Genomic DNA, 98,351 nt, shown 5'->3' with positions numbered 1-98,351 from the left:
GGATTATAAGGATTTTGAATACAAATGCTACGATAAGGTCTATATACCCGGCACCATTCCCATGAGGCGGAGCAACGAAATCGAAGTGAATAACCACAAGATAAAGCTTGGCGACTCGGTGTTTAAGCTGTTCTTGCGCCTTGCGCTGGAATTAAAAAAAACAAAAGAGGGCTGGGTTCACCGGCATAGCTTGGGCTCGGACAGCATAATTGCCGATGTCGAGAAATTTCAGATTTACAGTAATCTCAGGACGGCTTTGCAGGGAAGCCTACTGGATAAAGACGGCCAGAAGTTTATAGAGAACAACGGCTCAAAGCAGTACCGCATATCCCTCCACCCCGATTTTATCGCCTACGATAAAGAAAAGCTCCTTAAGCATCCGGATAACAGCATCAAAAATATTGCAAAAAAATTATCCAATAAATAGGAAATCGTCTTGAAGAATAGATCCTCCGTTGGCTAAGTAGGCTGGCGGAGGTTTTTTGTTTCGCAAGTATTTCCAGCGCGCCCTTCCAGAAAGATATGTTTAATTACTGAAAAAAATCATTGACAAATTATCCTAAGTGTATAATACTGTATACATGCAGACTACCGCTATAACGAATAAGGAACTAGAAGCCATCCGCGAAATACGCAATTTCATCCTGCACATCGGACGCATCCCATCCATGCGTGAACTCATGTCTTCTCTTGGATATCGTTCGCCTCGTTCTGCCTCGTTGATTGTTAACAAGCTGATTGAGAAAGGTGTGCTACGTCGTAGGGACGATGGAAGCTTGCAGTTTGTCAAAAGTGTTGGTGATGATAGGATACGTGCTCAGACCGTGGATGTCCCATTGGTTGGAGTTGTAGCTTGCGGCGCTCCAATGCTTGCCGAAGAAAATATACAAGCTAAAATACCGGTTAGCATAAAATTAGCCTGTCCGCCACATCGTTATTTTCTTCTAAAAACAAAAGGTGACTCGATGAATCAGAAAGGCATCGGTGACGGAGATTTTGTTTTAGTTCGTCAACAAGTAACAGCGAAGAATGGTGATACTGTTGTAGCGCTGATTGATAATGAAGCAACTGTTAAGGAGTTTCACGAGGCAGGGGAGACGGTTGTTTTAAAACCCAGATCAAAAAATAAACAGCACCAGCCTATTGTTCTAACAAGGGATTTTCAGATTCAGGGAGTGGTCGTGGCAACGATTCCAAATATGTAGTAATTTTATTTAAGGATAGAGGAGAAAAGTATGTATGATAACGCAGTAGCAGAAAAAATATCGATCCAATATAAACAAACCCCTCTTACCGATTTCGCAAGTGTTAATTCAAAAACTAGACTTGATGATTTGAACCTGAATTGGCGTGAAAGAGATCTTCCGGAAAACGAACGGACAAAGCATGTCCATAGACTGCATCCATATATGGGGAAATTTATTCCTCAATTAGTCGAAATTTTCCTTAGGAAATATCAGCCAAAATTAGTTTACGACCCATTTTGTGGATCTGGAACAACCCTTGTGGAGGCAAATATTCTTGGGGTTGATTCAATCGGCACAGACATTTCTTCGTTCAACACTTTGCTTTCTCAAGTTAAGACGGCTAAATATGATTTAGATTTACTGGAAACGGAATTGAGAGATATTCTGAAAAAATTATATACTTTTAAATATGGCCCCTCTTCTCCAAAAAATGGAGGTAATGGCCGTTTATCAACCAGCAGTGAATACGTCAAAACATGGTTCTCCCAGAGCACGCAAAACGAATTACTGTATTTTAAAGACTTGATCGATAAATACACGTATAAAGATTTATTGAAAGTAATTTTATCGCGCTCTGCTCGCTCTGCTCGCCTTGTGACGCACTATGATTTGGATTTCCCTAAAAAACCTCAAATCGAACCATATTTTTGTTATAAACATAATCGAACGTGTCAGCCAGTAAGCGAAGCCTATAAGTTTTTATACAGGTATACTCTTGATACGCTGGATAGAATAAAGGAATACGCAAAATTACGAACGGAAGCATCGGTTGTAATCTTTCACGATGATTCCCGCGAAGTAAAATTGCCGAAGAATATTGATATGATCTTTACATCGCCGCCCTATCTGGGACTTATTGATTATCACGACCAACACAAATATGCTTACGAACTATTGGGTTTACAAAATAATGAGACGAGGGAAATCGGCCCCGCAAAAAATGGACAGTCGGAACAGGCTCGCAAAGATTATATTAAAGGTATAAACGATGTTCTGTCGCATACCAGAGATTTTATGGTTAAAAAAGGACTTGCCCTAATCGTTGTTAACGATAAATTTAACTTGTACAAGGCAGAAGACGTAGGCTTCAAATCTGTAGGGCGAGTCGATCGTCATGTAAATAGACGAACAGGCCGCCGAGAAGGCGCTTTTTATGAGAGCATTTTAATATGGGAGAAAATATGACAGATAAACAAAAAATGAAAGAGGCGATCCAGTCTGTCATCAAATCGATGATGGACAGAATTATGCATAAGGTTTTAGTCGAGGATCCGTTTATTAAAGAAGACCACAAAGCAGAGAAGCCGCTATATGCGGCTCTGGTGCCGGATGAGATATTTAAAGGATCTCATTTCGAAAGGCGGTTCGTTACTCCATTTGGTAATGTTTGGGAGAAATTAGCCATTGTAGCGGCCAATAATGGGCTTGGACATGGTGAGCAGGGTGTGTCAATAAAAGGACAAGTAAATTCAGAACGGCTACGAAGAATTCAAGAGGTTTTGAATACCCTGGAGCATTCCGGGCGAGGCAAGGAAAAGGTGCGTCCTGATTGGAAAAAGGAATTGCAATATATTTTAGAAGGTAAGAGCGAGAAGCTTATCCCCACGACTGTTATCTGCGATGTTTATGCTGAGGATAAACGTAGTAATAAAAAATATGCTTTTGAGTTAAAGGCTCCTTTGCCCAATAGCGATCAAACGAAGGTCAGTAAAGAAAAAATTTTGAAGCTTTACAGCATGCAACCACTACAAGTCGATGGTGCCTATTATGCGTTGCCGTATAACCCTTATGGCAAACGTGCTGATTACGCATGGGCTTTCCCCGCTCGCTGGTTTGATATGAAAAATGATGATGTTGTACTTATCGGGGATGAGTTCTGGGAAAAAATCGGCGGAACAGGAACATATAAGGCATTTATAAGTGCCGTGAACGAAATTGGCAAAGATTATAAGGATAGGATTTATAGAGAATTTTTAGGGATTGAGCCTCCAGGTGATCTAGAAGAAGGTAAATTGGATTAAAAGCCTTTAGGGCTTAGTAACATGTCATATACCATAACCCGATCGAATTCAGGATTTATGGCATTTTTTATGAAGGATTTATATGAGCGGCAAATATTTTGAATATCCTGAATTATTATCCCCGCCGGTAAAACGAGCAGCTTATAGTGATAGGACATCTTGGCTTATGGCCAAAATGTCGAAACTGGCATACTTGCCTTTTGAAAAAGACGACACTGAGTTGAAATCCGCGTTAACAGAAGCAGGATTCTTACTGGTTAGAGCATTTAATCAAGATGGAACGCAGGCCTTTTTGGCAAAAAGGGATCCTGACAAGATGGCGGTCCTATCATTTAGAGGTACACAGACTGAAGGTTTGACGTTTGAAACGTTCTTTGATGTATTTACTGATTTATATGCCGCTATGCGGGTGGATCAGAATAATATCAAAACTCACAAAGGTTTTCTTTCGGCTTTTAAAAAAATACAAGTAGATGTTACTCAGCAACTGCAGTCTTTGACTGATTATGGATTGTATGTAACCGGCCATTCTCTCGGCGGGGCATTGGCTTTAATTGCGACGTCCGAGATCAATTCAGATAACCTGGCGGCATGCTACACATTTGGAAGCCCTAAAGTCGGCAATGAAGAATTTGACGATAAGATCAAGGCGCCAATCTACAGGGTCATCAATTCTTTTGATGTGGTGCCTTTCTTACCATTTACGCCGATTATGTTGCCCCTATTTTGGCTGATTAAGAAGAAGGTAAAGAACAATAAGGTTAAAATACTTGCTGAGAACTTTTCTGAATACCAGCATCATGGGGATATGCGCTTTTTGACTAAAGTGTCAATAAACGCAGATGCAAAAGTGTTAACAGAATATGCCGAGTTAACGCGATCGCTAAATTTAATCTGGTTATCGTGGACGATCGCGAAGGATATAGGCGTACAACATCATTCGCTTGATGTTTATTGTGAGAAATTAGCTGGTTGGGCACTAAAGCGAATCAATCTGTGAGGTGAATTATGGGATTTGAGATAGATTTTTTACCAGTTGGTGAGGGTGAACGTGGAGGCGATGCTATTGCAATTCGATGGGGCAACCTTCATGGGGATCGTTCGGAGCAAAAAATAATGGTTATTGACGGAGGGACAAAGGAATCCGGTAAATCCCTTATTGAACATATCAAGAAATATTATAAAGCCGCAAAAGTTGATTATGTTTTCTGTTCTCATCCTGACGCAGATCATGCTTCTGGATTAACCGAGGTAATTAACAATCTTACAGTTGGAGTTCTATGTCTTCATAGGCCATGGGAACATGCCCAAGATTTAAAGAACATGTTTCAAAACGGCAAAATTACGGGGACCAGTTTAAAAGCTAATTTAAAAAAAGCATTAGAGGATGCCTATGAGTTAGAATCATTGGCAAAGCAGAAGAATATTCGCGTTTATGAGCCTTTTGCGGATGATTTTACAGACGGGAATGCCGAAATAGTTGTATTAAGCCCTACCAAAGATTTCTATAGTGTTATGCTTGCTAATTTCCGGGAAACACCTGAACCAAAAGAAAGTTTGACTTTAACTGAGAGGATTGTTACTGCTGTTAAAGAGGCGATCAAATGGGTTGCTGAGAACTGGGGACTAGAAACATTGGCTGACCCGCAGGAAAACGAAACGAGCGCAGAAAACAACTCAAGTGTAATTTTATTGCTTCAAGTTGAAGGGAAGAAATTTCTATTTACTGGAGATGCTGGTATTGAGGCGTTAAGTGGGGCAATCAAGAAGGCGGTAAGCCTAGGGATCGATTTGAAAACACTAAACTTTATTCAAGTTCCTCATCATGGAAGTAAGCATAACATAGGTCCTTCTTTGCTCGACTCTATAGTAGGTGAAAAGTTACAGGAACCAGCACACCTAAAAACAGCCTTTGTGAGCTCTCCAAAAGATGGAGACCCTAAGCACCCATCGCGAAAGGTAGTAAATGCTTTTATGAGACGTGGCGCTAAAGTTCTTGCTACTAAGGAAAGCACAAAATGTCATTTTGACAATGCTCCGGATCGCGGTTGGGTCAAGGCAGAACCATTGCCATTTTATGATGAAGTTGCAGAATAGGGGAGGAATAATAAATGAAAGACATAATTGATAAACTTTCCTCATATAATCTATTTAATTATCTTTTTCCCGGAGTTGTCTTTGTTGTTCTGGCTGACGCAATAACTGACTATTCTTTTATACAACAGGATGTAATTTTGGGACTCTTTTTGTACTATTTTGTAGGGTTGGTAATTAGTAGGGTTGGCTCTCTTGTTGTTGAGCCACTGTTGAAATGTACGTCATTCCTTAAATTCGCAGATTATAAAGATTATGTAGCCGCCACAAAAAAAGATGAAGGAGTTGAGCTTTTATCAGAAGTCAACAATACTTACCGCACATTATGTGCATGCTTTGGGCTGCTCGTTTTGCTTAAATTAGTTGAAATTTTAGGAAGGAAGTTTTCGATCCTCCGAGGGTGGGAGCTTTTTATTCTCGTGGTTACCTTACTGGTTATCTTTTTGTTTTCCTACAAGAAGCAAACAGCCTATGTTAAGAAGCGAGTAGAGGCTAATAAATAAGAAGGGAAATTGAGGTCTAAATCTTTAGCAATAGGCGTTCAATTTCGCTTCGGCGTTCTTTCTCGGTTTTTAGGCGGGAGATCTTCAGAAGTCTTCGGCCGTGGAAGATTTTTAGCATGCTTTCATCAGTGCAAGATTTCATGTTTTCTACGAAGTCCGGAGGTAGCGTCTTGACTATTTTCAGCAGGTGTGCTAACTTGGCTTCTGAGATATTTAACGCTTTACGGGTTTGTGCCCAGGTCAGCATCGTAGGCCCCTGGCTCATGAATGCCTTGATCTTTAAGGCTTCTACTATGGTATTGGGGTAAACCGGCGGCAACCGGATGGGTTTTGGGGGCAGGGGATCGACTAAACTAAGCAAAATCCGCTTGCTTCGCCTAATCTCCATTTTCACAACTAATTGAACCACTTGAGGTTGTGCGGTGCGGCTGGCGACAACTCTGGGCAGCGGTTCGACGCGCCCCGACGGTAATAAGCCGTCGGGGCTTGCTCACCGCTTGAGAAAGAGGAGGGAATATGGCTGAATTAAAGGAAATGTTTCAATCTGCCGATTGGAAGAAAGAGAAGCATGTCCCCGTGATCGAGGCGCCCGATAAGATAAAGAAAGGCGAATTCGCGAAGATCGCGGTCAGCGTGGGCAAGGAGATAGCCCATCCTAATACCACTGAGCACCACATCCGTTGGATCAGCGTGTATTTTCTGCCGCAAGGCGAGAAATTCCCTTATGAGATCGGGAAATGTGAATTCAACGCCCACGGAGAATCTACGCAGGGCCCCAACACCAGCAGCGTATTTACGCACCCGGAGGCGGTTCTGACTTTAAAAACCGAGAAGGCCGGCGTACTTTTTGCCTCTTCGTATTGCAACATACATGGATTATGGCAGAGTTCCAGGGAAATAATGGTAGAGTGAGATAAAGAATGATTTCGCGCGGGTGGTGGAATGGCAGACACGCTACTTTGAGGGGGTAGTGGGGCAACCTGTGAGGGTTCAAATCCCTCCCCGCGCACCATATTATGAAAAGAAACTTTCTATTGGAGAAATTTATTGAGATCTTTAAAAATGAAGCCAGAGGCAGAGTGCTGGATATCGGCTGCGGCAGCGGAGACTACGCGTATCACTTGCAGAATGTCGGTTTTGATGTATTGGCTGCGGATATGGATGGCGGACGTTTCCGGCATAAGAATGAAGTTAAATTTGAAAAATATAACGTTACCGAAAACCTCCCTTTCTCCGATAATGACTTTGATTTCGTCGTCTTGGCCGAGGTCATTGAACATTTAGAAAACCCATACGGAGTAATTAAAGAGTTGCACAGGGTTTTAAGAGCCGGGGGTAAGATTATCCTGTCAACCCCCAATATACTTAATCTTAAATCAAGGGCAAGATTTCTTGCGGAAGGTTGCTGGGAATATTTCCGGGAGGTTCCGCTGGAACATTCCCAAAATCCCAGAGAAACCATCTGGAATCTGCATATAACTCCCTGGAGATACCATGAATTGGAATATCTGCTTCACGTTGGAAGATTTAAAATTGAGGGAATATATACAAGCAGATATGAGGGGCTGGGCCTGTGCTTTCTCGTTCCGTTGATAGCCTTTCAGTCGTATACCAAAGCAAAACGTTCCCAGAAAAAAGGCGACATAGATTTCGCGCGCATACACAGAATAATGCTTTCCAAGGAGCTTCTTTTCGGAGAGCATCTTATTATCAAGGCGGTAAAGGTTTAGATTTATGCATAGAAAGTTTATGTTTTTATGTATAATCGCTTTAGTTTTATCCTGTCCGGCTTCGGCGTTTTGTTCCGAGGGCGTCCTGGTTAAGCGTGTTGTTGACGGAGACACGGTTGTGCTCTCCGACGGAGAGCGGGTGCGCCTGATAGGCATTGATACGCCTGAGATGCACGAGTCCAACAAGCTCTACCGCGACGCCCGGCGCACCAGGCGCGACGTTGAGGCCATCAAGAGATCAGGGAAAGAGTCCTATCTGTTTACAAAAGGCCTCCTTGAAGGCAAACGGGTAAGATTGGAGTTTGACGTAGAGAGGCGCGACAGGTACGGCCGCCTGCTTGCCTATGTGTTTTTAGAGGACGGCACAATGGCAAACGCGCGGATTATAGAAGAGGGCTTCGCTCAGGTCTATACATTTCCCCCTAACGTAAAATATACCGATGAGTTACTGCGGCTTGAGAGGCAGGCGCGCCAACGCGGCCGCGGTTTGTGGAAGGAAGGGCCTTAGTCAACCCTTTTATCTACTATATAATTACTTCTTTCCAGCGATTTGGCGTAGGATTTCAGTTCCGCCCCTATTTCGCTTATCTGGCCTACATGCGATATCTTGCGCGCCTTATTTGTCACGACCCCGATGGAGATTGAGAGAAGCGGTATTTTCTGCACAGTTCCTTTCCTGTCTTTAGCCATAATAAAACCCTTTTCCCTGTCTTCCTTTTCATAGAAGGAAGGGACCGCCGCTTCAAAGTCCTTTATGATCTTCTTGCACGCGGCATCCACCTTGTCCGGAGTCGTGACAATGACAAAGTCGTCCCCGCCTATATGGCCCACAAAGTCGGCAGGGTTGCCCTTTTCCTTTATCGCCTTAAGCAGTATCTCCGCGGTCTTCTTTATGACCGTGTCTCCGCGTTCAAAACCGTATTTATCGTCGTAGGATTTGAATTTATCCAGGTCTATATAACAGGCGGCAAACGGCTCTCCCGATTGCATCCGGCCCGACAATTCGCTGAGGATAGATACATTTCCCGGAAGGCGGGTCAAGGGGTTTGCCTCAAGGTCTCTCTGGGTGCGCCTTAACACCATATGTATCCTTGCCAGCAGTTCTTTCGGCTCAAACGGCTTTACTATATAATCATCCGCCCCCGCGTTAATGCCTCCGACCCTATGCTCAATATCGCCCTTGCCCGTAAGCATTATTACAGGCAGATGCCTCATTAATATATCGTCTTTGATTATCTGGCAGACCTGCCTGCCGTCCATCTTCGGTATCTTGTAGTCCAGCAGCACCAGGTCAAGCGGTTTTGATCTGATGATCTTCAGTGCCTCTTCGCCGTTCTCCGCCTCAATCACATTGTAGTCCTGCTCGCTAAGCGTCAGGTTCAGGATGTCCCTTATATCCGGCTCGTCGTCTACTACTAAGATAGTTTCCTTACGCATATCACCTCGTGATCGGCAGGGTAAAACTGAAGGTCGTGCCTTCGTTCAATCTGCTCTTTACCCAGATATCTCCTTTGTGCGCGTTTACTATATATTTTACCAGAGAAAGCCCCAGCCCGGTACCCTTCAGCGACTGGTTTATTTCATTATCCACCCTGTAAAATTCGTCAAATATGAACGGCAGCGACGTTTCGGGTATCCCGATCCCATTGTCGCTTATGTCGATCTGTATGAATTCATTTTTCACGTTTGCCCGTACGGCGATCCTGCCCGATTCAGGCGTGAATTTTATCGCGTTGCCCAGCAGATTTATGAATACCCTTTCAACCTGGCTTCTGTCTGCCATGGCATTGGGCAGCCCCCGCGGTATATCCAGGGATATCAATATCCGTTTATCCTTTAATTGCGGCTGCAGCAGGTCTATGACCGAATCGGTAATTTCCTTCAGGCCCTGCGGCTGCATCTTCAGCTCCACCCTTCCCGATTCTATGCGCGATACATCCAACAGGTCATTGACCATGCGTGTTAATTCATCCGAATGCTTGTTGATCTTTTCCAGGCGTTCTTTGACCTCTTTGGGGATCTTGCCCAGCCGTTCCGCCAGCAATATTGAGGCGTATCCTTTTATTGAGGTAAGGGGTGTGCGCAGTTCATGCGAGACCGCGGATACGAAATCGGATTTTCTTTTGTTCACCCCTTTGATCTCTTCCAGGGCCTTCTTTAACTCCCTGGTGCGCTCCTCAACCTTTTTCTCAAGGGTCTGCTGGGCCTGGTAGGTCTTGTCAAAAAGCCGGGCGTTTTCCAGCGCCTGGCCGATGTGGTTTGCCAGCACGTTGATTATTTCCTCGTCCCCTTCGGTTATCACTATTTCCGGGCTTGAGCTTCCCATAAATATGAAGCCCTTATCGCCTTCCGGGGGCAGTATGGGCGATATGACAAAGTGTTCCGCGTTAAAAAGTTTGCGTATCCTCTCTTTCTGTATGGGCGCGTCCCCGGATATGGATGATATGTTTTTTGCCTCGTTGATGATCAGGGCCAATAATCCGGGGCCGATAGTTTTGAACGTTTCCTGCAGTTCCTGCGCGGAATATCCTATAAGCAGGACAGGGGAGAATAGCTGCTCCGAAGCGCGCAGCATAAAGATAAGGCACTTCTCAAACCCTAACTCTTCTACGTCGGATCTGGTCAGGTGTTTCAGTATCTTGTTTTCATCAAAGGTAACGCTTAACGCCCGGGAGATCTTCTGCAGCGTATACAGCCCGGATACCTTTTTGTCCAGTTCCTCCTGGGTTTTATTCAGTTCCATATCCGTGCGTATTATCAGTTTTGCCTGTTCGTCCATCTCTTTAAGGGAGCGGTTCAGCTTTTCAGCCAGCCGCTGCAGCTGCTTTATCCGCTCCATCTTCATTACCAGTATGAGGCACAGCACGATGATGGTAATGAGAGAGGACATGTTTAACAGCGCGTGGATATTAACGGTTTCCAATATCAGTCCCCCAGTGTTAGAACAAGCCCTGCCTGGTTGTGCTGTCTTGTTGTCCCATAGTATTTAAGGGGCGCGTATTCCCCCGAATCATAAAATCCCGTAAGCGGAAAGCCGCCTTCCAGGGTCTGCCGCAGGGCCTCTGTTTCCCTGGCAGCGTGCCTTCCCAAAAGCCGGTATCTGGAATAGTTATTAAAGAAGAACGCGCACTTAGGCGGTTTTTCCTTTGATATGCCGGACCTTTCCATATTTCCTCTCGCTTCTATGGCCGACTGTTTTACCGATTTCAGGCAGGATTCTTCAGTCGCTATCATAAGCCGCATTGAGCTTTGCTGCGGCAGGTCCGCCCCGCAGATTATGGCGCCGTTCTCTTCCAGGGATATGACGTTCCTTAAGAGGTATTCCTCCTCCTGCGGCATATCAATGCCTATGGGATAGAGCACTGATATGTAGCGTATGTCTTTTTTGAGCTCCGGCAGTTTCCTGGCAAAGTAATCCTCATATACCTTTACAGCCAGTTTGTTTTCTATTTCAAAGATGACATTGCCCTTACTTGAAGTGATGCCGCGCGGCCTGCCCAGCGGCTTAAAACCGTGGTGCACGCTGAAGCCAAAGCTGACGCCGCCGCCCAGCAGCAGGGCAACGTAGGAGCCGCTGAGCAGCTCATTGTTGAAGTACTGGTATGTTTTATCTGTATTGCCCTTCAGGGAGGAGTTGGCGCCGATAATGGGAAAACTAAAGCCCAATTTTTCCTGCAGGCCCCTTATCACCTCGCGGCCGTTGTTAATGTTCCCGTCTCCGAAAACCAGGCAGAAGTTGCGCTGGCCGCCCTTTATGCCGAACAACAGTTTGTCCCCCAGTTCCCTGCCGGCGTTCAACGCCGCGCCCCTGCCGATATTGTGCGTATGCGCCAATGTGTAATTGGCCTTTTCCAGGCAGGCAAGCACGACGATAATGCCTTGTTTTATGATCGCGGAGTTATATATCAGGTAAAGCCCGCTTGAGCCGATAAGCGGCACGTTGCCGAGGATCGTTTCAATGTTATTCAGGGCATAAGCGGAGGCGTATTCCGCGGTGCTGAACACAAGCGCGAAAGACGGCCTTTTTGGATAGAGCCCTTCCTTTGCCTCACTGCAGGCCTGATTAACTGCTTTCAGAATATCGGCGGAAGTGCTCGACCCTGCGCCTATTGAGATGGACATATTTGGTTTATTGTATCTTGCGCATTTTCAGGTGTCAATACAATTATGCCTTGAAAACCGGCATTCGCCATAGTATACTTATATTGTATCAATTTCGGGAACCTTTATATAATGAAAAACCGATTTTTACCTCAGGGTCAGAGGCATAATAGGAGGTGAGATCGGTTTTTTTATTGGAGGGCATTATGTTAATTAAACGCTTATTTTTAGTTGCTCTTTTAACCCTGTTTTTATCCCGGTTCAACACCGCCTTCTGCGAGATCCCGCAGTTAAGCGTTTCTGATGAAACCCTTGATTTCGGCTACAGCTACACTGAAAAGGAGATCGCCATCACCAATTACGGCAGCGACACCCTTGCCTGGCGCGCTGAAACCGATGTCCCCTGGATCAAGATTGAACAAAACCAGGGCACAATCCCCTCCACAAACCAACTCCCCGCTAATGCACCGTATCAATATTCCAATATGTGGCCAAAGTTGCCGAATCCATGGTATTTCAGCCATCCGCACAGTATTGGAGTCGATCACGAGGGATATATCTATGTGGTTGATACTTATCATAAGCGCATAAAAAAGTTTAACAAATATGGTGAATTTATACTTGAAGTAGGGAATGACAATCCATCAAGTAACAGCTATGTTTATTATCCTCATCATATTGCTTTTGATTCCGAGAATAATTTCTATGTAGTGACTGATTATAACTATTATTATAATGATCAAGCAAGGATTAAAAAATTTAATAGAAACGGCAATTTTATTACAAGTTTTAAGCCCGGATCCAGTTGGAAGCCATATGATATAGCTGTTGATTCTCAAGATAATATCTACGTAACTGATTATGAGAACTTTTGCGTGCATAAATTTGGTAAAAATGGAAATTATATTAAACGCTGGGGGAGTTTTCGTGCGACATTAGGCTATTATGGCCAGCCTATAGGCATAGTTATTGATTCTGGAGATTATATATACATAGCCGATAATCATTATATGAGAATTTGGAAATTTGATTCAGACGGAAATTATATGAAGCGATGGGGATTTGAAACCAGCAATCCCAATCATAATAGCAGCGATTATCAATATGGCGAAGTTTTTGCCATAGATTCTAAAGATGTAATTTATATAGGTCATGAGCACAAACGATTCTTAGGTAAGTTTGACACTGAAGGCCGCCTTATTCAGTCTTCTTCCGGTTGGAACATTGTCGATTTCTCAGGCAATTATATAGATTTTCACTTGCATTATACAGGAGATGTGGCAATAGACGAAGATGGTAATATATATATGTGTCCGTATTCAACACCTGATGAGCTCAATACAAAAATCCTTAAGTTTAATTCTCAAGGCAGGATTATTGCTGAGTGGGGAAGTTATAATAAGCAGTCAGGGGATATATTTTATAATGGTCCGTTATGGTTAGATGTTGATAAAAAGGGCAATATTTACATCGGGTCCGCACAGAACACGTCTGCAGAAGATTTGCTTATCCAAAAATTTGGTATAAAAGGCGGGCTTGTCAAAGTCAAGGAATGGTCTGTGGCTATTCCATCAGTAATAAGCGATGATATAACTTTGGATTTAGAGAATAATATATATATTCCTTATTTTCGGAATGTATTCAAGTTTGATAACGAAGGTAATTTGATCAAAGAGATAGTTTTAAATAATCAGTTTCACGGTCAAGACGGCCGAGTAGAAAATATTGCTATCGATTCCGAGAATAATATGTATATCTCTGATCCAGAGTCTGGCGAGTTTCTCATTAAATATGACTCAAAGGGCGACGTTATAGAGGAATGGGATATGTTCACTAGGCCTTATGCGATAGCTATAACCTCCCAAGATATCATTTACGCTGCTTATAACCGCGGCCACTCCAACGATCGCTATTTTGGTCTCGCAGTATTAAATCAGGATGGAGATTTGATTGACAATTGGACGCTTGACCAATTAAACGACAGGATTAAACCATGGGAAAATAACATAGATATAACGGGAATTGCCTGTGATTCACATAGTTTTGTTTATTTGGTGCTTGATAACGGCGAAATTTATAAATTTGACCAAGATGGCAATTCATTATTTTATTTTGGAAGGTGGGGAACGTGGGAAGGGGAATTCAAGCAACCAAATGATATAGCCGTCGACACTTTAGGTAATATGTATATCAGTGATGCAGGCAATAATCGTATCCAAGTATTCTCTCAGGCATCAGCTCCGGTTAAAATTTCGATTGATAGAAAACAGCTTTCCTCCACTTTGAATGCCGGCACCATAACCTTTTATAACGAATCCGATGTTTCCCAAGAGCCCATCAGCGTTACAGTTTCCGCAAGGTCTGAGTTTGTGCGCTCTGTGCCGCGCATAGGAGGGCTTTCTCCTGACTGGGAGATGGTTCGCTCAGGAGAAGACTTGACGCTTACAGCCACTTATCTTGATAATGCCGGCTGGCAGGACCTGCAGGATGTGTATCTGTTTATCGGAGATAGCCCTCAGGGCAACTCAGGGGCCCAACTTAGATATAATGTATCAGAGAAGAGATTGTATTCTTCAGGAGAGATACTTTTAATTAACTGGGCTGGTGCATTAGGGGAGATGAAAGAGTCCGGCAGGATGTTGCAAATGGTATTATCTTTGCGGTTTGTGAACAATGGCGGCCGCAACATACGTAAAAAAGTATTCCTGCGGGCAATTGACAAAAATGGCGATGATTCCGGCTGGAAAGAGTCAGGCCTGATCAAGATCCGCAAGTAGCGCCCTCTTATTTTATATTGACTAAGTAGTCGCGTCTGTTAAAATAATAAAAACTTTGGCCTCTTGGCCCCATCGTCTAGCCTGGTCCAGGACGGAAGGTTCTCAGCCTTTAAACACCGGTTCAAATCCGGTTGGGGCTATTATTTAAGCGGCGGATTTTTTTAAAGTAGGCAATAGCGATAAGAGGGCTATTAGATAACATATAGCGCCTGCTATAAGGGCTTTTTGGAAACCGAAATTGATCAATATAACCGCAGCCAGGGCAGAACCGCAAACAGAAGTAAAACCGTTTACTCCCCAGTAAAGTACGCGCGACGCATCCTCTCCTCCGGCATTTGCCATCCCTATGGGGAAAGGCATGCCCATAAACAAACCGATTAGAATTACAGCCGAAAGAGATAAGATTATTTTTATAGGTATAGGGGCGGGAGTAGCCAGTTTAATGACCAAGGGTAATAAATTCAGTAAAATAGAAGTAACTAGTAATAATACCAAAAACGGCAATATCTTTTTAGCGTTACTTTTGCAATATTTTGTTAAATAACTGCCTATGCCGCAAGAAAAGAGTAAAGAGCATAAAACAATGGTCAATCCATAAATGGGCTGTCCCAGGAATATCCCCAATCTTTGCATTAAAGGTATTTCAATCAGCATAAACCCCAAACCAATCGAAGCAAAATAGACCAACATATTTACAGATACCGGGTTGTTTTCTTTATGGCGCGGTCTGCATATCAACGGTATCAAAATAAAGATTGTCCCAAAGATTAATATACTGAAGAAGGTCTTTCTTAGGACGATTATTCCTTGATCAGATATATTCTTTGAAAAAAGGTCGCGGAACTCAGCGAAATAAAAGAAAAACGGCTTGTTGTCCGTGGGGGGGCTGATGTTTAAAAAGAGATAGGGAGCGCCTTCCAGGATGGAAATAAAATTGCTGTCCTTAGATACCTTCGATGATAAAACCAGTTCAAATTCTAAATCATCGGTTATATTCTCCAAAGTCGCCAACTCTGAATCCGAGAAAGGATTTTTTCCTACCAGGATCGTTCCCACACCCAAGTTGCTTCCGGGCCACAGGTAGCGGACTAGGACAATATTTTGCCTCGGGTCTTTTATGCCTATTTCCTGCAAGGCAGTTCTTGCCAACGAGATCAACCTGTATATTTCTGAAGGATTGTTCATGTCGTACCATCTGGAAAACGTTAAAATACCTTTCTCCTTTAAATGTTCCAGGAAAATAACCCATGCCTCTTTCGTGTAGAGGCCGTTTTCCGTGAGGGCAAAAGCCCCATTCGCGAAAGCCGCGAAAGAATCGACTAAGGAGGCCTGTATAATATCGTATTTTTCTTTAGACCTTGAGACGTAACTTCTACCTTCATCCACTGCTAATTGTATTTGGCCACAATCGTTTATCTTTCCCGAAAAATCTTTAAGTTTATTAAAAGCGGTTTCATTTATATCTTTGTTTATTTCTACCCCCACGACCTTTTTTGCCCCAAAGAGCGCGGCGGTCAATAGATCTCTTCCCCCTCCGGAGCCCAATACAAGCACATCTTCATTGTGGCCCAGATAGTATGCTATGGCAGAGACGTCCAATTTAAGATATTCTAAATCCGAGAGTTTATTGAACTTGGTCAAGACCGTTCCGGCACCCTCATCGATAAGCAGCATTAACTCCTGCGTATTAATTTCAGCTGAGGATATTTTTGAGCTGAATCCCCAGCCAAAAGGTTTTCTTGATGGTGTATCAACAGTTATGTAGGAGAAGAAGTTCCATTTGCTGTATAAGGGCGGCCTCTCGCGTATTTCACCCTTTACCCATAGAGGCCTTATATGATTATAATACTCATTTCTTAGGCAAAGGGCATATGCCGACAGGAGTGTGAAGATACATAAAAGCTTGAATATTCTACCCATCCCCGCGCTAAAAGCAAATAGCAGGGCCGCTAATACTGAGAGGAAGGCGATGAATAATACGGCCGAAGGCGCGTTGAGGGTATTTAAGATAAAGATTATGCCGATACAACCCAGGGCAGAGCCAATAAGATTTATGCTGTAGATCTTTCCCGTATGTTCGGGAAATCTTGTAAGGCCCAAAGATAGGCATATGCCAATAGCTATAAACGGCAGGGATAGCAAAATATACAATACCGGCAGAAGCATGCCGGAGGCATTTAGCAAGGCAAATAGCGCCGGCAGGTAAAATAAAGACAGCAGGCTTATGGCAACAGCGAAAGAACCGAGATAGGCATAAAGCGCTATATGTTTTTGGGTTAAATGAGGCGAGAAGGCCTTTGGAATAAGATATATAATAAGAGCGCCGGTTGTCATTCCGAACATAGCAACCGATATCACTAAGAATGCAAAATGATACCAGAATATTACGCTGAGAATTCTGGTTAGCAGGATTTCCAGTGCTAACAGACAAAAACTAAGAATAAATATGCCGGAATAGAAGAGTCTTGAGATCTGATTAGCGGGTTGGTGCGTCATCGGATTTCTCGGTGGCCATACCGGGATCGAGGGTTATTTCGTAAACCCGTCCCAGTTCCTTATGATATTCAGCCATATTAGGAAGCGATCAGCACGAGGAAACATATCAGAAGGCAGGGCCTGGCCGTTATGTTATTGCAGGAGCTTCCCCCCATCTTTATTAAAAATACGGAACTTAGCCACAGAATGTTTCTGCAGCAGGAATTTCAAGGCAGTTATCATTACCTCTATACCATATTTTATGCCTCTTATGCAAGAGATAGATGAAGATTCATTTGTATATCGGGAAGGGGCGGTTATTTCTCCGATGCGGTAGCCGAAATAAACGGATTGGGCGATGATCTGGTTATCAAACACAAAATCATCGGAATTCTCAAGCAGGGGAAGGTTCAGCAGTACCTCTTTGGCAAAGGCCCTGTAGCCGGTATGGTATTCGGATAACTTTTGCCCTAACATGAGATTCTCTATGAATGTCCCCGTCCTATTAGCAACATATTTGTATAACGGCATGCCGCCCTTAAGGGCCGTTCCGCCCAGTATCCTTGAGCCGAGCACGATATCAAATATCCCCGAACATATAAGCCCTGCCATGGCAGTTATGAGCCGCGGGGGATATTGGTAATCAGGGTGCAGCATAATTATAATATCCGCCCCTTTTCTTAATGCCTCCTTATAGCAGGTTTTCTGGTTAGCTCCGTACCCTTTGTTTTTTTCGTGGACAAAGACCTCAATGCCTAACTTCCTGGCGATTTCTACGGTATTATCGGAGCTATAGTCGTCTATTAATAGGACTTGATCTACAATGCCTTCGGGGATGTCCTCGTATGTCTTCTTTAGCGTCCCGGATGCGTTAAATGCCGGTAGAACTACGATAATCTTTTTCCCTTCCAGCATATCCTATCCTTTATTATAGACCCGTACAAGTTCTTTATGATATTTATCCTTGTAGGGATTTAATCCGACTGCCTTCTTCAGGGATTTGATAGCCGCCTTCAGGTTATTTGCCGCGTGGTAACCCTTTCCTAACAGATAATGTGGTTCAGATTTATAAGGGTAGAGATCAACCAGTTTTTTGTATATCCGTATCGCCTCGGCATACTCTCTTTTTTCCATATAAAGATCGCCAAGGCCGATGAGGGTTTCCATATTAGACGGAGCATAGGCGCGGGCAAGGCGCAGATTTTCCAATGCCTCTGCGTAGCGCTTTTGCGCGGTATAGATCCTGCCCAGGACATTATAGGCATCCGCAGACCTCTCCCATATTTTTAATGCCTCTTTGGCCTCGTTTATTGCCTGTTCCTTAAGGCCCAGATAATAAAACATCCAGGCAAATCTTGCGTGCGTAGCGGAGAGGCCCGTCTTTGTAACCGGCCGGTTATTTAAATCAACTTTCAGCCGGCTGATAAGCGCTTTGTTTCGTTCGTTATTTCTTAAGAATATCAGCGCGTCTTCATCAAAATAGACCAGGGCCCAGTCCGGCCTGCGATAGAGGTATGCCATCAGGCCGGATACCGTAGGCAAGTTGTCGCTTAATATGACCGTATTTATCTTGTATCGCTCAAGCAGGTTATTTATCGCCGGCTCATTGATATTAAGTATTTTCTGGTAGTCCTCAAAGAACCCTCCGCCGTATAATTCGGTCCTTCCGTCAATAAAGACCCTTTCCCGCGGGAACAGTTTATAGATAAAATAGGAACCGTGGTTGAAGACGTTGAATATATTTTCCGGCAGGCCTTCTTTCAGGATGAACTCAGCCGCTTTATCAGGGCAGTCCCTTGCGGAGATATAATAATACGGGTTATTATTTAATATGGCCGCGTTCTTTTGCAGCAGCCAGCCGGCTGTAAAGATGATCAGGATATATTTAGATGCAGAGATGGCTTTGCCCGGAATGCCCCGGGAGAATTTAGGGCCTTCCTTTTCCCAAAATGCCCTGATATTATCCACGGTGAATAGGCAGGCCGCGAAGTTGAAGAAGATGACATTCCGGTTGATCCTGAGCGATATGCCCAAAAGCGACAGCCAGATTATAATATAGGCGGGATTAAGTTTTTTATGATTTAGTAAAAATGAGAATAGAGAGATTATGATCAAAGCAAGATACGGCAGGAACGCCCGCGGGCCTAATTGCCAGGTGGGCAGAAGCTCGATTATATGTTTATAAAATATGCCGATCTTTCCTGTGGATCCTAATATTATGGTGAAGGGATACAGCACCCCTTTATAACCGTATGGGGTCAGGAAAGACGCGGCGCAGGCCAGCAGGAAGACCGGCCACAGATGTCGTTTTGTCTTTTCCGCGACGATAAATATCAACAATAAAAGAGGGCCCAATATAAAGAATCCGTGGCAGTTTGCCCAGATAACCTGTATCAGGGGCAGGATGAAGACGATTTTATTATGCGGATGCTTCCTTAATATGTATAGATAAATAGCAAAAAACAGAAGGGAGAAGTTTTCCGGTTTCAGGTTGAACCTTATAAGCGAGGCCAGGAGCGTTATTGTCAGCATGAGTACGCTTAAGACCAAATACTCGCGCTGCTCGTAGGTGCTTAGAAAGAGGAAAAGAAAGGCAAGCAGGACTATGACGGCGCAGAGAGAGGCAACGCTGTTTATTCCCGACAGATGAAATACCGAATAGAAGATCACCTGCACAAGCCAGGAATGGTCGATCCATTCTTTTCCGGATACCGTAGAGGAGAATATGTCTTCTTGCGGCACAGCCCGGTTCTGGACAATATATTCTCCGGTCTTAAGATGCAGCCAGATATCCGGATCGCGCGACTGGATGAGCATATTCAGGTATAAAAGAGCGAAGAGAAAGGCAAGGGCGGCTGCCCCTAACGCGAACTCAGTGTTTTTTATGAACTTAGACCTGTCAGCCATTTTCACTAAGATTATATACCATATTTCTCTTCTTAAAAGTTTTTTATTTATATTAAAATTTTTCTTGCACTCTTATTATATTTATGTTATAGAATATAAACAAGATATGAGAAAGGATATTGTTTATGAGGACGGCCAGCACCGCGGTAAAAATTACCGGCTGGCTTTTTCTTTTTACGGGGAGGTAATCATATGAAGGGCAGGGGCAGTCATGTTTTTCTTTCTTTCGTGATCTTATCAGCAGCTATGTTGTGGGGATGCGACCAGATCCCCTTTTTAAAAAAGCAGGCCGGGGCAGAAAAAAAGACAACAGAAGCGAAGGCGGCTAAGCCCCAGGGTACCATCGCGGCCAAGGTCAACGATTCATTCGTGACCTTGGAGGACTTAAATCAGGAGGTTGCGGGTTACAACAACCTGGTCCCCGCGGACAGGCCAGAGCTTAAGATAGATACGCGGGATAAAAAACTGGATTATCTCAGGAATGAACTGGTTAGAAGGGAGCTTCTCTATCAGGAGGGTATGGCCAGAAACCTTGACGATAACCCCGAGGTAGAGGTGGCGCTGAATAAATTGAAGCAGAACCTCGTGGTCGCCGAGCTGGTCAGGGAAGAGACGGCCAATATAGACGTGACCTCGCAGGAGATAGAGGAGTACTATAACAGGTTCAAAGAGCAGCTGCGCGAGCCCGAGCAGAGGCGTTTCAGGATAATCGTCACGGCGGGGGAAGATGAGGCGAAGCAGGCCTTGATCCAGCTGCTCCAGGGGGTTGATTTCGCGACGGTAGCCAGAAACTCTTCCAAGGACTCTTCAGCCGCGAACGGCGGAGATATAGGGTTTGTGGCCGCGGGCCAGAAATTCAAAGAGTTTGAGGATGTCGCTTTTTCGCCCACGCTTGAGCAGGGCAAGACCAGCAGTATTTTTAAAGGCCCTGACGGCTACTACATTATTAAATTAGAAGAGAAGAAAGGCGGACAGACGCGCTCGCTGGCGCAGATGTGGGATGATATTAAGAACGGCCTGAGGTTCCTCAAGCAGCAACAGAAGATCGAAGAATTGATAGGCGGTCTTTCCAGTAAGTCCAAAATAGAAGTGTACGAAGATAAGGTGGAGTAATATTTATGCCGATCCCCTCCCTTGGCGTTTCCGGTATCAAGAAACATATGCCTCTGGCCATAGCCATAATCGCGGGCGCGCTTGCCGTTTTGCTTATTAATACTTATATAAAGCAAAAAGAAGAGGGGTTAAAGAGTATGGCTCGGGCGCAGAAAGAAGATTACTCTAATGTCGTTGTTGCCGCGCGCGATATTTCCGTCGGCACGGTTTTAGAAGAGAGGGACGTTAAGGTAGAATCGGTTCCCAAGTCAGCCATACAGCCCAGGGCATTAACCCACACGGGAGCCGCGATCGGCAAGATCGCCTCTCTGGATATATCCAGCGGCGAGCATATTCTGAGCAATAAGATCAAACTGCCGGGAGATGAGACTACCCTGGCAATGAAGACACCGGCTGGAAAACGCGCCATAACTTTGATAATAGATAATATTGCCGCGGTAGGCGGAATGATACGGCCGGGTGACTATGTAGATGTGCTGGGAGACGTGCCCATACCTATGCGCGGCCCTGACGGCAACCAGGTCGTCCAGAATACCACAATGACGATGTTCCAGAATATACTTATTTTAGCGGTAGGGGGGCAGACCTCCCGCGGCGAGAGTTCAAGCGCCCAGGCAAACCCGCCTATAACGCTAGCGGTCAGCCCCGAAGAGGCCACGCTGATCTCTTTTGTGCATGAACAGGGAAAGATCCGGCTGTCATTGCGTTCGCCCGCGGACAGTAAGGTTACCAAGGCCCCGCCCGCAAGCTGGGATATGGTCTTACAGCATATCTATCCCGAGTTGATCCAGAAGGCGCAGGAGGCAGCTACGGCTCCGGCGCAGGCAAGGCAAGTGGAGATATATAGAGGGCTTAGCAAGGAAACCGTTTCGCTGACAGGCGGAAAGGGAGAGCAATGAGAAAAGCGCTGTTAGTTCCTATCCTGGTTGGTTTACTGGCACTGTCGCATCCCGCTCCCGCGTCGGCATTGTTTGATATAGGGGAGATAGAAGGCGTTGAAGAGATAATGCTGATGGTGAATGAGGTCAGGCATTTTGAAGCGCAAGAGCCGACACGGGTGGTGATCGGTAATCCCGCTGTGGCGGATGTCGCCGAGGTTACTGAAACAGATATAGTAGTGAACGCTAAGGCGGACGGCACCACCACCTTTGTTTACTGGGATAAATTCGGCGAGCACTCCTTCCGCCTGAAGGTATTCAGCGTGGATCTGGACCAGGTTAACGCGCGGATCAAGCGGGTCCTCGCGGATACGGGTTTTTCCGAAGTTCAGACAAAGATAAACGAGGATGAGAGGAAGGTATTTCTGAGCGGACAGGTAGTGAATGAAGCGGAAAAAGAGAAGCTTGACTACGTATTGGGCGATTTGAAACAATATGTAGTAAACACGGTTATTACCGAGGAGTCAAAGACCTCTATTGAGATAGACGTCCAGATCCTGGAGTTGACTATAGACGACGCCGATAATCTGGGCGTCGGCTGGACGCTCCAGCCGCTTACAACCGTAACGGAAAACCCCTTTGAAGGCATAGCCACAGAGCCGCTCAGCCACAGGGTGGCGGAGGCATTCAGGATCGGCTACCTTACCCGCACAGACGTGACCGCGGCATTGAACATGTATATCAAGCGCGGCAAGGGCAGGGTGCTTTCCCGGCCAAAACTCGTATGTTTAAGCGGTAAAGAGGCGGAGTTCCTTGTCGGCGGAGAGGTGCCCATTGTCACTACCAGCACGCTGGGAGAGAATTTTACCACTAATGTGGAATACAGGGATATAGGTATCTCTTTGAAGATCAAGCCTACTTACACAAAAAGCGAGGCGATCATTACCCAGCTGACAATGGAGGTAAGCGAGATAAATACCGCTAATTCAGTAACGGCAGGCGGTATCAACATACCCGGCTTTGACACGCGCAAGGCGGAGAGCGAACTATATCTTAAGGACGGACAGACCGTATTTCTGGCGGGTTTAATTAAGAATAAAGACAGCGATACCTTGACTAAGTGGCCTGCCCTGGGAGATGTGCCGGTTTTAGGCGCTCTGTTCAGGTCAAAAAGTTTTACCAATAACCAGACGGAGCTGGTGATCACTCTTACCCCTCACGTTATAAAGGAAGAGGACATCGGCAATCTTTCCCTGCGCAAGGGGGGGATGTCCCGGCAGAGGAGCGATGCCTCATTTGAGGCGGATATCGTCTCTCCTTCATATTTTCTGGGCAACGAAAATGTGTACAAATACGTCAAGGCAGTGCAGACCAAGATATCCAGGTCAGTGTATTATCCTAAGGTTGCCCGCGACGCGGGATGGGAAGGGGTAGTGAAATTAAGCCTTCGCATCCTGCGTAACGGCCGGCTCGGGGATATAAAATTAACCGAGTCATCCGGCTACAAGATCATTGATGACGCCTCGATCTCCGTTGCCAAAGCGCAGTCCCCCTATCCTCCGTTTCCGCCCCAGATCCAGGATGGAGAACTCTGGGTTGACGTCCCCATTGTTTATAAAAGACGCTGAAGAATAACTATGCCTTCCGCTAAGACAATCGCGATTTTCTCCACTAAGGGTGGGGTAGGGAAAACCCTTATCGCCGCCAATCTTGCCGTAAGCATAGCAAAAGACCAGGGCAAGAAGGTCGCCCTGCTTGACCTGGATACTCAGGCGCCGGGAGATATGGCGCGCATGCTTAACATAAGCCCGTCGTATAACTTTCTTGACGCGATAGTCGGCCTTAAGAAACAGCCGCCGGTGGCGTCTATAAGGGAGTTTATGCTGAAACTCCCCGATCTGAAAATTGATTTCCTTGCCGCGGTCTCCCGCCCCCGCCAGAGCGTGCACCTTGAGGAAAAATACATAAGCGACGTCTTCGCGATGCTCAATAAGGAATATGACTACGTTATTATGGATGTGGGTAAGGGTTTTTCTGAGATGCTGTTTTATGCCTTTAATCAGTCAAACCTTGTCCTCCTGGTGGTTACCCCCGACATACTTTCCGTGTATCAGACCAAGTGGTCATTGGATGTTCTGCAATCGCTGCACTTCCCCCTGAAAATGGTAAAGCTTCTCCTCAACCGTTCAGAGAGCGTGGGGGGTGTTACCTGGCAGGAGGTAAGGGCAGCGCTTCCCTGTGAGATACTGGCCAAGATCCCCTCGGAAGGCAAGGCAGTGGGTTATTCCGTGAACAGAAGGGTCCCCATCGTAATTGACGCCCCGCGCTCAAAGGTAAGCAATGTGATCAAGGGCCTGGGCAAGGTCCTTGTTGAGAAGGCGGACCTGTACATTGAACACCAGGAGGTGGCGCTGGAGAGGGCAAGAGAATCTGTTTTGGCCAAGGAAGGAGATTTCTGGCGGCGCCTGGGGTTGGCTGAGCCGCTGCGCCTGGCGGAAAGAGTAGAGTCCGAGAGGGACGAAGTCATCATCCTTAAGAAAAGGGTGCACCAGCGTATCATAGAAGAATTGGATCTGAAACGGCTTGATCTGAATACGATCGATCCGAATAAGGTGAGCCAGATAAAGGAGAAGACCGAGAAGGCCGTGTCAAACGCCCTGGCTGCCGAGACCGGAGCATTCCTCTCCAGTTTTGAGGTTAGAAAGCGGCTTATAAAAGAGATCACGGATGAAGCGCTGGGGTTAGGGCCGCTGGAAGACCTTATCAGCGATCCAGACATAACCGACATAATGGTCAATAATAAGGACCAGATCTATATAGAAAGGCGCGGCAGGATAGAATTGACCAGCAAGAGGTTTCTTTCGGACGATCAGGTCCGGCAGATCATTGAGAGGATAATCGCCCCTCTCGGCAGGCATATTGACGAGTCCACTCCCATGGTGGACGCGCGCCTTCCTGACGGCTCCCGCGTGAACGCGATCATCCCGCCGCTTTCCCTTACCGGGCCAATGCTTACCATAAGGAAATTCGGCGTAGAGAGGTTCAATATCAATGATCTGCTGAGGTTCGGCACCTTAAGCGAACAGATGAAGGATTTCTTAAAGATATGCGTGATCGTGCGTAAGAATCTGATAGTGTCCGGCGGAACCGGCTCAGGCAAGACCACGGTTTTGAATGTGCTCTCCGAGTTTATACCGGAGAATGAGAGGATCATAACCATTGAAGACGCGGCAGAGTTGAAGCTTCGCCAGGAGCATTGGGGGCGGCTTGAGTCAAGGCCGCCCAATATAGAAGGCAAGGGCGGCATCAGCATACGGGAGCTTTTCAGGAATACCCTGAGAATGAGGCCTGATAGGGTAATAATAGGCGAATGCCGCGGCCCGGAATCCCTGGATATGCTTCAGGCAATGAACACAGGCCACGACGGTTCGCTTACCACCATACACGCCAATTCCACTCACGATGTCCTTTCCCGGCTTGATTCAATGATACTGATGTCCGGGGCAGAACTGCCTATCCGCGCCATACGCGAAATGATCGCCTCGGCAGTTGATATAATCGTGCATACGGCGCGGCTTTCTGACGGCTCCCGGAAGATCATGCAGATCACCGAGATCACCGGCATGAAGGACGACGTGCATATTGATATGGCGGACATTTTTACATTCAAGCAGACAGGGCTTGATAAGGACGGAAGGATCACCGGCACCTACATCCCCACAGGATATATCCCTTCATTTATAGAGGAAATAAAGTCCCACGGTGTTGAAGTCCCTGATAACCTCTTCAAGCAGTAATGAAAATAATCAACCAGGGTAAGGGCACGGTTCTGGCAGAAAACGCCGCCTTAGCCGATACCCTGGTTTCGCGCATGAAGGGGCTTTTGGGAAAGACGTCCCTTCATCAGGGAGAGGGCCTGGTCATAGCCGCCTGCACCTCCATTCACACCTTTTTTATGAAATTCAGCATTGACGCTGTCTTTACCACAAGGCAGGGCAGGGTTATCAAGGTTTTGCATGATCTCCAGCCCTGGCGCCTTTCTGGCATTTATCTTGGGGCTTATTACTGCATAGAACTTCCTTCCGGAACTGCTCGCCAGACCCGCACTGAAACAGGGGATGTCATTACCTTTCAGTAAACTCTCCTATAATTGTCCAATCTGAATTAACTTGACTTTAGTTAACTCTTGTATTATACTTGATGTGGAGGCATAAATGTCCAATCTGACTTAAAGATTAGATTGGACATTTTTGAGCTGACTAAATGGGCGTTATCTACAAAGTAACTGAAGAGCTCAAACAGAGCATTTCTGATCTTAAGAAGCAAAACCCCGGCCTGAGCGCGAGGAAAATATCCGCTACGCTTTCTCAGAGATTCAATAAGACAATATCAAAGTCCACAGTAAATAATATAATCAAACAATTAAATCTAAGCAGCCCTGTTGGCAGGCGCAGGAAGGGGGCGCCTGTGCCGCCCCTTCCTGAGATAAGGCCAGAGATAAAACCGGAGCCCCCAAAACTCCCTCAAGAAGGCGAATTGAATATGGGCCTATATTTGCTCAAGGCAATTGAAAACACTTTGGGAGGGGTTGATTATATAACGAATTTATTGCAAGAAACCACTGCCGAAAATGCCCCTGGAAACATCAGGGCGCTCGTGGAAACTTTATTGTACATCTCCCTATTTGGTGACGTAAACGATTACGAATCAAATAGTTATATAAAAGAGACGTTTGAGCGCCTTACAGGAGCCGGCATAGATTATGGGGGGTTGGTATCTTATCTTGAACAATTGCAATATAATACAGCAATCAATTTCAGGTTATACAAAGAGCTTATGCCGCGTATCCGAGAGGTGCAGTATTTGAAATTTGTGTTATCAGACGACTCTTCAATATATATTGACGCAAGCGCGAGGACGATCTGGCCTTATGGTAATATCCCGTCAGATTTTTACGCAACATATTACAATACAGAGATTTATATAAAAAATACCTTCATAAACAAGACAGAGCCGTTTGTTATCTTTATCGCCCCCTTAGCGAGCAAGATGCCGCAAGGCCTGCTTGATTTCATCGGCTGCTGTAAGTTCCCCTCGCATCTCTACGTTAAAAACATATCGTTCTTCACCTCTGGCAGAGAGGAGATAAGCAGCGCCTGCGAGATACCGCGCCTTAAAACCGACTTTATAATAGGGCTGCCTGAAGGGCAATACGCCTCCGAAATCGCCTTAGAGGATAAAAAAGAAGGGTCTTTTTTCCGGCCAGGACCCGATCTTGAGGAGATCGTATTGTCGGAAGGGACGGCTCAATTCACGCAACATAAGCTAAATCAATTAGTTACGTTAAGGGCCATTTTCATTAAGAAGGCCTCGCGGGACAGGTATTATCTTGTGTTGCTGACAGATATGGATAAAGAGTCGTTAAGCAAAGAGGACGTTGCCCGGGCGTATTTAAACAAATGGCCTGATTTCAAGGATGCTCTGGATGATTTCAACAAGAGGATCGAGTTTTTCTCATTCGGCCTGAAGAATGTTTTCTCGACGGAGGAAACGCGCAAGCAGGGGGAGAGGGGATACATACCTGAGGCGCTATCCTTTGAGAGCGTGCTTAAGGCCTGGCGCTGGGGCCTGATAAAGTATTGCGCAACACATTTATTGCCAATAGGTTATGATAAGATTGCCTTAAACGATATAACGGAGCGGGTTTTCAAACTACGCGGCAGATCGATCCAACAGGATAAATACAACCTCATCAAATTCCAGCCGCAAGGCCATACCAACGATATTGCCTATCTTTCTAAGCGCGCCAACGAACTAAATAGCGTTGATAAAACCGGCCGCCGTTTCTGGTTCTCACAATAATGTAACCGCTTTCAATTTCAGGCAGTTTTGCGCTTGACATATAGTAGTATATATGGTATATTTTAAGTGCAAGTAGAACGGCAGCGAAAAGGGCAATTCCCGGCGTAAGCCGGGATGCGCAAAGCCACGGTACCTTGACAACATTGTTATCAAGGTAGGCCGGGCTACCGAAAGCCGAAAGGAAATGATGAAAGAAACTTTCGGTTTTTTTATTAGGCACTTAAACAAAACTTTTACAAAGTGCTTAAGAATTAAAAAAGGCCAAGCAACAGTAGAATATTTTTTGATCTTTTGTGCCTTCGCGGTGGTGACCTTTGTGATGTTCGCGGCTTACTTGAAAAGCGAAAGCGCGTTTGGATTGAGAGGTTTTTTCAGCGGCATAGCAGAGTCAATCCGGAGGTAGCGATGGTAAATAGATGGCATAGGGGTCAGGCCTCACTTGAGTATGCTGTCTTAATAATTATTGTGGTCAGCGCGTTTGTGGCTATGCGCGTTTATGTGCAGCGGGCTGTGCAGGCGAATCTGAAGGCATTGGAGAATCAGATCAACGCCGAGCCGCTGAATACCTGACAGGATTTATCCCGGTAATTTTGCCGGGATTTTTTGTTAAAAGAAGGAGGTGAAAGAAATGAAGTTCAACGCGAAGAAGGGCCAGTCAATAATGGAATACGTGATAGTATTCACAGCCATTGTGGCTGCGGTAGTGGTCATCAGCGCTCTTATGAAGAAGCATCTTGAGTTGGGTGTAGCGCATGTTGCGGGAGAAATGCAAGACAAGACCGAGAGCTACAGGGCAACATATACGCCTTTAGAAGGAGAAAGGCCAACAGTAAACGGCACTACATAGTCAGAGTCATTCATTCGCTTAAAGGGGGTGAAAATAAATGTTACTACGGAATAGAAAGGGGCAGAATACCGCGGAATACGCCGTCCTGATAGGGCTGGTAGTAGCTGCCGCGATTGGCATGCAGACATTGGTTAAGAGAAGCATACAAGGGAAGGTGAAAGACGCGGTAGACGCAAGGCCGCATACAGTAAGCACTTTTAGTCTTGCGGGTGTATTGCGGACGACCAATCCCGTAAACAATACGACAACGACAAATACGACCATAAATGCTACGGTGCCTTTTATCGGTGCTGAGAACCTGTTCGCAAGCGGGCATCAGTATGAACCAGAATATCTTCGTTCGGATTTCGTAAGCGCCAGCAGAACGCCTGAACATGAACATGTAGGTCTGGGAGGCGCTGTTTTACGCGCTGAATCCGACACTAAGACAAAGAGAATAGGATACCAGACGCAGGAAAAACCCGGGGCAACAGCTAATCGGACCATTAACGGCACATAGTCAGAGTCATTCATTCGCTTAAAGGGGGTGAAAATAAATGTTACTACGGAATAGAGAGGGGCAGAATACCGCGGAATACGCGGTTCTTATCGGGCTGGTAGTAGCTGCCGCGATCGCCATGCAGACATACGTAAAAAGAGGCCTGCAGGGCAGGATAGAGCAATCTACGCAGCTTCAGCCGACAATAGCCGGAACAGAGACGGGAATAACGCTTACCGATGTTGGCAATACCACAGAATTGAGTTTTCAGACAGGGCAATATGAGCCGTATTATCTTGAATCAAGGTTTGCTACCGGTAGAGCCGACGAGGTAGATACTAAAGTAAAGGAAGGCGGCGAGGTTGAGAGAAATATTAACAGAGAGGAGATAGCGAGAAAGGGGGCGCAGAAATTCCACGCTCCGGTTGACCAATAGTAAGGAGGTGATAGAAGAAATGTTTATTAAAGAGAACAAAGGCCAATCCACGTTGGAATTCGCCATACTTATAGTAGTCATCATCGGCGCCCTCATAGCCATGCAGACGTTCATCAAGCGCGGCTACCAGGGCCGTCTGAGAAGCGCTTCCGATGATATGGGCGAGCAGTATTCACCGGGATACACGCAATCCGATGAGTATAATATAAGTTTTGCGCATAACGAGGAGAGGGTAAAGGCCGACGCTAATAACAAAATAATTTCTATTTCCGAGATAAAGAACCAGCATCAAGACAGGATCAATAAGGAGTCAGTGGCAAAGTCAAATTTTGAATTCTGGGGTGAAGTTCCGGAAGAGATAAACGAAGGTCGGAAACACACGATTACTGGCGGAGAGACACCCGACGCGTTAGAAGGCGTGAGTGCCGCAGATCAGGCAGCCGTGCATAGTGGTAGATATTCAACAGAATTCAATACGAATTTGGCTACTGCAGAGACGTCGCCAATTCCTCAATAGTAAGGAGGTGATAGAAGAAATGTTTATTAAAGAGAACAAAGGCCAATCCACGTTGGAATTCGCCATACTTATAGTAGTCATCATCGGCGCCCTCATAGCCATGCAGACGTTCATCAAGCGCGGCTACCAGGGCCGTCTGAGAAGCGCTTCCGATGATATGGGCGAGCAGTATTCACCGGGCTATACCAAGAGCGCTCATCAGACCGATTCTTACACAGTTAGCAGGGACTGGGTGCAATTGAGTGGTGGAGAATTTGAACGGTCAGGTTCACAGATCGATACGCAGCAGCAGAACCGTAAAGGATGGGAGATCGTTGCCAAGCAAAAACATGAGTTCTGGGGACAGGATCCGGATAGCGACGAAGAGCCGGAGCCGGCAACAACGGATTACGGTGGTTTTGTTTCAGACGAAGACACGATACCTGAGGCCTCGAGCCCAACGAGTAATGTGACCATTGATAGTCATAATCGATGGATACAGGCCGTTAGCAATTAAAGTGTTTTATGGCAGTTTTAACTTCACAGGGAGTGTTCAGCTATGGCCGGAGGTTCTATCAGGAGGACTAAAGCCCAGAGCTTGAGCGAATACGCTATCGTATTCGCTCTTGTGGGGGCAGCGCTTGTGGCTATGCAGACCTATGTCAAGCGCGCGATCCAGGGCGGCATAGCTAACTCGGCTAATAGTATTTTAAAATTAGGCCCCGAGTTTGATATTGAGCGTGACCAGTACGTCCCTGAGCGTGACCTGATGCTGGGTGAGATATCAAGATCGGCCGCAGAGTCGTATAGTTTAAGCAACACTAAAGATACCGAATTCATGGCCGGCAACGAAAAAGATGAGCAATACGGCGTTGACAGTCCGGCTGTAAATGAGGAATTCGCTACCGTGCTGGAGATTGGCCCTTCGGATCATTCCGATCTTCCGGATGGCGCAGAGCCGATAGGCGGAGAAGTAACGTGGACAAAATCTTATGCTGAGGCAACTCAGCCGGTTGAATAAGGAAGGAAAGATGATGCGTAGATCAGGCCAGTCCTCGTTAGAGATATGCGTGCTGGTGATCGTTATTGTCGGCGCCTTGATCGCCATGCAGACCTATGTTAAGCGCGCGATCCAGGGCAGGATGCGGCTTGCCGCGGACGACATAGGCCAGCAGTATTCTCCGGGGAACACTTACTCCGGTATGTATACGTATCTGGAAACCGGCTCGGTGTCTGTATCAAGTATTATTAATCCGCGGAACCAGGCGGATGGTCGCAATAGAAGCACTACAGAGCAGGTTAGCAGCGTAACATTGCGCAAAGGAGATGAGAAGGTGAGGCAATCCAAATATGAGTATTTCGGTAATTAAAAAATCCGGGCAGGCCTTGACAGAGCTGGCGTTATTCGGCACGGCGCTGTTTCTGGTGATAGGGTTTTTTGTTAAATACGGGACGACGCTTAACTATAACCATGGCCTGTCTATGCAGGTATTCAGGCAGTCGTATAAAGAGGCATACGATGCCCGGAATGACGCGAGGACCATAACCTACGCCAGATTCACGCAGCTGCCGGTTCCTGACCCGGGCAACCCCCTGGGTTTGAGCGGATACGCGGAGCGTACGCCTTTTGTGCAGTTCAATTCTGCCGTCTGGACGCAGAAGTTGTTTTACAACATTACCTGGGACAAACAAGAGGACTTGCCCAGGGTAATTTATGATTTCGGCGATAAAAGATACACCTTTACAACCGCGGGGTTCCGGACGATATATGTAAGGGACGGACATTTAGAGTCGCCGGAAGGGACTGTTTTGTCGGCTATGCCCAGGAAGAGAAAAGATATTGACCCCAAAAAGAACGCCGACGGTAAACCGGTGTTCTTTGAGGATAAAGACAACGCCGTGGATTCGCGCGTAAATGTCAGACAGATGCGTTGGGTTGCTGAAAATGGCGACCGCCTTAGAAGCTGGGAGTGGGAAGATGTTGCCGTAGACAAGATTTCTAAAGGCGACAGCCTTGACCTGGACGGCGACGGCGAAGAGGAAAGCGTGTTGAGCGTAGAGAACAGGAGAGAGGGAAGCGGCATGGGCAGCCGCGAGGTGGTTGATTATATAAGGGTTATAGACAGCCAGGAAGGTGAGGTCTGGCAAGATTCCAAAAATGAGCCGGAAAGATATAATTCTTATTGGATACAAAGGAATATAAACAGCGGTTCATTTATATTAAAACATGAAACGCTTGCCTTGGTAAATAACCTGGTAAAGATAAACGGGAAAGAACATTTTATCTATCCCCTTGGGCTTCATAATATATCCCCGGACACATTTACAGAGAATCCAAGCATAGATATAGCTGAAACCAATACCGGAGAAGGCGATTTTTCCAACGTTAAAGCATTTATTGTTTTGGTAAGCGATTATCAGGCGGCTGTCATCGCCGATCCAGAGTACCTCAGCCACTTGATGATTTTCTTTCAAGTGCTTTGGGCAACTAATAATGTTACCCCCAGTAATCTGGACTTAAAGTTGAGAGAGGCGAGAAACAATGCCAACGATAATATAGAGGGCAATGAGGGTTTTGGATTACTTGTGTTTACGGAGAAACGTTATGATAAAGATAAGGGATGGGCAACAGGGCATAAGGTTGAAGGTCCGTGGTAAAGGTACGGGGCAGGTAACCATAGAATCAACGGTTGCCTTTATCGCCTTTGTGGTTCTGCTTTTGGGGACGTTCAATATCCTGCTCTGGTTTAGCAATAATTTCAAATACAGGCATACCGACTATCAGTCGGGCAGGATTTTTAACATGACGACAGTAGAGAACGAGAAAAGAGATGATGAAGAATTAGGGAGAGGTACAAGGCGCCAGAGATTATACCCCTGGTCAACAGGATTTTATACAGCAAAGCCGCTTTATGTTTTTGACCGGGAAAATCCCGCGTTACACAGGGATTAAGGATCATAAAGATGGAAGGTGAGATAAAATGATGCTCTGCGGCAAAAGAAAGAAGATGGGCCAGATCGCCACGCTGATAACGCTTTTATTGGCGGCGCTGATACTGTTTGCTGCCGTGGCGATCAATATAGGCCACCTTTCACAGAGGAAGCTTTCCGTAGAGCAGGCGGCAGACGCCGCGTCATTTAATTTAGCCAATAACCTGGGCAGTTTTGCCCATTATCTTTCTCATAAATTTATAGGCGACAGAGACCATAAGTGCAAGTTCAACTGGGGCTTCTTCTTTTCAATAGTGGCTGCGGCCTTTCTCATGGCTGTTGGATTCGGCGGCTTTTTAGGTTTAACAGGCGCGGCGCTTACCGGCGCCCAGGTAGGAGCGGTTTTAGCGACCATAGGAGTCGCGGCACAGGCAATTCTGATCGAGCCGGCAATGGTCCGGGCTGTAAACCGGCAGTTTGCCAAGATGACCGAGCAGATGAAATTCAGGGAAGGGGCGATACAGACCGCCCTGTTCAAGATAGTTGATGACCCGGTTAAGGTGGCTGATGAGTTTGACCTGGATGAGGACGGCGAGGTGGGCTGTTATTATTATGACGCTCCTAATCCCGGCCAAGAGCCGGTATGCAGAGAGCGCCGCCGCGATATCAGGGAGAAACCCCTTGGTATTAAAGGCGATAAGATCGGCCGGTTTTCCAGATGGTATGTGGAGCGGCTGAAGAACGTGGACGGCTATAATAAGGATTTAGAGGCCAAGATCGCGCAATTTAAGCTTAAGATGAAGGCGTTTTGGGACGCTGAGCAGAAATTCATGCAGAATTCCTTCAGGATAGAACTGGAGCGGGATGAAGACGGGCAATATCAGGTCCTGTATGAAGAGGAGTGGCCTGATATTGCTGGAGAGGCGGCGGATGAAGCAAATATCAAACGTCTTCTTGCCAAATTATTTGTGTTAAGAAATTTCCGCATAAGCGATCACCTGGAATTCTATGGTTATGACAGGTCCGGCGGCAAGTATTCATATCAGAATATAAGTTCCAGCATCTATAGAAGCGATTTGATAGAAACATTTAACGATACGGATATAAAACTTAACGAATTATTGCGCGTGTTGTTCAGGGACCACGCCGATACAATTACTGTCAGCAGCAGTGATATTTGGCGGTATATGCAAGAGCTGGCAAGAGATATCAACGCGCCTGTCTGGAGCTGGCAGTGGGGCAGCTCCAGAGGCAGCTATACTTATTATCATTCCTACGACTTTAATATTACTCTACCGGCAAATAATCTGGTTCTTACGGGAGAAACCCTTCCGTTTTATGTGCCCGGTAACGCGACGGAAGAGCGCGCCTTCAGCGAACTTTATCCCGACGCGGGGATAGTTACACGAGATCTAGTTGAGCAGGCCGGGCTTGAGTGGGACAGCATTTCCAGAAAATTGACAGAAAACGGTTGGGCTGAGCAGGTAAGCCAGACAGAAGTGCGTTTAAATATAGGTTTAGACCTGGAACAGGGCGCGATGTCGGCGGTGTTCGGCAGCGATCTTTCGGCAATCCTGTCTGTTTTGCGAGCGCAGCTTATCGATGAGGACGAGACAGCGACCTGGATAGATTTTGATGCAAAATACCGCTCTGACAGCGGCAGCGAATACAATAAGGTTGACCAGGTTGATTTGTTAAAATGGGGTGCCGAGGCATTTGAGGACTATATGCAGTCATTCTTTGGCGGCGCATATATACCGGCCGGCTACGGCTACAGGTATTTCTGGGGTTATCAATATGTTAATGGCCGTCTCCAGAGGGATTACCGGCCTGTCCAGGGGCAGATGACGATCAGCGATAAGGACCTGCTGGCGACTTTTGGAATGTGGCAGAGCCAATTGTATGATTTGCTTGATATTCCCGAAGGCCTGGCGGAAGGTGAAATCGCACGGCTTGAACCCGAAATAGGAACTAGATATAAGCCGCTTGCCGGCCACCCTAACCAAAGCTCAGCAGAGATTAATTATGACAACTGGTATGACGAGATAAGCTGGGTTCCTGATAACTGGTGCACCGGAGAGGGCGAATTGCTTGAAGGTGAGACACCGGTTGTTGAGAAAGGGTGGCTGCAGTCATTAGAGGCATGGGAGTTGAAGTTAACAGGAATAAGGGACGCGATGAGGGATGCATTGCCTGATTCAATCCAAAATCAAAATTACTATGGGATTTTCAGGTATGGGAACTGGGACGCGGACAAGGTGATCAAAGAGGCAATAATAGATGAGATCAACGAAGAAATATACGATAAAGACGTTGACCCCGCATCCGACAGGCCTTCAAGGTTGCAGCAGGGGCAGGATGGAAGTATGACCGCTTTTATAAAGGCGATCCAGCAGTTCAGGGATGATATTGAGTTGTTCAACGGTGAGGTAGAGGCGTTGCAGGATAAATGGAATCTTACTCCCAACGCCCTGTATGCCTGGGATGACAAAGCGGGCATACACGTTATAAACGTCACCGTGTATCCGTTCAAGGTGCCGTATCTGCAGGCGAAGAAGAAATGGGGCGGATTAAAGAGGTGCGTCTATCTCAGGAATAAAGAAGGCAAGGTATCGGTTGAAGTGCAGAGGTTTGATGAGCCGAAGAACGCCATAGGTTTCTGGAATTCCAGATACGGCGACGCTGTTGACTTGGGGCGGATAACCCCGGATAACAGGTTAAGCGAAATAGAGGCGCTGCGGCTTTTAGGCAAGGGCATAAGGTCGCGCTCATACGCCTATCATTACTGGCGGGCGAACGACCTGGCAAGAATGGTGGACGCGAACTATGAAAAACCAAGGTATCAGTGCGATTGAGTATTGCGTGTTGGTGATCGTGATGGTCGCGGCGGTCATGACCATGCAGGTCTACCTTAAGCGCGCTATGCAGGGAAGGTGGCGGACTGCCGCAGACGCGATCGGTTTCGGCTGGCAGTATGAAGTGACAACCGACCCTGGGGCCTCTGAACCGATCAGCAGCGAAGTTCTAAGTGGGTTATATGGCAACGCTGTAAACGTAGACGGGCCGGATGAAGCATCTTCGGAACTAATGCATAGCAACAAATTTACAGAGGTTGAGGATTACGACAGGTTGCACGGAGAATACGTAAGCGCGACACAACCGGAAGACGGACAAGAGGAGCAGGAATGATCAAATTCGCCATATTTATCCTGAGTTTTGGTTCGGTGGGGCTGCTTATTAATGAGTGCATACCGCTGGCAGTAGAGCTGTATGAAAGGCAGCGCCAGAGGCGCATGGAACAATACGCGCCTAAGCTTGACAGGATGTTTTTGAACCTGCCCATTAACAAGATCATGGTCCTTGATGTATTAATACCCGTTGTCCTGGCGTTCGGGGCGTATTTGGTTTTCCGTAATATACTCGCTGCCGCTGCTGCGGGTTTCATCGGGCTCATAGTGCCTACTTTGGTTATAAAGCAGATGGAGAGGATACGCAGGCAAATGTTCTCCCAGCAGCTGGTTGACGCCTTGATGATCCTTTCGGGCTCCCTTAAGGCGGGCCTGAGCTTGCTTCAGGCATTTGAGGCATTAGTTGAAGAGATGCCCGCGCCCGTATCTCAGGAGTTCGGGCTGGTGGTGAGGGAGAACCGCGTGGGTATGCCGCTTGAGCAGTCCTTGAACAATCTTAAGAAGAGGATGCCGATCGATGAGCTTGATCTGATCAATACGGCGATACTTGTGGCCAGGGAATCCGGCGGAGACCTTACCGACACGTTTTCTGAGTTGGTGACTACCATAAGGGAAAGGAACAAGCTTATAGGCAAGGTCAACGCGCTCTGCATCCAGGGGAAGCTCCAAGGCACGATCATGGGTATTCTGCCGATCGCCTTCGGGTTCTTTGTCTATACCATGAACAACGCCTTTTTTGAGGTAATGCTTAACGACCAGATGGGGCAGATGCTTTTAGGCGGGGGCGCCGCGCTTTATATAATAGGTATATTTTTAATTATGAAGTTCAGCAAGGTAGAGGTGTGAGATGGGCATATTATTGATATCCGCGTACTGCCTTATTTTTACGGCGATAGTCCTTCTCGCCTTTGAGCTGTCGTCTCCTTTTACCAAAAGAGAAGAGGCGTATCTTTCCGAGGATGAACAGGAAAGCCTGGATATCGCCGCTCTTGAATCCGAAAAAAGGGAGAGGAACCCTTTGCGCAAATTTCTTGACGCGTTCCTGCCTGTTGTCAGGCCGTTAAGCAAGCGCCTTAAATTAAAGGGGTTGGAGAGGAAACTGCTTATGGCGGGATATCCTTTAAATCCTTTGGAGTTCCTTAGCTTCAAGTTTGTCTCAACCGCGTTAGCAGGCATTGTTGTTTCCATAATATTTTTTAACCGGCCGCTGTATATAGCGGCGGGCTTGGCGATCGGGTTTATTCTTCCTGACCTCTGGTTAAGGAGCCGGGTGCAAAAGAGGCAAAGGTCCATATCACGAGACCTGCCTTTTGTCATTGACCTGCTCTACCTGTGCGTCGGCGCCGGCCTTGATTTTATGCTCGCGGTGGGCAGGGTCATCAGGGATTTTAAGAAATGCCCTCTAACTGAAGAGCTGGCGATGATGTATAGAGAGACGCAGGTGGGCCGCACAAGGAGGGAGGCGCTGAAGAACCTTTCTTACAGGGTCAACATGGTAGAGATGTCGTCTTTCACAAGGACGCTGCTTCAGGCGGACAGGATGGGTTCTCCTATGGGAGAGGCGCTGAAGATACAGTCGGAAGAGATGCGCATACGGCGTTTTCAGAACGGGGAAGAGATGGCCCTGAAGGCGCCGATCAAATTGCTGTTTCCCTTGTTGTTTTGCATTCTGCCGATGGTTTTGATCATGGTGGCCGGGCCGATATTGTTGCAATTTATGCGGGGAGGGACGTTCGGATTTTAGGATAAGCTATGTTTATTGACTGGCGAAAGAAAATCTGGATAAAGGCAGTCGCGCTTCTGGTGGTGGCTGTTTTTCTGCCTGAGCAGGTTTCCTGGGCTGTTGAATATAACCCTGCCGTGCTCTGGAGCCACCTTAGGGGAGTTGCTTTGCCTTCGCCGGTCTCATCCATTCAGGGGCAGCCGTCCGCCGAGATCAATCCGGAATACATAGTCCGCGAAAATATAATCCATTCGCTCGGCCCATTCCTTTATAAGCCCTTATATAACATACAACTCGCGCCGAACCTTATCCTTGATGTCCACAATCCGCGCCGCAAAGACAAGCCGCTGCTTTTGACCGCGGCCGATGTGAGGAATATATCGCAGTGGCTGAGGGCTTCTGATAGCAAGCCCATAACCTGCGCCGCGGACGTGCTTTATGAATTGATCAAAGATAATCCGGGGCGCCAAAGCAGGGAGGAGATCGCCATACTGCTTGGCCTTGTTGATATATTGAGCGGTCCCGCCGCTGATCATCAGGGCAGGGTGAGAAATTCACTGTTCGCCTTGTATAAAGTCGCCCGGGAACTCGGCCTTGATATGCTGCCGCTTAAGATGGCAGAAGGCCGGGAATTAGAGGCGGTCAGCAAGCCCTTTATCGCCCACCTTGAGCCGCAGCACTTCGTCCTCGTTACCTATATGAATAATAATAATATTTATTTCATAGATAGAGGTAAGGAGGAGTTCCTGCCGAAGGAGAAATTTCTGGAGCGCTTCAGCGGTTATTATCTGGGCAAAGATGGAATAGGCGTGATAAGCGATACAGAGGCCAAGGGCGTTTTGGGCGGGTTGGAACTGGAACAGGAGGACCTGCCTTATCTTGAGACCGACTTCTGGGACGCGGCCTTGTCATTTGGCCTGACAGTAGGACTTTGCTTCCTGCCGGTCCCCGAGGGTTCAATGTTAGGCAAGCTTGGCATCGGCGGAGGAATAGAGGGGCTGGGTATGGCGTTGGGCGTTGCCGAGTTTGGCAAGGCAATGACCGGCATCGGCGTCTACTACCTGGATATGAGCCCTGCCACCGCGCAGATATTCGGTATGGCAACGAGTATGGGCGCTGCCTACGGATTACAGGCGGCCTTTGACCCGGGCAGTATCCAGAATATGGTCGGGGTGGATGGGGCAGAGGCGAGGATACAGAATCAGATAAGAAGTGACTCGGCTTTCAGGGCGTTTGATTATCAGACAGGCGGCGCCTTCGGCGCTGAGATGCTCAACAACAGCATGGGTTGGCTGGGCAGGGCGGCGATGAGCCACGAGATCCTTACCGGCGTAGGCCTGGGCCTGGTCCAGGGCGGCCTCCAGGGTACGATACAGACATACTTAGGCGATGCCTTAGTTGACGCGGGCCTTCCTCCTTTGGCAGCGCAGGCGCTCGGCGGCCTGGGCGGCATAGCAGGCGGCACCGCGATAACCAACGGCCTGATCAATTCCTTGGGCGGCATGGCCAACTATACTGATATCGGCACTTACCAGGATATGAAGAGCGCCGAACAATTCGGGACCGTTTATAACAACAACCGCATCGGCAATAATACTTATTCTTTCAGCGTTGGCGCTTCCGACCCCGGCTTTATGAGCGGCTTTACGCATGTATTTTCCAGCAATACATTCAAGAACTATATGGTCACGCAGGCGGTCTCGGGCCTGGCGCAGTGGGGCGCGGCAGAATTAGGGGTCCCTGAAATTTATCAGAGCGTCCTTGGTTCTTCAGTAGGCAGCATTGCCGGAAATTACGCCTATCGCCTGCCGGCAGCAGGCGGCTTGCAGTGGGTTAAGACCCAGGATGGGTCATACTCCCTGACCAATTCAATTATCAACGGTGTTATAAACGCCGGTATGTCCGTGGGTTTAACCATGTTGGGTGAGATGGTATTCGGCGAAGAGACAATGAAGAAGTACCCCACGGCTGTGGGCCTGTTTAACTGGACGCTGGCTTCGGGTATTAATGCCGCTTACATCGCTTCTTCCGCGGGATACTCGGATATAACCGGCGGTGTTGATAGAGAATTAGCAAGGCGGGCTGCCGGTATGTATATACCTGATGAGGTCTTTGATGCCATTGCTCCGGCAGATAAGAAGACAGGCACGGGCAGGTGGACACAGAATTTCAGCGACGCCTTTATTGATAACATAGGCACCTTCAGAAATGACTTGTTTTCCTTTGGCGGCTCTCTGCCATTTAATACTACTTTTGAAGGCGCTGTATTCGGCGCTAAACTTTGGGACCTCACAGGCATAAGCAGTATTACCTCTTACGCCGATCTTTACAAAGGAATGGGCCTGAACTGGAGGGACCAGCAGTTGATGCCAAACGCCTTCAGCGGCTGGGCAAAATATACCGGCACGACCTTGAGTTCATCGGCTTCCGGCATACTTACACAGACATTGCACGCGGGCCTGTCCCAGACAGGCATCTTGCCTGAAAAGATAATATACCACCGTTTTGATACGGATAAAGGCGGTTCTTTCCTTTTGGATATGTCCCGGCAGAAGGCCTGGGACATAGATCAGCAGAAATGGGCCTGGTCTGACGCGGGGAACGTAAGGCGCGTTGTGGGTAACAGTATCTGGGGCCCAAGCAGCGGTTCCGTGCTTTTCAACCCGGACGGCTCGTTCAAAGAGGTCATAGCCGGCGCGATAAAAATGCACAAGGGCGGCATAACCGAGCACCGCGGCTTCCAGTATGAGGATAAATCAATAATAATCCCCGAAAACATATCTTCCAAGATAGATCAAAAACTGGTCAGGCCGGACAGCAGCTGGGTGTTTTCATTCGGCGGCAACGGCGGCGTATTATTTGACAAGAACGGGAAACTCCTGGATGGAGATCCCAACCGGGACAGCGATATCAAGCGGTCTTTCTTCAGCAAGATGTTTGATACTATAATTCCCGGAGAAAGCAAAGACATCCTGCCCGCGGGCCGCGCCCAGTATAGCTGGAAGGCATTAGATGGAAAGAAGAATGCCATACCCGGGTTGATCAAGACAGGTGAGATATTAGGGGTTGAAACATGGAATGAGAGAGGCCAGGCCGCCAGCGATTTTGTCCTCAGTAACGGCATCGGCGCGCACGTAAGCGATCTGAACATTCTTCCTCAGAACTTCGTTGCCGCGGACACGGCTGATAAGAATACCCTGCAAGCCGCGGCGCTTGACAGTAATTGGAAAGGAGACATCGTAAAACTTGACCCGGCATATTCCGACCCCTTTGAGCACCAGGCAGCGGTGAGGGATCTTCAGCGCCACATTGCAAGCTATGGCGCCGCTAATAAGCCCAACGTGCCTGCCGACTATGAAACGATAGCTAAGTCCGATAAGATCAATATGATCCCCAACAGCAAGGGCGACTTTGCTATATTTGAAGGCAACGGAAGAGACAACAGGATGCGCGTTAACGCCGTGATCGGGCCGACCACTCCCTTCGGCGGCATCAATGTATCAGAGGGGCTCAGACATGAGATGATACTTGGCAAGCAGATCGTGCATCAGCATAGTTATGAGAATGGCAGGGATCTGGGAGGATACGTGATCAATCCCGAGGGCGAAAGAGTGCTCACCCAGGGTATCATCGGCATCGTTGATAACATAACCGGTAAGAACAACTTACTGGTCGGTCAGAATATACATAGAGAGCTGCCGGGGCAGAATTTTACCATCGCCTACAATAAGGCGGCAGACCGCATAGTGTACGGCGGTTTTGAAAGCAGCTATTTCCGCCAGGGTGAGGTTAAACAGGGAAAGAATATTTTCAAGGATATATATCTTAAAGAGAAGCATGACCTGGCCACAGGCACGCGCCCCTTTGAATTAAACGGCGAACTTAAAATGCTGGACATGCGCCTTAAGGATTCCAGCGAGCCGCCTTATTTGGAATTAACCCTGGATATGACAGGAGAGGTGCCTGTGCCTGCCGTTGATATTCCCCAATCCTTTATAAAAGACGGTATAATCGCCAAGCTGCCTCCCGAATTGGTCTCCATATCGGCCTTGCCGGATAAACAGTATGAGGCCGCCGGCTATCTGGCAAAGATTGATAACAAGTGGGCGCAAAGAAAGGAGAGGGCGGTCAACAAGAACCAGACAGCCACTACTGAAATTCCCGCGGAATTAAGTAAGGTTGTGCGCAACGCCGCTGTTGAAGATTACAAGGCCGACAATACGGAATTCACCCCGGCTGCCGGAGCGAGCATACTGGTCCAGGTGCCTCATGACCCGCGCTACGGCTGGAACGTTGACTGGAGCGGCACGCTTCACAGGAACAACATAGATCTTAGTTTTAGGAACGCCCCTAAAGAAGGCATACCTTTCGGTTCCCTCAGGATCCAGCCCGAAGATAATTTCAAGGCGCTTTACCATGCCACAGGCGAGATAGCCGTTGCCGGCAACGCCGTAGCTTCCCTTGACATTGAGCGCATAAACAAATGGAACGGAGATACCACCTTTACCAAGAGGCTTGTGGGCGGTTCAGGAAAGAACCTCTTAGAGGACAGATTTGCCATGAACGCGTTGTCCTTTAAGATAAATGACGGCAAGGTGGCAGAGTTTGCCAGCGCGGACATCAAGGCCGATTTTACGACACAGTTTGACAATAACGGCAACGCGCAGGATATTGAACTTAAGAAATTAGAGCCGTTCAAGACAACAACGGACAATTTGATGCTGGCGCGGCCGGTAGAGGCAGGTAAGGCAATAAACAATGCCAATGAACTTAAGTCGGTTATCGCCCAGAGTTACTTCGTTGAAGGCGCTGACAGAAGGCAGATTGAGTTTAACGATGAAGACAATTTAGCCGTTAACGGCGTTCCAAAGGTCCAGACAGATGCCCAGCCGTATTTTACCGACCTTAAGGGAGAGAAAAACTTAGGCAGCGCGGAGAACATACTTTATTTTGATGGCAACAGCCATCGTTTCCAGAAAGACGGTTATGTGCTGTTCAATCCGATATCCCTGATGAGTTCGACATCAGCTCCCGGTTTCGATTACTCGACTACTTTCCGCGACAATACCAGGGTTAACTTCAAGGAAGGGGCTACATTGAACGCCTGGGGATATAAATTCCAGTCCCGCGTAGATAACAAGCAGGATTACGTGAAGACCCACAAGGGCGCGATAACCTTTATTGATCCTATGATCGCCACCCCCGAGGCGCCGGTTTCAACATCATTGGATTATCAGGTAAAGGATACCGACGGAAAGCTAAAGACGCGTAACATGGAATTTTCGGGTGCCTACTGGGAGGCGGCATACGATATTAACGGCAAGGCGACAATAGACCCTGCTTCGGTAAAGGGCACGGTCAGTATTGACGGAGGCAACCCGCATAAGTTAGGCGTCAGCGACGACGGCTCGCTCTTAAAGATCACGCTTGGGCCTGAAGACGGCTCAAGGGATGTCATTCTCGGCCTGGAAGACCGCGGCATAATAAAGAGTGTCCTGGGAGATAAGCAGGAAGGCAAGATCGGCAATATCGCGGTATTTAAGGAAGGGGATGCCCTGAAATGGAAGGTAACAGAGGGTGAAAGTAACCTGTATTTTGACATCAAGTCAGGCATCCAGACATTATTCGGAACAAACCTGCCCGAGGCGTTCAATAAGGGCGGCGCCGCGGTCGGAGCCTATTTTGACCGTCTGGCCAAAGGGGCTAAAGGCGCCGATATATCCTTTATCCTGCCCGGGAAGTTCTCTACTCCCGCGTTGAGCGAGTGGAATGTTAAAGAGGATAACAAAGGTATTATCATCACTGGGACGCTCTCAGCCACCGGCGAGGAGTTCAAGAAAGAGATACCTCTCTCAGATATCCCCGCTTTGCCTTCCGACATTTCTTCATTAGAGGCCTCGGCAGGAAATACCGACGCCGATATAGTCAAGGCGTTGTGGCGCAGCAAAGACGGCGCGAATAATATAATCGGCGCGGTTATGATGGATGATCGCTCTGCTCAGCCCGCTGCCTCTCTGCATGAGCAGCAAGGGGCCGCGCTTATACAGGCGATGTATCAGAGCGCTTATGAAGGCGGCAGCCGCCTGGACATGGCGCTTTTAGGTTCGGGATTGACTTCTTTCGCTAACTTGAAGAAATACGGCGATTTTAAGGAAGGCGTGCGCGAGGTCATAGAAAATTTCGCGCGTGCAGGCATCAATGTAGTTGATTCAGCCAAACAGGGCATTACAGGCGCGGTGGAATTTTCCGGCACCACACTTTCGGCCTTGGGCGTCAGTTTCAACGCTTATGTAACAGCGCATCCTTTGAACTTTGTCAATGCCTCCGGCGTATCAGGCACGATCACCCGTCCTGCCGGATTTGACGCATCTGCCATGACCTGGCAGGTCAATATGCCTTCGTCGCCGGCTCAGTATTATTTTACCCAGACCGGCAATCTCAGCACATATACGGGCTTGATTGACGGAGCGCGGGTGTATGCCAATCAGGCGGTCAACAGCGCTGAAGAGGCGAAGCAGTTGGTCAAGGAAGCTAATTTAAGCCACTATGAGCGGGAGATCACAAAGGGCTTTCGCATGCTTGAGAGCGGCGCAGAAGGCTTGGCGCAGTCGTTAGGCATTAAAGACAGCATTTATGCCGTTGGGTTCGCCCCCGAGAAAGGGAGAGAATCATTCCTGGCCGCGACGCCGTATATGGGCGGACAGGAGGTGCCGGTCCCTGTAACCATAACCACTTCTGTTGGTTCGAAGTCGCTTAAGCCGGCAGAGGGCCTGATGCAGGTCGGCTTCTCAGGCAGCCAGCCCTATGCCGTGGCATATGTCAACGGAGAAACCGCGATCAGCAGCAAGGCCGACGTGAAGCTGGGCGGCCTGACAGGCCTTATAGGCGCCTCTGAATTCAGCGCCCGTCAGAGGGACGACGCGCCGGGATTGGACCTTATTGAGGGTAAGACCACATTTGCGGGGGCAGGACAGGCAGGCGATTTAGCCGAATTGACCAGGGATGTGGATATCCGCCTCGTGGTGGCGCCCGGGTCCGTGGTCCATTCGCCCGCGTTTGACGCTGCTGCCGCTACACCGGCAGGTAATTTAGCCGGTTACACTCTGCCCGGCAACCTGAAAGATGCGAATACGCAGACGATCGCGCAGATAGACGCGTCAGGCAACGCGATAGAAGATAAGCGTGATATGTTATTGGGTAACGCCGTGAGCTTCGTTAACGCGGATTATTCTGTCACGCCGTTTATGCCGCACGATAGCAAAAATCCCATATCTTATTTCGGCTACAGCACGCACAAAGACGCGGGTGTTGAGCGGCTGGATACATCCTTTAATGTCCTGAGAGCAAGGGAGCCCTTTACGCTGCGTATGACGGATGTTACTACGTTAGAATTTGACCTGAGGAAGCGGGGGCAGGATGAATTAGCGCAGGACCCCGGGCTTTCCGCGTATTTCGTATCCAATGACCTGCTTCAGGCGGATTCAATGAAGCTTGTTGATGGCGCCGGTGTTGAGCGCGACGTTATGCACAGCAATGATAAATTAGCGGTCCAATTTGAGGAAAGCGATTGCCTGGAAGCCACGATAGAGGCAAAGGCAGCGTCCGCGTCCGGGCTGGGAGGCGACATAGGCGCATCAGCCCTGCCGCAGGATATGCTCCCCATATCCACGCGCCTGTCGGATTCGGACTTAAGCCTTATGTCCGATGAGGGCGTTATAAGGTTTGTCAGCCGCAAACTTGATATTATAGCCGGGCCGGCAAACAAGGCGTATTTCCTGCTCAGCGAGACGCCGGGAACGCTGGTCAGCTCTAACAACCTGACCTTTAGCGGCGGCATAGGCCTTGTTGAAGAGGATTTTGAAACAGCCATAAGAATAAACGGCATAGATTATTGGAATCTCAAGGGGAACAGGGTATTATCCAACGGCCTGCTTAGCCCTTCCACCAGGCCCGATATGTATTCCACAGTAGCATATAAACAGCAGGCCGCGGCGATAAATACGGGGCTGACAGGAAGCAATATCAATGAACGGCTGATCAGCGCGATAGTGCCTGAAGAGGGCTCTCACGGCTGGGGCACGGTGGCATCTGCAAAAGCAGGAGGGGACTGGCAGTATGGAAAGCAGGTAGTGGACGGCAGGGCTACCAGGTATCAGCGCGCCTACGATGCGGCCGGCAATCCTCTGGAAGATATTCAGAAGGCAGAGGGGAGGGTTGCGCTTGGGCCCAAGGAGCTTTCTTATACAGATAACGATAACGCCAATAACGGCAAGCTCTATCTTCAGCCGCAGGTTGTGCCGGAAGATTCATCCGGAGGCAGCGAGCTGCCGGAGCTTGCAGACAGGCTTTATTCCTTAAGGAGGTTCAGGGACACCATTTATGAGGTGACGAAAGGCAGCCCTGAATTGGGCATTGAATACGACCCGAAACTGGCATTTACAGATACAACCGGCAACTATTCGCTGGGGCAGATAGATTTTTCTCCGGCTTTTCGCAACGCGCGGGTCAGTTTAGAGGGTTTTGACAGTCAGCATCCGTTTATGCCTGCTATCCAGCAGGGATCGGACGGGGTATATAACGGCTTTAACTACCTTGGCGGCTCCAACAGCGTTACCTTCGATAAATATGGCAACGCCACTGATTACAAGATACAGGGTTATAAGGCCTTTGACGGCCAACAGGTGAGTGTTGTCTTAAAAGACCCGGTTGACGGCATAGAGGGCAAGACAAAGGTCGCCCGGCTTGAGTGGGAAAAAGGCGATCAAGGCAGGCCGTTCTTCAGGAAGGCAGAAGGGTTGGACAGATACCTTGACGCAGAGGGTTGGCACGATGTTGCCGCCTCAATCGGTTCGGTTAAACCTGGCGACGGGATCAAAGAAGGAGACTTAACCTTTGTTTCAAGAAACATCGACGATAAGATGACCCGTCTACCTGTTGTCGGTTCTGTTGTGCCCGGCGTTGAGCAGGGGCTTAAGGACCAACTTGAGCAGGCAGGCAAGGCCACGCCTACCACCACAAGTGCCGACGTTGAGAAGGCAGCTGCCGGCGATTACCTCGTTACTGCCATAGGTAACAAGGCGATAGGCCAGCGCGTAAAAATAGACAGTTTAAGCACCCTGTTCTCCGGCTCAATGTCCTTAGACCAGCGCAATATGAGGTACGCCAGTATCAGCGGGCCGCTGGATGATTTCCTTACTTTAATAACTGTTGAGGATAACAGCAAGATTCATAATGTGGGTAGTATTGCTATGTCCGAGGGTACGCTTGCCGACGGCACTATGCAGGAGGCGTATTTTGATGAAAATGGCAGTTTCTTCTCCGGCACAGGCAGGTTTGAGGAGTTTTCTCCCAAAGGAAGGATCGTCGGCCATAGCTATACCACGAATGGGCTGCCTACCTTCGGCGGATACAAAGTCAAAGGATTGCCCTTTACCTTTGAGTTCTCCGGCAGCGGCCCCGACGCGCAGCAATACGTTTCTGTCGACGAAGGCGTAGAATTATACGATAATAACTTTTACTGGGCTGCACAGAAAGACGGCAAGATCGAGACAGGCCAAACCACGTTCGATTCCTACAAGAGGATAGAGCAGCAGATAGGTGAAGCAAAGATAGGCAGCATCCTCTTGGAGAAAATGGGCGATATGGCTTACGTCCCGCCGGTCCTGACCAGCTTCTCCGACCTTAAGAAGTTCTACGATAATGTAGAGGCATCCGCTAAAAGCACTGCCAAAGGCCCGGCGACGGAATTAGAAGAGTTAAACAAGATAGCCGAGGACAGCGGCATACCCGGCGAGGTCAGGTCAGCGCCTGATAAGCAGGACGGCCAGAAGATACTGGAGCAATTGGCTGTTGCCTATGCCGAACGCTTCAAGGATAATCATAAGCTCAGCCCGTTGAAAGACGGCATGGTGAGCGGGCAGTCGCTGTTGTCCACATTGATTACGCCATTCAGCGCGCAGTTATCGCAGAATACCAGCAAGCTCACGCTGGGCAATTCCCATTACATAAAGATCGTTGATGAGAACGGCAAACACATCGCCAACAAGACAGGCGAAGAGCTGTATTTTGACGCGGAGGGCGGCTATGCCGGATTCAGGCCTGACGCGGAAAGCTCGATCACGGCAATACCTGGAGAAGTTTACAACATAAACGATATCTCGTATGATCCAGACGGCGGTCTTATTGCCGCCGGCACTCCCGCGCCGAAACTCACGCATACATTTAATATAGGTATTGACGGAAGGGTTTATCTTGACGTTGACCTTGATAATTCTCTGGTCTCACCGGAGCGCAGGATATATGACGGTAAAAATATCAGCGAACAGAAATTCTTAAGGACGGCGGCCGTAGCCGCGGTTGAGCGGTTGAATAAGAACGGCGAGCCGGTAAGACACCAGGGTAAGCTTGAATTAGTTGATTCCGACCTTTCCAGGTTTACGCCTCCGGAGCAGCTGGTGCAGTCAGACCAGCAGAAGGCGTTTGAAGAGGGTAAACAGAGAATAGAAGAGTCCCGCAATCAGTTGATCGAGAATTTCAGGAATCTTTCCGATCAGGAGAAAGAGGAGATACTGAAGAATCCTGACAAGAAAAAGGCGCTGGCCCAGAACGCGATGAACCTGCTTAGCTTGAATTCCGGTAATTCAGCCGGGGCAGTGAGCATGGATGAGGCGGTCTTCAGCGGGATGTGGGAAAGCCACCCTCAACTTATGAATAAAATAATGTTTGGCAGCGACGAGGAATTCAATGCCAACAAGGATGCCGCCTTCGCGGCGTATAGCGACACATACCATATGGTCTATGGCATGGGGCTTCCTGTTTCGGACGCCGACCGCAGGAACATCCATTATCTGTATCCCCAGAGCGGGCCTGACGGCATGGTTGCTTCAGGCCAGAGGATCGTCCTGGATTTCTCCACGGAGTTCAACGCGCGCGCTTATCAGGATACCACCGGCCTGATTATGAAGAACACCACCGGAGCCGATGCCGCGCTTATACGGCTTGTTGACCCTCAGGGCAAACAGGCAGGGAACGCAGTAGTGGCTGAAGACAAGACCGTGTATTTCAAAGACGGAAGGATCGATCTATATTCCGGGCGGTTATCGCTGGAAAAGCAGGGTACGGAAGGCCTGCTTGTGTCTGAGGACTACATTGATGAGCAGGGTAACTATCACAACGTAGCGCAGCGCGTAGACGCGATCGCCAAAGAGTTTGTCATGGGCAGGGACGGGCGGTTGTATAACGGCGTGGTGAAGGACAGCGTGAAACTCTCCGGCTCAAGCACTTATAGCGATATGAGCGACGCGGGCACGGTGGATGTGCCGTTTGCCCTGGATTTCAAGGATATACCCGGATACGGGCCTGATTCAGAGGTGGGTATGTTGAGGTTGAAGCCGCAGGGCCTGGCTCCTTTCCTGCCGCCCGCGCAGATGGCAAATGACAGGCTGACCCTTGCCGTTGTGCAGGACATATTCCAGAACATCGCTGAATCAGACAGGGAGGCAAGGAGCAAGTTTGAAGCAGAGCACAAGGATCTGTCCGTGGAGGAAATGGATGAAGCATACCTTGAACATGTAAAGAACCAGAAGACAGAGCTTGCCAAGCTCGTCAATGATGTGGCGGATGCCAGGGCGGGTATTGCCGATAAGCCGGCTGAATTGAGGCAGGCCTTTGACGCGGAATATGATGCCCTTCATAAGGCCAAGACCAATTTCCACGAGGTGGAGATGGTAAGGGACACCGCCAACGGCATGCTTATGGGTAAAGACCAGTGGTTGAATGTCAACCTCAGCGGCCTGCTGAACGGCTCCATATCCCAGGATACGCAGGGGCTCAAGCTGTTGAATAACGCCGGAGATAACACTGTATACGCGAAGGCCGTCAGTCCTTTAGGGCTTCCTACCGCAGACCTCTTGGCTGCCAACGGCTCAAACATATATTTTAACGAGAACGGGCAATTGTCCTATTTCACCGGTATACATCATCTGAAGAGCACGGATGATCTGGGCCAGCTCATCCTGCACGTATTCAAGGCAAAGGACGGCACGGTGAACGTGGGCGGATACAGGGCAGAGGAGCTGGCGCTTACATATAATATAGGTAAAGGCAAGGATGCCGAGGGCGCGGACACAATAGACGCCTATCTTGATGTTATAAAGGATGGGTCAAAACTCTACACCAACGCCGAAGGTAAGGTAGAGGTTACAGGCATGACAAGAGTAGGCCTTCCTTCAAAAGCAGTGGTTGATGCATGGGAGGTCAAGGACAGGATCGGCGTTGACGGAAATGCCATATCCGGAGTCGGGTCCATAAGTTTGGACGGAACCATATCGGAATTGAGCAGCCCCTTCACAGCCAGATTTACCAATCTGGATGAAAGCCCCTTAAAAGCGGAATTTGTCCTGCCTGAAAGGGTCATAGGCAAGGTCCTGGATGTCCTGCTTCCTTTGATCGCCAATGAGCCGGCCATACAGAGGATAGGCGCGGCGGAATCAAAGCCGGTCTATGACAAGATAGACGAGTTGAAGGCCAGAGGAGAACTTAATGTTGAGAACCTCAGGGCTGAAGTGGATAATGACAGCAAACTGGTAAGCTTCATCTTCACCGAGATGAAATATAACGACAAGCTCAAGCAGGAGATGCTCGGCCCCTGCGTTAACTTTAACGCCGAGGGCGCGGCGATAGCCGTTAAATTGGGCATACCTTTGCGCCTGGCATACGGCGATATGGACAAGGACGGCAAGTGGGACCACGCGTTCATAGTAAACACCGACACCCTTGAGATATCTGACCTGACCTATCTCGTGGAATATTCCAAGGATGCCGTGTTAAAGTTCGGGCCGGATAAATCCCAGGAGATAACTTGGGGCAAATACAAGGAATTGGCGGCAGGCGATAAGGATAAGCTTAAGAGCATCGTAGGCGAGGCATTTGCCCCGCAGGCGATCGTTGATGAACAGTTAACGCAGTATTATCTTAAGGTAGGCAGGTACGCGGACGCGCAGACGCGCGCGGACAACGCCTACGATACCGGCAGGAATGTAATAGGCCTGGCTGATAATTTCTACAATCTGGCTTTATACAATTACAATAACGGCAAAAATGACGTCGCTCTGCAGAACATAAATAAGGCAGAGGAGTTATTCAAGTTATACGGAGACGCCGACGGCGTTGCCCTCGCGGCGCAATTAAAGGCGGCCTTGGCTCCGTCCGGGACGGCCCTGCCCACTGCCATAGCAGCGCTCAGCAAGGCGCTCGTCAATTCCATACCGCTTGATCCTTACCTTGCCGCGCTCAATCAGGCGGTCCCCGCGGGCACCTCCCTTGAGTCCGGCGAGAACGGGATGGGCCTGGTAACCTTTGTCAATAATGAAAAGTATTTTGTCTCAAGGGAATTGGGCGCGCCCGGCAGCGGCATATTATTGGTCGTGGATGATAAGGCCACAGAAGGCAAGCCCGCTATCGTACTGAAGAATGGCGCGGAAGAGGCGCGTGTTACAGACAATTACGGGAACATAATCGTAGACAGTTTGGGAAGGGGCTGGGACCTGATCAGCGGCCAGCAGGTATCCGCGCAGGCCATCGCCTCTGCCCGCACCGCGCAAAGTGAATGGGAGGCCCGAAACGGCATCTTCCCGGTAAAAGGGGAATACACGGCACAGGACCAGGCCAGGGCCATAGAGATCGGGAATGCCCAGCTCAAGGGTGACCTGAAATACGCCGAACAGAAAAAAGAAAAATTGGATAAGGTCCTTCCCGGAGTGCAGCAGGGATTTATGGAGTTATTGGCTTATATCAATACGGGCAAGAAGGATGCCGCTTCGCAGAAACAAAAGGAATTGATCAACAGTATTCCCGAAGATATGAAAGACCTGCGTAACCTTGCAAGCAATATTCCCGAAGACGCCTATGGCTTGCAGCTTTCTATAGGCGATATCCTTTCCAATATGTCGCTTAACGCGCAGAAGGACATCGCGAGAGCGCAGGAAGCGATCGCTGACCATTCACTTGTTGAACCGGGCAGTCATGTCAATATTGCTTTGGACAAGAAGGGTCTGGATGTCTTGTGGCAGATCGCCCCGGGCAGCGCGCAGGTCAATCCCCTCACCGGCCGGGCGCAGGGTGTGCTGTATTTTGACGAAGGCGGCAGGCCAAGGGGGGCTTTAGGCAGGGCCTGGAGGCCGGTAGCGGATACGGGCAGCGCGGCAATCGGGGCCCTTGAAGAGAATCACCTGCTTATGCTGACAAGCGCCGGGCCTTACATATACAGCGACGCAGAGATAGGAAGGATGATCAGGACCGCGGACGGCAAAGGCATTGATACAAAAGGCCTGCCGGATGAAAACTGGAGATTCTGGGAACTGCGCAAATCCGACGGCACATCAGTGAAGTTATACACCCTTGGCGGTTCTCAGGAAATAGTGGCTGCGATAAACACGGTAGGCAGCGCCTTGAACTCCGGCCTGACGTATGGGCAGAGCGGCATAGAGTATGGCATCGGCGGGATCGTATGGGCCTATGATAAGACGTTAGGCAGGTTGCATGGTTCTGATGCCGCGCCTTACTGGTTCAATAATGCCTACTACGTCGGCGCCTACGGGAAAGATGCCTGGACAAAAGGATACAGCCCGATGAATTCCGCATTGCAATCTGAAAATCCCTGGGTGAGGGGTATCGGATACTGGGGCAAGGCAGGACAGACATTTCTTGAAGTATATTACGGCAGCCAGTTGCTTAAGCTGGGTGTCGGCGCGAGGGGATTGATGATCCCTTCAGCCGCTGCCGTCACAGATGTGGCGGCTAACTGGGCATCTATGCAATATCAGGGCAGGCCTTTATCATTCGGAGAGGATAGTTTGCTGGCGGCGACATTCCTGCTCCCGGGCGCCGGCAGCAAGATGGGCACTTCTTTGGGCGCTAAATTCCTGGGTTGGGGGGCTGCGGGAGCGGAGATAACGGGCAGAGCCGGCTTCTTATACAGGGCAAGCACGGCAACAGGTAATCTGATAAAGAGCGCGACCAGCGCTCCGGGAGTTCCTTTCTGGACGAGCGCCTTCCTTGGCTACGGGCATTATAACAGCGCGCAATACCTGGGCCGGCCGATGACAATAGGCGAAAGCGTGGGCACTGTCGCGGAGACGTATCTATATCAGGGATTAGGCGTATCTGCTGTCAGGGGCCTGGCTGGCGGCACATGGAAGATATTGAAAGGCGCGGGTAGTTATGCTGGCAGCTGGGCAAAGGCAGGCATTAAGTGGGTGAATGCGAGCGCCGTAGGAAGGATGTCTGCCGGCGTAATGAACTGGGCCGGCCTCCATTCGCGGCCGTTGCTTAACATCGCGGCCGTTCCGGTTATCGGCTACGCGGAAAAGGGCGTATTCGGAAACGACTGGAGCATAGACAGCTTGTCTGACATAGCCAAGATAGGGGCCTACGGCGTAGCCACCGTCGGCATAGCCAACGGCCTGTGGTATGGCCGCGGCATACCCGGGATGATAGGGGACTTCGCCAGAAAATATAATGTTTCCGGCAAGCTTGCCAAGGGGCTGCTCTGGAGCAGCGCGGTAGCAACAGGTAATCTTGTTGCCGGCTATACAGTGAATGGTATATGGAATCACGGGCAGGATGGCGCCTGGGCCCTGCCGGATAGCATCTCGGATATAGCAGACCTGTCTGTTAAGGGGCTGCCGATTACCTTGACGGTTTTGGCGACGTATCTGTTAAGAAAGCCCATAATGAAATTTGCTTCTGGTTTTGCCGGCGGCATGCGCGGAGAGAACGTGCAGGAAGCAGCCAACGCCATTACAAAGCCGTTGTTAAAGGCCGCTTATAAAGCCGGTTTCAAGACCGGAGACAGCGCTTTAAGGACGGCCACGGCAGTCAAGGCCCAGCACAATATTACAAAAGGTATCAATACTCCCGAAATCCGGCAGATACTTGATAAGAACGGCATTATAATCAAGGGTATTTCAAAGATAGGCGTGGTGAGCGGCAGCGCCGCGGCTCATCCGAAGTTGTCGCTTAATCTTTTGGCAGTCCCTGTTGTCGGTTACGCGGAAAAGGGCCTGTATGATAAGGACTGGAGCATGGACAGCTGGTCTGACGCCGGCAAGACCTTCGCTTATGGCGGCGCGACTGTAGTGGCAGCCAACCTGCTGTATGCCGGACGCAATATTCCAGGTAAGATGTTCGGGTTCTTAAGCCAATACCCTGTTTTAGTCAAAACCGGTAAAGGCCTGCTCTGGACCACAGGCGCGGCCGCGGGCACCCTCGCCAGCGGATACGGAGTAAACGGAATATGGAATCGCGGCCAGGATGATGCCTGGCAGCTGCCGAACAGCAGTTCTGATCTTATAGATCTGTCGCTTAAAGGGCTTATGGTCACTCTGCCGGCTTTGGGAGGGTATCGCTGGAGAACGGCCATAATGAAATTGGCGCCGAAGCTCTACGCGAATGTCGCCGGTTTTGTCACCAAGCACCCGCAGGCAACGCTTAACACCTTAGCCGTTCCTGTCGTTGGCTATATTGAAAATGGCGTATTCGGAAATGACTGGAGTATAGACAGTTTATCTGACATAGGAAAGATAGGGGCCTACGGCGCAGCCACCGTCGGCATAGCCAACGGCCTGTGGTATGGCCGCGGCATACCCGCGAAGCTTACAGGTTTTGTCACGAAGCATCCGCAGATAACGCTTAACGCCTTGGCAGCCCCTGTTATCGGCTACGCGGAGAAAGGCCTCTATGAAAAGGATTGGAGTTTAGACAGCTGGTCTGAAGCCGGAAGGTCGCTTGGCTACGGCGCCGCGACCGTCATCGCGCTCAACACTCCTCGGCTGGCAATGGACCTTGTAAGCAAGTATAGCGCAGAGGCCAAGGCGCTATTCAAGATCGCGGAGATAGTTACATTTAATGCGGCCGCGGGATACATTCTTAACGGCATAGAGAACCGCGGCAAAGAAGATGCCTGGAAGCTGCCGAACAGTTTATCAGGCCAATTAGCCCTGCATCTTAAGGGCCTGCAGGTCACTCTTCCGCTGGCAGGAGTGTCATGGGCAGGCGGCAAGGCGCTGAATTTTCTTATCCCCGCCATAAAAAATAATCCGCAGATAGTCCACAACCTGTTACTGCGGGTATATAAGGGATTAGATTACGGCCGCGGTCTTGCCGTAAAGGCAAAAGACCTTGCCGTTTATTATCCAAAGGCATTAGGCAGGGGTTTTGATGAAATGACCGGCTTGACTAAAAACACACTTGGTTTTCTTGCCGGCTCAACCGTGATCGCCAAGGATGAGATGTATCGTCCTCTGGTGAATTCCCTGGGCTGGGGAGCGCAGATAAGCGGCATTATGCTGGACCCGGGCAGGACGTTGATCGCCTCGGCAGGCAGGATGGGTTTTGGCGAGAATCTTGAGGGCAGGGTAGACGCGGTTAAACTGAAAGAGCGCAAGGCGTTTGACCAGGCGATGAATGAAAAATTCGGGTATTACGCCTTCATCCCCGGCTATGTCGCGGGAGCGCTTGATCTTGCATTACAGGCGGCAAGCCACAGCTACACCATTTACGCGTTTTCCAATCCTTTAGAGACCCTGAAGCAGGCATTAACCCTTTCTACGATAATGCCTCAGATCGCCGCCGGCATAGGCGAAGAGATAAAGGCCAATCCCGCGAACATGGGTCGTCTGGCAGGCAGCTTCACCTTGGGCGTTCTTGGCTTCAGGTATGCCGGCAGGCAGATAACCAAAGCAACTAACGCGCCGGAAAGATTGCTGGCTGAGAGAAATGTCTTCATTGAATATACTCCTCTGGGAATGACTTACAGTAGACCGCTGTTCAGCGGTAAGACGAAGACCGATTGGCTGATGAGGATGGCAGACGGCAGCAACATGTTATTCAGTGAGTTATCCGCCGCGCAGCAGTGGGGTTACATTGCCGCCGGCGTCTACAATCAGGCGGCCAACCTTACGCGCCTGAATACGGCCTTGAGCATCGGCATCCCTGCCTGGCCTATGCAGGGAGAGGACTGGAGCCAGAAGTGGGGCGCGATCAAAAACCAGTCGGCCTACGTTGCCTACGGCCTGGATAAGGTGGCCTCTGCCAGCATCGGCGCTGCCGCGATCTGGAATTTTGCCGGGGCAGGATACTTTAAGGCGGCCAATTCCAATCTTGCGCGCGCCATAGCGCAGAGCAATATTGTCCAGGCCGCGGCAGAGCGCACAGTGCTTACGCCGGCGGCGATGATGGCAACCGGTTTAGCGTTGTATCATAGCGGCGAACAGGGAGATTCGGTCTTCGCCAATTATGTTGCCAACGCCGGCCTGATGATCGGCGGCCTGGGCGGAATGCTTTTAGCCAGGAATATCCGCTTCAGCCCCGTCGTTTCCAATCCCAAGTCAGGTTTGAGCAGGGTCTTCGGCGAGAGCTTTATCAGGACAGAAAGGGCCTGGGATACATCCAAGGGTATAAGTTATCCTCTTACCTATGGTTTGTTGGGCGCGGCTGCCGGGCTGGGTTACGGTTTTTATAATAATGATATTACAGAGCCGCTGGATCTGGCTGCTTATGCCGCAGCAGGCGCCATAGCCGGAATGTTAGCCAGGCATACTCCCAGGATCGCTTCTTTTGCCATAGATACCGTATCAGTCGCGGCCCTGGTCTACGGAGCCAAAAAAGCGGTGTTTGACCCCGCGGTGTCGCTTACCGAGAATTGGATCAGCCGCCATCCCGAAAGATTTAACTGGAAAGACGCCTCAACGCCACATCTGTTCAGCGAATATAAAGGTATGCCGGCTGATTTGACCACTGCCCTTATTGAAGGCGCGCTGGTTAAGAGCGTTACAAGATTCGGCGCCCGCGCCTGGGAGACGTACAGGAAGGGCCGTCCGGAAAAGGCGTTCTATACAAATGCCAGAGGCGAGCGGGTACAGTCAGGCGCGATCAGAGAAGGCGTGTCAGGTATGTGGGAGGGCACGCGGCAGAGCCTTAGCAGCTGGTATAGAAGGGGCGTTGAGCATCCGGTGTTCAGCGATCTGGGATTAATAGGAGCGGGCGGCCTGTTGTATGCTATGGGCAGCTTTGACAGCGCCGACCTGAAAGGCCTGGGTATTGAAAACACAACCGCCCTTAAGGTAGTTGACGCCCTGAGCTTAAAGGGCAGGGCTCCGGCAGAGGCGCTGCGCGTAACCGGCGGGATTATTGCCGCGTTGGGGGCGATGAGCCTGCTGGCCCATCCCTTCGGCAGATATGATATTAATAAACCTTCTTTGTCCCAGCGCATAGGCGGAACAGGGCTGGCAGCCACAAAGGGCCTGTTCTATGACGTGACCGCCAGAAGCGCCTGGAATATCCTCAGCGTGATCGCGCCGTTGTATATCGCCATCACAGCCACCGGCGCCGTGGCACAGGAAATTATGATACCCTCCCAATATACCAATTTTGCCAAGGGCCTGCTGTCTCAGACATTAGGCCAGTTCTGGATCACGCAAAGAGACGCTGCTCTGCTTGGCATCAAGGCCACCAAAGAGGTCTACAGCGACATACTGGACAGGTATCCTTCATTTAACAAGCTTACAGACATAGTCAAATTCGCCGCGGAGATGTTCACCAGGTCGTATTCAGTGGGATTATACGGCGAGAAGGACGGCAAGGCAAAGATCGGTTCTTTTGCTGAATTATTGGAGAATGCTTCTCTAAAAGATCAGTGGGAGAACCTGGAAAAGTCCAACGTATCATTCGCCGTCGCCCTGAATCTGCTGTTCCCTCTGGCGCGCCATTCCTTCCCCAATATCAAGTTCGCCAATATGGGGGCGAAATACCAGGCGCTGGCAGAGGGCCTGGAGGTGTTTGAAACGCCGTTTAAGAAGGTCTTTGAGCAGTCAAACAAGTCATCCTTGAGCTTTATGGAGAGGACGCGGCTTTTGGGAGCGAGGTTAGGCACCCTGGTTGTCAACGGCACCCTGCAGGAGAGCTTGCATGAGCCGGCAATAGATATCGTGCTGCTTAATTTCCTGCCTTTGCCCGCGCAGTACGTCCAGTTATTAGAGGAGATCCTTACCCCTGAAGGGGGCATCGGCAATACTTACAAGAGCGCCTGGGCGCTGAAGAGGAGCTTGTCGCGGCAGAACAGCAGGGTAATAGGCGTGAGCTTCAGCGGCTCTATGGATTCTCAGAAGACGGCAGCAGAGGATTGCCTGACCGGCGGTAATTGGGATAGTTGGAAGAACGACCGTTACGCCCTCCAGGCAATCGCCGATGAGGGGCTGCCCGCGGGCACCGAGATCATTGTGGATGAGAACGGCTATATCCGCACTTTTGAAGTAGGCAGCGAGAATAAATGGCGGGAGTTCTTTGGCGCGCAGGCGGAAATGGTGCCGCTGGAGGCAGAGTATCAGGCAGCGGCGCCTGAAGACAGGCACGCGAAACTCGCCGAGATACAGGCGCGCGCCTCTACGGAAACCAACCCCATAAGGGCGGAGGCAGCCAATCTGTTTGTCGCCGCGAAACTTAAAGGCGAAGACGGAGCGGCAAGGATGATAGCAGGGGCGATGACCGGCAGAAAAGTCATCATTATCAGCAATGACGGTTTCAGCGCGTATAATTCAGACGTTGCGGATGAGCACATCCTGCCTTTTAAGGTAAATACGCAGGCGATTGTTGAAGAGTGCCTGGCAGGGGATGAGACATTCAGCAGAAGCGTTATGCAGGAGGTGGGGAATTTAGCGGCCTATACCCTTCCGGGCGGCTCGCTTTATCAGGATGAAGTGACCTGGAGGTCGGCCCTAGCGCGCGCCTTGCGTCCTCAGCTTGAGAACGCAGAGGCAAAGATGCTGCATTCTTACGCGCAATACCTCACCAGCGGCCAGAGCCGCCATTTGCAGAGGATGCAGTGGTTTGAAACAGAGGCAAGGCGCGTTATGGGCGTGCGCGCGCTTGAAGAAGAGCTGGCCGGCGTGAACAGGCAGGATATGGGTCTCTTTAGAAAAGGCCTCTTGCAGTTGAACTGGTACAGCTTATCGCGGCTGGGCCTGGGCAAGGCAGGAGAGCTCAGAGGCATATTAAGGGAACAGTTGCAGAAAGAAGATGGCGAGTTTAAGGACGCTGAGTTCAGCGTGGAATTGAAGCAGCTCGCTAAGGAAAGGGACAAGATCGCTAAGAACTCGGCGATGGACGCCCAGACCAGGAAGGACAAACTAAAGGAGCTTAAGAAGAGGGAAAAGCAGCTCACGAATATCAGGGGGCTGAAGAAGATGGTTGGCCTGGATGAGATCGCCCTGCATCATTACAGCCAGAAGGCGGAGTTTGAACTGCTGGGCAGGAATAAGGGATATATCAGCCGCAGGATGGCATTAGATTTCCTGGCAAGCAATCACGATGCATATAAACAGCAATTTATAGGCACAGGTATGAGCGCGGATGACGCCGAAGTTAAGCTGGCTGAGGTAAAAAGAAACGTGGAGAACAGCGCGGAATACGACACAAAGAGCGTATATAACGCGCTTATCCCGGTTTTGAATCTGAACGTAAATAAAGACGGCCGAAACATTGCCCTGACTTATCTTACGCAGCATTTAGGCGGCGGCGCAACGGCTGCCGGGCAGCTTATGGATACGCAGTCCTATGAGCTTGTGGAATACGGCACGCTCTGGGATGAGGGCCGTATGGTAACCGCGCAGAACCAGCCGAACGAGGCCAGGCCGATAAAGATAGACGCCGGACAAGACCTGTTCTCCAGGCGATACGATGGCGGCAGCGTCTCTATCTCGTTGAATCCCACAGGCATCCACGATGTTATTCACGAACTTGACCACTCCATAGTTAAAAACGTGCTGGGACAGGCCGCTGTCACCAGAATGCCGGGTGATACCGATGTAGATTACGCCAGGAAGCTGCACAAGGCGCGCGTGGATGCCTTGAGGAACAATCCTTACACGCGTCCTTTCCTTAGCGCGTTAGAACAAAGAATGGGCAATCCTGCTGAAGATTGGGACCTTGATTCACTTGACCTGAAAGAGCATAATCCTAACGAAGTCATAACCGAGGCGTTAAGCGCCATTTCCGCGGCCGATTATATTAATATGGCGTCCGAACTTATGACAGGCATAGATGACAGGATCTCGCTTTACTTTATGCGCTTGATGCACAGGGCAAAGCAGGACCCCGGCACCAATGTGTTTGAGACGGTTGCCGGCCTTTCCGCCGACCAGGCAATAGGCATTACCCACAACTATGAATTATCCCGCCTTAAGTTCAAGACACAGGAGCAGCTTGACCTGCAAGGCCGGGCATACGAGGTATCCAACGCGGCAAAGGATAGCGTCGTTGCCGTGTTCGCAGAAGACAATAATATGACCGGGGCGCAATTAAGAGGCGCCTTTGTAAACGAGGTCTACGGGATTTCTTCCAGCAGCGCTGCCGAGGATGCCCCCGCGATAGTCGTGCAGCGGGATACATCGGCATCTTCCGGAAGGAATACCTCGATCATGGGTTACCAGGGCCCGGACAGGTATTTGAGGGCGGGCGATACCTTTAGATTAGACGCGGTTGTTGATGTGGGCGGCGAGCGCGTTGACCAGTCCTATGTCTTCGCGGTGGTCAAGGGCGAAGGCGCTAAACTACAGCTTAAAGAGATAGATTACAGTAATGGTAACAGAGACAGCTTTGAGGAGAGTTTGAGCGGGCTCACGCATACTCAGAAAGACGCGCATTTGAGGCAGTATGACGCGCTCTGGGCAGTGCTCGATAATCTCAGGAATCCCTTTACGCCTACCTGGGAAGACCTTTCGGGCCTGGCTGCTGCCGGTATGGCAGGCGGCGAGGCGTTGGTGCAGATCAGGCTTAAGAAGAAATCAATACCTCTGTTGGGCCTCAGCGACGAAGAAAAAGAGGCGGCATTAGAAGGGTTGGAGGCGGAGGAGAGAAGGATACTTAACGCCTCCAGGCGCGGCCTGGGCAGCCGCTACGGATTCTGGCAGAAGATACATGAGGTATTCGGCAGCGAGGAAAGGCACAGCTTCCCAATGGGTCATTATGACGACAGGGTTGAATTATCCGGCATCGTCCGCAACGGAGACATAGTATCTCTCCAGCCGTTCCTCTCAATACCCGGAGCAGAGGGTTTCCGCGTGGGCATGCAGATAATGGTGACAGAGGACGGCTTCCAGTTCCTGGACGGCAGGGCCATATCAAGGGCCACCGCTGTTATCGCTGAACAGCCGCTCAAGGTTGACGGTAAGGATATTACGGCCAGGGGCTTTGAGAAAGGGACGCAGTTGTTGATCCCCGCCCTGTTCAAGGAATTAGGCATAAGCGGCGCTCAGTTGCCCGCGGGGGTTGAGTTCCTGGCAGAGGGCGCCGAACAGATAATAGAGTTAGACGCGGGTATATTGAGGATCAATCCTTTATTGTGGCAGAATATGCGCAGGTTTGGGAAATTGGGCATCGCGGCGACGGTTAAAGGCCTTCCCGCGGCAGCCAGGACAGGCATAGCCGCAATAGATGAAATGATGGATAAGATCGCGGCTAATAAGGGCGTGGTGAGCGTTGAAATGGCGCGGGAGGCGCTGAACGCCGTTAATGACGCTAAGCAGAATAAGGATAAATTGACCGAGCCGCAGATAGAGAAAAAGGCCAGGCAGCAGGCAGCGGCGATAAACGGCTGGTTGTGCCTTGACGATGATAAGGCAACAATACTTGCAGAGATAAAACTGGACGACGGCAAGGTGTTAAGGCCCGCTGCCGGAGGATATCTTCCTTACGGTTTTGAGAGAAAGACAGGCGTTGATTCCATAGACCTTGTAGATAATGAGGGTGATCCCTGGATTGTAAGCGAAACAGGCAAAGACGGCCATACTGTATTTATGCCTTTAAAGATAACCCGCAAGCAGGGAGAGAATATCAGCAGCGACGATGAGCATCCGCTTATCCTGCAGGGCGAGATCAATATATTGAAGGGCAAGGACGGCAGCATAAAATCAGTGACAAAAGAGGTAATGGCCGCTGATAAAGAAGACAATGAATTTAAGGTAACCCTGGATAATAACGGCGAGATGGATATCCAACCGTGGAATATCAGGCCGGTGCAAATAATACCTGTCGGCACCCCGATAGACGATTATAAGGGGCAGCCCCTGGTACTCAGAGAAGAGCTGAAAATAGGGGCGATAGTTAACGGCGCGCTTCAACCGCCGGAGGCCCTTGCCAGCACCGCTGATTTAAAGCATTTCTTCAGGATAGCGCTTCAGCAGGACGGCAGCATCGCCCTTACGCCCGTAGGCCCTGTTTCCAGCTCAACGGCAGAAGCAAAAGTTGAGAAGGCCAGGGTGTTGGCAGAAAGAGGGGACATAATTGGCGCGATAGATTTATATGATAAGGCGATAAGTCAATTTAAAGACATTCATGCCGAAGATGATCTTGCCATCGCGGAAAGTGAGTTGAGTAACCTGAAGAAACAAAAAGATATTACCGCGATAACCAGGATCGACGCGTTAGAGAAGGTCGTGGAATCATTATACGGGCATATTAATATGTATTTACCGGATGGCGCTGCCTGCATGACCCGCAACACTGTATTCGGCCAGTTATTAAAGATATTTGACCCGGCATGGGAAGTAGAGTTGGTAAATAATGACGCGCATTGGTACCTGTATGTAACTCCGGGAACAGGCCATGAGACGTTGGTCGTTGATGTATATCCTAAGGGGGCATCAGTATACAGCGGAGAATTCCGTGTTTTGAGAACAAATGAAGCCGCGGAAATAGTCGGCCATATGGGTGTGAATTGGTACAAGGGAGGAGAAATCGTAGGTGAATTTAAGATTCCGGAAGGTAATGCCCTGGTTGCGCTTGAAGGTGATCATCCGTATCGGTATACAGTTGAGGGGAATACAGATATACTGGTCCGTTCTCAGTACATGCTTAAGTCATTTTTCTCTGCGGGCAGGGATAAAGCCAGAAAGAATAGCCAACAGGCGCCCAAGGATGGACCAACAGGCACGCCTGCCAGCTCGCAGCAACCGTTGGGTATGCCTCAGGCGCCCACAGGCGGCAATAATATAGGTAACAGTCCTTCTAATACAGCCGGTTCGGCCGCAAGTCAGACAATCTTACAGAGCCCGATAATACTTCCCATGCCAGCCACGGTGGGTATGGGTATTCCGCTTGACCAGATGTTCGCCATGTTGAGCGGAAGCTCAAGCGCTACCGGAGCAGGCGGGATAAGCGGGGCGGCTGGCTTTGCCCAAAGCCAGGTCGTCGAGCCAGAAGCGGGCAAACATATTGATCGTAGAGGTGCAGGAAGTGCAGTAGCAGACAGCAAGAACGCGAATGAATCAGGCCTGCCTGCGGAAAATACAGGCAGAGGCCAAGGCGCCCAGAGTGTAAGTTCAGGTTCCGGTAACGGAAACAGTGGTTCCAGCAGTGCGACCACCGGAAAGGCCTATATAGCGCCGATCCTGCCGCCGGTTGAACAGTTACAAAGGGCGGCTGACGCTGTTCTTGTTGCGAGTTCCGCGGTAATAGAGCGCTACGAAACCAGTCCACCTGTCGCTGTTGAGCAGAATACAGAGCAAACAGCAGGTGGAATTCGTGTATACGCAGGTTCGCTGTTCAAAACAGTCCCTCATAACGAAGTTCCGGAATTTGACCCCATATTAATCAGAAAAGACGGGAAATCCACTACGTTTGACGGAGAAGCTATTATAAGCAGAGCAGATGTAGATGAGCTTATACTTCATCAGCGTTCAGTTATAAGGATCATACCGGCAGAGGTAGAGGTTGGCAGGGCAGTCCGCTTGTGGGCTCTTCATAAAGAGTGCAACAAGAGGAGGAATACCCAGAATACCGAAGTCGCGATGATCACGGCTGTATATGGGGGCGCGACACATACCAGATTCATTGAAGGCGGAAGAAACGCGATCCCTGTTTATTATATAATGCAGTGGTTGGCCGAATTGTATGAGAAACAAGGCGTGCAGTTCGTAGACCTCCTGGAAATGGCGCATACCCACCCTAGCCTTAAAGGCACAACGCATTTGGGCTACGGTCCTCTTAATTCCGAAGATATTTACAGGGCAACTGATTTCGTGTATAAGCGCTTTCCGTACATCAATGCTGTTCGCATAACTATGGTCACGCAGGCATGGTGCAGAAATTACCTGGGCGCGCAGGATGACGCCTACTTTACCAGGCCGCATGTCATTGAAGAGGTCTCTCCGGTAATGGTAAATCTGACCGCGGCGCAAGAAGAAGGATTGACCGATGAGCAGAGGATAGAAAAGGCCAGGAATGCCTTTGAATTATTAGAAAGAACAAGTTCGCCGCCAGGGATCACCCTACCCGTGGCTGGGCTCGTGATTACAGCGGCAAATATAATAGCGGGCGTTGCTTTGGTGGCCCGATACCTCCGGGGCCTGACCCCCACCGAGCGCGCCCGCTATTTAATTGAAGGAGGTGCATTAAAATGTGCAGGATCAACTTCGCAGAGTTCCAGTTTGACCACCTCGTCATCTTCAGCAAGGACAGGACAGTATTCGGAGCGGGAAAGGAACCCAGCGGAAAGACCCGCATCTTCCTTGTGTTTGACGATGGCGCGGGCCGCGTCTACGCCCGTAACGGCACAGCAGAATCCTGGGAAGAGGTCGGAGGCACAGACGCAGACACCATCCGCGGCAAGGTCCAGCTCAGCCGCAACAACCATATCCCTGTCTACCGCATCGACGGCAACCACACAGACCACGCCTGATCAGGTAAACTCCGTATCAGGCGTGGCTGTGCCGGAAAAGCCAAGTTCTTCGGCGGTAGTGGTTGGTGTGGCAGTCGGCATAGTCATGGGAGCAGCCGCGACTTACTTGGCGCTTAATAACAAGATAAAACGCTTGGAAAGGCTGGTATCCACAGACGCCTTGACAGGCCTGAATAATAGGAGGGCGTATGACTCCGAGCTGGATAAGCAGCTCAAACGCGCCGTTCACCGTGGCGTAGGTTATTTTGTTGGACTCATAATGATCGATATAGACCATTTCAAGAGATTTAATGATACACACGGCCATAAGGCAGGGGATGAAGTCCTGAAGGCGGTGGCCGCGGCTATTCAGAATGCCGTACGTCCCAATGATTTCGTAGCGCGTTACGGCGGCGAAGAGATGGCGGTAATACTGCCCGAAACTGATGCCAAAGGCGCGGAAATAGTTGCCGAGAGAATAAGGGCGGCGGTTGAGAACCTCAAGATAGAATATAAAGGCGAGGCCCTTAACGTTACTATAAGCCTGGGAGTTGCCGCTGTTCCGGAACATGGCAATGACCGGGCAACATTAGAGTATAAGGCAGACAAAGAGGCATTGTATGCTTCAAAGGAAAACGGCAGGAACCGGGTGACCGTGGCGTCTTCCGCAGTGGATATAATACGCAATAAAATAATGAAGCTGGAGGGTATCCTTCGCGATAGAGGCCATAACGTGCCGGAAGGCGACGAGATCGCGCTGTCTTATGCCCTTAAGAAGGAAATGAAGATTCAGGAGGGAGAACTGGCAGGAAGGCATTTCAGTATTTTAACCACCACATATCCCATTAGATACGCGGTCCGCAGGGCAATGCCTTCTTTAGAGCAATTATTAGATAATAGCCCGGTGGAAATAGTTACTTTAGAGAACGGCAGGCCTCTTAACAGCGGCATTACCGGCCCCGCGATAGAATCATATGTAAACTTTATACGTTGGGTGTTATTTAAGATGAAATTCCACGGGGAGAATGAGCGGATAGATTTTGAGACATTCGGCGTTGACCACAGTATAGGCGCGGAGTCGTTCAAAAAAGGCGCGTTGCTGGGCCTGCCGGCTTATCTTAAGGCCGTCATCAGGAATAAGCTGCAGGCCTTAGGCAAGAATGACCAGGGGCCGGCGCTCTTAGAAACAGAGCGCGCGCTGACGCTGATCTCAGAGTGGTTTATGGACCACGCAGAGGGGGCGGATTTCGGGGTTGGCCTGCTTGCCTTGTATGTCGGCTTACGCGAAAAGGACAGGGAGGAATACACACAGGCCTATAAGGAGAGACAGGGAGAATCATCTTCCTCATCTGTTACTAATTGGCTTCTCACGCGTCTTGGTATGGCATCACAGAAGGATATGCGCGAACAGATAAATAGCATCCTGGAGGGCATTCAGATCCCGGTGATATTCTCTATTGACTTAGATAATACTTTGGTAGACAGCAATGACAGCCCCAAGGTAGCAGATCTGAAAGAGTTAATTATAAGCTTAAGGAACGGCAGGCACTTTGTCGGCCTTAATACGGACAGGACCGCGGTAGTCAATATCCGGGAAGAGAATACGACAGACGAGTTGCTGCAGGCATTCAGGCAAAGCCAGGGATTCAGCGGTTTGGCCCATTCATTAGGGCAGCTTGATGTTACCGTTGATGATTTTGACTTCGTCGTTATGGGTGTGATGTTCGCGGGAGACAACGGGGTGGAGTGTTTCAGGTATGTAAGGGTAAGGAACAGGTGGAGGGAAGGCAATCCCATATCAGAAGCGTTGATCAGGATAGACCAGAAGGAGAAATATACCATTACTAAATTGGCCTCGCTCGCCTTTGTAAATGACGCGCTTTATGAGTCACATCAGATGCAGCATTATTTTAACGATGCCATACTGGTAACCATAGGAGACAATCCGCATTTAGACCATTCGTGCGTAACGCTGCATCCGTTATTAGCATCGCACGCGGCGCAAATAGAAGCGATGTTCCCCGGATTTGATCACATAGGCGCGCGCGAGCTTTTCGCGTCCGGCAAGGCAGGTATAGTGGTACCCAGGGCCGCCGTAAACAACGGAGGCAGATTGGAATTTTCCTTCCTGACTCCCTCCGGGAAGCTGGATATGCCGGAAGAGGTCATTGTTGAGGACCTGGACGGCATGGATGTGTTTTCTCAGACAGTTGATCTGGCAACCGCGATATTAAATGTACTGCGGCAGATCCATATAGATATACAAAACGGCACCAAAGATCAGCCCAGGGTTAACATAAGCATTGCCCCGCCGTTAGCGGAAAATAATCCAAAGGCAAGCTCTTCAGGGAACGGCAACGGCGGAGGATTATTCGGGTTCCTTACCGCTAAGAGGACGCTTAATAAACAGGAATTGGTCGCGAGGATCACATCTAAGGTGCTTGTCAGCTTGATCAAGGACTGGTGTGAATTAAGCGGCCTTGAAGGTGAGGCGCAAAAACAGGCGATACATGCCAAGTCAAAGGAATTAAAGACCACAAATCTCTATAATATTATTGAAAAGGTATTTTATATAGACAAAGTGGTAAATGTTTATATAGAGGGATTGAGGCGGGAGAAGAAAGACAGGGCGGATTCCGAATTTCATATTCTTCCTGAATTTTTGAATGGTATGTTAGACGTTGAAATTGCGGTGCAGAAGAGCCCTCGGATTTCAAAGACGGTCAGGGAATTGGTAAATACCGCGATACTGTCATCCGGTTTAAGCCCGGCTTACATAGATAACCTGGTAAAGCAGTATCTCTGGGAGAATGCGTGGCTAAGGGAAAAGAAGGATCTGTTATATAAAAACAGGGATAAGGACAAATTTTACAGCTGGGTTGAGGAGCGTCTTATAAGGTCAACAAAGCGGGTCAAGAGCGGCGATAGAGAGATCACAATAGGCACAGAGTACGCGCGTCTCCGCAATCAATATATGGAGGCATATAAAGAGAAGAAACAGATTCCTCAAGAGATAAGGGAGGGCCGTCTTCCCGAGGAGTTGAAGGCCTCAGCCGTCTGGCTTCTGCTGCGAGGCGGCAGCATTTATGTGATGCCCAATGACTTAACGCTTGCCGTGCAGGCATTTTCCGAATTTTTAGATATGTTTATTATGAACGGTTGGGTCAAAGCAAACCTTAAAGCAGAGGATACGCAGAAGATCAGTAAGCCGGGCAAGGCCTTGTTGAAGTGCGCCGTCAAAGCGTCCTGGGATATGATACGTAATACGGCGTCTCCTCAGAACAAAGCCGTAAAGAGCTTCTATGTTGTTGTGTGCTATGCTGCTCAGGATATATTGCATTCCGCCATAATCAAGGGCCCTGATTTTTATAAAGGCGCTCCCGGGAATATCTCGTCAGAGGATAAGGAAAGATTCCTCAGGATATTGTGCGGCAGCGCAATCTATCCGACTATCCCCGCCGATGTATTCAAAGATCTGGGTATTGTAAATGCTGAGCGCCGGGAGCAGGCCTCCAGCTCCGCTTCTGAGCGCATTCCCGGCAGCGCTACTGCCGGCGGTTCAATGGCTATGAGCGTTGTAGCCCTGATTCCGGTGGCGGCAATGGCATTTTACGCCTTTGCCAATCCTCTGACAATCGTGGGTATCGCGGCATTTCTGTTATCCATTCCTTTCGTTTATACTTCTGTAATGTTCTTGTCGCAGGCAGCGCGCGTCACGCAGCAGCGCGTGGAGCACGGCGGGATCAGGGGCCCTGACAGGGGATACCTTTCTCAGGCGCGCAAATTCCTCAAAGAGTCATTTGGTTTGATCACAAGCATCTCCGTCCTTTCTTACGGCCTGCAGTTGTTCGCCGGCTCCACAAAAGCAGCGCTTCCGGCAGCAATACTTCATTCAAACATTCCCGTTCTCGCCTATATCGCCGGTGTATTTCCTTACGTGTTCCCCTCCATAGTGTTATTGTTAGGTATCGGCAAGTTGGCGCAGGACATCCGCCGCCTTTCCCGCGGCAAGCCCGCCAAACTGTTATTCTCCGGCTGCCTGATCATTGCCTTGATGAACGCCACCAAAGATGACTGGCAGAGATTCTTAAAATCAAAAGAATATAATAGGCCGCTTAAGAAGGATTTCTTAAGTTTCGCGTACGATGTGCTTAACCGCCGCGCTTACATAAAGGCCCTGGCGGCGATCGGCGCTGTCGTAGGCGGGACTTATTTAGGCGCTCCGGGCATCCTCTATGGCGCCATATTCGGCGTTATCTCGCCGTATCTGGCATCGGTGCTCTGGAACTTCTTCTTTGACTATATCTGGACCAATATTCAGTTTGCCGAATTCGTGGAGGACAAATACCTGGCTGTAGGCGCTGTGTCCAACACAGACCTGGCAGGCCGGGCCGTGTATGCCCTGAAGAACATCAGGACAACCGCTAAAGCGGCATTTCCTATTGCTTCCGGAATTGTCAGGTTTATTATCGGCAGGGCTGTGCTTGCCCTGGCCGGCGATTATGTTGCCGGGCCCCTGGCGGCATTGTTCGGCTGGAATATCGCCAATCCGCCTTCAATAGTCGGCGGCAATATGCTGATGAAGCGCTTGCTGACAGGGCTGCATTTGCAGTATACGCTGGAAGAGATGTTCCGGCTGGCGATTATAGTCATCTCCCTTAACCTGAAGAAAATACCGCAGCTGCGTAACAGTTACCTTAAGATATATGAAGAAAGAGGCGGGTCAATACCGGCCGGCGCCGTCAGGAAGGGTGTGTTGTTTGCCGGATTTGACATAGCCGCGGCCTTGACCGTTGTTGCCGCGCCCGCGTTAATAATCCTCACCGCGGCATTCTATGGGGACAAGGGCATCAGGAAGTTATTCGACCTGTCCGCCATAGAGACAAAGGATCGTAACGGATATTATATGGCTCTGGTGCGGGCGGGCAAGGATTTCTACATCGGCCTGTGGCATATGTGGTTGATCTCGGCTGAGATCGGATTGATCATTGACGCCGGCCAGGCAATGGGCAACCATCCTCTGTTCAAGGACTACGGCGGTAAGCAGGCAATGGCGTTGGCAAACGGCCTGGAAGGCGCGGGACAGTTCAGCGAGGACGGAGAACTCATTGTTCCTCCGGGCGCCATCGGCCTGGGGCACGTTCTTCTACCGCAGACCATAGCCGGAGCGTCTATACCGCAGTTCATCCATTATACCCTGGGCGGGAAAGAGGACCTGAGCGAGAGGCAAAAGGCGGAGCAGGAGAGGCAGCAGGGCGAATATTGGTATTCAGAGTTAGAGAAGCAGGCGCGCGGCCGCCAGGAAGAGGCCATATCAGAGCTTCCTACTTACAAGGAGCGCTCAGCGGCGCGCGAGGTTGCCAACGGCCTGTGGAAATATTGGAATGATCCGCAGGGCAGCGAAGACAGCGCGTACAGAAGGTTAGTCCAGAAGTGGAGTGCTATTGAGGCAGAGTCAGGCAGGATAAAGGCAGAGAGGGAAGTTGCCGCGGAAAAGGCAGCATTGGAGGCGAATGAATACAGGACCGCGGAAGAGGACATCAGGCTGCTTGAGATAAACAGGGACGCCCTTATTAAGGCAGCGAACAAAGACGACGAGCAGGTTGAGGCGCTGGATGAAGAGATGGCGCAGTTGAAACAGGGCATCAACAAAGAGAAGATAGAGGCCTTAAATAAAGAGAAAGAGGCGTTAGAGGTAAAAGAGAACAGGGCCGCCGGAGAGAATCTGCGGCTGCTTGAAATCAGGAAAGAGATCGCCGGCCTTGAAGAGGAAATTGAGGATAGACAAAAAGTTGACGCCAGGTCAGCGCAGGACAGGGCAGGCCTGATAAAGGCGATCGATGAGGAGATAAAGGGCATTAAGGCAGGACTTAAGAAGGCAGAACTTGAGGCCATTACGCTTGATGATCTGGCCATTGATTTCAGTAAATACGGCGCTTCCTCATCCGACAGCGATAGTATATTGATGAGCTTACTTAAGGAAGCGGGTTATCCCGTAGATAAATCCCCCGTGCTGGCGCTTAATATCTTCTACAGGATACACGGCCGCGATAAGCTGACCGAGAACCTTGACGAAGATGACTGGAAGAACCTGCGGGAGGAGTTGACCGCCGTTTATGAAGGCAGGGCCAATACATTGATGGATGAGAGGAAGGGGCTGTTTGCCGAGCAGGCCTTGCTGCATAGGGCCGGCATCGAATTTAAGGACTTAAGAGAGAGGGTGATCCAAGCCCGCCTTGAGATCAATTCACTTAAATTAGAATACGATTCCCAGAAAAACGATGCCGGCATAAAAGCGGCCGAGGATAAGCTGAAGAAACTTAACGACCTGCTTGTGCTGGAACAAGAGAAGGCCGGGCTGGAAGAGTTGAAATGGCAGGGCGATGACTCAGATATATTCAAGGTGGACGGCAATAAGAAAGACCAGAGGGTGATCGGCATACGGGAGATCGTGGGTAAATGGTTAGAGAACAAGAGGGTTTCTTCTTCAGAAAAGGAATACGGCTTGGACGGCATCAGGTTATACGGCGAATATCTGAATGAGGAGACAAACGCCATTTACACCGAGCTCTTGTCTTCTCAGGTCAAGGCGCTGCAGAAGGGCCTGGGCCTTGAGCAGACCGGTGAGTGGAGCAGGCAGACGCACCAGGCGGTATTAAAGCGCATATCAACCGGCATTAACGCCAGAATAGAGGAGTTGAATGATGCCCTGGCGCCGCGGACAAAACAGATTTCGGGTGGGACATGGAGGATACCGCTTCATTTGATCGTATTCAGCGCCATAGCGAGAGACAGGAGAGTAGAAAATAATATTTACACATGGCCGGTTGCAGGAGACATTGTAAGTGAATTCGGCGATTATAGAGTAAGCAGCAGGAACAACCATAAACATCAAGGCATTGATATAGAGGCCGAAAAAGGCACGGACGTGCATCCTGCGTTAGAAGGAGAGGTCGTCTTTGCCGGCTCAAAGACGGACTATGGCAAGACAGTGATAATTAAACACAAGGACAAAAACTATACGCTTTACGCTCATTTAGATTCAATTAAGGTGAAGAAAGGACAGCAGGTTACACAGACAGACGTCTTAGGGGCAGTGGGCAGAACAGGCAATGCCTATAATGTACCTCAGACCCATTTACATTTTGAGATCAGAAAAGGCGGCATCAACGGCAGAGAAGTTGATCCAGAGGATTATTTAGTTAAGGCATCCAAAGAGGCGGTTTCTAAACAAAAGGTCCAGCCCCTGCAGGTTGAAGCATCGAAGATTGATGAGATGAAGGCGAACGTAGAAGATGCCAAGAAAGAACTGCAGGCAAGAGGCGATCTGGCAGCCAGGGCTATAGGGCCGGATGATTTGTGGCAGCCGTCAGACAATTACAAGGACATTCAGGCGCGCCTGGGCAAAGACGGTATAGAGAAGGCCGTTGAAAACAAGGTAAAAGAATTAAAGGCCCTGCTCCCTGCCCCATCCGTGCTTGAAAAGGCCAAGAAGGCGCTTGATGACAAGAAGAACGATAAGGGTATAGGCGCCCAGGAGAGGCAGGAATTAAGCTTGATCACGCAGAGAAGGGACGGCATTATCGCCAAATATAAAGAGATACTTGACCTGTTTGTCGCCGCGCAGCTGTCAGAAGATCTTAACGCTGCCCGGAAAGAGGCGTTTGTGGGCAGGGTATATACGGACATAAACGCTATTGTTGAGAATGCGGCTGACCTGACAGCGATGGATTTCGGTATGGTTGAGAAGAATTTCAGGGCACGCTATCGCGAGGTAATGGATGACTGGAAGTCGCTCAAGGAGTGGCTGGATGTCTCATTCAAGAACGCCCAGTCACACGCGGGTGCCGCAACCATATGGAAAGAGACCGGAGAGGTATATGAGGAGAGCATAAAGGCGATCGAGGCCGGTATCATCAAGCTGGAAAAGACAGGGCTGTGGGTGTCCCATCCGGGTTTTGCGCTTGAGGCAAACAGGGCGTTTACCTTTGACCAGGCAGTGCTGGTGATGTGGCTGCTCAATAAAGACAGGAAGGATGAGGCAAAGGCAGTGCTTTCCTTCTATCTTAAGTTCTACGAGAATAATTACGTAAAGACAGACAGGAAACAGTATTTCAGAGGTATACCGGAGGCTTTCAACGCCCAGACAGGCAGGATAGAGATATACAGGACCAGGACAGGCGTGGATTCGGCGCTGGCGCTGAGCATGCTCGCCTATACCATTGCTACCGGCGATAACGCGTTCCTTGGCTTGGCGCAGGAGATCACCAACGCCGTTATGAGCCGGCCGCTGCGCCTGAGCGATCTAAAGGATATGTTTACGGCAGAGGAATTGGGCGGCGTAGATATGTCGCGGGAACCGGTGCTCTTGCAGCAGGGCTATGACCTGCGTATGGATAAGGCGGGCAATTTCATAGAGCCGCGCCTGATAGGCGGTGTCTCGACTGAGGAGAACGGCCGCGCCATCGCCTTGTTAAAGGCCTACGAGGCATACGAGGATAAGACAGGGGTCAGCTTTGGGATAAAGGCCCGGCAGGTGATCGCGGCAATGGGATTGTTCGCGGATAAAAAGGAGAAGAGGTTCTTCGGCGGCATTACGCGTAACGAGATAGACAAGACATTCTATTCCGATGCCCAGGCAATACCGGCGCTGGCAATGACCAGAGAAGAATTGAAAGGTATCGGCTTGACCTATGAGGAGCTCGCGCAGGCATTGGAGACAGAGGCAAGCGTGGGCACGAAATACAAGACCAGGGCAGAGGGGGTCAAAGAGGCAGATGTCACGCTGATCGCGTTTGCCGGACGTCAGGAGAGAAAGCGGCTGTTTGATTCATATAACAAGTCGCGCAAAGAGCTGATGGATTTCAAGGAACGGCAGATCAAGGGTCTCAAGGAGCAGCAGAAGGACAAGAAGAAGACAAAAGAAGAGCTGGATGAGATCGCCTGGAAGATAGGCGCGCTTACGGATGAGATCAAGGAATTGGAGCAGGAGCTTAAAGAGAAAGACGCGCTTAACCTGGGCAGCCCCGAACGTACGATCGAGGCGATGATGTTCTATAAGAAGGCAGGCAGGGACGACCTTGTTGATAAATACCGCAAGAGCCTGGACGCGATGGCCTTCGAAGACACGCTTCCTTTTGCCACGCAGACAGACAGGCGCGTGCCTGCCTGGGGCGATGTTTATACGCCTGAGGATTCGTCGGTCTTCCTCGCCTCCACAGTGATGAACCTCCTTGAGAAGTCCGGAGACAACCCTCTGACCATTGCCAATGACGAAGGCAGGCAGGCGCCCGAAGACCCCAGAGAACTCAGGATCAAATTCGCCATTGACGAAAGCAAGGCGCGCGCCCTGGCATATCTTGAGCAGCGCATCAGTGAGACGCGCGACAATATCAAGAGATACCTTGAGAATTACAAGAGATACCTGGCCGGCGAGGAGATCACCTTTGACCCGGTGAGCTTTATGGTGACCCTGGATACGCAGGCAGCAGGCGCCCTGGCGCAGTTGAGGGTGGCAAAGAGCGTATTCCTGGGATTCGGCCTGGGCGGCCAGGGCTATGATTTCATAAACGTGATAAATATCTTATACGGCTTATTCGCCAAAGGTATGTTCAACCCGCTTTCCGGCATATCGCTCATCTCAAGCATTACCCATATAATGAATATGCCGGTAATGGGAAAGCTGCGCCACTACGGCGGCGTGATGGTCCCCCATAAGTTAAATGTCAAGCCGTCCGGATTTAAGATCTTTGAAGCAGGGACGTCCGCTGTCCTGTATAACCCGCGCATAGACATAAAGTGGTTTAAGGAAGTAGATGACCTGGAGAGCGATAAGTTATTCATTTTCGAAGGGCCTGATCCCAACCAGTGGATCAAGCATATATTTGAGGGCATGCCGCGGGAAAAGGCCGGCCCTTATGCCGCCTATCCATTCTCTTCAGAGTGGCAGAGACAGTCATTGATAGACGCGAGGTTGAATTACGATCCGACTTACCGCTATCATCTGGTGCGGGAGATAGATCAGAGAACAGGGCAAGAGAGCGTCATCGGCAGATTAGTCAGGGAGGACTTAAATGTTCCGCTTAAGAATGAAAACGGCGAATATAATGAAAAGCGCTTTACCACCACCGCTCCTTTAAGGATATTCTTCCCCAATACAAAGGAATCCATAGAAAAGTACGGCTTTGAGACAGAGACCACATCAGGCGAGGCCTGGCTGCCTTTGGGTGACTATATAATACCCGGCATAATAGATTATGAGCGGCTCAATGATTTCCTTACCGCGATGCTTAATTTCGGGGGCGAGATCAACGGCAACGATACCTTAACCTACAAGGATGACAAGGACAACGAGCTCAAGGTCCTTCCGGGGGAGATCACCGCATATAGCGGCGTCGGGGACATGCGCGTAGCGGCCAAAGGCAGCGTCCTGCGCTATGACAACGGCTTCTATAAGATCGAGTCGGACGGAAACTTTGCCGAGGCATATGACGCCGACATCAATCCTTACAGCGGGAGTGTGGTCATACCTTCCCTTTATATGGCGCGCATTGACTGGGCGATGCGGAACGGCCTGGGCGGTAAGGCCGTCAAACCTGAGGACTACGATGCGCTTATGGTCAAAGGCGCCCGCCTGAAGGGCGGCCAGACAATGCAGGTGCCGCTGGCAAAAGTCATTACCTTCAAACAATTCCCTGAACTGCCCGGCATCTACCTGATCAACGACGCCAAAGAGTTGATGGAGCTCCATATGGAGATAATCAGGGAGGCGATGGTAGTTGAGTTTGATAACGGCCTGAAGATAACGCTCAAGCCCGGCACGGTGATCACCAGGGACATGCGCTTTATCGCCGACGGGCTCATTGACGGCAAGCCCGCTGTGCTGCCGGCCATCGTTGAATACGCCTATGACGAAGGGACCGAGACACATAATTGGGTGCTGATGGATAAGGACGGCAACAAGACCTATCTGGATAACCCGCCGTCGGTACCGATCGTCAAGGAGATCATTGAGGATAAGTTCAAGAACGGCAACGACCCCGCTTCCCGCAAGAAGGCCATTGCCTCGTTTGAGGAGTTGAACAAAAAGGCGGCAGAATACACCAGGATCAAGAACGAATACGGCAAATATATCAGGATGCAGAAGGAGTTCTTCAGCAAGTATGTGCCTATGTATCACGCGGCAAGGATACAGGGGGTTATGGGCGGCATCAGGGTCATAAAGGATGCCAAGCGCGTTTGGGATGATATGCGCTACAAAATCTTCTTCCAGTATGTGCGCGAGAACTACAGGGTCTGGCTGGAAGGCGACACTGAAACCAATCCGCTGGCGATCGGCGCTATTGGCTGGCTTCAGATGCAGTTGCGTATCGCGCTTGGCCTTGAGATCGCCTCCTGGGAAGAAGACCCGGTGGTGCTGGCGGCAGGCGGCAGCGGCCTTTTACAGGCCTGGAACCGGCTGGTTGAGGACCTGGCAGAGAAGAGGGAAGCGCTTCAAACCGAACTGGAACGCAGGCAGCGGTTGGGCATAGCCGACCCGGGTATAACAGAGACCGGATATCAGGCAGACGTGCTGGAGATGCAATCCGTCGTAGACGCGCTAAGCCAGCTGGAAAGCAATATAAGCAGTGTTACCAATATAATTGACAATTTCCAGACGGTGCTGGAAGACATAGGCAAGACCGGCGGTAATGGGTATGTAGACGCGATAGACAGGATGACCGAAGAGCTTAAGAACGATCTTAATGAAAATTACCTGGGGCAGACCCATTTGTCTCCTACTATTATACAGGATGTGGTGGAGTCGTTGAGCAGGGTCCAGGTGATCCTGCATAGGCTCCAGTGGGTCAACGAACTGCCTAAGCCGGCTGAGTTTGATACTCCGGATATGGATACACTTATGGGCCTGGTTGAGGCCTGGCGCAAGGCGATGATAAGCTTGAATGAGAATGAACGCTCAGACCTGCTGCCGGCGATGACTTACTGGAATACGCAGTATGACTCCATTACCATGGGCCGCGTGGAGATGGGCCTTGAGTTGGGCCTGTTGAATGCCCCGGCCAGCACTCCTTATTCTATTGCCTACTATGAAAGTAAGCTTGCCACAATACGTGCGCAACTGGCCGGCTCGCCCAATGACGCCCAGCTGCGCAATGCCGAGCAGATGTTTATAGAGGCCCTATACGGCAACGACGGCATAATTACCCCCGGTGATTATGAAGATATCAATCCCGCGAATATAGGCGCTATTGAATACAGCGGCATATTAGAGGACATGCTCAGGGCAGGCGGCGCAACAGGGCAGGCCCTGGCGCGCATTGAGCAGAAGATCAACGAAACCCGCGAGAGAATAAACATATTGATAGGAAGGACGCCTGATCAGTTGGCTTATATTGAATGGATGACCAATAATATCCGCCAGGCGGACCTGGATTATCAGCGGCTTGGTTTTGTTGAGGCAAAAGACGCCTTTATGGCTACGCTCTCAGAAGCCGTCAGAGGCAACATCGCGGAAGATAATATACGCCAGCTCCTGCTTAACAGGATCAATGAGATGATGGCGTTGCAGAGGCAGATAGAGGCAGACCCGGCAGCCAGGGACTATAATTTTGTGTTCCTTGAGAAAGAGGACTTGATAGCGATGATGGAGGGCAAGTCCCCTGACAGCGAATTATCCGCGTCGCTATCAGAAGGGTTGATGAGCAATGATTTTCTCGTTACCAGGGCGCTGCGGCTCTTTGGCGGGTCCACGCTGCATCTGTACTCGGGCGGAATGCAGCTTTCAGCCGGCGCGCCTATGACAGGAGTTGTGGCGCTGGTGCTGGATAAGGACTTCGGAAAATTCGCCAAGCTTAGAATGACCGCCGGCTTGGCACAGGACTATCAGGCGCGCCTCACCAGCAACACGTCTACCGAAGGGGCATACGAACATTGGAAGCGCTGGCGCGTGATCCTTTGCCCGGCGGCCACCATACGCCTGCAGAAGGACCGGCTTACCATAGGCGTGATCGGTTATTACGACGCCACCTTGGACGGCGAAGGCAAGATAGAAGCGGGCAACGTCCACATCAGGGAGGATTTCGCGGAGGACGGCTTCTTCAAGAGCGTGTTCGCCTATGCCGAGGCAGGCGCGCTTAAGACCAGCGAGCATGAACGCGCGAAGGTAATGATATTCAATCCCGATAGGCCCGGCGAGGAATTCTCCGTGCCTATAGACATGTTCGTGAACGAGGCATACAGCTATGGCGAGTTCGGCATAGGCATTGAGGATAAAGAGCATGATATTCCCCACTGGAAGATACAGACATTCTTCAGGCGCGAATATGAGCGCAACATGTTCAACCAGAAGGGCGAGTTTAACTATATAGGCGTGAAGGGCGAGGCGAATATCAGCAGGAACTTCTACGCCGCGTTAGAGTATCTCTGGGGCCAGCAGAACTCCAAGCTGGGCGCCAAGGCGAGGTTGAATCTTACCGATGAAGGCCACGCCATAGGTGTGGCCTACTTCAGCAATCAGCGCTTTGGCTTGAGGGGGACCACATTCAGTTTTGATATGCCGCTGGGAGATAACGATAAATATAAGGTGCAGTGGAGATACACGATGACGCAGCGCAACAATCATCGGCTCAACAGCTGGGGTATGTCTGTGCAGATGTTTGAAGGCGGCAGGCGCGGCCCCAGCGTCACCAGGCATGACGGCAGGGTTGCCGGCGTGCCGTATGAGGGCGACGCCTTGAGGAAATTCGCTTCCTTCGGCTATGCCCAGCCCACAGGCCCGCCGGTGATCAGAGGCGGAGTTACCTTTAACGAAGGCAAGAGCGCGTATCGCCAGGTCGCGTATGTTGAAAACTCCGCCACCGGCAATATAGACAAAGTTATCGTCGCCCCCAGCGATAAGACCGTGAAAGAGACAGCGTTGATCATGGCAGAAGAGAAGAGCGCAGGCGCTGCTTTAGGCCAGAGGGCCCAGGACAATAAGCCCGCCGAAGGCCGGAAAGCAGAATCACCCACCGCGGTAGACGCAGACGCCCCCACAGCAGTGCTCAAGTTTATGACTGATGCGCAACTTAAGAAGCTGGGCATCAGTTCCGAAGAAAAGACATTCCAATATGTGCAGGGTACGGATAATAAACTGCGCAAAGAAGAGCTAAAACGCAAGGCATTTACTCATATTGACCCGCAAGGCAAGAAGCACCTGCTTAATTATTACGTAAAGCAGGACGATAGCGGTAACAGGGTAGAGGTATATGTTGAGGGCGCGGACAGAAGGGTATTCAGATTGGAGAGGGACGCGGACGGCCGCCTGGTTGAGGATAACCTCGGCATAGGCGCGGCAAAACTCGCGGATGAGGCGGCAGGCATTCAGCCCAAACCCGCAGAAACAGTCAGCAAGGCCAAACCCGCACCGGTAAGCAGCCAGGCAGAGCCGGCAGAGGCTAAAGGCTACGGCTCCATATACGAAGAGAATAAGGGCCGTATCAATATTACAAAGAAGCAGTTTGAAGAGATAGTTAAGAGCCACCTCTACGGCGAGCCGTTCAAAGACCCGTTGACCGGAGAAAGGGAATACAAATTCTTCGTCAGGGATTACGACATAACCCTGCCTGACGGCAAGGCCTACCATATCAAGGAAGCGCCTTACGACTCTGAACCGAGCCTCCAGGCCAGGGATGAGCTTACCAACCGCAAGAACAACGAGTATATCGCCTTAAATCCAGTAACCGGCTGCAATGAGTATATTCCCGTTACGGAGCTTAAGAACCACAAAAAAGAACTTGGCCTTGAGGTTGTCCAGGATAAGAACGACGGCACGCTCAAGGTTTATCAGACCGTACTTCCTTCTGCGGATAAACTTCGCGGCGAATATGAATACGCGGAATATAAAGGCAAGAAGTGCCTGGCCATTTCAGTACCCAGGACCATGTTAGAGAGGGAGAGGGAGCTGCTTAAGGACAAGGACACGGTCTTCATTGTCTATACCGAAGATGAGCTGTTCCAGATAACCGTGGACGAATTAGCCAGGATAGACGAGGGCATAATGACGGTCGGCGGCAGGGATTATATCCTCAAGCCCAGCTATGATGAGAAACGCAAACTGGTGCTGAGGATAAAGGGCTTGGTCGGCCTGGATGGCTCTCACGCGCCGGCATTCCCCGCGCAGACAGGCGAGGACATCCTTGATTCTTCGTTCTCAGCCATAATGCCCGAGGACTTCTCTCTCACAATGTCAACGCCCGAGGAGGCGATAAGCACCGAAAGTAAGGTGTGCGTGATCACAGACCACGGTAAATTCAGAAGGTCGCTTAAGAAATATGGCATAATAAATATCCTTTCCACCGACAAGAAAGGCGGGGATAAGTCGGTCTGGGTAACGAAACTGCCTGGAGATATGGAGAACTTTGATGAGTCGGTAGGACTTGTTTATGTCCAGAAGCGCGCATGGCCGGGCATGTTCTGGGATGTGCCGCAGTATGTTGACATCAAGCATCCCCGTTTTGCCGGAGAAAAAGACCCGAAGAGAAACCCGAATGATGTTGCCTATATACCCGTGGACGTGCCCAACCTGCATGAAGAACAGGATGACCAGATACTTGACGGACAGCTCTTCGTAGCCAAAGATACCCTTAAGTATTCCGACGACAAGATAGAGGTTACCACCGACAATTACAGATTCTATACAATACCGGGAGACCCTGCTGATTTCAATCCGCGCAAGGCGCCGGACGGCACTGAGGTTATGCGGGTCCTTGCCTGGGGCTGGCCCGAGAATGAAGACAGGCGTATTCCTATTACGCTGGAGCTGTATTTTTATCATGGCAACCGGCCGATAGTCCTGCCTAACGGCCATATCCATCATATGGTGGAAAAACAATGGCCGGATCCCGCGAGCAGCTCTGATAAAGCGAGCGAGAAGTGGGGTTATGAAAAATTGGACGGCAAGGGCACAAAGGTCTATACCAACAGTACGACATACGACGATACTGTCAAGCCTTTGAACGTTGTGGGTATGGAGTCGGAATTTACTCCTATTCAGATAGACCCCGAGACACTCAGGAAGGCGGCCGAGGCAGCCAGGAGCGGGGCCTTTGCCACGGCTGCCGGTTCAGGAGATTATCAGGTGTTTTATAGCGAAGGCCTGACTCCCAGGAACATCACCTTTGATTATTTAATAAAGAACAGGAAAAACTATTTAAGCGGCATCTCGCAGATACGCCACAACATTCCCAACCAGCCCTATAATCTGGTGATGCTTGACCCGTTTGACCCGGAAAAGGATGAGTATATAAAGAACCTTTCGCTCGCGGACGCGGAATCACGCAAGGGCGAGTTCCTGAAAGACATACCTTCCCGCTTTACCGATATCTACAAAGCGAGCGACCCCGAAAATAAGGTATTGCCCAGATTTGCCGATATCTATAAGTTGGGGTATAAGGATGTCCAAGGGAAGGTCGAGTCAGACCTTAAAAAACCCATAGGCTGTCAGGTCAAACTCACAGCGGATAAGCCGCTTCAGTACATTGACATATTCGGCAACACCGTCAGTTTCAACGACTATTTGAGGATGAAGGCAGACGGCAGTTTTGAACGTATGTTCGGCATCGGAGTGGGCGTTAAGCGCGCGGACGAACAGGAAGTTATCTCCGGTGAGCGCGCGGAGGTTGTTACCTACTATCCTGAAAACCCCAACGCGCCTTTCGCGGGCGGGCTTATGGTCATTCTAATGCCGAATTCTAAACATCAGGCATATATATTCCATTATGGAGAAGACCTGCTTCCGATTGAGAAGGTGGATGAGCCCTATGATATTGCCTCGCCGGTGGCGATACTTAATTTAGAGGATATCCCAGGCAGCCCAAGGCAGCTTTCCTACCTTACTTACGAACAGGTGCGCCAGATAATCCGCGGCAATCGGGCATATAAAGAGAATGTCCGTTTCTTTGAAGAGCTTGTCAGGGGGCCGGAGCGCCAGCTCCTGGAAGCGGCAAACGCCGAACTTTTAAAGATCATCCAGGCCAGGAAATCGCTGCCCGCATTCAAGGACGGAGTCAGATTTGACCCGGCAAAAGGGCTCATAAAAGAGGGAGTGGAGATTAAATGGCTGCGGGGATTGAACCTTTCCTTCGTCGCTCCCGGACTGGACGGCCGCGCGATACTGCTTAATACGCATAATATGGTCAAGATCTACGGGCCGGATGTTATGCGTCAGCTTGTGTCGCTGGCTATAAATTCTACTTTGACTTATTACCCGCCTGAGAAAGATATGCTTGATTCTCTGGCTATGCATAAGCTTCCCGGCATACACATATTGCCCTGGTATGACGGCCGCTTCCATCCCGGGTCGGAGGTGTTGAGCAGGGGATCCAGAGAGTTTATCAGCGAATTCAAGAATCATCCCGAGATCCTGATCTGGCAGTTCTTCAACGAATTTAACCAGAATCCCGGCCAGTTCCCGGGAGCCAGTTTAGATTACGGCCTGCGCCAGGCGGCAAAGGAAATGGCTTGGACATTGGTGGAGGATCCCGATCATCCGGTTGCCACATCATTCAGTAAGCTGCCTAACGAGTCAAAAGAGATGATCAGGAAGGGAGGGACGCTTGAGCAGTATCTGATAGAAGAACTGGATAACCTGGCAAAAGAGGACCCCAACAAGCAGGCAGCCGTAAATGAGGTAAAGGCAGACCTGAAGAATCGCGTATTCCTTGCCTTCAACAGCTACGAAGCGGATCTGAGCGTATTCTTCAAGAGTTTGGAGGCAAGCGAGTCGGATTGGCCGTATTACTTTGCTGAACTCGGCGTCCTGGACCCGAAGATCGTGGCCAACCCCGTAGAGTTGGCGGTAATAACGATCAAGCAGTATAAGCAGGTTGTGGAGCGTATGGAAGCCGAGCGCAAAGCCGGTAACATAAAATTAGTCGGCGTTTTCTTCTTCCAGGCCTTCCAGGAATGGTATAAGACGCCGGGTGACCCCGCGACACAGGAGCAGGATCTGACCAGGCCTAACAGCCAGGAAGATCATTTCGGCTTCTTCACGTTTAAAAATGCCAATGGCGCCACAGGCGAATTTGAGTGGGGCGGGGTAACCGAGCTTTTGATTGCCAAGGCAATGCGCCCGATCTGGGATGGGACTAAGGACATTGCCACATTAAGCACGGACGCGGAGATCCGCGTCTATGTTGACGCGCAGGCCAGCGCCCCCGCGCCTGATCTGTCCAAGATATATCCTGATGTTGACCTGCGCAGCTTCATCCCGCAGTTAGAAATGATACAGGAAATGACAGAGCAGGGCTACCGCTATATCGCTTTGGTTGACAGGGGCGAGAAGACCACCAAGGCGGCCTTCCCCGATCTGCCCGAGGGCCTGACCTTGAAGCGGCGTTATGAAGTTAAGAGCCAGGTGCCTTTTGATCTGGGCGAGCAGATCGGCTGGGCGATAGAGATAGGCGACTTCGTATTAAAGATCGATAATAAATGCAAGATAACTCAAGACATAGCGTTCCTGATGGTCCAGCAGTATGACATGCAGAAGGAACTTGAGCGCGAAGCAGGTTTTGTCAACAATAAGGAGTTGATCAAGATCAAATACGGCCGCCGGCTCTTTGAGGTGTCGAAGTTAGCGTTAGGCACAAAAGAATCCTGGTCTATGCTGGCTGAACAGACATCGGAAACAGAATTTACCGCCACGCAGATGGTGATGAAGGCAGAGGACATAAAATATGAAGACCTGCCTAACAGCTGGCCCGAGCGCATAAACAAATTGATCGCCTATCTTGCCGGCCTCAATATGTTCAGGGCTATCCCCGATGTTGGCGCGCTTGCCTGGGTAAAACTTACTATAGTTGACCCCGAATGCGGAGAGCTCATTCATACTTATCAGGCATTCAGCAAGAAAGACCTGCCGACAATAATCATTTCCCAGAGAGGGCTCATAGATATAGAGGCCGGCTACGGCGACAAGGACCTGAGCTTGCGTTTTGACCTGGATGATCCGGTTTTGCAGGGGGCTACGGGCGAGCCGTTTATGGTCGCGTTATCCTGGTATATCAACGATACGGAAAACCTGGTCGTTGATTTCTATAAATGGTTCGCCTTTACAGAAGTGAGGGACAAGGTCAATAAATACATAGTAGGTAAGAGGCATTTAAGGCGCGAAGGTGATGATTATAAGGTGTTCCTGGGATGGCGGGCTGCGCTAGGTCAGTTAGAAACAATAAGCAAATGGCCGGTTGACAGGGATGAGGTATTCGCATACGAAAACGGCCCGGAGGACGAGGTGCTGCTTAAGGTCCTGGAGATCTACGCCACCGCCGATACCATATACCACATAGATATTGATAACGACGGCGTCGTTGACGCCTTGCACGTAGGCGTAGGACGGTTAGATCTTCTGGACTGGGCTAACCGCCGCATCGTGTCGTCTCATACGGTTACTTTATGGAATAAGGCCGGAGGGTCCCTGCAGAAGGACCTTGAGTTTGTCTACAGCACATCGCGAGATTTTGAAGGCAACGTAATAAAGAAGGTTGTTTACGCGGAAGACAAGCCGGGTAAGCCGACGCTGGAGATCTACGCCACTGATTTTGACAAATACGGCATCGGCTGGACCTCCATAGTGGCGGCTTATGATGAGGCCGGCAACCGGCATCCCTTAGAGCTTGCTTTCTACAAGGCCCCCAAGATAGTAGATTTCAAGGATATAGACGGCATCTTTTATAAGGACAGGATATTTGAATTTGAGTCCACAAAGCTTGACGGCGAGGCGGCATTTACCGCCGGTTTTGATAAAGATTATAATTCCTTTAAGGTCGAGGTCATAAGATTATCTGGCGCGCAGTTTATCAAGGAAAGATACATGATGGGCAAGAGCGGCGAGGGCCGGCTGATGTATATATTAAGCGGCCACAGGTTTGGCCAGAATGGCGAGTTTATAAGCCAGCCCGAGTGGCTTACGGTCATGTTCTATTCCAAGCAGCTTAGCGCGCTTGAGTCAGCCGGATGGGATCATCTTGGTTTCGCGGCAGAGAGCTTGACCCATAAATTTGACTCTGGTAAAGGCCCTAACGCCGCCGAATACGCGCGGAAAGATTATGTATCTCATGTTTATGGCTTACAAGTGGAAGATGTGGAAGGCAAGAAAGTGTTTGTTTACAGGGTCGATGAACGCAGAAAAGGCAGGCAGTTCATTAAAGGAATGGCCCTGCGCTTAGACGGAAGAAAATACGCTATATTCAGTTACTACATTAAGGCGAATATCGCGATCGGCAATCAGGGAGTCTTAGTGGACAGGTATCTCTGGGAGATCACGCTTAACGATACGAAAGAAGAGCCTGTTATGTCGTGGTTGATACCACAGGGAGGATATATATCGGCTGATGGAGCCGACAAATATCTGACCAAGGTTTATCAGGCGGATAAGACCGCTTACGCGCTGGGTGAGGACGGCCGTATTGCCGCGGATTATGTGGTTCGCGAAAGAGAGGCATTCTCCGGAGGCAGGAGGCCGGTAGGCGTGTCGGATTGGAGCGGCATTACAGCCGTCCTGTTTAATGGAGAAACCGGCATAGGCAGGTTGATCAAGCTTTACTCAGGCGACAGAAGTTATGAGGGCGTCTGGCACATTCAGGGTTACCGCTACCTAAACGGTGAACTGGACAGCAAGGAGCGCCTTGACCTGATTGACGACTGGCATAAAGAATGGGATACAGGGCGGCTGTTTAAGATTGTCGCGGCGGTTTTGGCGGTGTCTTATATCCTGGTTATCATCATTGCCTGGTTGTACAGACAGGTGAAGTTAAATAGGGACAGGAATGCGCCGCCTCGGCTGAACCCGAAGGGTGCATACACCGGATACATGCTTCGTCCCGATGATGGATTTGGCTGTGAGGGTGATATAGATAAAGCGACAGAGACACAAGTAAGGAATGACTTAGGAGAGATGGAAAGCCAGACCAGAGAAACACAGAATCACTATGTTGCCACGAGCACCTTTGATGGATTCCGTTGGTTCCTGGAATATATAATCCTCCATAGCAATGCATTCCCCGGCTTTCTTAATAAGGTATTTCCTGGCAGAAATGTAACTCCTGATACGCTGCAATTTACCCGCGAGGACTTAAGGATTTATCACAGAGTATTCCATATGGCGAGCAACCCTCGCAACTCCCCGATATTTACGCAGTTCCTGTTCTTCCTTGCCTGGAACATGGCGCATGAGGGTAGATGCGCACAAATAGGGCCTGCTATCAAAGCAGAGGTAGAAAGGATGGACCATTTCTTGAGAAATCAAGACCCGCTTCACCTTAGGGGAAACACACGTGCAGGACTTCCGCTTATCTGCTTTGTCAGCTACGATGATCTGGACGACGTGTTTAGGACGGTCAAATATGTCAAGGAATATATCGATACCTATTGGAACGGCGGCAATAGCTGGGATCCCGCGACCACAATCAAAAGAGGTAAGGATTTACTGACCGGTTCTTCTCCCGCGTTTACGCAGCTTAGCCCTTATAAGACCTATAACGAAATGGCAGGCGGCGTATTCAACTGGAGAGGCTGGGTGCAGTCGGCTATCAATACAATGCCGGTTTATATATGGAATACTTCATTATTGACTGTTAATATAGGCCTGCAAATGGGCTTGGGATGGTTTATGGTTTTCGCGGCTATCTTTGGCGGTATCTACCTATTGCTTAAAGCCACAGAAAATAGATGGCAGTATTCAGAAGAATACTGGGAGCGGCAGATAAAGCGCGACGCAGAAAAGGTAGAGGCGCTTGAGCAGGAGATAGCAGCGAAGAAAACTACTGGAAAAGATGTAAAGAAAGAGACAATAGCATTGGGTGAAGCGCGCTATGCTACCCGAGTGTTGGAGTGGGTGCGTCAGAAAAATGAATTCGGTGAGCCGGTCCCGAGTTCCCGCGGCAGGAACAGGCCGGCGCATACCTTTGAAACCTGGCTGAACCGGGTTGTCTGGACGGGGATTACCGCGGTGCATTTTGTCTGGAATTACTTTATCCTGGGATACTTTATTGACGCCGCCAGCACGGTGAATTATTTTGACATGATAATATTCCCGGGATTAACAGCCTACCTGTGGAATCCAGTCAATATTATTTTCGTTATATTTGCCTACCTGTATCTCCAGAGCAAGATGGACAGCCATAGTAACTCCTGGTTAGATTATGGCAAGCCCGCGGGGGTTTTGGCAGGATTTATCGCCACCTGGTTTGTATTAGGCTATTTTGCCGGCGGCATTCTTGCCAAGATCATTTTATTCCTTCCTTTCCCGTTCTTCTATTTCCTCGCCACTTACTCTTTGATGCAGTATGCCCAGTCGCTTATCGGCTTGGCATTAGGCATTTATGACGGCCGTCATCTCATCCGGAGCTGGAAATATCTTAGTAAGGATATGGATAGTGGTGAATTGCTGCAGCAATTTATTAATAAGTTTATTCCTGCCCGGGTAATTGCCCGTGGCCTGAGTATAGAACAGGCAGAGGTTGCCTTTGCAAAATATTGGAATCTGGTTGTCATGAGGCCTGCCTGGGCTGAGGATATATTTAACGATAGTGAGGCGAAACCGGATTGGGTTCCTGAGATCGTGGTAGATAATAATGGTGATACCTCTTTCGTTCACAGTGGAAAATCAGGCAGGTATCTCTTTGTTCTTGAAGAACGCGATCCCAAAGATCCGGCAGCGCAGAAGAGCCGTTATTTATCAGAGAAGGTTATCAGGCGGCCTGATTTAAGCAGGCCGCCCAAGGACAGGCGCGCCAGGCGCCGGCTGTATTCCTGGTATGAACATATGCTTATGGACAGGGAGCGTATGCCCTATATTGACAGGATATCATTCGGGTTTAATATTCCGAAATATTTCAACGAAAACTACATTATGGAAGGGCCGACTAAGCTGAGCTGGTTTGACCCGGCAATTCGGCTTAATGACAGGTTTGATAAGGGGATGTCCTCATCGGTTGCTCCGGATGCGGAAGGCCGCCGCGGTAATACCTTTATGACCGCTCAGATAGAGTATGATCGTCCGGGCTGGAATAATTTTATCCGCCGGCTTGCGCGGAAGATTAACCTACGCGGCAATGTTGATAACACGGTGAAATACGATGATATCTATCCTGACCTGGAGCGGATGCGCGCTCTTAAGAGGGGAGAACGCCTTGAAATTAAAAATGACTGGGTGCGTTTTGAGGCAGAGATGTGGGCAGGCTGCCGCTTCCAGCCGATCGGCAGGACCGTGAGAGGCGCGATGCATTTTGAAGATAGCTTGAAGGTTCTGACAAGCATCTGTTACCATGACCAGGAGCCGCCTGAGGGAATGACCTGGGATGGCTGGGTAGAGCAGACGGTCAAGGACAGATTCCAGCCGTTATTGGGATATCAGGTCTTCAGCGGGATCTGGGATAGCGGTAAAAGCGGGAACGCCGGAGATTGTTCCGGCGTATTACAGAATTATATTCAATTAGCGCGCCTGTTCCCCAATATGGAAATGGCTTATCTTTATGCGGATAGGGAGGGGCAATGGAATATTCTGACAAGGGGCTTTGATAAGGACGGCAATCCTATCGTAGTGACAAAGGAGAGGATTTATGCCGCCGGCAATCCTATCTTTATGCAGGGAAAGCCGGAAAATCAGAACCGGCTCCTGCAATTATTGCGCGTGGATTATTCTCTTGGTGTTGATGAGAATATGGATTTATACAGCGAGGACACCTGGTTTATCTTAACCGCCCTTAATGAGTTTGAAAACGACAATGTTGCCTATGTGGGCCTTATGGAAGATATATTTACCGAGGATTATTCTTCTCCCGGTGCGTTTGACGCGCACGCCGACAGAACATTTAACATTATAGTGCAGCCGGCATTAGACAAGTGCGGCAAGAACAGATATGAATACGGCCATGGCGGTATCTGGAGGGTGAAATACCTTAAGGCATTGGGCCGGCTTAGCAAGAGCCATGTGGTTAACGAAGATATATTCAGCGGTTTCCTGTTGAAGTTATTAGGTATGACAATCAAGGTCTATAGAAAGGCAAAGCTCAGCAAGGCACGCGAGGTAAGTTTGGGGGGCGTATCCAGTAAGAACACGAAATTCGGCGCGGGCGCCACAGAGCAGAAGCAGACCCGCGACTTAAAGAGGATGCGGGATGACCCTATGTATGGGAACGCGTTTGACCGTTTCCTGGGTATGCTTACTCATTTCTACGGCGGTTCCGGTTTCTTCTTAAAAGAGCCCTGGGTCATAAGGGGAAATCTTCAGTATGCGCTCTGGCTGGTGTTCGGGGGCTTAAGCGCCTTTGCCGCCTTCCCCGGTTTGGATATTTCTCTGGCAATCATAGGTGTAATATATGCCGTTGCCGGCGTGTTCACCGGCCTGGCTCGTATGCTGTTTGACCATGGCTTCTGGGGCAATATTGAGAAGAGGTCCAAGTGGGTCGTAGCTGCCGTGGCCGGTATCCTGTTTGCCAAGGTCTGGTTGTTTGGCTTCAGCTGGCTATTTACCATAATAGCGCTAATAATAATATCTTCCCCGGGGCTTACAAACTGGCTTGATTATGTTGCGCGCTCTACTCCTTTCTTCCAGGCGGTCGTATTCATTCATGCTATCGGCACTGAACTTGCCCAGAGCGGCAGGGCGCAATATTTTGGCAGCGGAAGAAGCCCTGAGCTGCATCATCGTCCTTTGTTCAACGCCCATATTTCCGGAGAGAGGCCAAAGGAGAAAGAGCCCTTATACAATCAATATGAAGAAGGAATGAAACAGCTGACCACTTCGCTTTTTGGCATAGTGTTGTCAGGGTTGGGCATCTGGTTATTCAGGAATCCCTCTCTGCTTCTATCATTGGTGGTATTCACATTCTTCCTGTCGGGATACCTGGCGCCCATATTCTTTAATAACGGTGCCACGCCGCTTGACGTCGGGTTAGAGAGTTGGGCTAGACTATATGTCAAAGATGCTGTCAATTGGATGCAGGCGCTAAAGCAGGGAAGCACGGATGCAGCGCGCTTGGGAAGGTTGCGTCTTGCGGTTCACGGAATCATTATATTGTCGATCGTAGGTATAGTCGGGCTCATTCTTTCGCCGGTAGCCTTGATCAAGCAAATTTTTGATTTGAACAAGAGGGGGCCGTATGGCGCGAAGGCCGTGTTGCCTGCGCCGGCAGCGGCGGTAGTGTCTGCGTCGTCTTCATCGGCGGCTCCGGACTTAACATTGCCGGTAGATACAGTCAGATCGCCTTTACAACCATCAATTTCGCCGTTAATGGCCAACAGCGCATATGTCCCTGCGGCACAATTGGAGTGGATGGCAAGAAGCGGCCTGGTGCGCGCCGGGCCGGATATAAATCAGCCCGCCGTTTCTTCTCCTCTAACATACTACGCCTCGTATTATTTCCCATGGTTGCATGAAGATGAGTTGCCGCAGAGCGTAGAAGCTGCAGCCAAGCGGATTATTGAAGCCCATGTGGACGTAACGGATGCCTATTCTGCCTATCTTGGAAAATCAATAAACGATATTAGAGAATTCTCCGGAGTTTTTGGATATTCCACTATTTACGCTGACCCGAGCCGCGGCAGGGCAGCCGTGGCGCTTATGACCGAGAACGGATTTGACGCCGGTGACGGCTACCGCGCCGCACAAGACAGGATCGGCAATGCCTGCGGCATTGTTTCAATCCGCATACTCGACTATCCTTATTATTTATTCAATGTTGCCGGTGATACGGCAGCGGTTCTGGTTAGGGAATCAGCCGATAAGAAAGTAACTGTTGGTAAAACCGAAGGGCAGGCAACCCTATATCTGTCCCTGCCTTTATTTAACCGGCTACGCGACCAGGGCGATACTTCTGAGGGCTGGCCGTCTGCCTTGAATACCGTCATAGCGCACGCTATCGCGCATGTGGCCGGCTACCGCGAGTATCAGGCAAATGCCTACCATACCGTAGTGAACAGGCATGTGGATGAGGAATTAGAATCGGCGCTTCAGGCGGCCCCTGTGTTTTCTTCATCCAGCGTTACCCTGGAAGATGTTCTATCCGGCCGCGTTACATTCAGTATGATCAAGCCGGACGGCCAGGCGTCTGAGGCGCAGATAAAAGAGTACTTACAGGAGCGCGCCGTCCAGATACTGGTTGAGGAAAGAATAGAGCATATAGATACCCCCGTGTTTGAAAACTTTTATGCCGAGCATAAAGACAGGCCGTTCTTCAGGCCGTTTATCAATTATATGGGCCGGGGCGCGGTAACGCTGCTTATCGTGCGTATGCCGGGACAGAAAAGCGTAGATAGTTACCGTAATATCCTCGGTAAGACCGACGGCAGCGAAGAAGGCACGCTGCGCCGGAAGTTCGGCGCGGAGAAGGAAGGGTTTACCTATGTTAACGCAGAAGGCATAGAAAAGCAGGGGTATATTATCCGTAATAAGGTGCATGGTTCTGACTCTATTGTCGCGGTAATGCGCGAGATACGCATTATGTTTAACCGTGAGGAGCTGGAAGGGGTTTTCAAGGAGGAGGCGCTGGATGTGATTTATGGAGAAATCGGGCTAATCGCGCACAAGATAGATTCTTTAGAAAGACAGAAGCTTGACATAGATGACATAGCAGCACAATTGAAGCAATTTGTTATTGGCGGTGATTTCAAATGTACCGTATTCGATCGGCATTTCCGCGGCAGAAACGAAGATTTAAAGACAGGGAAGCGCGGGACGCATCATTATCGCCTGCTTATAGGCGCGGATAAATTAGTGAACATAGCGTATCTGCCTGATGGCTCAATTGAGCTGCGCGAACGCATAGTCGTAAATCTAGATGCCAACAGCTATCCTTATGAAATTGTCATTCCGCAGGAGCCTTGGGTTGAGGATGTTGTGGAGCGGATACGAACGATAATGAGGCAGTTCAATGAGGCGGTGAACGATGAGGCTATTACCTTTGTCTGGGTTTTTGGCTCTCTCGCGGATGGCGATTGGACTCGAGATGTCGATGATGCCGATTTCTTTATTCCCTTGCCCCATCCCAACCTTGTTACGCAGGAGACCTATAACTTTGTTCGCCGCTTAACTGCCAGGCCAATATTGGCAAATAGGGCCGGTTATATCCCACTGGATCCTTACATTTATTATTCATCCAGAGAAGGAACGTCTTTCGTTTACGACAAAGAAACAGCATTTGAACACGGAACTAAAGAGAATATCAGGGGTATCGCTTATATGTTTAAGGTTGCGCTTAATCCTTCTTCCTCCAGCCCTGCCTCCCATATTCTCGCAGTCGGCACCGTCCCCATCCCTGAGAATGTGTTGAGCGAGCAGCTTAAGCTTAATCCTTTGGTTAGCCGCGATGGCGGAAAACCGGTTATCCTGGTCACCGGCGGAGCGGGATTTATAGGGTCAAATCTTGTGCGGTATCTCAGGCACAAACATACTGATTATCGGGTGGTTGTGGTTGATCGGCTCTCAACAGGCGGGTTAATGTCTAATGTTGAAGAATTCAGGGATTGGCAGGGGTATCGGTTTATTAAGGGAGATATACAAGATAGGGGATTGCTTGACGGCGTTATAGGCGAGGTTGACGCGGTGATACATCTGGCCGCGGAAAGCCATGTGGATAGGTCGATCTGGGGCGCGTTGCCGTTTGTTGAATCCAATGTGGCAGGGACAACAGTGCTTCTTGACGCAGTCAGACATCAGAACGCTGTCAGGGCTAAAGCGCAATATCCGCGCATCAGGTTTATCAATATGTGCACCGACGAAGTGTACGGCGACAAGAAGAGGGGCGAGCGCGGTAAGTTCAAAGAGACGGATCCGCTTCGCCCAAGCAACCCCTATTCAGCGAGCAAGATGGGGGCCGAAGGAATGGTTCTTTCGTTCAACAGGACATACGGGCTTGGCGCGATAAGTGTGCGCGCGACGAATAACTACGGCCCTTATCAGTTTTATGAGAAGATGCTGCCGTTCTTCAGTATCAGGGCAGCGCGCGGAGGGGAGATCACGGTATATGGAGAAGGCGATAATCAGAGGGACTGGCTTTCTGTGTGGGATACCGCGCGCGCCTTTGACCTGCTCCTGCATAACGGAATACAGGGTGAGATTTACAATATCGCGGGAGGCAACGAGCGCACGCTTATCTGGATGGCTAAGAAGATACTGAGGGTTGCGGGGAATAAGGATGCCAGGATCAAACATGTTGGGGACAGGCCGGGCCATGATTTTCGCTACGCGGTGAATGCCGGTAAGATCAAGCGCGAACTCGGTTATGAGCCGATCGTTGATTTCAATGAGGAGATTGACCGGGTCATAAGGTGGTATGTTGGGAATGAGGATTGGTGGTGGCCGCTTGCTTCCTCAAGCAGCCCGCTTGATTCTGAACCGCTGGATATCGGAGAGGCGCATAGAAATATAGGTTTTGCCGCTGAACGTATTCTGGATGGATACAATAGGGCCATTCCTCAAGAGGGTCCAGGCGGCAGGAAGATTATTCCCTACGACCCGAGTACCGAGATAGAGTTGCCGCTTAGGAACGGTAACGCTATGCGGCTTTGTTTTGTGCCTGACCGTAAACCTTCCCGTCTGGTCCTGCCGGAAAATCCGCGGGTGGATATGCCGCACCCTCTTTATGAATGTCCGCTCTGTAATTTTGATAAAAAGAACCCCTGGCAGGTATTTGATGAAGCAGTAGGGCGCGGCCGGAATGAATATTTTCTTTCCACGGTAATAGGAGAATATGCGCAAAGGCAGGTTATGCTTACCAGCAAACAATGGATCTCGCTGGTCATTAATGAACCGGTGCGCCTGTTGGATATTTTACTCTTTACCGCTGCCAGAGGCACAGGTTATGAAACTATAATGAACGCCGCATTTTTAAATGCCAGCCAGGCGCAGCATTTCCATATCCATTCCGCCTCTCAGACCAGCAGTATCTGGGAAGCCATTGATGCCGAGCGCGTAAAGATCGAGGAACCAGAGATTGAAAATGATGATTTCCGTTGCGGCGAGATGACCGGCTGGCCGGCCAGGATACGGATGTACGAAGGAAGAGATATTGAGCAGATATCTGAAAAAGGCGCCGCGGACTTCGCGGATTTCTACCGTCATAATATACCTGTTCTGGCAACAGCCCGGGTCTACGATGGCGGTTGGTTTCAGATGCTCATTGCCTTGAGAGAGCTTGCCGGCAGCGTAATGACCATTTATTTATTGGATAATGATAATGGAGACAGGAGGGTCCTTTTTGAACATATGGGCGTTTTCGGCAGGAACGCGGTGCGCGGCAGAGCCACGCTCGACCTGGATGAATCAGACAGAAAGATCCTCGCCTTGGCGTTTGAGGAAGCGCTGGGCGGTCTCTCAGATTGGCATTGGCATCCGGCGTCTTCCAGCGCGGTTGAGGCATCAGTCCACGGCTTGTCGTCTGAGTGGTTTGCTTTACGTGCAGCTTTACTAAACGGCGCTATTTCAGAGCCTGTGTTTGTGTCAGAAGTCATGCGTCTGCTTGACAGCAGCGCGTTTGTTGTGCCGGTGGCTGTCGCCATACCCGATCGTCCTTATCGTATGGGCGGCCTGCTTATGAGCGAAAGCGCAGGAGATGACCCATATACTAATTTCCGTTTAAGAAGGACGCGTGACGATGGCGTGCTGTTGAGAAAGGCAGTTGCGGACGAGAATGTATATCGCAGGTTTAAGGCGGTAATGACACGGTTTATGAATCTACCCGCGACAGATAGCATGTCGCTGTATGAAGTGATGGAAGTCAATCTGACCCTTATTCTTATGGCGTCTTTGAACGATTATGAGGCAAAATTGAAGAATGAGGCGCGAACAGGAGCTTATGGATTAATCACTCAGGCGCGCGAACTGATAGATGGCGCTACCGATACTTTGGAAGCGGCTCTGCGTATTTCAGCCATCGGTAATATCCTTGATTTTGCCGATCCGGTTATGGGAGAGGAATTAAGGCGATCAGATTTTTCACTTACCGATGCGCTCAAGCGTGAATTCAGGCGTGATGATTTCTGGTTAAGAAATGATATTGGACGGGTGGAAGAAATTCTCCGCGCACCAGGACGCAGGATTGTTTATGTAACTGATAATGCAGGTGAAGATGTCCTGGAGATTGCCGCGTTGATCCCTGAATTTTTAAGGCAGGGCCATCAGGTCGTTCTGGTTGGTAAGACCTATCCCGCGGGAAACGACGCCACACGGCAAGATTTAGAAGCGATCATTGATCACGATGATATCAGGCCGCTGCTTGAGGGGCTTCGCCAGCGCTTAAGCATCATCGGTTCGGGTTCATGGGTATTGGGAACTAACTTGAGGCGCCTGTCTCCGGAATTCCTCGCTGCCTGGAGTCAGGCAGATTTAATTATCTTCAAAGGCCAGGGAAATTACTTTACGGTACGCCACGCCAATCCTCAGAAGCCGTGCCTGTTCCTGATGAAGGTCAAGTGGCCGCTGGCCGCAGCTAACCGTTATCTCAGAGGCGCCAATGTGGCTGAGCTGGTATCAGGCAAGGTAACGGTTTCCAGCAGCGCGGCGGAAAATTCACTGGCGATAAGCGATGGGCTTATAAGGTATTCTTCGATAAACCGCGTTATCGGCAGATACGGACGGTCCAATCATGTTTTTGAGCATCAGTTGCTTGCCGGAGAGACGGATATCGGGATATTGCGTTTTCATCCGAAAGATGGAGATGGGGTAAGTAGCCCTGCGAGTTCCGGGTCGTCCGTTCCGGATGCCGATTGGGACCGGCAGCAGTCAGCGCCTCGCCGTGGTGTGATGGGGGCGAGCAGCGCGATAGACAATGTTTCCATAGGGGATATGCTCGCCAGCGCGTTTACCCGGACTATTTCACTGTTGGGACCCGATAAATCCGCAGTTTCAAAAGACGAATTGTTGAACGTATTGAGGCTCGCTGATATCTTCCGGATGGTGTACGTGAGGGAGTCCGTCCGACTAAAGGATGTTCAGGCAGAAGAGCGGATAGAAAAGACCGTGCAGCATACGGGAGAGCTATTCGAATGGTGGCTTAAGACAGAGGATAATAAGTACATCAGTGATTATAAGGTATGGATTCTTGTAATGGCGCTCCATGATATCGGTAAGATAAGACAATATCCCGATCACGAACGGGAAAGCGACGATATCATCCGTATGTACGGCTTATTGACCTGCTTGGTGGCGCGTGGTCTTATTACTGAGGCGCAGCGCTTGGAGATTGAACTGATCATTCGCTACCATATTTATTTGCATAAACCATTCTCCGGCGAGGCTGATTATGTGCTTTGGGAGGAGTTTTTTGGTGACGCGCGTGTTCATCGGCTCATTGCTTTGGTCGCTGGGAAAACGAGCGCAGGAATGCTATATGAAGTTACGAAAAAGATTGGCTGGTTTACTTATTTTGATACGAGCGCGGTGATCCAGCATTTCGGCCTGGTTTTTCCCCAATGCAAGGTTGCCTTTATGGAAAATGCTTGCGCCTTATTGAAGGAAGTCAGGCTGGACAGCCCGAATGAGATTGCAACATATCTTGCGCGGATAAGCGGCAAAGATGTGGTAGGCAGGTTCCTGCGCATGGCGGCAATGCGCGATCGGAATGTGGATAGCCCCATTGATTATCGCCAGAAATGGAACGAAGCGATGAGCGGGCTGCAGCAAGGCGGATTCGGATTGGCTGGCCGCGACCTTTCCGATTTCGCGGCGTTTATCGGCGTGCGGTTGGAGTACTTTGATGTCACCTTTGCCAAATTTGCCTGGAGCAGCGCAACAGGAGAATGGGATTCCTTTAGGGCTTCAGCGGATAACTGCAGGGATGTCCGGCAGGCGCACCGCCTTAACCCGAATGCGATTAAGATGCTTGTATTTATCGCCGTGGCTTTAAAGATTTCCGGAGGCCTGGGCCTGGTTGACTTCCGGAAGGCGGATGGCCAGCTTATAGAGAAAATAACCGATGATGAGGAGTATGCCCGGCATGTATATTTCCTGAATCTTGTTTTTGATAAGGCTGAAAGCTATGAGCGTGACGGAGATACGATCTATCTTCTGGATAGAGAGGGGAAGAGAGTGCGAGGGCGCGGGTATATTCAAATGACCCCTGCTGAGGGTATCAGTATTGTGGTTGATGCCGCTGCAGGGAGTTCCTCGATAAGCAGCCTGATGGAACAGGACGCCGATAATACCTTAAAAGATATCCTTCATCGGTTGCTTGCGCCGGATATGCGCGCGCGTATTTTACAAGCGGCGGACCTTTCGGTAGACGACATCTGGGCTAAGCTGCCTGCTGAGCTTCTTGAGAACGAGAAAGAATTGTTGCGCGCGGTTATCCGTGTTGAGGCGCCTTCAATGCCGATGCCGAAAGACGAGGCGATTGAACGCCTTGCCCGGCACATGATAGGCGTGCTCTGCGGCATACTGCAGGCCATAAAATTAAAGGAACTTTATGGCAAGGGCATAGGAGTTGAGCTAAGCCGTCTGGGACAGAAGAACTTAGGCAAACTTGCTTCGTCACGCGACCCCAAAACCGCCGCCGCGCTGCTTAAGTATATCGCAACTATGATTGAAGAGGCAGACTATGGCTGTTGGATAGCGGTCGTCCTGTTGCACGATATAGCTAATTTGATAGATACGGCTTTCCACGGGCAGCTTGCGGCAGATTATCTTGAGAAGGATGGACTGTTGGATGATCTTGAGTTCAGGCGCGAGCAGGTTGAATCCATTATATTACGGATCAGGAATCATATCTTTATGGGCGTTCTATTCGTGGGCGACTTAAGCTTCACCAGCGTGTTGAGCATTTTTGAGGACGCGTGGACCCGCGCATTCTTGACCGGCAGGACTGACGCGCAGGGGCAGGGTGTATTCACTAATATTATACCTGAGCGGTTTGAGCTCTTGACGCGCCAGATCGGCGCAATCTGCATGTTTGACGCCGCTGACCTGGGCGGGTTAGATGTGCTGGACGCGACATTTAAGAAGACCCAGATCGAACAGTGGATGTTGTTCTATAGGTTGAGCTCCAGCTGGGATGACTTTAGTGCCAGGATCAAGGGTTATTACACTTCTCAGGAATACCTCTTTGATACAGTTTATCGCATTATCGCGCGGTTTGACAATATGCTGGAAGAGCGCAGCAAGGATTTCTATCTTGATAAATTCAATGAACTTATTGCTTCAGATAATTCTCTACGGCAGCTCTGGAATTATAGTGCCGGCATTAAGCCGTATATTGGTAATATCGTCTGTCTCTTCTGGGTAGCGAATAACTTATTCTGGGCGCCTACGGTTAGTGACAGAGAGATATTCGCAAGGGCTGATAAGCCGCCGATTTCCTATTACAGTCAGCATATTGATCCTACATCGAGGCTTTATCCGGAGGCATTATATTTGTTGTATTTTATCTGCCGCGCGTGGGATGAATTCGGCCGCGCCGATAATGTTTCTACCGTTCAAATCATATATGAGAATAACGAAGGCCCAATACATCGCCATAAGGATTATTTTGATATCCTGTATCAGTTTAAACAGACCTGCCGTAATCTTAATACAGAGTCACCAGTTATATTAGCCGATGGCCGTTTTGCTTATATGAGTGACGCAGCCGGAAAAATGCTTCCGTTTACTCCCGTAGCGTATCGCAAGGGCGAGAAGATAGTCGTTTCTATGGCTGCGTCGGAGCGCACGGCCGAGAGCGTAAAGGCGTTGATTAATAATTCCTCCTCCCCCATCCGTGATGAAGGCAGGCGCGTACTGGAAGAGGTGCGCAGGATGGTGGAGGCCAACGCGCCCGGCCTCTCCATCGAGGCCGACCCCGACCCAAAGCAGGTGCGCAAGAATTA

The 98,351-nt window shown here is 49.7% G+C and carries 38 protein-coding genes, 2 tRNA genes and 1 riboswitch; of the genes, 34 read left to right on the top strand and 6 right to left on the bottom strand.

Features of this window, described 5'->3' with window-relative positions:
- The 11 genes from PHR44_08275 to PHR44_08225 all read left to right on the top strand — a co-directional run.
- Positions 1 to 427, top strand: a 427-nt coding sequence (locus tag PHR44_08275) for a hypothetical protein (GenBank protein MDD4910651.1), incomplete at its 5' end; no start/stop codon positions are given.
- Between the two features lie 154 nt (positions 428 to 581).
- Entirely contained in the window at positions 582 to 1,205 is a 624-nt protein-coding gene (gene lexA / locus PHR44_08270) for a transcriptional repressor LexA (protein MDD4910650.1), read from the top strand.
- 30 nt (positions 1,206 to 1,235) lie between these two features.
- Positions 1,236 to 2,432 carry a DNA methyltransferase gene (locus PHR44_08265; GenBank protein ID MDD4910649.1) on the top strand — a complete coding sequence of 399 codons (1,197 nt, stop codon included), beginning with the start codon at positions 1,236 to 1,238 and terminating at the stop codon, positions 2,430 to 2,432.
- Positions 2,429 to 3,268 carry a TdeIII family type II restriction endonuclease gene (locus PHR44_08260; protein ID MDD4910648.1) on the top strand — a complete coding sequence of 280 codons (840 nt, stop codon included), beginning with the start codon at positions 2,429 to 2,431 and terminating at the stop codon, positions 3,266 to 3,268. The genes PHR44_08265 and PHR44_08260 overlap by 4 nt, the downstream gene beginning before the upstream one ends.
- 82 nt (positions 3,269 to 3,350) lie before the next feature.
- Positions 3,351 to 4,268 (top strand): lipase family protein, encoded by a 918-nt coding sequence (locus tag PHR44_08255; GenBank protein MDD4910647.1) that lies wholly within the window; start codon positions 3,351 to 3,353, stop codon positions 4,266 to 4,268.
- Between the two features lie 8 nt (positions 4,269 to 4,276).
- Positions 4,277 to 5,365, top strand: a complete 1,089-nt coding sequence (locus PHR44_08250; GenBank protein MDD4910646.1) for an MBL fold metallo-hydrolase — start codon at positions 4,277 to 4,279, stop codon at positions 5,363 to 5,365.
- 14 nt (positions 5,366 to 5,379) lie between these two features.
- Entirely contained in the window at positions 5,380 to 5,865 is a 486-nt protein-coding gene (locus tag PHR44_08245; GenBank protein MDD4910645.1) for a hypothetical protein, read from the top strand.
- 516 nt (positions 5,866 to 6,381) lie between these two features.
- Positions 6,382 to 6,777, top strand: coding sequence for a class II SORL domain-containing protein (locus PHR44_08240; GenBank protein ID MDD4910644.1), 396 nt, complete (start codon positions 6,382 to 6,384; stop codon positions 6,775 to 6,777).
- Between the two features lie 16 nt (positions 6,778 to 6,793).
- Positions 6,794 to 6,877 (top strand) — tRNA-Leu (locus PHR44_08235).
- 4 nt (positions 6,878 to 6,881) lie between these two features.
- The gene (locus PHR44_08230) at positions 6,882 to 7,595 is read left to right on the top strand and encodes a methyltransferase domain-containing protein (protein ID MDD4910643.1); all 714 of its coding nucleotides are present in this window, start codon (positions 6,882 to 6,884) and stop codon (positions 7,593 to 7,595) included.
- A 4-nt stretch (positions 7,596 to 7,599) separates the two neighbouring features.
- Positions 7,600 to 8,103, top strand: a complete 504-nt coding sequence (locus tag PHR44_08225; GenBank protein ID MDD4910642.1) for a thermonuclease family protein — start codon at positions 7,600 to 7,602, stop codon at positions 8,101 to 8,103.
- Here the strand turns inward: PHR44_08225 and PHR44_08220 are convergent.
- The 3 genes from PHR44_08220 to PHR44_08210 are packed head-to-tail and all read right to left on the bottom strand — an operon-like array spanning position 8,100 to position 11,717.
- The gene (locus PHR44_08220) at positions 8,100 to 9,032 is read right to left on the bottom strand and encodes a response regulator (protein MDD4910641.1); all 933 of its coding nucleotides are present in this window, start codon (positions 9,030 to 9,032) and stop codon (positions 8,100 to 8,102) included. The genes PHR44_08225 and PHR44_08220 overlap by 4 nt on opposite strands.
- Before the next feature lies 1 nt (position 9,033).
- On the bottom strand, positions 9,034 to 10,518 hold the full coding sequence (locus PHR44_08215) for an ATP-binding protein (GenBank protein ID MDD4910640.1): 1,485 nt from the start codon (positions 10,516 to 10,518) through the stop codon (positions 9,034 to 9,036).
- A 2-nt stretch (positions 10,519 to 10,520) separates the two neighbouring features.
- Positions 10,521 to 11,717, bottom strand: coding sequence for an FIST N-terminal domain-containing protein (locus PHR44_08210; protein ID MDD4910639.1), 1,197 nt, complete (start codon positions 11,715 to 11,717; stop codon positions 10,521 to 10,523).
- Between the two features lie 185 nt (positions 11,718 to 11,902).
- On the opposite strand from PHR44_08210, the gene PHR44_08205 reads away from it, so the two are divergent.
- Both PHR44_08205 and PHR44_08200 read left to right on the top strand, forming a co-directional pair.
- On the top strand, positions 11,903 to 14,473 hold the full coding sequence (locus tag PHR44_08205) for a hypothetical protein (GenBank protein ID MDD4910638.1): 2,571 nt from the start codon (positions 11,903 to 11,905) through the stop codon (positions 14,471 to 14,473).
- 65 nt (positions 14,474 to 14,538) lie between these two features.
- Positions 14,539 to 14,613 (top strand) — tRNA-Glu (locus PHR44_08200).
- Between the two features lie 4 nt (positions 14,614 to 14,617).
- Here the strand turns inward: PHR44_08200 and PHR44_08195 are convergent.
- The 3 genes from PHR44_08195 to PHR44_08185 form a co-directional block, all read right to left on the bottom strand.
- A complete protein-coding gene (locus PHR44_08195; GenBank protein ID MDD4910637.1) occupies positions 14,618 to 16,816 on the bottom strand; it encodes a hypothetical protein in 2,199 nt (732 codons plus the stop codon).
- A 285-nt stretch (positions 16,817 to 17,101) separates the two neighbouring features.
- A complete protein-coding gene (locus PHR44_08190; GenBank protein MDD4910636.1) occupies positions 17,102 to 17,863 on the bottom strand; it encodes a glycosyltransferase family 2 protein in 762 nt (253 codons plus the stop codon).
- 3 nt (positions 17,864 to 17,866) lie between these two features.
- The gene (locus tag PHR44_08185; protein MDD4910635.1) at positions 17,867 to 19,855 is read right to left on the bottom strand and encodes a tetratricopeptide repeat protein; all 1,989 of its coding nucleotides are present in this window, start codon (positions 19,853 to 19,855) and stop codon (positions 17,867 to 17,869) included.
- A gap of 192 nt (positions 19,856 to 20,047) precedes the next feature.
- Here PHR44_08185 and PHR44_08180 point away from each other — a divergent pair, with 192 nt between their 5' ends.
- The 21 genes from PHR44_08180 to rfbB all read left to right on the top strand — a co-directional run.
- A complete protein-coding gene (locus PHR44_08180; GenBank protein MDD4910634.1) occupies positions 20,048 to 20,968 on the top strand; it encodes a peptidyl-prolyl cis-trans isomerase in 921 nt (306 codons plus the stop codon).
- A 5-nt stretch (positions 20,969 to 20,973) separates the two neighbouring features.
- On the top strand, positions 20,974 to 21,867 hold the full coding sequence (gene cpaB, locus PHR44_08175; protein MDD4910633.1) for a Flp pilus assembly protein CpaB: 894 nt from the start codon (positions 20,974 to 20,976) through the stop codon (positions 21,865 to 21,867).
- Positions 21,864 to 23,474: a TonB family protein gene (locus tag PHR44_08170; GenBank protein MDD4910632.1), complete on the top strand. Its 1,611-nt coding sequence runs from the start codon at positions 21,864 to 21,866 to the stop codon at positions 23,472 to 23,474. The genes cpaB and PHR44_08170 overlap by 4 nt, the downstream gene beginning before the upstream one ends.
- A gap of 9 nt (positions 23,475 to 23,483) precedes the next feature.
- Positions 23,484 to 25,643 carry an ATPase, T2SS/T4P/T4SS family gene (locus PHR44_08165; protein ID MDD4910631.1) on the top strand — a complete coding sequence of 720 codons (2,160 nt, stop codon included), beginning with the start codon at positions 23,484 to 23,486 and terminating at the stop codon, positions 25,641 to 25,643.
- The gene (locus PHR44_08160; protein ID MDD4910630.1) at positions 25,643 to 25,984 is read left to right on the top strand and encodes a DUF192 domain-containing protein; all 342 of its coding nucleotides are present in this window, start codon (positions 25,643 to 25,645) and stop codon (positions 25,982 to 25,984) included. Before PHR44_08165 ends, PHR44_08160 begins: the two co-directional genes overlap by 1 nt.
- 125 nt (positions 25,985 to 26,109) lie before the next feature.
- Entirely contained in the window at positions 26,110 to 27,708 is a 1,599-nt protein-coding gene (locus PHR44_08155) for a helix-turn-helix domain-containing protein (GenBank protein MDD4910629.1), read from the top strand.
- 81 nt (positions 27,709 to 27,789) lie between these two features.
- Positions 27,790 to 27,880: riboswitch (cyclic di-GMP riboswitch) on the top strand.
- A 233-nt stretch (positions 27,881 to 28,113) separates the two neighbouring features.
- On the top strand, positions 28,114 to 28,278 hold the full coding sequence (locus PHR44_08150; GenBank protein ID MDD4910628.1) for a hypothetical protein: 165 nt from the start codon (positions 28,114 to 28,116) through the stop codon (positions 28,276 to 28,278).
- 58 nt (positions 28,279 to 28,336) lie between these two features.
- Positions 28,337 to 28,555 carry a hypothetical protein gene (locus PHR44_08145; protein ID MDD4910627.1) on the top strand — a complete coding sequence of 73 codons (219 nt, stop codon included), beginning with the start codon at positions 28,337 to 28,339 and terminating at the stop codon, positions 28,553 to 28,555.
- Between the two features lie 37 nt (positions 28,556 to 28,592).
- Positions 28,593 to 29,054, top strand: coding sequence for a hypothetical protein (locus PHR44_08140; GenBank protein ID MDD4910626.1), 462 nt, complete (start codon positions 28,593 to 28,595; stop codon positions 29,052 to 29,054).
- 37 nt (positions 29,055 to 29,091) lie between these two features.
- Positions 29,092 to 29,469 carry a hypothetical protein gene (locus PHR44_08135; GenBank protein MDD4910625.1) on the top strand — a complete coding sequence of 126 codons (378 nt, stop codon included), beginning with the start codon at positions 29,092 to 29,094 and terminating at the stop codon, positions 29,467 to 29,469.
- A gap of 19 nt (positions 29,470 to 29,488) precedes the next feature.
- On the top strand, positions 29,489 to 29,986 hold the full coding sequence (locus tag PHR44_08130; GenBank protein MDD4910624.1) for a hypothetical protein: 498 nt from the start codon (positions 29,489 to 29,491) through the stop codon (positions 29,984 to 29,986).
- Between the two features lie 19 nt (positions 29,987 to 30,005).
- Entirely contained in the window at positions 30,006 to 30,482 is a 477-nt protein-coding gene (locus PHR44_08125) for a hypothetical protein (protein ID MDD4910623.1), read from the top strand.
- 42 nt (positions 30,483 to 30,524) lie between these two features.
- Positions 30,525 to 30,986 (top strand): hypothetical protein, encoded by a 462-nt coding sequence (locus PHR44_08120; protein MDD4910622.1) that lies wholly within the window; start codon positions 30,525 to 30,527, stop codon positions 30,984 to 30,986.
- A 10-nt stretch (positions 30,987 to 30,996) separates the two neighbouring features.
- On the top strand, positions 30,997 to 31,335 hold the full coding sequence (locus tag PHR44_08115) for a hypothetical protein (GenBank protein MDD4910621.1): 339 nt from the start codon (positions 30,997 to 30,999) through the stop codon (positions 31,333 to 31,335).
- Positions 31,316 to 32,623, top strand: a complete 1,308-nt coding sequence (locus PHR44_08110; protein ID MDD4910620.1) for a hypothetical protein — start codon at positions 31,316 to 31,318, stop codon at positions 32,621 to 32,623. Before PHR44_08115 ends, PHR44_08110 begins: the two co-directional genes overlap by 20 nt.
- On the top strand, positions 32,571 to 32,918 hold the full coding sequence (locus PHR44_08105) for a hypothetical protein (GenBank protein ID MDD4910619.1): 348 nt from the start codon (positions 32,571 to 32,573) through the stop codon (positions 32,916 to 32,918). Before PHR44_08110 ends, PHR44_08105 begins: the two co-directional genes overlap by 53 nt.
- A gap of 28 nt (positions 32,919 to 32,946) precedes the next feature.
- A complete protein-coding gene (locus PHR44_08100; protein MDD4910618.1) occupies positions 32,947 to 35,751 on the top strand; it encodes a hypothetical protein in 2,805 nt (934 codons plus the stop codon).
- Positions 35,723 to 36,085, top strand: coding sequence for a hypothetical protein (locus PHR44_08095; GenBank protein MDD4910617.1), 363 nt, complete (start codon positions 35,723 to 35,725; stop codon positions 36,083 to 36,085). The genes PHR44_08100 and PHR44_08095 overlap by 29 nt, the downstream gene beginning before the upstream one ends.
- Positions 36,082 to 36,930, top strand: coding sequence for a type II secretion system F family protein (locus PHR44_08090; GenBank protein MDD4910616.1), 849 nt, complete (start codon positions 36,082 to 36,084; stop codon positions 36,928 to 36,930). The genes PHR44_08095 and PHR44_08090 overlap by 4 nt, the downstream gene beginning before the upstream one ends.
- 1 nt (position 36,931) lies before the next feature.
- Positions 36,932 to 37,828, top strand: a complete 897-nt coding sequence (locus PHR44_08085; GenBank protein MDD4910615.1) for a type II secretion system F family protein — start codon at positions 36,932 to 36,934, stop codon at positions 37,826 to 37,828.
- Positions 37,829 to 37,836: 8 nt separating this feature from the next.
- Positions 37,837 to 98,351 (top strand): dTDP-glucose 4,6-dehydratase (gene rfbB, locus PHR44_08080; GenBank protein MDD4910614.1); only part of this gene is annotated, 60,515 nt, incomplete at its 3' end.

This window comes from Candidatus Omnitrophota bacterium (assembly GCA_028707125.1).
Taxonomy (GTDB): Bacteria; Omnitrophota; Gorgyraeia; order Gygaellales; family JAQTUX01; genus JAQTUX01.
This window is presented reverse-complemented; position numbering and strand designations above follow the sequence as displayed.

Coding starts and splice junctions, on each gene's coding strand:
- PHR44_08210 (MDD4910639.1), bottom strand. CDS start 11,717: ATGTCCATCTCAATAGGCGCAGGGTCGAGCACTTCCGCCGATATTCTG.
- PHR44_08205 (MDD4910638.1), top strand. CDS start 11,903: ATGTTAATTAAACGCTTATTTTTAGTTGCTCTTTTAACCCTGTTTTTA.
- PHR44_08265 (MDD4910649.1), top strand. CDS start 1,236: ATGTATGATAACGCAGTAGCAGAAAAAATATCGATCCAATATAAACAA.
- PHR44_08195 (MDD4910637.1), bottom strand. CDS start 16,816: ATGTTCGGAATGACAACCGGCGCTCTTATTATATATCTTATTCCAAAG.
- PHR44_08165 (MDD4910631.1), top strand. CDS start 23,484: ATGCCTTCCGCTAAGACAATCGCGATTTTCTCCACTAAGGGTGGGGTA.
- cpaB (MDD4910633.1), top strand. CDS start 20,974: ATGCCGATCCCCTCCCTTGGCGTTTCCGGTATCAAGAAACATATGCCT.
- PHR44_08170 (MDD4910632.1), top strand. CDS start 21,864: ATGAGAAAAGCGCTGTTAGTTCCTATCCTGGTTGGTTTACTGGCACTG.
- PHR44_08245 (MDD4910645.1), top strand. CDS start 5,380: ATGAAAGACATAATTGATAAACTTTCCTCATATAATCTATTTAATTAT.
- PHR44_08140 (MDD4910626.1), top strand. CDS start 28,593: ATGTTACTACGGAATAGAAAGGGGCAGAATACCGCGGAATACGCCGTC.
- PHR44_08220 (MDD4910641.1), bottom strand. CDS start 9,032: ATGCGTAAGGAAACTATCTTAGTAGTAGACGACGAGCCGGATATAAGG.
- PHR44_08230 (MDD4910643.1), top strand. CDS start 6,882: ATGAAAAGAAACTTTCTATTGGAGAAATTTATTGAGATCTTTAAAAAT.
- PHR44_08240 (MDD4910644.1), top strand. CDS start 6,382: ATGGCTGAATTAAAGGAAATGTTTCAATCTGCCGATTGGAAGAAAGAG.
- PHR44_08120 (MDD4910622.1), top strand. CDS start 30,525: ATGGCCGGAGGTTCTATCAGGAGGACTAAAGCCCAGAGCTTGAGCGAA.
- PHR44_08250 (MDD4910646.1), top strand. CDS start 4,277: ATGGGATTTGAGATAGATTTTTTACCAGTTGGTGAGGGTGAACGTGGA.
- PHR44_08110 (MDD4910620.1), top strand. CDS start 31,316: ATGAGTATTTCGGTAATTAAAAAATCCGGGCAGGCCTTGACAGAGCTG.
- PHR44_08190 (MDD4910636.1), bottom strand. CDS start 17,863: ATGCTGGAAGGGAAAAAGATTATCGTAGTTCTACCGGCATTTAACGCA.
- PHR44_08180 (MDD4910634.1), top strand. CDS start 20,048: ATGAAGGGCAGGGGCAGTCATGTTTTTCTTTCTTTCGTGATCTTATCA.
- PHR44_08155 (MDD4910629.1), top strand. CDS start 26,110: ATGGGCGTTATCTACAAAGTAACTGAAGAGCTCAAACAGAGCATTTCT.
- PHR44_08100 (MDD4910618.1), top strand. CDS start 32,947: ATGATGCTCTGCGGCAAAAGAAAGAAGATGGGCCAGATCGCCACGCTG.
- lexA (MDD4910650.1), top strand. CDS start 582: ATGCAGACTACCGCTATAACGAATAAGGAACTAGAAGCCATCCGCGAA.
- PHR44_08185 (MDD4910635.1), bottom strand. CDS start 19,855: ATGGCTGACAGGTCTAAGTTCATAAAAAACACTGAGTTCGCGTTAGGG.
- PHR44_08130 (MDD4910624.1), top strand. CDS start 29,489: ATGTTTATTAAAGAGAACAAAGGCCAATCCACGTTGGAATTCGCCATA.
- PHR44_08150 (MDD4910628.1), top strand. CDS start 28,114: ATGGTAAATAGATGGCATAGGGGTCAGGCCTCACTTGAGTATGCTGTC.
- PHR44_08125 (MDD4910623.1), top strand. CDS start 30,006: ATGTTTATTAAAGAGAACAAAGGCCAATCCACGTTGGAATTCGCCATA.
- PHR44_08145 (MDD4910627.1), top strand. CDS start 28,337: ATGAAGTTCAACGCGAAGAAGGGCCAGTCAATAATGGAATACGTGATA.
- PHR44_08090 (MDD4910616.1), top strand. CDS start 36,082: ATGATCAAATTCGCCATATTTATCCTGAGTTTTGGTTCGGTGGGGCTG.
- PHR44_08135 (MDD4910625.1), top strand. CDS start 29,092: ATGTTACTACGGAATAGAGAGGGGCAGAATACCGCGGAATACGCGGTT.
- PHR44_08255 (MDD4910647.1), top strand. CDS start 3,351: ATGAGCGGCAAATATTTTGAATATCCTGAATTATTATCCCCGCCGGTA.
- PHR44_08160 (MDD4910630.1), top strand. CDS start 25,643: ATGAAAATAATCAACCAGGGTAAGGGCACGGTTCTGGCAGAAAACGCC.
- PHR44_08105 (MDD4910619.1), top strand. CDS start 32,571: ATGATAAAGATAAGGGATGGGCAACAGGGCATAAGGTTGAAGGTCCGT.
- PHR44_08260 (MDD4910648.1), top strand. CDS start 2,429: ATGACAGATAAACAAAAAATGAAAGAGGCGATCCAGTCTGTCATCAAA.
- PHR44_08115 (MDD4910621.1), top strand. CDS start 30,997: ATGATGCGTAGATCAGGCCAGTCCTCGTTAGAGATATGCGTGCTGGTG.
- PHR44_08095 (MDD4910617.1), top strand. CDS start 35,723: ATGAAAAACCAAGGTATCAGTGCGATTGAGTATTGCGTGTTGGTGATC.
- PHR44_08085 (MDD4910615.1), top strand. CDS start 36,932: ATGGGCATATTATTGATATCCGCGTACTGCCTTATTTTTACGGCGATA.
- PHR44_08225 (MDD4910642.1), top strand. CDS start 7,600: ATGCATAGAAAGTTTATGTTTTTATGTATAATCGCTTTAGTTTTATCC.